We start from the raw sequence: 81,258 nt of genomic DNA on the forward strand, positions 1-81,258 counted from the left end.
CCTAAAATAGGGCAGGATCGTGGTTTTTTGTAAAGATGCGGGCGCACGTTAACTGCTGTTCCTCATAAGATAGGCATTATGAGAAACAGCGAGGAGGTATGTGCTGTGCCTAATCATCGATATATCAATTTTCTTGCAAAATTGGCAGTAGACAATGCGCATCCTGGAGGTCATGGTTTGACAGAGGCAATTATTGAGCGACTAAAGATCCGTGAGAAGAGCAGCATTTTGGATGTAGGTTGTGGTACCGGTGCGACCACCGTATTCCTTGCTGAGAAATTGAAAGCCGATGTAACGGGGATTGACCTGCATCCGGGTATGATTAAACGAGCAAAAGCACGTGCGGCATTAAGTTTTTCTGCTCCCAAAATTATACAGGCTTCCGCCGAAAAACTGCCGTTTGAATCCGCCTGCTTTGATTGCCTGTTCTCAGAATCTGTGACTGCGTTTACCAATGTCTCTCTGTCTGTTCCGGAATATTTTAGGGTATTGAAGCTTGGTGGCCTGCTTGCTGCTATTGAAATGACTATTGAGAAAGAGCTTGACGCGGACGATAAAGGCCTAATCGAGTCGGTTTACGGGGTCAGTGATGTCCGGACAGAACCCGAATGGCTGTCTATTTGGAAGAATGCAGGATTCGTGGACATGAATTCGTTTCACGCTGATGAAATGAAGACGCGTTCAGAAGACGTACTTCCGACCTATAATTTAACGAGTATCATTGATGAAGAAGCAATTGACGTTTGGCTTGAGCATATGCAAATGATGCAGAAATTCAAGGATGTGCTTACTTATCGCATATTCACGATGAGCAGGCCATGTGAGTAAATCGAGTAAAAAAATGCCCGGCATACGAAATGGATACGTATCCGGGTTATTTTTTTCTTTTTTTAAAGTGCTCGCTGATCTGAGCAGCATAACTCTCAATCGCATCGGGAATTTGCCCAAAAAGCTGATTGCGCAATGGCGGGCGATTCGCTTTATGTTCCATGCGGGCCTTCGCTCTTTCATCACGAGGGGTTTCCATGTAACGAACAAACTGCTCGGTTAAAAAACGAACATACTCATCGGATTTCATAATCCTTTGCTCCTTCGCCTTTTTACTTTTACTTTGCCCAAAAAGAGAACAATTGATTCATGAAAAACAGGCATTGTTTCTTCTTGAGGTTCGAAGGCATGGATTCACTGGATTAATCGTTCCATCCATTTTATCGGTTTTCCGCTTTTTTTAGAATAGGTCATCTGGTCAATCTCTTTACGATCATCAGTAATCAGCGTAAATCTAATGATCACATGATCTTCGATTTCTGTGATATTAAATTGGACGGTACCGTTGCGATAAACGAATGTTCCTTGTTCCGTTAACGATGCCAGCTCACGTTCAAAATCGATAAGCGCGCATTCGCGTAATTGTTGGAGCTGAAATTGAGCATATGATTGTTGATAAAACTTTCGGTCGCTGTTCAGAATCAGGAGTGCATGGAATACAAAGGCGAGAAGTATGAGTGACAAGATCATTGTTAATGGTAGAACAAATCCATTTTGATTATTTTTCCATCCTTTAATCACCAGCATCATCCTTGACATAGAGTCGATCATCCCAATAATAATGGCGATTCGCTTTATCTGTTACGCGAATGGAAATAAATTCGCCATCCGATTGAAACGTTGCACTTTTGACTTGCTGAAGGACAATCTCGTAGCCCATTCTGTTCACTTGACGGATGATCCGTCCGTTTGTCATAAATGCGTAGCTTACATAATCCGTACCTTTTTTCATTGTCAGCATCCGATGATCCGTTGAACAGGATACTTGGTGAGAGAAATGCAGTTCTGTTGCTGTTTGTATAAAAAATAACCGTGTTTCCTTTTGGGTGTCCCATTGTGGCTGGAATCGCTGATTCATGAATGCTGTTACATTGACGGCTAGACTAACGATGATCAGAAAAACAGAGAGGGCGAGCATCATGGATAACAGCGTATAGCCTGCTTGGTTTTTCATTTTTTAGCTTCTCCAATGACTTTATGCATGTGTCCTTTGTAATTCCAGCTGATACTTATACAGACAGAGTGCTCATTTTTTTCGATCCATTTGATATGAAAATCTTGTGAGGTCTCAGGTTTATCGGAAATAGCACCATCCGATTTCCACGACATTAAATGATAGCGAAGCAAGCTGACAGCCTCGTGGTTCTGCTTGACAAGCTGCCGTTCTTGATCAACGTGCACGAGCAGCGGAGTGGCAATAAGGATCAGAAGGGTGAGAATGGCAAGTGCGGTCATGGCTTCTGGGAGGAAAAGCCCGCGTTCATCCTGCTGTTTTTTCATAGTAGTATCTGCCCTGACCAAGAAGCAATACGAGCCGATAGCGAATGCTTCCCAATGATATTGTAAATGTTTTTATCGTTGAAAAATGGCCTAACTGATTAATCATAATTGAATTCTCCTGATAGCCGCTGTAGATTGTAATTCGGGGATTTATTTCGGTGCGTTCAACTCTATCTTTAATCGCGACATAATAAAAATGTCCGGAATTATTGAAGACAATTCGGGCAACATCAGATTCGCTGATTGCGCCCACCTGTGTTTCATGAATGGTCTCATCAAGTTCGCTCATAAAATGTCTGAGTGTTACTTCATCAGATAGATGAGAAAAAGCGAAAAAAGAAATGGGGGTAAGGATGCAGGCGATTGATAAGACAATCAATACTTCAATCAGTGTGAACCCGAAATCCTGTGTGAAAATTCTATTATGGTGCACTGACTTCACCGGTTACTTTGTCATAAACTAGTGGTGTGCCGTCCGATGCTTTGACACTGCTGACGTAGTCGGGGATGAGGTCATTCAGACTGTCTGGTAGCGCTCCATCATGATCCATCTGATAGGCAGCTAATTGACTTTGAACCAGCTTAACGGTGGCATCGGTGCTTTTACTCATCACTACATCATTTGATTTAGTCATATTGGGGACAGCAATCAAAAGCAATATGGATATGATGAACAATACAATCATCATTTCAATTAGTGTGAATCCGCGTTGCGAGGCAAAAACAAATTTGTTAAAGGCTTTGATCATGCGAAGAACTCCTTTATGGTGGGATTAAAAAATGGACAAGGTTAATGCTAATGCGTTTTTTGAAATAGACATGTTGGAAATGGTGCGGAACGGCAGATTCAGTTATTTATTTATGAGAGACAGAAATGCAGGAAAGAGGGTTAAAAGAAGCAGAGGTTGCGGATGTTGGAAAAAAACGGAATCTTATTCATGACCAGTCAAAGTGAAAACTTTATCAACTTCCTAACTCATTTGAATAGAAACGTCGAGTCTTCGATCACCTCCATAATTATGAACCACAAATAGCAAAAACCTTCCCAATGGTAATAATTTCGACATCCTTAGACAATTACCTTTTCTTATGCAGAAAAAAATGTGGCAAATGAATGAATACTTCATTTTGAACGGCATGAAATGACTAAGAAACTGTGAACTAAATTATTTTGAAAACGCATACACAAATGTTATGCTCTTATAGAGCAATCAGTTATTTTAGAGAGGGTGGGAGAGATGGCAGAAGTAAAAGCAGCATTTCTTTTTATCGGTCCCGAAATTGACACGTCACATGCTCAGGCCCAGATCAGGACTCCTGTTATTAACCTGAAAGTGGTTGGAGTAAAGAATTATGAAGAAGCAGTGAAGGCGGCTGTGGCGCTGGCTGATGATGGCGTGAAATGTATTGAATTATGCGGCGGATTCGGAAATGAAGGCGTAGGCAAAATTTCGGCTGCGGTTACAGGGAAGGCTTCGGTTGGTGTTGTGCGCTTTGATCATCATCCCGGCCTTGGATTTCAGAGCGGTGATCACGTGTTTCATTGAGAAGTGTATAAAAAATGGCCGGGCAAATAGGCTCGACCATTTTTTCATGAAATTTAAAATTCTTCATATCTGGAAGGGTCCTGATCAAAGGTTCTGCCATGCGGATGACTTAGTTTTCCAATCGTTTGCATTTCTTCATCGCTCAGTGAGAAATCAAAGAGTGAAAGATTTTCTAATTGACGCTTCGGTGAAGATGATTTTGGCAACGGAAGGGCACCAAGCTGTACATGCCAGCGCAGGATAATCTGAGGTATAGATTTTTCATGTGCATCGGCAATTTTTTTTATCGCTGGATCTTGCAATAATTTGTTTGCCCGCCCCAATGGACTCCATGATTCGGTTAGAATACCATGTTCCTTATCATACGCTCTCTGTTGCTCCTGTGAAAAATAAGGATGCAGTTCAACTTGATTAACGCTTGGGGTGACGCCAGTTTCTTTTATCAGGCGGTCTAAGTGTTCGGGCAGGAAGTTGCAGACACCGATGGAACGAATCAAGCCCCATTTCTGTGCGTCGATTAACGCTTGCCATGCTTCTACATATAAATCCTTGCTTGGGTTCGGCCAATGGATCAAATACAGATCGTAGTAGTCCAGTCCTGCTCGAAAGAGTGATTCTTGGATTGTCGTTATCGCTTCATCATAGCTATGATGACGTCCGGGCAATTTGGAGGTAATGATCAATTCTTCACGTGAGACGGAACTGCGTCGTACCGCTTCACCAAGCGCGCCTTCATTTTCGTAATTAAATGCCGAATCGAGTAAACGGTAACCTGTGTCAATGGCACTTAATATGGAATTAATGCCTGAGGCGCCGTTCAGTTTGTAGGTACCGAAACCAACAGCAGGCAATTGCAATCCATCGTTAAGTGTTTTTTGTGGAATAGTTGTCATTAAATCGTTCTCCTCCTTCATTTTTAGTTTAGCATCCTCATTTTTCCAAGTCTAATAAAGTGGCTTCGTAAATGAATTTCCAATCAAACGAACGAGCAAGCAAGAGAGTACAGCAGCTGTATCTAACTAGTAAAAAAGGTGTTGGTTTGAATCTAGATCAATTCAAGGATAGGGTCCGGGTTAAAAAATGATAGCCCCTATGGAAATTAACGTAGAAAAATAGGACCAATTGATTGAATAATTTATCATTTATTGCCTCTGCCTCTTAAACTCGATCTATCAGAAAATTCATTATTAATAAATCCTTGTTAAATTGCTTATACTCATATATCTTATAAATAACGAATATCTTTTAAAACGAAAGCATAACATGGAACGTTAATTGATAAATTAATCTTTTTGAGGTGAACGATCATTCGTAAGGTAAATGTGATTATTGTAAGCAGCAGTGCTCTGATTCTTGCAATATTTGTTTTCGGACTGATGGGTTACTTTCAAGCCACACATTTTAATACAAATGTAACGATTAACGGTGTCAAAGTCGGCCATCTGAAACCCGAACAAGTAGTGACTAAGTTAGCTGCACAATCCCTAAAAAATGATGTTTTTATTGGGGATGAGAAGATTATCAACGGTAAGAATACAGTAGCTAAATTTACGAAAAAAGATTTAGCGGCCGTGAATCGAGTTTTTAAAAAGCAGCAGACTTGGCTGCCATCATTTAAGAAAAAAAATTATGCACTTAACCCGGCAGAAAACGACGATTATCGATCAGGTACACTAAAGAAACAAGTGGAATCCCGGTTAAAACAATTAAACAAAAAATTGAAAGCACCAAAAGACGCCTATGCCTACATAGAAGATGGAGATCTGAAGGTATCTAAAAGTGAAGCCGGCAGGCAATATGACGTGGAGAAGCTCATGCGTGCCTATGACAAGCAGGAGTACAACAGTGAAATTCATCTGACGGCATGGCGCCTGCATCCGATTAAGGAAGACAGCAAAATAGTTGAAAATGAGACTAAAATACTTAAATCGCTCTTGAATCAGAGCGTAAATTATTCGGTACAAAATAAAGTTTACGCGCTGAAAGCAAGTGAGTTGATCAAAAATGCAAAAGCAACATCGAATATGAAAGTGACTATTGATCCAAGTGTGCTGAAAAATAAAATTGAAGAGATCAATAAGAACCAATCAACATTAAATAAGAAATCTCCATTTAAGACACATACAGGCAAAGTTATTTCAGTTCAGGGACAATCCTACGGATGGGCGCTGAATGTAAGCAAGGAAACCAATCGGATTCAGAAGGCGTTTGAAAATGGAAAAACGTCACTGAAAGCCTACAATGTCTATGGTGTCGGATACAGTACCTATGGAATTGGTTATCATAACACAACGAATAACGGAATTGGAAACAGCTATGCAGAAATATCTATTTCGGAACAAAAAATATGGATCTATAAAAATGGCAAACTCGTTGTAACTACTGACGTAGTGACCGGACGCCATGATACAAATGAAGATACACCTAAGGGACTGTGGTATATCATGTATAAGGAATCGCCTTCAACGCTTGAAGGAAGTGAGGCAGGCAATCCTAATTATTCAGTGAAGGTTGATTATTGGGCACCGTTCACACTCAGCGGCTGTGGATTCCATGATGCCAGTTGGAGAAGAAACTGGAAAAAAGATGCCTATTTAACGCAGGGATCAGGTGGCTGTGTGAATACTCCTCCGTCTATAATGAAAACTGTTTATGATAATCTCGAACAAAACGAACCGGTGATTATTTACTAGATTAATAGAATAAGCGATTAAGACAACTTGAAATCTGAAAGCCACTGAAAAACTGAATAATGCTATCGAAAAGGCAACTCAAAAATTCATTTTTGAGTTGCCTTTTCCTTTGACTGGAGAGATAAAACCCTGCTTCTTTACCCCATGAGCTTTACTATTTTCTTTACATTGACTGTGAATAGCGCCATGGCTTTTTTGCTTTTGTGAACAAACGAGAAAGCATCAGCAGTCAAGCTATTTTAAGAAGGATACAACAGATGCGGCAGAGAATAGTCAAATAAGCGCACAAAATTAGAATTCAGGGGCGATTTAAATGGGATTAAAAACGGTGTTGATTATTAATGGAAAGATACACGGTACGATCATGTTGCAAAAGGAGACTTGAATACATTTCTATGCGATACGGCAGCCGGATATTTGGGCGATAAAGGCTATGAAGTGCTCACGACACACGACAGTTGTCGTTGACGGCTACGACGTCAGGAAGGAAGAAAACAAGTGGGTGAAGGCGAATGTTATTTTCTTCCAATTTCCGATCTACTGGTTTGCGGCACCTGCTGCTCTGAAACGTTACATCGAAGACGTTTACAATTACGGCCTTTTCTATTCCAGTGTATCCGAGTACGGAAGAGGTGGATTGCTGAAGGGAAAAAGTTATTTACTGTCCACGACTTGGAACGCACCGAAAGATGTATTTGACGCCCCTGGCAGTTTTTTCAACGGCCGCTCTGTCGATGAAGTACTTGCAGTATTTCATGATACTCAAGCCTTTGTTGGCTTGACCAAACTGCCGAGCGTGTCGTTTCATGATGTTATTAAAAATCCGGATGCTCAAGTATATGCGGAGCAATTAAAAGTTCATTTAAAGACTATTTTTGGATTGTGATCCGTAATAAATCCGATGCAAGATGAACCCCATACAATTGGAATTCGACTTAATCAGCGGCCTTCTGTTCTTTGTTGGAAACGAATTTAGTGACTGAGCTTTGCTTTTCTCTGCCTTTGGATAGAAAAATAGTAATTCCGGTAAGGATGACAAGAATACCAATACTTTGCTGGAGTGTGACACCTTGTCCCAAAATGAGATAAGCAAGAACACAGGTTCCAATCGGTTCGCCGACAATACTCATTGAGATCGTTGATGTGCTCAGCCACTTTAGCAGCCAATTGAAAATGGTCTGCCCGAAAACGGTTGAAATGAGAGCGAGACATGCAAACCATAACCAGTTATTCGCCGAATAACCGATGAGTGAGTATCCACTGAGCAGCGAGTAAGTGAGCAGTAAAACAGAACTGCTGCCATACCCGATCAATACGTAGGGAATGAGCGGCAGCTGCTTTCGCAGTCCCTGACCAAGAAAAAAATATCCAGTGATTAATCCGGCTGCGATGAATGCAAGTATGTCGCCGAAAAATGCTGCGCCGCTTACTTGGAAATCCTGCCAACTGATTAGCGTGCTTCCTGAAATCGCCAGAAGTCCGCCGAATAGTGCTTGGCGGGTTATTTTTTCTCCAAAAAGAAAATAACCTCCGATAAAGGCAAATAACGGCTGCAAGGTGACGAGTACGGTCGAGCTTGCGACAGAGGTGAATCGGAGTGATTCGAACCACAGCGCATAGTGGGCGGCAAGAAAGAATCCAGCCAGTATGCCGAGAAGCCATTGCTTTGCAGACAATTGTCGTAGTGCTGTTCGGCTCGTTGTATTGAACAAAAGGAAAGGCAACAATACTGCTGTTGAAATAAGCATGCGATAGCCGGCAATAATTGTCGACGGGGCATCCGATAATTTAACAAAAATAGCTGAAGCGGAAAGCGAAAATGCGGCAAAAAAGAGAATAATATATAAGTACTTGCGTTTCATTGATTCCAGATCGACCACTCCAGCTCCTGAGGTTTGTACAAAAGATGATAAGTTGATTCTATCATAAACGTCAGGTTTCTCATTATTTTTTTTAATTACTAAAATTGCTGATTGATGATATACTGGTTGCCCGGTGCGTAAGAGTGAATTTTAATCAAGAGAAAAAAAGCCTAGTTTGTTTTTGCGGCTCAGAGACTTCCACAAGAATATTAAATAAGCATCATTGAAGTCTCTATTAGTCGTGTTTTATCGGTCAAGTGATTTTTTTGTTTTTTATAGAGAAAAACGGCCTGAATGTACTCGAAAATTCATTACAGAGGTGAAATGGTGTCTAGGATCTTCGTTCTTTGTTTTGGGGATTCTTCATGATCGAACAGCATTAATTGGACGCTCACATTTATGATTATCCTGATTGCGAGGAAGGCTTTCGCGCTCCGGTCGGTTTTATGCTGCAGCAAATTCCGTTCGAGAATGCACGAAATACATACATGGTCATTTTTGCGCATGGTGATGTTGATAATGATCGTCTTCGAAATGCATCAGAAAGTACCGAGATGTAAACTTATTTTGTCTAGAAAAATGAAGTGCTTTGGAGGGAAACAGAATGTACGAAGAAATTACTGCGGAAGAAGTGGAACGGCTGTGTCAACAAGAAAAACACGTCAGCATCATTGATGTTCGCGAAGCTGACGAGTTTGATGAGGGGCATATTCCTGGTGCGGTTAATATATCGGTCAACATCATTCAGTCGAAACTGAATCAAATTGATAAATTTAAAGAACATATTCTCGTTTGCCATGCAGGCGTGAGAAGTGAATTTGCTGCCAAGCTGCTTGCTGCTTATGGCTATCACGTGAAAAATATGATGGGCGGAATGATTGCCTGGAACGGTCAAATTGTTTATTAAAACTGATGCTGCAAAGGACCATATACAATTTGGAAAGAGATATCAGGCGACGATTTATGGAAGAACAGAAATACACCAAGTAAAATACATAGAGACATAAACACTTTCCATTTATTTTATTGATACCGCTATTTCCAGAAGCACCATGGGATCATTGCCGGTTAGTTCATAAATGGACTTTCGGTCTTGCCATCGGATCATGCTCTGGCGATTATCTGTATATGCCTGAATTTGGCCATACTGTCGAGGAACCGGCAGAGCGTGTTCCTCCAAATAGTCAACGATAAACCGCGCTAATTGTTGCCCTTTAGCGGATTCAGAAGTCGGCGACAAAGACGCGAGCGTCCAACGGCCTTCATTCCAAGAAATTCCCGCAGTTCCTGCCCCCGCATCGGCATAACCTGTAATTTGATGTCCGAGCGGGACAGCTTCACCGTCAGAGCTTCCGTATTGATGGTAGGTCATTTGCTTAGCGGCCTCAGACTCGTTTGAGTAGATCTGTCTTGTCATTGTCGCAATTGTTTTTGCTTTCGATAGTGCTTTGTCGTTGACCTTTAATGGAGTGCCGGTCTGTTTGAATGTAATTGTAAATTCACTGGCTTGATTTTTTACGACTGCTGAAACATAGCTTCCGTTTTCAATCGGCAACTTTTGCGGAAGGAGCAGTGGGGTGTGTTTTTTTAACAGTAATCTGACATCAGCGAGTGTTTTTTTCAGCGTGCCGATTTTCTCAGATGATTGCTTCTCTTCTGTCTTATTTTTCGGCGCAGTGCTGCTATTATTTTTATCTTGCACACTGGAGCTGCTGCCTGCTTTTGACGAAGAACTGTCTGCTTGACTTGATGAAGACTGATGTACTGATGTGCTGCCGTCTCCGCTGCCTTGCGAACAGCCGTTTATCAATGAGAATACGAGCAAACATGCAACAATTATTACTATTTTTTTCATCGTCATCCCTTCTTTCCTCAATACTTAAATAATACCCTTTTTAGTTGCCAAAAAAACAGAATTAGGGGTTGATGGCTATCTTAGAGGCAGTTTCTTTACAAAAAATTGATTAAGGAATATAGTAGTGATATTGAACGTGCAAATTATTTTGTACGTATAATTTTATTGTACGATGAGGTGTTTTTCTTGGAAAAAGTATACTCGATCAAAGATTTAGAACAGCTTAGAGTGTTTAGTGAACCCTTTAGAATCAAACTTCTATGGTCTTTCTACGGTAAGGAGAAAACAGGAAAAATGCTCGCCGATGAGTTTCACATGTCTCCATCTAAAGTGCGGTATCACCTCACTGAATTAGAACGCGTCGGATTGGTAGAAGTGGTGCGAACTGAGTTGAAAAACGGAATTCAGCAGAAATTTTACTTGCCTGTTGCGCAGCGCTTTTCTCTGCGAAAGGTGGCTGCTCTCATCAATGGCGAGGAGGCATCAAAACTTGATAGTATCATGAGGCAAAGCGCTATAGAGGCGATCGATGAAATGCGTGAAAAAGTGACCGGCGCAAATTTCGAAAAACCGGAATTAGTCCAAGTTTCATTAACGCTTTCCCTGACCGCCAAAGAGAGAAAAGAAATTGCTGAGAAAATCATTGACCTTCATGAACAACTGGAGCGATTAAGTCAGCGTGAAACCGATGAATCAACCCGGGATTATTATATTAATTTGACGCTGTTTCCGACTGGCCCGAAATCAGAATCAAACTAAACCATAAAGTTTTCTTTTTTTTACATAACGTATTAAAAAAATAATACATAATATTTTATTCATTCATATTAAGAAGGCGAGCTAAATGAAAAACTTACTGTTTCAAAACAAAGGCTATCTCATGCTTTGGCTGTCAACTTTGACGACGCGCTTCGGTAATGCGCTTACACTGACTGTGCTGGTGTATCATATCGGCTCGCATTCAGGCAATGCTTTCATGATCAGCATGGTCTTACTTGCTCAAATGGTGCCAATGGTTCTAATCGGTCTTTTCGCAGGATCAATTGCCGACCGTATGCCAAAGTTCGTCATTATGATCAGCAGTGAATGGCTGCAACTCTTCATTGTCGGAGCAATGATTTTTTCCTTAGATTATGCATGGCTGCTTATTTTTCTGATTTTTATTCAAGGGGCTGCTGCCGCATTTTACGGACCGGCAAAGACGGCCTATCTGCCGGAACTTGTGGCGGAGCAGAAACTATCGGAGGCGATCGGTTTGTCTCAAGCGACGAGTCAGTCCGCCGATTTGATTGGTCCGCCTATTGCCGGCGCATTGCTTCTCATGATTCAAAGCAGAGAAATTCTGATGATTGATCTGCTTACCTTTTTCATTTCGGCCTTATTCATTTTTGCTTCATCACGCTATGGAAAAGCAAATCGTAAACTTATTGAAAGCAAGGTTCATGAATCGCTGCTAATTTCTATCGGTAAAGGGCTAAAAGAGGTTTCTTCATTAAAAAGTCTGAAATTTTTAATTGTCATTGTATTTGTTTTAATGTTAGCAGCGGGTGTGTTTAATGCAACATCGGTATCGATCGAGCTGCAAATTTTTCATGTAAACGGATTTCAGTATGGTTTGCTTCAATCCGTTGGCGGGATCGGCGCGATTCTCGGTTCGTTTGCCGGACCGCTCTTGATCAAACGCATCAACCCGGGCAAATTTATCATCACTTCCGGGACGATTCTCGGCATATGGATGACACTTATTTTCTTTATTCATGCCCTTCAAGCGACTTTCGGACTTGCAGCTCTTTTTATATGGATCAGTATCATTGGATTGCTTAATTCGTGTCTGAATGTTCCGGTCAGCTCACTTTTTCTGCTTGTCACGCCTCCGACCTTTAGGGGACGGGCAGTAGGCATCATGCAGATGTTTACCTATCTTGGATGCATTATCGGCCTGCTCGTCGGCGGCACGCTCACAGCCCCTATCGGTATGATTCAGGTCACAATTATAGCGGGAGTGGCAATGACCGCAGTATCTCTGGGATTGATCGGTACAAAAGGGTATAAACAGTTGATTCATGAACAAAATTTAAAATCAAAAGATGGCGCAGCGGATAAACGAACTTTTGTCGAATGATTGATCGCCCTCGGACGTTGGCAAATCTGAGCAAATCAAGTCTATTCGTGCTATGATCAAGTCATTAATGGAAAAATCAGGTGATTATATGAAACAAGGAACAACCATTTTAACTTTGGACAACGGGTATCATCTTTGGACAAATACTCAAGGAAGCGGCACTATTCATTTACTTTGCCTGCACGGGGGACCGGGAGGCAATCATGAATACTATGAAAATTTTGCGGAAAAGCTTGCCGAACAAGGATTAAATAGTCAAGTTCACATGTACGATCAACTCGGTTCCTTTTATTCGGACCAGCCGGATTACTCAAATCCGGAGATCGCTGAGAAGTATTTAACCTATGACTATTTTCTTGATGAAGTTGAAGAGGTTCGGCAAAAATTGGGATTGGATCAATTCTATCTTATCGGTCAGAGCTGGGGCGGCGCGCTGGTTCAGCTGTATGCATTGAAATACGGCGAACATTTAAAGGGTGCAATCATCTCCTCGATGACGGATAACATTGATGAATATGTTGCCAATATCAATAAAATCCGTGAGGACACCTTGCCCGCCGATGCGGTTGCGTTTATGAAACAATGCGAGGCGACGAATGACTACGATAATGATCGTTACCAAGGCTACGTGGATATTTTGAATGAAGGCTTTGTCGATCGCAAGCAGCCGATGGCGATCTCACATCTGTCACCAACCATGGCGACCCCTGTCTATAATGCGTTTCAAGGAGACAACGAATTTGTTGTGACCGGCAAACTTAAAGATTGGGATGTGCGTGATCGGTTGAAGGAGATTACCGTGCCAACATTGATCACTTTTGGCGAACATGAAACGATGCCGCTTGCCGCTGCTCGGCGGATGGCTGAAACCATTCCGCATGCCCGGCTTGCCACAACACCGGAAGGCGGTCACCATCATATGATTGACAACGCACCGGTTTACTTCGATCATCTCGCGACCTTTATTAAGGATGTCGAGAACAATAAATTTCATGATTGAAAGAAACGCGTTGATCCACCCCGTAAAAGGGTGGATCTATTTTTTGCGACTCGAGTAGATGATACGAAGGAGGAAGAATGCGTGAAAAAGAAAAAATGGCTGCTTTCTTTTCTGATCATAAGTCTTTTCGTTGCTGGTTGCACCGATCAAGGTGAACCGGTGAAGGTTACGAAATCGATGAATCGAGTGGTATCGGATTACATCTTGACTTATAACAAAGATCTTTCTGAACAAGTCGACCAGCAGTTCGAGGCACACAAAATTTACGGAGCAAGAAAAAAGGATAACGGAATCATTGAGGTTTATCTCTACTATCTTTACGAAGAATTTAAACGAGACAAAGAGACAGAAGTTGATGGCGGTTCGGTTCTTGCATGTGTCAAGTTAAAAAAAGTAGACGATAATTATAAGGTTGTTGGTTTTAAAGAGGCTGAGGACGGCAGCAAATCTACAGACTCGATTAAGGAGATGTTCCCAAAGGAGTACGCGGAACAAGCGACGGACATTAACAATCAACAGGCGATAACTAAGGTATTACAAAAAAGAATCGACAAACAAGTAGCCAAATGGCGGGAACAGTGACATGATTTTTTAAGAGGCGTGGCCTGTACGTCCCTTATTACCGGCAGATTGATGCTCACCGCTCTGCTTTTTGCTTATGTGGTGCGCGTAAGGATGATGATGGCGGCTGCAATTTCTTTATTCAGTACGTTGTCATTGTAACGCGCTTTTCAACGATGATTCGGCATCGTTGCCGGATCTTTTAATTTTTATAGGATTAAGCCAGCAGTTTGACTAACGAAAAGATGATTAAGATGCCGCCAGTCCATGCTACTTGGTTCGTCAAGCTGATGTAACTGAATCTGAATTCATGACAGGTCTTGGTTACCGGTGGAAAATAAGCAGAGAGATTTCTATGGAATAAAGCGCTTGAAGAAAGCAATACATCGCGCACCAGTAGGATGAAAGTTGTATTGCTAATTATTTTGACTGCTAATAGGAGACATGTCATGAAAGCGAATGAACTGTATGTTTATCATATTGTTACTCGAAAAAAGATGAGCCGCGGGCAGATCATTAACTTTGACAAAAATCAAAAAAATACCTTATATCACTTCTTTTTTGAGAGAGAGCAATTGAATGCTAAAGGGGAAGACTTTATTCAAATTCTACAAAATCATGATACAAGTAAAGGCTTGAACCTGAATGAAGAAAATGCCAAAGTAGCGATTAAGTATATTGGTCAAACGATCCGAGCGATTAGAGAAGTGGTTGTAGAAATGGTAAGATTGCAAGAATTTCCTGAATACCCTTCAAGATTGTCCTGCTTATACGCTGCGAAAAGTTATGAAGATGTTTTGAAATGGAAAAAAATATTTGATTCATATCATCGAAACATTTTGCAGATTGTTAAGCTGCGGGTCAATGGAAATTTTTTTGAAGGTGATGGGAATCGTTTACCAAAGGAAGACGGAGTCCCTTTCTCTCAAAAAATGGAACAGGCCAGAGAATATTGGCAAGGAAATGTGAAAAATGAGCTTCCCGAACTGCTGAGCAGCGGGAAAATTGAAGTGGTAGAAATTATTGAGGAATTCTCCGTTTGAACCATTCTGAACTCAGTTAAAAAAGATAAATCGGTGAACGAAAAAAAACATGTAGGTGAAAATAAAAAGTACTGGGATCGATTGAATTATAATTGGCGAGTATGCGATAATGCAACGAGAGCGTTATAAAGGAGTGGCTTGAAAAAAATGAGTGCATTGATCGACGAAATTAATCAGCTAGCTCGTCTTTCAAGAGAGCGGCCATTGACTACAGAGGAAAAAAAGTGGCAGGCGGAACTTCGGCAGCAGTATTTGAAAAATTTTCGTCGGCGTTTTAAACAGCAGCTTTCTCAAATTAAGGTGGTCGATCCAAAAGGAAAGGACATCACACCGAAGAAAGCGAGAGCGTTGCGCAAATCATTTGAACAAGAGTAAGCGCTTATGTTACGATGAATAAAATTAGATAAATGTTCCACTAGGGGAGCGAAAAGCTGAGATTGACTCTGTCAAGACCCTTTGAACCTGATCCGGGTGATGCCGGCGTAGGGAAGTGGCTGATCCAGCTTTTCATTCATGGTGATCAACCGCTTTCATTGCGAAAGCGGTTTTAATTTTGCCTTAAATAGGGAGAGTGACGAAATGAAAGAAATCTCAAAACTGGCACGTAAGCAAAGCGATGCATTATGGCAAAAGAGCTTTAATCATCCTTTTGTGCAAGGGATTAAGCACGGAACGTTAGCGTTGGATTCTTTTCGCTTTTACATCAAACAGGATGCGTATTATGTCCGAGAGTTTGCCAAACTTCATGGCATGGCTGCCGCGCAAACGGATGATGCGACAGCGGTCTCAAAGCTTCTCAAAATAGGAAACGGTTTGGCTGAAGGAGAATTGCAGCTCCATCAAAGCGTGTTTCAGACGGTTGGGATCAGTGATCAGGAATGGAAGGCGTTCCGTCCGGCTCCGGATGCTTACGCATATGTCAGTCATCTCTACCATGTGTTAAGTAAAGGAAAGCTTGGGTATTCGCTGGCTGCGTTAATGCCGTGTCCTTGGCTCTACTATGAAATTGGACTGCAATTAAAAGATGCTCGGCCGCAAGTAAAGGTTTTTCAAGATTGGATTGCCGAGTACAGCAGTGAAGATATTGAAAAAAATGTACTCATCGAACGCGCTCTGTGGGATGAAGCAAGCAAAGACGCGACCGATGCAGAACGCTATGATATGATCCATATCTTTATGCAAAGCAGCTACTATGAAATTCGATTCTGGGATATGGGAGCTGCGCGCAGTGATTGGCCGGAACAAAAGAAAGGGGAGGATGTTCATGATTTCTACTCAACGATTGATTGATTTAATGCGCGCAGTACGCGAGAAAAAACCATTGCTGCATGTGATTACCAACCGTGTTGCAATTAACGATTCAGCGAATGGGGCACTTGCCGTCGGTGCGTCTCCGATCATGGCTGAGGCACATGAAGAAGTTGAAACAATCGCTGCCATTAGCGGAGCACTTGAGCTTAATATCGGTAACCTGACACCGTATTCCATTCAAAGCATGCTGCTTTCCGGACATGCCGCGAATCAGGCAGGTGTTCCGGTTGTTCTCGATCCGGTCGGCGCCGGTGCAACTGAATTCAGACTTCAAACAGTACAAAAGCTGCTCGATGAGCTGGATATCGCGATAATCCGCGGTAATGCAGGTGAAATTGCTGCTCTTGCCGGAGAAGATTGGGGAGCCAAAGGAGTCGATGCCGGAGAAGGTGATGGCGACATTGTGGCGATAGCAGAACGCGTTGCCCGCAAATGGCACACCGTTACCGCAGTATCCGGAGCTGCGGATACGATCACAGATGGACAGCAGACGTATTGCATAAAAAACGGTCATCCGCTGTTTCCCTATATGACCGGTTCCGGTTGCTTGAACGGCGTGATTCAAGCAGCTTATGCCGCCGTTTCACCAAATTACCTCGAGGCGTCGGTCGCCGCTTCGGTAAATTACGCGATTGCTGGACAGCTGGCGGGAGAGAAATGCGCGGGACCCGGATCTTTTCGCCAACAATTAATGGATGAGCTGTATTTATTGACTGAAGAAAAAATTAGGCGATATGCTGCTTTTGAAGAAGTGGCTCGCTCATGAGACCACAAGTGATTACGATTGCAGGAACAGACAGCGGCGGTGGTGCGGGAATTCAAGCAGATTTAAAAACTTTCGAAGAGCGGAATGTGTTCGGCATGTCGGTAGTGGTTGCTGTCACGGCGCAAAATACAAAGGGTGTTCAAGGCGTTTATCCCATGCCTCTCGAAGCAATTACCCGGCAAATGGAATCATTAGCGGATGACTTTACCGTTTCCGCCGTTAAAACGGGGATGCTTGTTGACGCGCAGCGAATTGAAATTGTTGTGCACGCCATCCGCCGCTATGATTGGCATCCTCTTGTTGTTGATCCGGTCATGGTTGCAAAGGGGGGAGCGTACCTTGTTGCTCCCGAAGCAATCGAAACACTCAGCCGCAAGCTGTTGCCGCTCGCTGATTTAATAACGCCGAATACTCCGGAGGCGGAGGTTTTGTCAGGACTTGTGATTCATTCGGACTCGGATCGTGAACTGGCGGCAAAGCAAATTATCAAGCGCGGCGCTAAAGCGGTGCTGCTGAAAGGTGGACATGACGAGGCAAATCCGGAACGAGCACGCGATTGTTTCGTCACGAAGAAACGGACGGTATGGCTTGAAGCAGATCGTATTCATACACCGCATACCCATGGTACGGGATGTACGCTCTCCTCCTTAATTACGGCGGAATGGGCAAAGGGCAATGATTTAGAGACAAGTGTCCGCACGGCAAAAGAGCTCCTGACACGTGCCATCGCTCAAGCACCTGAAATCGGTCATGGTCATGGCCCGGTTGCCCATTGGTTATTACGAGAGGATGACGGAAAAAATGAGTAAGGAACTTGATTTGAAAAAAGCACTAAGATTGTATTTTGTCATGGGCTCACAGGACATCGGGCTTTATGATCCGTTAACGACACTTGAAATCGCGTTGAAGGCGGGAGTCAGCTGTTATCAATGGCGGGAAAAAGGACCTTTATCTTTGAAAGAGGCGGAACGAATTGCGTTCGCTCAAGCGGCGCGCCGGCTCTGCGCGAATTACCATGTCCCTTTTTTTGTTGATGATGATGTAGAACTTGCGTTAAAGCTTAGTGCCGATGGCGTGCATGTCGGGCAAAAGGATGAGGGGGCGCAGACAGTCCGCCGCCGAATTGGAACTGATATGTGGCTCGGCGTTTCTGTACATTCGCTTGAGGAGGCCGAGCATGCTCATGCCGACGGTGCCGATTATATTGGTGTCGGTCCCTATAAACCGACGCAATCAAAAGCCGATGCCGAGTCGCCGGTAGGTGATAAGCTGTTCAGAGAACTCACAAAACGAGATTATCCATTGCCAACCGTCGCAATTGGCGGGGTAACCCCTAATGATGTCTCCACCATTCTTTCCGCAGGGGCAGCAGGTGTTGCCGTTATTTCAGCCATTTCAAAAAGTCCCGATCCTGCTAAATCAGTGGATCGTTTTTTATCTGAACTGAATATGTATTGATTTTGGCATTGCACGATTTGAGCAGAGCATTCGTTTTAGGTGAATGTTCTGCTTTCATGCTTATTAGGTAACGCAAGGAGAAACCAAGGATTATATTCCTGAATTCAGGAATGGGTATTATAGTTATGTGGATTGGCACATGACAATCCCGCGCTCAACAACAAATAATAAGAAAAACCGGGCAAAAAGCGCCCGGTCTTTACTTCCGCAGAATGCCGTGGCTTTCGCGTTGCGTACAGGACGTATGCGTATTTAGCGAAAGTTCTTTTATTGTTAGCGAAAGCTCCTTAGCTCCAAATGGAATTTTGAATCATCAACCTTGAACAGACATTTCTATTTCATAAATCACTTTGGTTCTTCATTAAGTAACGAAGTAAAATAAGCGGAGTTTCTCCGGTTATATGCATCATAGCGCTTGCTTCACGGATAAATAAGAATAATTTTTCCGGTTATTTCGCAGATTGGGCGCTTACCTGATCGCCCAACTTATGACCTTATTGTCGTATCAACAGGCTGAATACTAAACTTTATTATCTTGTAAAAAACCTCCCAGTCAGGAGGTCGAAAATCAATATTTCTTTATTGAGCGGCTGTTTGTTTCTTTTCGTAAGCCGCAATCTCATCTTCATAGGTCATGGTGATTGCGATCTCATCCAATCCTTTCAGCAACACTTCTTTTTGATACGGATCAATTACGAATTTCGCGTCAAAGCTTGGCGCAGACAGTCTTTGCTGTTCTAAATCAACGGTGAGCATGAAGGACTCTTGAGTGGCACGCCGAATCAATGTGTCGATAAGATCAGCGCCAAACCGAATGGCGAGAATGCCGTTCTTTTGACAGTTATTATAAAAAATGTCAGCAAAGCTTGGCGCGATAATCACTCGGAAACCATAATCTTGAAGCGCCCACGGCGCATGTTCCCGTGACGAACCGCAACCGAAATTGTCACGAGCGACAAGAATGGATGATTGCGCATATTCTGGCTGATTGAGAACAAAATCCGGCTTCTTGTTTCCTTTTTCGTCGAAGCGCCAATTATAGAAAAGGCAAGAGCCGAAGCCTTTTCGTTCGACGCGTTTAAGAAATTGTTTCGGAATAATTTGATCGGTATCTACATTCGTACGATCAAGTGGACAGACGAGTCCTTCAAATGTTTGAAATGGTTCCATTTTTTCGTTCCCCCATATCTATTTTTCGTCCTTTTATTGGGCAACAGCAAACGAACGGATATCTGCAAAATGGCCGCTGATTGCTGCCGCGGCCGCCATCGCTGGACTGACCAAATGTGTACGTGATCCGGTACCTTGGCGTCCTTCAAAATTACGATTTGATGTCGATGCGCAGCGCTTTCCGGCCGGTACCATGTCATCGTTCATCGCCAGGCACATGCTGCATCCCGCTTGACGCCACTCAAAGCCGGCGGATTTAAAAATTTGATCTAAACCTTCGGCTTCCGCTTGCTTCTTAATTGCGGAGGAACCGGGAACGATTAATGCTCGGACACCTTCATGGACATGTTTTCCTCGTGCGATTTCTGCGGCCTGGCGAAGGTCGCTGATTCTGCTGTTCGTGCAGGAACCGATAAATACGACATCAATAGGAATAGCGGAAATGGGTGTTCCCGGCTTGAGATCCATATAAGCGAGCGCTTTTTTTGCCGCCTGTTTTTTGTCATCCGTGCCAAAGCTTTCCGGATCCGGAATCGTGTCGTTAACTGAAGCGCCCATTGAGGGATTTGTTCCCCATGTGACTTGTGGTTCAATTTCAGCAGCATTGATTTCAATCGTACGATCGTAGGTCGCACCGTCATCACTTGCGAGTGCCAGCCATCTTTGTGCTGCCTCATCAAATGCGGCGCCTTTCGGTGTGAACCGGCGGCCGTGCAGATAGTCGATTGTGGTCTGGTCGGGACTGATTAAACCTGCTTTTGCACCTGCTTCAATGGACATATTGCAAACGGTCATCCGTTCCTCCATCGACAGATCCCGGATTGCTTCTCCTGTATATTCAACGATATGTCCGGTTCCCACTGAAATACCGTATTTAGCAATAATCGCAAGAATCAAATCTTTGGCACCTACACCGATTCCCAATTGACCATTAACTTTGATCTGCATTGTTTTCGGGCGTTTCTGCCATAAGGTCTGAGTGGCGAGGACATGTTCCACTTCGCTTGTGCCAATGCCAAAGGCAATGGCACCGAATGCGCCATGGGTCGAGGTATGGCTATCACCGCAGACGATGGTTTTTCCAGGCTGTGTCAGACCAAGCTCCGGACCGATGACATGAACAATCCCCTGATAAGGACTGTATATATCGGCTAATTCAACACCTAATGCCCTGCAGTTTTTTTGCAGCGTTTCAATTTGAATTTTTGACACTGAATCCTTGGTTTCTCTGTTTTCTGATGTCGGAACATTATGATCAACGGTTGCAAAGGTTCGATCCGGGCGTCTGACGGTTCGATGATTCATACGCAGGCCTTCAAACGCTTGCGGAGAAGTGACCTCGTGAACAAGATGGAGATCGATGTAAAGTAAGTTCGGCTTACCGGTTTCCTTATAGATCAGATGTTGATCCCAGATTTTTTCAATGATGTTGCGGGGCATATGCGTTCCTCCTCATAAATGATTGGTTCATTGAGCAACAGCTCTCCTGTCTATTGCGTCAATAACGCGATCCGTCATTTCTTCTGTTTTTACTGTTTTCTCGTTCTGTTGCGCGGTTTGCAGGTCATACGTGCGATATCCATGATCAAGAACGTCATGGACTGCTCGTTCAATTTGAGATGCTTCACATTCCATTTCTAACGAATAGCGAAGAAGCAGGGCCGCCGACAAAATGGTTGCCAGCGGATTCGCTTTTCCTTGACCGGCAATATCCGGTGCCGATCCATGTGCGGGTTCATATAAGCCCACTTTATCAGCGTTCAGACTCGCTGAGGGCATCATGCCTAGCGAACCGGTAATGACTGATGCTTCATCACTGAGGATATCGCCAAACATGTTCTCGGTCACAAGCACATCAAATTGCGATGGATTTGTAATCAGCTGCATTGCTGCAGAATCAACAAGCTGGTGATTGACCGCAATTTCTGGATAGCGTTCGGCAGTTAGATCGACAATCTCGCGCCACATTCGGCTCGATTCAAGAACGTTCGCTTTGTCAATTGATGTTACTTTTTTACGCCTTTTCATCGCCAGCCGGAATGCCTTTTCGACAACACGCTGAATTTCTTGTCGGCTATAGGCTAATGTGTCGACGACTTGCTCCTGATTTGGTCCGCGCCTTTCACTTGGTCTTCCAAAATACAAACCGCCGGTCAATTCGCGGACGATGACAAAATCAACATTTTCTACAAAAGAACGTTTGATTGGTGATGCGTCAACTAAGGCTTGGAAGGTCTCAACCGGTCGCAAATTCGCAAATAAACCCATTGCTTTGCGAATTCCAAGCAACCCCTGCTCCGGCCGCCGTTTCATTGATTTTTCATTCCATTTAGGACCGCCGACAGCACCGAGCAGGAGGGCATCGCTGTTCTTGCATTGATCAATTGTTTCTTGTGGGAGCGGGGTACCGTAAGCATCAATGGCAGCACCGCCGATTTTCTTTTCGACGAATCGAACATCGATTCGGCTCTTTTCCAGAACGGAACGAAGGACGCGTACGGCAGATTCAGTAACCTCCGGACCAATACCGTCACCGGGAAGAACAGTAATTGTTTTTGTCATTTAAATCAACTCACTTTATCTTAAAAATTTAAGGCTGCATCAATGCACCATTGTTTTTTCGTATTTTGAAAAAATGGTACGAAAATCATGGTCAGTAAGCTCTTTCTTTTGATCAGCAAGATTTTTAAATTCGTGAAACGATTGATCAATCTGTTTATCCGTTAAGTGAACGCCCATTTCAACTGCCTTTTTTCTAAAAGCATGACGTCCGGAGTGCTTACCGAGTACGAGCGTCCCTGAATCTAGACCGACCAGATTAGGGGAAATAATTTCATAGGTTTTCGGATTCTTTAATACGCCGTCCTGATGGATGCCTGCTTCATGAGCGAAGGCGTTCGCACCAACAATGGGTTTTGTTGCAGAAATTGGGCTGTTCATCAATTGGCTGACCATTCTGCTCGTTTTTGCGATCTCATTCAGTTTCAACTGTGTCTTCACCTTGTAATAATTGTGACGAATATGCAGCGCGACACCGATTTCTTCAAGTGCAACATTACCGGCGCGCTCGCCGACACCATTAACGGTGCATTCAATTTGCCGAACACCTGCGTCGACAGAGGACAAGGTGTTTGCCGTTGCCATACCTAAATCATTATGGCAGTGACAGGAAAGGCGAACTTTATCAATGTCTGGTACCTGCTTTTTAACATAGTGAAACATTGCTGCATATTCTTGAGGAGAGCAGTAACCGACGGTATCCGGCAGATTAATGATCGCAGCGCCGGCCTTAATTGCTGCCCGGACGACTCGTGACATAAAGGCGTAATCACTGCGCGTTGCATCTTCACACGAAAATTCGACCTGGGGAAAGAATCGACGCGCGTATCGGACGGATGCAGCAGCCATTTCCAATACTTCTTCAGACTTCATGCACAGTTTATAAGTCATATGCACCGGGGATGTAGCAATAAAAACATGGACGCGTGGATTTTCAGTCTGTTTCAGTGCTTCCCATGCCGCGTCAATATCACTCTTTTTTGATCGGGCAAGACCGGTAACCGTGCTGTTTTTAATGATTTTCGAGATGTGTTGAACGGCCTTGAAATCATCCGGTGATGCTGCGGGAAATCCGGCTTCGATCACATCCACATTCAGGCGTTCCAATTGCTGAGCCACCTGCACTTTTTCGTGTTCCTTCAGGCTGCAGCCTGGGGATTGCTCTCCGTCACGGAGTGTTGTGTCGTAAATTTCAACCTTTTCCATTTTCGTACTCCTTTCCTTGTATCTTTTCTGTTTTTTGTTTTGCGCATTTATTTATATTAAGAAAGAGCGGTTAAGCAGCTCTTTTCCGCGCATCGGAATAAAATAAAAAGTCCCTCCGCCCCGGCACCGGCCATAATAATGACTCGATGCAGGGGTGAAAGGACTTCGTTCACGGTACCACCCGGCTTGTTCGCGGCTCTTGCAAGCAGCGACTCAGCGGCATTTTGACAAGCAAAATGTCTTTTTGATAACAAGTGCTTACCGCACTTGGCCGATTCTACTTCACTTTCAAATCGGCACTCAGAGGCGAGTGCGCAATCAGCGGTACTGCCGGATTTTCACCATGCTCCGGCTCTCTGAAAGTACGAAAGCCAATTGCTTATTCCTCATCATCGCGTTTTCGAAAAAATGTTTGTGCTCACAATAATACATCGTTTATTTTTCTTGTCAACTGGTGAATGAATTTTTTTATTGGTTCATCGCCGGTAAGTCGTATAAAGTTAGTGTTCGATTATCACTGTGGTTAAATGCTTGATAAAAAAATATTTTTTGTTCGAAAAAATAAAAAATGGTTGACAGAATTAAAATTTTGGCAGTAGAATAGCAGTACTTCAAAACAAAACGAAAGGAAGTCTCACGATGAGTACATACCGTCGATTGCAAAACCTGCTAAATGAATTGTTGCAAGTGCTGACTGCTTTGCCTCAGCCCAACTTCATTCTTTAGTAGGACACAGCAACCGTACGGAAGTGAGCAGGACGGCTGATGTCCTGTTCATGATCGTTTGTGGGATCAACTGTCTTTTGCAAGGCCCATTCAATCATGAGTGGGCCTTTTTTGTACACTTTTTTATTCGATGAGGAGGTCGGAGGAAGACGTTACACAAGTAATTGAACATGGATTAAACAGAAAAATAAAATCGGATACGGAAACAGAAGGGATGAAGATGATTATGATAAACACAGAGGGAGCAATCGGAAGACAGGGTATACAGAATAAAAAAGTCGTTATTGATGCTGAAACGGGTTATTATACGCAAGATCAGATTCTTCATTTGGAGAGCCGGATTAACCATCTCCCGGTTAGCAAAACAATGTATCGTATTTTCACTCTAATTACTTTAGGCATGATGCTTGATGGATTTGATGTTTATCTGGCAGGAGGTGTTCTTGGCCAACTAGTTCAAAGCGGCTGGTCGTCGCTTGCTTTGAACGCGGCCTTTATTTCGACGACATTTATCGGCCTTTTCATCGGCTCTGTCGTGACCGGTTTTGTTGGGGACTGGAAAGGACGCCAATTTGCCTATCAAATAAATTTGTTCATTTTCGGTATAGCTTCACTGGCCAGTTTTTTTGTGCCAAACATGATGACGCTGATTATTTTAAGAGGTATCAGCGGGATCGGACTCGGAGCTGAAATTGTAACCGGATTTACATTGTTAGGAGAATTTGTTCCTGCTGCCTCTCGAGGAAAGTGGGTGGGCGGATTATCTGTTTTTGCCAATTGTTCCGCACCAGTCGCCACATTTCTCGGATTTATGATTATCCCAACGTTTGGCTGGCGCTGGATGTTTGCAATCGCCGGTGTGCTTTCCATTATTGTTTGGTATTTTCGGCGCAGTCTTCCAGAATCTCCGCGCTGGTATTTCTCTCAGGGAGACTATAAAAAAGCAGAGCAGATTGTTGAACAGTTTGAGGCAGAGGCCAAGGCGAGCGGGAGAAGCCGGAATATTGATGATCAACAAACTTCAGTCAATCGAATCATAACAAAAGAGGGGCATTACCGCGAGCTGTTCAGCAAAAGTATGATCAAGCGCACCTGCTTGGGCTGCATGATTCTTGGGGCGATCAATACAGCCGCCTTTACGTTTGTTACCTGGGTACCTACACTGCTCGTTAATAGCGGCATCACGGTTTCCAAGTCACTTGGCTATACAGCATTAATGATGCTTGGTGCACCAGTTGGCGCATTTATTGGCCGTATGACCGTGGACCGACTGGGGAGAAAATGGATGATTGTCGGTGCATTGATCATGACGGCCGTTTTAGGTTATATCTATGCTTTTCAGACGCAACCGACCGCTTTGATGGTGATTGGTTTTTTAATGACGGTAGGTCTCTACATACTGATGGCGATAGGTTTGTCCATCTATGTTCCCGAACTTTTTTCAACGGCACTGAGAATGCGCGGCAACGGTACGGCGCAAGCGGTTGGCCGGCTATTTACCATTGTCACACCATATATCGTGGCTTGGCTGCTGACCAGTCAGGGCATTCTATCGGTCTTTATCGTGATCGGCATTTTCTTAGCGTTGACCGCAGTGTTGACCATCATTTGGGGACCGGAAACAAAGCAGCAGATTTTAAACTAAGTGTTTTCCTAGAACAGGCATTATGAGTAAAAAGGGAATTGATACGTGCAACCGTTATCAATAATTCCATTAAATGAGTAGAGAGGATACCTCAGTGTTCTTGAGATACCCTCTTTCATTCTGTGGATCATTTCAGCTCATTAAGGTCGTCAAAGTGATAAAGATAGAGATCTTCAAGATTCGGGACGGCTTGAACTGCCTTCCGAGTAGGCTTTTCGTTGGCGAGCAATCGAAGATCAATACCATTTCCGCGGCGAATTATATTGCCAACCTTATAATTTTGTTGATAGTCGGCAAGCTGTTCATCGGTCGTGGTGACTCTCCATACATGACCGTCGATTGCTTTCAATAACGCGCTCGGTGTGTCCATCTGAACAAAGTGTCCGTCTTTAATAATCATTATATTATTTGCTAAATAGTCAAGATCGGATACGATGTGTGTCGACAAAAGAACGATGCGGGTGCTGCTCCATGCCGACCCATTGCAGCATCTCGTCAACTTTTTTATTGGCCTGCGCTTTTGTTAATCCCTTTAAGGAAGCAATATAATGCAGAAACTTTTCTGCGGAAAAGTTTCGGTAATAGCCAACCTGTTGCGGCAAGTAACCGATCAGCGTGCGGTAGTCGGCATCTAGTTGAAAGATATCTTTTCCATCAAGCTGAATGTTTCCGTCTGTCGGACGCATTATGGTGGCCAGAATTCTCATCAGTGTGGACTTTCCGGATCCGTTTGCCCCTAAAATTCCACAGACGCCTTCATTCAGCGTGACACTGATTGAATCTAGGGCTGTTTTCTGGCCAAATTTCTTAGTGACTTGGTTTAATGTCAATTCCAAAAAAACACCTCATTTGATTTATTTTACTGTTGTATCTGTTTTTGCCTATGGACTTTGTAAAGCATTATCGTAAAAAAAGCAGAGACCAGCAGCAAGACAAGTGAAGCAGCAATAGGGAGAAGCAGCGGATAGCCGAAAATAGTGACTGCGTGAAAATCGGTGAACCAACTGTCTACCCGCATCGCCGTGACAAAACTGAATTGAAAAATATTCGCCAGCCAGTCTGGAACAATAACAAACTCTTCTGCCATAAATGGAAAAGAAAATACAAATCCGGAACAAATAAATGAAAAAAATGAATTTTTGCTTAGTAATGGCAAAGTTAATCAAAATCTTTGACAAGCAAAAATCAATTGGATACACTTTAATTGTGCACAATATAAAGGAGTGGGCGCCATGGAGCCAGTGTTCTGTCTTGAGGATCATTTATGCTTCTCTATCTACAGCTGTTCACGGGCAATCTCACGTATGTATCAACCTGTGTTACAAAAATTAAGAATTACTTACCCTCAGTATCTGGTTTTGCTTGTACTGTGGGAAAATCATGAATGTTCGGTGAAACAAATCGGTGCGCTTCTTGACCTTGATTCAGGCACGTTGACTCCTTTGCTGAAACGGATGGAAGGCAAAGCTTTTTTGAAACGCGAACGATCACAAGATGATGAGCGGAAGGTTATGGTCCGTTTAACACAAAAGGGAATGGCAGTAAAGGAAAAAGCTATTTGTATTCCCGAAGCGTTTATCCAATCAAGCAATTTGACTATGGATGAAATGCAGAACTTAAACCAAGCCATTAAATTATTAACGAAGCACGTGACGAATTTTAGAACAAACTGATTATTAAATCGTTCAATTAAAGAATCGCTGTTTCAACCGTTTTACGACACCCCATTTGTGGAACATGACTTTAATAGAGACCGAACCTTTGGAGGGATAACGATGAGTGAAGAAAGAACCGGCAATGCAACGGTAGGTGGAAATCCGATCACTTTAATCGGACCGGAATTGAAAGTCGGTGACAAAGCCCCTGAATTTACAGTGAATAAAGATTTAATGGAAGAGAAGTCGCTTTCCGATTACGCGGGGAAAATCAAGCTAATTTCTGTTGTGCCCTCGCTGGACACAAAAGTATGCGAAGCCCAGACACGACGATTTAATGAAGAAGCGACAAAATTCGGTGATCAGGTTGCTGTTCTCACCATCTCCGTCGATTTGCCGTTTGCACAGGATCGTTTCTGCTCAGTGGCTGGAATTGATCATCTCGATACACTTTCTGATTATAGAACGCGCACGTTTGGAAAGAACTATGGCGTGTTAATTAAGGAACTGCAGCTGGATATGCGTTCGATTTTCATTATTGATCAGGAGAATACGATTCGCTATGTTCAATACGTGAAAGAAATGACGAATCATCCGGATTATGAGGCTGCACTTCATGCCTTACGTTCATTGATTTAACAGAAAACTTGCTCTTGGATGTCGTCCCTTTTAACTGTCTTTTTAATGGAAAAACCTCTGAAGCTGAGGAAAAACAACTTCAGAGGTTTTTTGTTTAGTCAAGCACTCAGCTGATTTTTTACTAAAAATTGTCAAGCAAATTCTTTTTTGAAAGTTATTGAATAATTGGGTATAATGCTTTTTATGTAATTAAAAAGCGGCGGCTAACTGCAGATGGAATTTAAACGGCATCATTTATTTTGCTTCGATCTCTTTATGAAAAAAAGAACAAGAAAGGATTTTTTCTGCACGGATTATAAGAAATCGTTTTAGTGCTTCTTTATGGAACAACGAACTAAATAATGGTGATGAGCTTTTACTCTGAAGATCTTCCTGCTGGAGTGAGCTTCTTTCCGATGATTTTCTTACCATTGCATTGTTTGGTTATTTTTTCTATATTTGGGGAATCAAGAGTGGTTGGCAGACTGAGCAGCTAAAAGAAAGGGAAGACGCCATGCATAAACAGAACATTTAAAATACACGATTAATTATTTACCATAAATATTGGAAAAGGCATCACTTCTGGTGGATATATAGAGAAGACGATGTCTTTTTCCAGTTTCAAAGACATCGTCTGTAGTTCTTTGCGAAAAAATCTTAAGAATAATATAAGAAGTTGTTAAAAAGAAAACTCCTTTTTGAATGCTTTAATAGGTTCGAAAAGGAGTTATTTCATGAGTGGTGAATCGCATTTTTCTGATTACTCATCCGGAAACAGTTATGTCCTACTTCCCTTTAATCTTTGGAGTGTATTGGCAAACGTTCAGAAACGATGTTTTCATGCACCTTTTTTATAGAAAATAATTCAACGGTTAGACAATAACGACATTCGATATGGCATTGAGGATTGGAACAGGTTTGACACACATGAATGATGATAAGGAAGGAAAGTAGAATGATTCATCGATCGAGAGTAAATGAATGGACCAAAGCAAGAAAATGGATGGATTTGTCTCTTTTTTTTAAATGCCTGATGTGGCTGCTGCTTCTTATTTACATGTTTTTCTTGCTGAAAATTGAATTTGGGCATGGTCACGATTTGGAAATTTCTCGTTCTGTTAATTGGGTTCCGATGAATCGGATCAATACTCTTTTTTACCTATCTGATCATCGTGATTAAGGTTACCAAGTTGCTTTGCTGCGCACGTTTCAATCGTTTGTACTTTTTATCCCATTGGGTTTCCTTATCCCGATGCTAAGAAGTAAACCAATGGAATTTGAACAATTTATTGGGATACCGGTGGCTGCAACCCTGTCCATTGAGATTGCTCAGTATGTGTTGATGAATGGTCGCAGTGATGTCGATGACTTGATTCTGAATGTTCTGGGAAGTATTCTTGGATTTGCACTTTGGAGCTTTTTGGGCGATTGGATTTCGATGCACCGCTTAAATCTGCATTGCAAAATCTTTCTAATGACACTGTTCATAAGCATTTGTCTCTTACTGTTCAAGTATGATGGAATGACACGAGCCGATTTAGCGGATGGGGGAAGAGATGCGATTGGCGTCACTGTTCGTATTCCTGAGTATACTGGGACAATGATTCAAGGAAACACAAGTCATCTAATCGTGAAAACTGATGCTGATCAAGGGAGTATTCTGGTTAAAATCTCGATTAACGAATTAACCAAAATTTACTTGGAAAAGGCGGCCGATCAGGGTCGATCAAAAAGCAGTTTAAAAAAAATAACAATGAATCAATTGAAGCAATTCGATCAAAATACAATAATTCGTGTTTGGGGAAAACAGCTCTCAGAACGGCTTCTTGCAGAGGTTATTATTGTTCAATTTAATTCCGAAAATTAATAAGAATAAAGAACCAATACTAAATACTCTTAACTAATTGTGAAAAAAATTATACGATACAATAGTAATGTGAATTGATAATTATTTCCAACTAAATAAAATGAAAAGAGCAAACTAACCGAAAGATTAGGACGCAAAGCCACGGGTCTAATGCGAAAGCAACGGCAGCCGGGTTACCATTGGGCATAGAAGCTGTGATTAACATGTCATAGCTTTTTTTGTTAATAAATAGTGGAGGTTTAACGATGGGGAAATACAGTGTTGTGACAACAGGAAATGACATCAATGTCGTATGTGAAGGTGTTTTTACGATGGAGGACGCATCAGGCTATGTGGAGGAATTTAAAAAGGCAGCTGCTCAAGTAAATCCCGCAACCAGTAATTTAATGCTTGATGGTTCCGGCTTAAGAGTATCGTCACAGGAAATGGTCGGCATGCTCAAAGATATAATTGCTATGTACAAAGAAATGGGATTCCAGAACATAACGATGGACTTGGGTAAAAGCGCAGTTGTTAATATGCAAATTAAACGTTTAGCCAAAGAGGCCGGACTTACTCAATTCAAGTTATTATAAGATCATTGAAAAACGTAAAAAAGTTGCTTCAGATGGAAGATTTTCTTTTTCTTTAAAGTGCAGATGATCATTTTCAATACCCATTTTATGTAGATAATTAAAGAGATTTTGGGTAAAGTAAATAAGAGCTCTTTTCATTAAATCAACTCTATTGATGGAGGAATGCATCGTGATTCATGTGAATTTATTGGGGATTGAAGTGTACCACGGTGAAAAAGTTGTTGCAAATGATGCTTACCTCGATCATTTTAAGAAAAAGGGAAAGGACTACACTCATTTTTTCGAAGATATAATCGGAATGGACAAGCGTTATTTGCTTGCTTCGGAGGAAGAGAACAGTCTGACTATGGCGGTAGCCGCTGCTGAAAAAGTTCTTGATAAAACGAGAACTAGTGGCAGTGACCTTGATATGATTGTACTTTCCAGTTTTTTTCCGGAATATACGGCACCGCCAAGTTCCATTCATCTGCACCAAGCCATTGGCGGAAAACCTGAATGTATTTGTCTTGATCTAAATGGAAATTGTGCCGGAATGATTTTGTCACTTGAAAACGTCACGAAATATATGTCGGTTACGAAGAATGTCAATCGCGCATTGATTGTCGGGTCGGATTACATCAATTCAGTGGTTAATCCAGACAATGAATTTTGTTATGGACATTTTGGTGATGCGGCATGTGCCATAATACTTGAAAAAACGAACGAAGATCGCGGATTTCTCGGTGCAAAATGCCGTATTAATTCAATAGAACATAATAACATTTTGTTTCCCGGTTGCGGGGTGTCAAAAATGCTTGGAGCATCACAAGATGAATGGCTGCTCGATTGGAAGCCTTTTGAGAATGTCTCACTTGAATCAGCCGCCCATAATATGCGAGAATTGCTTGAGGAAAACCAGCTTACACCAAGCGATGTAAACATGTTCTGTTTGTCTCAGTACGCATATGCTAATATCGTTGATCTGCGAAAACTACTGGAAATTGACGAATCCCACTCACTATTCATTGGCGGCGAATATGGCTACACCGGCACCAGCAGTCCGTTTATTGCTTTTTATGAAGCGATAAAGTCAAGAAAGGTAAAGCGAGACGATTATGTCATGTTCTGGACAATTGGTGCCGGTTCACAAAATATTGCTGTTCTTTTTCGATATTAAAATAAGATAGCTGCTTCGATGCAAAACTACAATAAGCTGAAAATCAGCCCTGAATACAAAAACCAGTGAAAAACTGAGTCGAATGGTATCATTCGACTCAGTTTTTTTATAAGTAAAGAAAGTATATGATTTTGCTCCGTATTCTAACTAATAAACCAATGTCTTGATTAAGAATCAAAGCGTATTCAGAACCAAACGTTTTTTGACCAGTTTTTCTAAACAAAAAGAAAGGGAACAGATAAGAGATTAGCAGATGACTGGTGTAGGAAAAGCGAAGACTTGACATTGTCAAGCTTTCTTTACCCAACTCAACTATAGAAGAATTAATGAATTTTCACTTAAATAATCATTTTGGGTATTTAACATGATGAATAAAAATGGTATCATTTTAAACGAAAATGATATTCATTATCAATTAAAGACGATAAGAAAGAAGGTTAATATAGAATGGCAGATGTTCTCATCGTATTTGCAAGTGAGACAGGCAATACGGAAGAAATGGCACAAAAGATCGCTGAAGGTGTTAAGCGGGCTGGAAATGATCCTGTCGTTAAGGATGTTTTACAATTATCAGCGTCGGTATTTGACGATTACAAAGGGATTATGTTTGGCAGCTTCACTGATGGAATGGGCGACCTGCCTTACTCAGTTGAAGACGTTCTTGATAATCTTAACGAGAATGACCTCAAAGGAAAAGTTGCCGCGTGTTTTGGATCGGGTGATAGCAGCTACGGGCTCTTTGCTGCTGCTGTCGATACCATTCAAGAAACGCTTGAGCAGTGTGGAGCAGAAATTATTGAGGACAACTTTAAAGTTGAGCTCTCGATGACGAAAGAGGAACGTGACCAGGCAATACAATTAGGCGAATCTTTTGCTCGAAAACTTCTTGCAAGACAAGAAGGAAAAAATGAACAATAGACCGGTAAGTAAAAAGCAGATCAAATGATCTGCTTTTTTTGCTGCATTATCGCTTGTTATTCGTCATCTTTTTTATTGCCGAGGCAACGGCCCAATACCTTTTCTAAAGATGCCTCATTACAGAAGAGCCGTAACCGGCAAACTTGCTGAAAGTATGAGAATCCAATAAAAATCTCTTGCAATTGATTGTTTTATATTATGCTCAGCTAGTTATCCAATATAAATGAAAAAAGGCAGATAAATGAAACTGAGAATTGTTGTGATGGTAACAATGAGAGAAGCAAGCTCTGAATCACCATCAAATTTTTCAATCAGCATTACGCTGTTTACAGCGGCAGGCATGCTGATTTCTACAAATAGGACAGAAGCGAGCATGCCGTGAATGCCAAGTGTAAACAGGACTGCTTTTGCGATGACGGGAACGATGAGCAGACGGAGAGAGACGCCGATCCATACTTCGCGACGCCAAACGCCTGAGAATTCTGTGCTGCCGAGCTTGACGCCTAAGATTAACAGCACCAGAACAGGGTATGCGGTTCCGAGCATTTGAATCGCGGTGGCGGTCCCACTGGGTAAATGTATATGAATGATTGCCAAAAGCGCACCGACAAGACAAGCGTAAATAAGCGGCGATTTAAGAATATGAAGCACAGATTGCTTACCGCTCATTGCAGCGCGCGAAGCGATATACATACCGAGAATGTTAACAAGAATAATTTGTCCGATGACATACACTGCTCCAAGTGAAAATCCTGCTTGTCCGAACGCCAGCAGCAAGACAGGAAGGCCGTAATTATTTGCATTACTGAAAACCGTAGTTAGGGTTAGTGCCCGGGTACTCGGTTCAGGAAAGCGAAACAGTTTTGCGGTCAATAGTGCGACCAGCCACAAAGCGGCCGTCATGACGACTGAAAACAAAAAAATATGAAGAACATTATTGCCTTTTAAGTGCGATTCGGACAGAGCATTTAAAATAAGTGCAGGCGCGAGTATGTATAAACTAACATCAGCGAGAAGCTTTGTGTCGACGTTGCTTCGTTTCTTTTGTAAAATTACTCCGCAAGCGCAAATGATTAAGATGGGAACACTGATCGACGTGAGCAGATGAATATAAGCGGTCATAAGATGCCTCCAAACATAGTTGACTGAACATTTATTCTCCAAAACGATTTTAATGATGAAACTTTTTTCATTATTCATCATATCACGAGATACGTTAAAAATGAGGTGTTTTCAACTGTCTCCAGTTGGAACAGCAAATAAGTTTACATTTATAGTTAAGCATGAAGACAGCAGGTGATCATTGTGTTTCGTGAACATAAAAATATGATTTGGGGAACCAATTGCAGCAAATGCGGTGCTGAATGCAGCGTTTTACAGAATGCTCATCATCCGTGGGATCGAACAACGTTTGGAATGATTATAAGCTGTTCCAGCTGCGGCCATGAAAATTATGTGAATCAGCAAGCTGCAGCATTTTTCTATAAACAACGGATTTATCGTTATTTCACTAATTTATCGGGGAGGATTCTGGATTTGGGCTGCGGAGGCGGATTGCTCAGCAGCTATCTGCTGAGTCAGCAGAACGTCTAATCAAGTGGTTGGTCTTGATCAAGATAAAGAATGTCCAGATGAGTTAGCCAAACTATTGATGAATCATAACTTTACCTTTATTCATGCGACTATTGATCAGCTTCGCGAGCTGTTTCCAGCACAAAGTATTGACTATTTAATGAGTTGTGATGTTTTTATGTTTATTGAAGATGTAAATCGCTATTTTGACGATGTCGGTTGGCTCGTTAAGTCCCGTATACGGCAGATAGGATGGTACATGAAAAATAACCCCAGAATGAGAAACAGCCTTGAACCGGATCAGATTTTAGAAGCGTACCCAAAGCGAGGATGGCATACCCGCCTGATCGATCTTGATTGGCATAAAAATGGCTACATGATTCAGGCAGATCGGCAATGACAGAGAACCTACACTCAGAGAGGGAGTGTTGCTTTTTTCCGGCGGCGGAGATACAAGACAAACAGCAAGAATCAATACCTTTTTTGCCTCCATTATTGAAAAGGATAGGCCGTTGCTCTACATTCCACTTGCCGGAGATCCAAGGTTCCGATCCTATGAAACCTGTCTTAATTATGTAAAAGCTGTGTTCAGACTACAAGGCATCAGAGAGGTGATGATGTGGACGAATTTAGACAGCAAAACGTTGAAAGATCTGAGTAGATTTTCAGCTATTTATATAAGCGGCGGATCGGCAGATAAATTATTGGGACATTTTAGAGGCGGATTCGGCGAAGTGCTGCACAGCTATTTTTACCATGACGGTACTATTTATGGTCAAAGTGCCGGAGCCATTGTCCTTGGCAAAACAATTGACATCCTCCAGCAATTAAATTCTGATATATATGGACTAGATCTCATTTACGGATTTTTCCTGACATGCCATTTTCAGATGGAAAATAGCAAGATTATTTCTAAATATGTTCAGCACAATCAGCAACCAGTTATTGCCTTGCCGCAGGGAACAGCACTGTATCAAAAAGATAACGCTCTCTTCCATAGAGTCGGATTAAATCCAGCCTATCTCTTCTTAACCGATTTACGGAAGCCAGTAGAATGGAGGACGTAAATTTTACTCTGTATATTGGCTATGCAGTAATTACTTATCGTTCCCAGCCCTAAAGCTATTTTTTCCCTCTTAATCTTCACTGATTTTGGCAGGTTTATAGATACTTTTACTTTTATATGAATTGTCAATGACCATCATTCTTTTGCATAAACTAATGACCAAACAGGTCTTGATGTGTGGCATAGTGCGAATTTAGTTCATATGCTATTAACAGATACTCAGATCCTTGGGAGTGTGATGATGGCCAGGCAACTTGAATCAGAGTGAGGCGATCAGCCATGGAAGTTGGACAGTGGATTCACACAAAATATATGGGAAAACATGATTGTATTGGATTTATCACGTCAATTTATCCAGATTTTCAGAGGTGCAAGCTGCGCGTCACTCAGTGCGCCAATCACCCACGGATGAAATGGTTGGAAATTTCTTTTGACGATGTTATTCACGACAATGAAGATTTAACACGGACAGAATTAAACAGTCTAATCGATTTGGCGCTTGCGACGTATGACAAGGATTGGTTCGAAAAGTTAATTGCATTGAGTGAATGATCAAATGGAAAATAGTTTGGCTAATTACATGTAAGCCCTTACGTGTTCAGTTGAGCCAAACTATTATTTTTGCCTATCGGTATGAAAAGTGAAACGATTCAGGGCCTGATTTGCGTGTCGGACTTAGACCGCTCGGCTCTGTTTTCATTTCAATGACTAAAAAAGATTTACAAATCAATAAGCTTATAGAAAAGATACAATGCGATGCCCCAGATCATTACTGCGGAACATTTATTGACCAGTAGCAAAATTGGCCCGTTTTTGCCGGCTCTTCCGGTTATATGGCCTGCAAATGCAAGACCAAAAAACCATATCCATGAAACAGAGATGCAGGCGAGTGCAAAGAACCATTGGTTTGCCCCATGGTAGTGAGCCGCATTGGTTCCAATGACTCCGATTGTATCCAGAATAGCATGCGGATTGAGTAAAGATACGGAGAGAGCAAATAAAACTTGTTTTTTTGCTGACAATTGATTACCCGGTTGATTGTTGTTCGTGGCGGTATCGTTCCAGATTTTCCAGCCGATAAACAGAAGAAAAAGAAGGCCAACAATAAATAGGGATGTGACCAGCCATGGAAAAGTTAAAATTAATAACGACACACCGGCGACAGCCAAACAGATGAGCAAGGTGTCGGATAATGAGGCGGCGAGAATGGCTGCCAGTGCTTCTTTAAGATGCGCCGAACGCGCCCCTTGATTAAAGATGAATACATTCTGAGCTCCCAACGGCAAAATTAAGCTGAGGGATAAAAGAAATCCGTGAATGAGTGCGGTCAACATGATTGTTCCCCCCGAAAAAAGATCACACCACTATTATTTATCAAAAAGCAAGGTGAGTCGCCAGCCAAGTCATTAAAGACAGGCCAGCCAAATTGAAAGCTGATCACTCCTCGGTTCTTAGGTTCGTTCGCTTCATGCTATAATTACATTTAATTCATTGAGCGAAGCTAATGAAAAACAATCAATTAATGATTCGAGGAGACTATTTGTTGAAATTAAATCGTAAATCGCCGATACCGCTTCGAAGGCAAGTCGAAGCGTATATAACAAATCAGATAGCTACAGGAGAATGGGCAATTGGTTCACAACTCCCATCGCAAAGAGTATTAGCCGAGCGGTTAAGGGTTAATCGAAGCACAGTGACTGCAGCCTTTGATGAACTGACGGCCCAGGGACTGATTGCAGGCAATCGCGGGGGAGGTACCCAAGTCATCAACAATACATGGGGATTAATGGCGAAACAAAAACCTGCAGATTGGGGCGCCTATGTTGAGGCAGGCCAATTCAAGCCGAATCTCCCAATGATTCGCACGATTAACCAAGCCGAATTTATTCCGGATATCATTAGGCTCGGTACCGGGGAGCTGAGTCCGGACTTGATTCCAAGCAATGATTTGGCAAAACTGTTTTTGAATGTGTCCACCCATGGTATGTCTTTAGGGTACTCGGAACCAAAGGGAAATCTTAGACTTCGAGAAGAGGTATCAAAATTCCTGAAGCCAAAAGGAGTTGCCGCCGATCCCGAATCCGTACTTATTGTCTCAGGTGCTTTGCAGGCACTGCAGCTTATTTCAATCGGATTACTTGATCGAGGATCGACAATTGTACTTGAAAAGCCTTCATATCTCTATTCAGTTCATGTTTTTCAATCTTCAGGCATGCGCTTCTATGGTCTGCCAATGGATTCCGAGGGACTTATGGTTGATTGTTTATCGCAAATAAATAAGGAACGGGGCAAGACTATTGTCTACTCTATTTCAACGTTTCATAATCCCACCGGGAAGGTAATGACTTCGGCTCGCAGAAAGTCCATATTAAATGTCTGCGAACGCATGAGACTGCCAATCATAGAAGATGACGTTTATCGAGACCTTTGGATTGATGCGCCGCCTCCACCGTCACTGAAAAGTATGGATCACTCTGGTAATGTCCTTTATATTGGTAGTTTGTCCAAAGTGTTAAGCCCCGGTCTGAGAATCGGATGGATTGTCGGTGAACGTTCAGTCATTAACCGCTTAGCCGATATAAAGATGCAAAATGATTATGGATCAAGTGCTCTATCACAATGGGCGGCAGAAGAGTGCATGAGGTCCGGTATGTATGAAGCACATGCATCTTATGTACGCGATCAACTGCGAATCCGGCGTGATTATATGCTCGACCTGCTGTCTGTGTATTTCAGTGATCTTGCCAAATGGAGCAGTCCTTCCGGAGGATTTTATGTTTGGCTGAAATTGATCCCGGATATTGATCCAAATACATTATTTGAGTGTGCTTTGGCTAATGGTATCCTTTTAAATCCCGGTGTCGTGTATGATCGCGCCGCAAGTCACTATTTGCGCTTGTCCTATGCGTACGCATCAATAAATGAAATGGATCAGGCGATTCCTGCTTTGAGAAAATTAATCGTGAACTTAGCAGAAGAGAAAGTTTAAAAATCTTAAGGGAACAGAGGTATAAGTGGTCCGGCAGTACGCCGCTTCCTGCGGCATCCCGGACACTAGGTCCCCCATGACCGTTGCACCGGCTGCTTGGCGAAGCAAATTGTTTAAAAGATAAAAAAAGTTTATCGTTTTGCCTTGCTGGTACGACGATAAGCTTCATGTGATGCTGATTCTCGATCTGCACTTGTCGGTTGAGCGAGCAGCTTAGCGCCCAATCTGAGAAATAAACGGAAAAATTCCGCTTATCAAACGTGAAAATGAAGGGTTTTTCCTTGAATAAGCGGAAAAATTACCCTTATGTATTTGTGAAACAAGCGCCAGGTGCATATAACCGGAAAGTCTCCGCTTATTTTACACGGGGCAACGTGAAAGCTACCGCATCCTGCGGAAGTGAGGACGGGGCTTTTCTTTACCCAGTTTTTCTAAGAGAGAATCCATGTTTACTTAAACGATTGGATTGCCTGGACAATCAGTTCCGAATATTTTTTTGCTCCGGTTACAGACAGATGGACACCATCATCGCCAATGTAATTGCTCTGTCCTTCGCTCGCCTGATGCCAATCGACAGAAATAACGTTCTCATGATCATTATCCGTTTTTTGAATGACTTGGTTGACAATCGTTTCCCACTGACGCGGCACACGGGTATTAATAAGAATTATATTTTTATCAGATCCGATTAACCCGATTAATTCATCCATTTGCTCTTGAGTAAACGGACCATTGGTTCCGAGTTCAATGACAACCGTTTGTTTCAATTTGCCTTGTTGTTTCAATTGATTAACGGTGTTGAAGGCTTCCTGAAACTGTCTGCCAACCTTGCAGTCAATCGTTAGCTGTTTGATTTCTTTTTTTAAGTAAGGTTCGGCGCCAAGCATTACCGAATCGCCGATCGCAGTTACTTGCTTATCGATAACTTGGGACTGTGTTTTCGCTGTTTTCTCTTTTGCAGTTGTTTTATTTTGTTTTTCCTGTTTCTCTTCTTTGACCGCTTTTTTCACTGCCTGCTTTTTAGGCTGTTTGTTTTTTTCATTGGGTTTTGACTTCTTCTTCGTTTGTTTTGAATGATTAGAAAGAGCGGATCCATTCACTTTGCTCGCAGAAGTTTTTTCGTTCTTTGTATTTTCCGTTGGTTGTTTCTCGCCGGAATTCTTTTTCCCCTGTGCGTTTTCAGTTACATTCTCGTTAAATGCCGGCTTTGCATCCGTCTGATGTGCAAGAAATGAAGATCCATAAAAGATTAGGAAAAGCACGCATAGACCTACACTGGCATTTCGAATGATCCGTCGCCAATGGCCGGTCTTGCCTAATCGGCGAATGGGACATTCAATAAAGTGGTAGGAGAGTGCAGATACGGAAAAAACCAGAACGAGTTGCAGAACGATGCGTAAAGGATGCACCTCATTCACCTGACTGGCCGGTGTCGTGAGCTGGATAATCGGATAATGCCACAAATACATACCGTAAGAACGCAAGCCGATCCAGCGCAGCGGTCTTATTCCGGCCCATTTTCCGATCAGAGTGGCAGGATGGGCGAGTGCGGTAATAAGTACAACGCTAACCAAAGAAAACAGAGCTAGGCCGCCGGTGTAGAGAAATTCTTCGTACTGATTGACATAGACGACACATAAGAACAATGAAATCAAAGCTAATGTACCAATACCATCTAAAAAAATACCAAGTGCTCTGCTGCCTGATCCGTTAAGATGACGGCTTGGCCATACGCAGGCCAAAATTGCGCCAAAAAGTAGGGCAAATGCACGGGAATCGGTGCCATAATAGACTCGGCTCGGATCAGTGCCCGTATGGTAGATCAAGCCCATGCAGAGAATGGAACTTGCGGCCAGTAATAAAGTCAGGCCATAAAGTACTTTTGTCCCCTTGCCGATCCGTAAAGCAACGGTCACAATTAATGGCCAGAGGAGGTAAAATTGTTCCTCGATGGCAAGCGACCAAAAATGCTTCAGAAGTGATGGATTTGCGAAGCTGTCGAAATAAGACTGTTGGTGAAAGACAGACCACCAATTGCTGTAATAAAAGAGTGCCGCGACTGCGTCCATCCGAGTTTCACGAAGCAAAGCCGGTTGAAAGAAGATGACATAACCGAGGATGACAACTAAAACAGAAATCATGGCAGGCAACAGTCTTTTAGCTCGTCTGACCCAGAACTTTTTCAGATCAATGGAGTTTGTATCCTCCCATTCTTGAATGAGCAAATCCGTAATTAAGTAGCCCGAGATGACAAAGAAAATACCGACACCCAAAAACCCACCGCCGGCAAAGGGTAAATTCATATGGTAAGCCATAACCACAAGAACGGACAATGCGCGCAATCCGTCTAAACCGCCCATATAGCGATGCTTTTGTTTGTATTCCATGAAAAACCACCCGCCTTTTAGAAACCTGTGTTATCAAGATGCTGACCGGCAGGCGAAACGATGTATTTTTAGGAGATTATTTGTTTCGAAAACCTTTCAAGTCAATCAAACAACTCTATATCCATTTTAACGCATTCCGCATGGAAAAAGTTTTTCAATCTATTTAAAAATGGAGTGTAATAATTACCAATCTTTTAATAGAATTGGAATAATCCAGAATTGCATGGAATTTTGTCTGTGCTGGACAGCAGTGATAGAATGCAAGAAATGGAATTTTAGGAGCTGTGTCCTTATGCCTGACTTAAACGAGCAATATCAGGATTCATCGAATCTGAATATCCGGATTAAAATTCATGAACGTTACAGCACAAATAAAGAAGATTGGCATAAGTGGTTGTTTGACCATTATGATATCAAACCCGGGAGTAGAGTTCTTGAACTTGGCTGCAGAGACGGGACATTTTGGCTGAAGAATAAAGAACGTGTACCGGAAGAGTGGAAAATTACACTTTCTGATGTCTCAAGCGGCATGTTAAACGATGCGCAAAGAAATTTAGGAGACAGCGTAAACGTAATATTCAAAAGCATTGACATTCGGGAGATTTCATTTGGCGATAATCGGTTTGATGCCATCATTGCAAATCACATGCTTTATTATGTTCCTGATCGGGAGCAAGCGATCGAAGAAGTACGTCGCGTACTAAAACAAGCAGGCGTCTTTTACTCTTCAACGATTGGAAAAGAGCATATGTCCGGGTTCAATGACTTTTTGACGCGCTTTGACCCCAATATTGGCTTTAACATGACAAAGATCCAGGCGGATGCCTTTGGTCTGGAAGAACAGCGCAGAGCAATTGAAGCATTATTTTTAAGCATGTGAAGCTAACACGTTTCCCAGGTGATCTTTTAATCAATGACGTGCAGGCGATCTATGATTACATTTGCTCATCGGGAACAAAAGCCAAAAAAGCGCTGTCCGGTAAGAAACGTGAGCAATTTATTCGTTTCCTTGATCGTGAAAAAGAGAAAAACGGCGGCTTTATTCGGATCATAAAGGCGACAGGTCTCTTTCAATCAAGTTGAGCATGTTGCAAATCAATTTTTTCCTATACCGTTTGCTTACCGCAAGCTAATATAAGTGGGTAAAGATTGGGAGGGAAACACCATGAATGATTCAGAAAAGAAATGTGTGATCGTGATTGACCATGAATTGCCGATCGGCGTGATTGCCAACACAGCGGCAATTTTGGGCTGTACACTTGGCAGTGATTTTAGTGAAGTAGTCGGGAATGATATTGAGGACGGCAGTGGATTTCAACATAGGGGCATCGTTAACTTGCCCATTCCGGTTTTATCGTCAACCCGAGAAGGCCTAATGAATATTCATTGCGAGGTTAAAAATCAATCTTGTAAAAAGATTGATTTGATTGATTTTACAACCACTGCACAGAGGAGCAAAGATTATGAAGATTACACAGCTAAGCTTCATAATACGGCAACCGAAGACTTGAATTTCCTAGGCCTTTGTCTCTATGGCGAGAAAAAAGCGGTTAACCACTTAACCGGAAGTCTACCTACGCTCAAATAATAAAAAATACCGTTCACCTAGAGAAATCAGGTGTGCGGTATTTTTAATTGGAGCAATAACGCATCGGTGAGACACCTGTATAAGCCTTGAAATATTTATCAAAATGACTTTGATCGTAAAATCTGCTGGCAGCGGCAACGCCTATGATCGCTTCATGATTTTGAAGCTTTTTTTTCGCTGCGTTGATGCGCAGATTAATCAAGTATTTTTGCGGCGTCAGCCCGGTGTACGAGTAGAATCGGCGAATCAGCTGGTATTTATTGATCCCGGCGAGCTCCGACAGATTTTCTAATGTTATTTTGTTAAGATAATTTTTGCTGAGATACTGTTTGATCTCAATAATTTTTTCGGAGATTTCTGTTTTTGGACCTTGTTTCATCGAACTGTGTTCCTGCCAATCCATAACATCCATCAGTTCAATCAGCGGACTTGACACCATTTCCCCGTACATTAAACGTTCTTCAAGCTGTTTGAACGTATTTAATATATAGTCAAAGGTGTCTGGTTTGAGTTTCGAATAAATGCTTCCATTGCAGATTCTGCCATCAGAGATCTTAGTAAACCATGATTCTCGAATGTAGACCATCTTAAAGCACCAGTTTTTGACATCAATGGGCTGGCAGTGGTGCACCGTTCCTGAGGGGATAACAAGAAGTGTCCGTGCAGATAGAGTGAACGCGTGGTGATTGATTTCTGTTCTGCAACTGCCCTTTTCAATTAATCCAATGGATACTTCATCGTGAAAATGAGTTCTGGACGTATGGATCTCATTGGCACATGTTTTCATTTCGATCGATTTTGCCAGATCTGCTTGATAGGAAATCACGAAGCTATCTCCAATTCTATTTCAATTCAGCAATGATAAACGCTAATCTTCTATAAACAGAATTATCATAGATGAGATTAGCTGTCAATTTTGTTCGAATATGATATTGTTGATTTCAAGTAGGTCATTTGTGGGAGTGACGAAATTGGTGGGTACGGAAACTATAGAAACAGATCGGCTCATTTTAAGAAGATTCACTTTGGAAGATGCAAATGATATGCTGAATAACTGGATTAATGATGATGAGGTTCAAACCAATTACGGTGAGCCGACATATGAAAACCTTGAATCCGTCAATAGACTGCTTAGTCAATGGATTTCGGCATATTCGGATGCTTCTTTTTTTAGATGGGCAGTTGTCTTGAAAGAAATGAATGAAAATATCGGACAGATTGCTTTTTGTGCTATTGATGTGAATCATCATTTTGCAGACGTCGAGTATTGCATCAGTAAAGCCCATCAACGGAAAGGATACGCGACCGAAGCGCTCTCTGCTGTTATTGGCTTCACATTTGAAAAAACAGGCTTGAACAGATTACAGGCTTTCCATAGAGAAAGAAATAGGGCTTCAGGAAAAGTGTTGCAAAAATCAATGATGAAATTTGAAGGCGTTTTGCGGAAGTATTTTTACCATAATGAAAATGAATATGATGATCGCATTTACTACGGTATTTTAAGAGAGGATTACCTAAATAGAGTGACTAATCATAGTTGTCACTCCAAAGTGGCAGATTTTGGTCAATGAAATCATAGCAGCAATCAAAAAGCCCAATCAGATCAATCAGGCTAAAGAATTATGGACTGTTTTACTGAATGAGCTGTCGAAAATGTTGATACTGTAATCATTGCATGCACGGACTTAAACGTTGTGGCGGATAATGCTTGTTCTGAATTGAATCTTGTGACTTCTGCATGTTGGTCCTGCAGATGCAATTGTTCGGAACTATCAATCTGTTAAAGACTAGACGGGATGAAAAAGATCAGCCCTGGCTCCAAAGTTCAGGTGGGTTCATTTCATATCGTCCGTCTTTACGATACATGAATTGATGAATGATCAGTTCTCTGCGAAGTGTCGCATAATCCGGATGGTAGCTTCTTAAATAATCACTGATTTCCTTTTCGGAGTAGATTTTTCCGAATTCGAGTCCCTTGACAAGGTGTGAAAGAACAACTAATCGCTTTTTTCTTTGTGCAGGAATCGTTTTTAGCTTACCATCAGCACTAAAAAAATTATTGATGATTGCCTCACGTTCTTCTGCAGTTACGGACATATCCATGTTTTTCTCTCCTTTTCCTATCGACAGGATAGCAGTTGCGCAGCTTTCCAGTACGTTTTCATTTAACGAGAAATAAATGGTATTTTTATCACGACGTTCTTTAATTAATCCGACATCGCGAAGCCTGCTCATGTGGTGTGTGATTGTCGGCGGCGTCAAAGAAAGTTTTCCGGCAATGGCCTGACCATGAAGCGGCCCTTGTTTCAATAAAGCAAGGATTCGAATACGTGTCAAATCGGCAAGTGCTTTGTGAAATTCAACGATGAGAGTGAGCTGCATCAGGCACATCTCCTAATTTTATTGTTGTCTAATTAGATAATAAACTAATTAATTAGAAAAAGCAACACGAGTAAAAAAGATCCCCAGTGCATGCGCTATTAAGGGATCTTGATTCCTTTAACTTGAAAGATAAGTAAGTTTTAACGGAGCAGCCTTAATCCGCTTAAAATAACCAATATCGTACTGCTTTCGTGACTGATCACGCCAGAAGGTAAATTGATGTCACCAATGAAGTTTATCGTAATCAAAACAAGAATAACTGCAATAGCAAAGGTTACATTTTGTTTAATGACTCTGCTTGTCCGTTTTCCTAGCTGTACAGCTTTTGGAATCTTCGAAAGGTCATCGCCCATCAGAACAACATTCGCTGTTTCCAATGCTACATCTGATCCTGCACCGCCCATGGCGATCCCAACCGTGGCTGTTGCCAGTGCCGGAGCATCGTTAACACCGTCGCCGATCATGGCGACATGTCCGTATTGTTCCGTCAGTTTCTTAATAATAGTTACTTTATCCTCTGGCAGTAATTGATCATAGACATGATCGACGCCAGCCTGTCGTGCAATCGCCGAAGCTGAGGAATGATTGTCACCGGTAAGCATGACGGTTTTGATACCCGCTTTCTTAAGTTGAGCAACGGTTTCCTTTGCATTGCCGCGAAGCGTATCTTGTATAGCAAATATGCCGATCAATTGCTGATCGGCTTCAACAAAGATAACCGTTTTTCCTTGGTTTTCAAGTTGATCAACAGCTGTTTGCTGTGATGCATTCAGGTTTGAATGGATAAAATCCATTTTTCCAATCACACAGGCAATACCGTTGACTTTGCCTGAGACACCCATGCCCATGGTCGATTGAAAATCAGCTGCCGGACTCAGCGGACACTTTTTCTGTTCTGCAAATTGAACAATGGCTTTTGAAATAGGGTGTTCGGATAGCTTTTCAAGTGATCCTGCAAGTGAGATCAATTCCTCATTTGAGTGACGATCAAGGGGAATAACATCAGTCACTTTCGGTTTTCCTTCTGTCAGTGTACCGGTCTTGTCAAAAGCAATGGTAGTGACACGGCTTAAATTTTCCAAATGAATGCCGCCTTTAAAAAGCAGACCTTGACGTGCCGCATTCGAGATTGCGGAAAGAAAAGCGGGCATAATGGAGGCGACCAGCGCACAGGGTGAAGCAACCACAAGAAAAATCATGGCTCGATAAATGGTATTGTCCCAACTCCAGCCAAGCAGGAAAGGCGGGAGAGCCATTAACAAAAGTGCGCCGCAAACGACAATTCTGGCATAAATACGTTCAAACTTCTCCACAAAAATTTGGCTCGGCGGCAGTTCACTTTCCGCTTCCTGAACGAGGTGAATGATCTTGGAGAGGATGGTATCATTCGCCAACTTTGAAACACTGATTTTTAAAGCGCCTTGACGATTCATCGTTCCCGCAAATACATCATCATTAATGGTTTTATCAACAGGTATTGATTCACCCGTTATCGATGATTGATCGATGGCAGACGCTCCTTCAACGATGACGCCGTCAGCAGGAATCCGTTCTCCCGGTCTTACAAGAATGAGATCGCCCTTATGTAATTGACTGACGCTGACCGTTTGTTCTTTATTCTCAACGATAAGAGTTGCCTTTTCGGGGCGGAGATTCATAATTGATGTGATATCCTTATTGGTTTTCTCCATGGTGAATCCTTCAAGCGTATTGCTGAGCGAGAAGATAAAAATCAGAATGGCGCCATCCATCCAATAGCCGATGCACGCCGCACCAATTGCGGCGACAACCATTAATAGGTCAACATCGAGATCTTTTTCAAAGATTAATGTTTTTAACCCATCATAAGCCTGTTGAAAACCACCGGAAAGATACGCTAAACTATAGAAAAGAATTTCAAGAAAAACGAGTTGAACAGTCCCAAATAGCCAGGCGAGCAAAATAAAAACGAGACAAAGCAGCGTTAGTATTAACCCTTTGTTTTTTTGTACTATATATAATCTTGTATTTTGAATGTTCGATTGCGCTAACTCACTCAAATGGCATTCCTCCTTGTGTTTTCTACTAATGATAAGTTTAGTTTAGTATTAATGTAAATGATTATCAATATCAATTAATGACAATATTATTGCATTTAGATTCCATGACAGATAGACTCATACTCGGGCTAACGAATGGGGAAAAGAGAATCGTCTCGTGTAGACAATTTGATCAAGGTTTTTTGGTTAATGATGCATTAAAAAAATCTCCAAGCTCGATAGCACCTGGAGATCTTTTGAACTTAAAGAAGTTGATTTGGGCTGCACGGTATGCAAAAATCAACGTATGAACATGGTTATCCTACAGGAATTACATTTTCACCGAAAGTCTTACTCTTGTTGTCCATGGATATGATTATTTGGTTGCGTAATCCAACCATCCATTCCGGTTCATAATCCCAAGTATCAGCTAGACAGTGCAGACAACGCGCATAGCTAAAAAGGTTGGCATATCTTCTGAATATCGGCATCTTTTCGAGCATGGAATCCTCAATTTCCATTATTGATCGGTATCCCGAGAGAAATTGAATCTCTGCCGGTTCGTGATCGTGTTTCGGTAGTTCGTCTTTTATACTGTCGATTGCTTGGTCAATATCCATAACAAACCAATGGTAAACAGCATCGTCAAAATCAATCGCGGTGTAACGATGTGTCTCCTCGTCGCAAAATACATTATCTAATTCAAAATCATAATGTATAAGCCCGTAATTTTGCGGAGTTACAGGTAACTTTTCAAAAAAATCACGTAGTAAAGTTACTTCCTTTAAAGATTGCGCGGGTGCTGAATACTTTTTCAAAATCGTTTCTACCCAGTTCAGATTTTGTTTCCAATCTGTTCGCCGGTTGTCTTTAGCATGATATCCCGCACTGAGCAAATGAAGATGGCCAAGCGATGCTCCAAGCCCATAATAGAGATCGTTAGAACACTCAAGTTGATCGAGTCTGTTTCCGCAAGCCCCTTTAAAAGCTACCGCAACATACTTTCCCCAAGGTGTTTCGCTTAATACAACATTCAGCCCTTTTTTTGACGGAATATGCTCAGCGACGGAATAATCGTTTTCTCGCAGGTATTCGAGAAAATCAAGTTCCGCCTGTACCGATTCCTGTGTTTTTTCTTCGACAGGCGCAAATCGCAAAAAGGAAAGCTGTTTTTTATGATAGAAGGGATACACTGCGTTAGAAGACACGAAATTGATTCAGAACTTCCAAATGGTCGGTATCGTAGTCCCAATACGATAAGAGCATCATTGCTAAGTCGCGATTGTCAAAAAGATTTTTTAGTTTCATCATAAGAGAGGTTCCTCATTTCATTTTTGGGCGCAAAAATACCGCTCAGCAATACGCCTGCGGTTATCATGACCGTTTTTTATTGAAAGCAAAACAGCTATAATCGTAACAGAATATCGCATTGTGCAGGTGCATAGCGCCTGCGGATTTTCAGTTATTGATCACCCAAAAATGTATCATCCGACGTTTCATGTCGATCACTCCCCCTCAGAAAACATAGTTACAATGTATCATACAAAGGAAATATCTGCAAGTTTCGAAAATATAATTTTATTACAGCATTAGCGTTAAGATCAACTGGAAAAGTTCCTAATTTTGCTCTATCACCAAATCATTTGATTTCATACATACGATCTCCGTGGCAATCGGCTATCCCATGCTTGCGATGCAGCATTGTGAGCAGAAGTACGGACACGTTTTATTTCATGGTAGATCTGTATTGAAGCGCTCTCCCCAACGCATCGATCGGCTTTAATCAACCTTCGAGAATGAAACTGTCCCGTCTGAAAAAGTCCCGGATCAAATTATTGAAAGCTTTCCGGACAAATTGCTGTTCTGCTATCAGAAACAGCTGAAAAAAGAGATTAGCACATGTTTCTATCGATCAGATTTTAAGCAAGAAGCTAAATTCCGGAAGAATTATTTTTCACTCGATGCAACCCCCATACAAGAACTATAGCGATGATTACCCCAATTGTTCCAAACCAGGATAAAGAACTGAGGGAAAACGTGTTTATCATCGTTCCGCCAAGGGCGGCTCCAATCGCCATCGATATTTGACTGACGGACTGGTTCAAACTAAGCATAATGCCTGACTGAGTGGGCACAATTGTAGCCAAGTTATACAGCTGTGCGGGCTGAGAACTCCATACTGAGCACGACCAAAGAAAAAGAAAAAGAAATAGGATGATTGGATGATGAGCGGTTAATGAAAGGAAAATAAGTGAAAGAATAGTGAAACTCATGCCGATCATTAATGTGCGGGTAATTCCAAATTTATCCGCACAATATCCACCGGCTTTTGAACCGACTAAGCACGCAATGCCAAATACTAATAATGCAGGGCTCAATAAATTTTCAGATAAGCTTAAGCCTTTTAACAAATACGGAGAAATATAAATATACACGATTGCGTAGCCGCTTAACCAGAAGAGGGTAATGGACAAGCCAAACAGCACTTTTGGATCTCTCAACAGGGCAAGCTGTTTCATAAGCGGAATAGCCTCATCTCCCTGTACTTTTGGAATAATCGCAACAATAACAATCGTTGCAAGCGCACCAAATAAGGAAATATCCAGAAAAACACTTCTCCAGCCGAAAGCAGTGGACAATAAACGACCGATGGGGACGCCGATAATGAGGGCCATAGTAAAGCCAATGGTAACCGTAGCAATGGAACTTGCCTGTTTTCCCGGCGGTGCAATTTTAGCTGCAAGTGTGAGTGCGGTAACAATGACTACTCCTGCACCGAGCGCAACGATGATTCGTGAAACGGTAAAAAAAACGAAACTTGGGAAAAAGTATGCCAGTAAGTTCCCAATGATAAAAACACCTAACGCGTAAAGTGTTAGTCGGCGTCGATCCATTTTTGCTGTAAGTGATATGAGAACAGGTGTACCTATTGCATAGGTCAGAGCATAGACCGTAGTAAATTGACCGGCTTGAGAAACATTAATATCCATGGACGAAGCGATCTGATCAAGAAATCCTGATGTAACAAATTGTGAAGTACCAATGAGAAAACTGATGAGTGCCAAGACGTATACTTTCCACATGCTTTTCAATGTCGATCCATCCCCTTAAATATAATAAGACCATAAATTTAAAACCTTGTGCTTTCGTAAGTAAGTGTATATATTAGTGAAAAGAAAAGGAAGTATGCACTTTAAAGTGAGATACTATGCGAAAGGAAAGTAATGATGAAAAAATGGTCGATTGATGAAGGAAATTGTTCGATCTCATACACGCTCTCCGTAGCTGGCGGAAGATGGAAGTGGCTTGTCCTCTACAAACTTTCTATAAACAAAGTGATGAGGTATGGCGAAATCAAAAAAGGTCTGCCGTCAATTACTCATAAAATGCTCAGTCAGGTATTGAGTGAATTGCGGGATGATGACTTGATTGACCGGATTGACTATGCACAGATTCCGCCAAAGGTCGAATATCAGCTGAACGAACGAGGAAAAAGCCTGATCCCCATTCTTACACTAATGGCCGAATGGGGAAGTGAAAATCGTCCGTGATTCACATGTGAAATCACGGACGATGATGGTGTGGCGAAGTTGATTGAGTCCTGAATATAAAACAAGACAGGGACATTCGTTTCTTTTTTCGCATATTATTGATTAATTGATAAACTCCTTAAAAACACATCGAAATAAAGATAAAACTCTTTTTTATCGCTTAAATGAACATTGTGGTCGGTATTTGACATCTCATATGCCAAACACCTTGGAATTAAGGTATGCATTTTCATAAAATCGTTATCTGAAACCGCGTTATTTCCTTTTGCACGAATGAGCAATGCGGGACACTTGATTTTTGGAAGGAGATGGAACCAGTTTTCATAGTACGCAATGTTGGCTGCAATAGCTTGTGAACTGAACATCATTTGGTATCCTTCAACCGTTTCTACTAAACTATTCATGAAATAATTGAAACTTAAATCTGAATCAGTTGCTTGTTGAATAAAATCCATTGCTTCGCTCAGACTAGCAAAAGGCATAGGCCAATCATTAGTCAAAGGATCAACTGATTTAATCTGATTCAAAGGCTGTTTATTTGTCTCTTCAGGTCCTGAAGCGGACTTATCGAGTATTGCTACAGCGTTCACCCGATCCAAATATTCTGCAGCTAAATAGCCGGCAATAGCGCCACCCATGGAATGACCGACTATAATCGTTTTATCGATCTTTAGAAAATCTAGCAGGTCAATGATGTCCTCGGCCAATTCTTCAGTTGTGTATTTCGCTATCGGTTTACTGCTTAAGCCGTGCCCTCGTTGATCTGGAGCGATTACTCTGTATTGTTCTCCATAGTGTCGGATAAAATCAATCCATGTTTCTGCTCGTCCCCATCTTCCATGGAGACAAAGGATTACCGGTCCATCAGTATTTGTATCAAAGTAAAACATGTCGATATTCTTTAAGTTAGCTATTTTTCTGTAGTGTTTTGGTTTGTTCGTCTCAATACATCTCCTTCCATTCACCTCAAAACAATTAATGTTTTTTTATTGATTACTAAATTAATTGTACCATATACTGCCGAAAAGGAACATATGTTCTTGATCTTATCTGTAAAAAAAGATAGATATAAAAAAATGCTGTATTCGCAATTTTAAATGCATTTGGTGGTCAGTGATCGAAAAAAGAACAATTAACTATTAATTTACATAAAGATTCTATATAATAATTAAAACAACTAGAGAGAGTAGAGACTATCAATGGAAAAAGCAGAGAAAGAACAAGTCATTGCCCAACGTACGTTCTATGGCGTGCTCTTCGCAATTGGCTGCGGTCATTTTTTCAATGATTCTATTCAGGCCGTTATTCCGGCCATGAATCCAATTCTTGAGCAGACACTAAATTTAAATTATGCACAAATTGGCTGGATTGCCTTTGTTGCTAATATGACCGCATCGGTTATTCAGCCGTTTTTTGGTTATTACGCCGATATTAAATCGAAGCCGTTTCTGTTGCCGGTTGGAATTTTGACCAGTCTGGTCGGTTTGATTATTTTTGCGCTTGCTCCCAGTTATGTATGGGCGCTTTTTGCTGTCTTTTTTATTGGAATCGGTTCTTCAATCTTTCATCCGGAAGGCTCGCGTGTGGCACATATGGCTGCGGGCGCAAAACGAGGTTTGGCACAGTCAATTTTCCAAGTTGGCGGCAACTTCGGGCAATCGATGGCTCCTGTTCTGACCGCACTTATTTTTCTTCCATTTGGACAGAGAGGTGTTTTATCTTTTTCCGTCTTTGCATTTATTGGCATGATTGTCCTATTCTTTGTCTCAGTCTGGTATAAAAACCATCAGACAAGCCGTACTCCGCGCGAGAAGCATACTCAATACATAAAACGGAATAAACGAGAAGTATTTGTACATAAAAGGGTGGTTGCGGCAATGGTACTGCTCATCTTTATCATTTTCGCCCGTTCTTGGTATTCTACATGTATCTCTAATTTTTATCAGTTTTATTTGATTCATGATTATGGGCTTTCGATTCCGGTCGCACAACTATTTATTTTTATTTTCATGGTTTCTGGAGTAGTCGGCACTTTTCTAGGAGGTCCGCTGGCTGACCGTTTCGGCAAGAAAACCGTTATTCTCGGTTCTTTTGTCGGGGCAGTACCTTTGACGGTCATGCTGCCTTATTTGCCGCTTTATTTGATTGCTCCGGTATTCTTACTGATTGGTTTAATCATCACGTCGAGCTTCAGCGTCACCGTTATTTATGCCCAAGAATTAATGCCGGGGCGACTTGGCATGGTCTCCGGATTAACGATTGGCTTTGCTTTCGGAATGGGCGCGATTGGCGCCGTACTGTTCGGCAATCTTGCGGATCTGTTCAGTATCCGGTTTGTTATGATTCTTTGCAGTCTTTTTCCACTGGTCGGATTGTTTTCAGCATTATTGCCGGGCGATATGAAAATACGGCGCTGGAATAAGGAAACGGGCTGAGCGCTAATTAATTTTCTATTTGTCAAGATATTTATTATTTTCAATTTTTAGCATCAGCATAACAAATGACCTCCAAGTAATGTACCAGATAGTACCTACTCAGAGGTCAGAAAAACTGTCAATGTGGGTATGTCATAGACTGCTAGGTGTTTTTCCCTCATGACACCCTCAAAAAACCTTTGTGAAGCCTTTAATCGGAAAGACAGGATTTGAACCTGCGACCACATAGCCCCCAGCCATGTGCTCTACCAAGCTGAGCTACTTTCCGTGTTCTAACAGTAAAAATTGACGAAAACCCCCATAGCAGGGAGTTATCTGATATTTTCGTGATAAGCGGTCAAGTTTAACCTGTCAAGCGTTCATAGCTTGGTAAGATCTGAGAAGGGAAAAGAGAGGGGGGCTACCTCGCGGAAAAGAGCAAAAAAAAGAGCCGATAGCACGAATAATGCTCTCAGCCTAGTTTATTCATCCATTTATTGACAAATTGCTTGTTACTCTGGTTATTGTCCTTGTCGGCTTTCCGAATCCAACCCATTTCTTTTGCTGTTTTCATCACTTCTGCGAGCGGGTTAGCCACATGACGGCTCCTCTTGTCATAACGTCCTTTTCTGAGGTAGCGATAATGCAGGACACATTGAGTAATGAGACCGTCAAGTATCACATCAGCTATGCCGTCATCGGGTATTTCATAGCTCGCTCTTATTTTCTTTTCAAGCTCCGTCATAAACTTAATTTCTGCATCAGTCAGCGACTCAAGCCATTGGCTAGTTTTATCTTTATCAAGCAACAGGGAGGCGCCATAAATGAACCGCCCCGGTGGTGTTAAGTGCTTTTCAGCGTCCCACTGTCTGTCCGTTCTACGCCTTTCAGTGTAAGCCCGCCGTGAGTTGACAGCGGTTTCTGCCTTCAACGGTCCTGCGGTTACATACCGTGAATTTCCCGTCTTTTTGTCTCAGTACAAAGCAAGCGAGCTGAGACCGTCCCAGTTCCCGGTAGAGCGTGCGGGCTTCTTCTGAGTCCTTACCGAGCGTGTTGGTGTAGTTTTCGAGCTGGCGCACTTTTAAGCTGGTAGTCGTGGGGAAGCTCGTTAAACCTTGGCATGTGCTTCTTCACCTCCTAGACTTTCGAGGTAAAACCGTGCCAGTGTTCCGGCTCGGTCTTTGTTCTCCTCACATATGGCATAAATTAAACTCCGTTGTGAAGTCCTCGCCAGCGAGTCGCTCAAGGGCATCACGGTAAGAGAGAAAGAGGGCAATGTCTGGCTTTTCTGTGAGTAGCGTAATTATATTCTGCATCAATTTACTCATTTGTTGCTTGGTCTTGTCGTCCATTACAATGTCCCCCCGAACTTGGTCACATATTCGTCATAAAATCTTTCAAATTGTTCCTGCTCGTTCAGCTTTACGAGTCTATACGAATAGCTTCCCGGCTCCGGGGTAATTGAAGGCTTTTCTTCGTCACTGACCGCGAGCAGGGCACTGTCTACAAACCCGCCAGTTACACCGAACACGGCAATTCTTAACGGTTTATTTTTCATTTGTGTGTTCCTCCTCCATAAAGGGTTAAGCACTTTCACACCTCTGAATTTCCTCTTTATCTTGTATAGCTTCGACTCGCCAGCAACTTGACAGGAAAACAAGGACGGGGAACCTCTTTTGTGTCGGCCCAGAAGCGCGGGTATTGCGCGGAGCGCGCTGGCTGAACGATTGAGGGAAGCAAGAAGGCTACCTCGCATTTTGTTTATTGAAATCTATGAGAAGAAAGCACGACTCCCCTGAAACATATTGACCTTGCGGGAACCGCGAGAAAGTCTTTTCAGCCACTACCAGGAACCTCATATTTTCATGTGAGGTCGCGTGCTTCGCTATGACTCCGCACGCTCCAAAACACAACAGAGCTTCACCGCGAGCCGGACTGTACGGCTTTAACTTGCGATATAAAAAAGGCTTTCCCATGCGGAAAACCTCTGTTTCAGCGAATTATGTTGGTGTAATTTGTCAGTAAAATATTTTGGCGAGGAGGGGGGCTGTTGCGTAGTGGGGGCGTACTGCTTGATGGTGCACATATTTAGTCAATTAGCAACCCCATTGCAATAGAATCATAAAATACCTCATTAATTAAAAAATCTCTTTTTATTATTCCCTCCTCAACAAACCCAAATTTTTTGTACAGATGAATTGCTTTTTCATTGTCGGTGCGCACTCTCAGATTGATTTTTCTGATGAGCTTAGAATCTCTACTCCACTCTATGAATTTGGATAATAACCTAGTCCCAATTCCTTTTCCGCCATAATCTTTCAGGACAGTAATTCCAAATTCACCTGTGTGAGCTGTTCTAGTTTTTGTTCCCCCTGAAAACTTTAAATTACCAATGATCTTTCCGTCACATTTAGCAACCAAATTTAGTGCATTTTTTCTGTTATAAATTGACTCAATACTCTGTTCAAGCTTTGCTGTGCTTAACTGCAATTCTTCGCCAAATCTAAATGTTAAAAAATCAGTTTCCGTACCAATTTGACCAAGATATGTAAGCATTTCAGGAGCATCATCTTTCACTGTTTCTCTAATTATTATATTATTTTCCATTGTGAAAACCTCTCCTTTTTACCCTATTTACATTTTCTGTCTATGTATTTTACTCTATTTAACACTAAAACCCTCCGCCAGACAACCAGCGGAGGAGGTAATTTTTTTGTTAAGCCCGCGAGGAAGCACAAAAAGGGGTTATCACTCGCGTTATTTGGGTATATCTACACAAGTAAGCACCCATAAAGCCCGCTGTCATAGGGCTTCTGGCTGTTTCTTCCTCGCTGATTGATACCGAATAGCTCGTTGCTATGGGGTCTAGTGAGGGTGAGCGGGCAGACCGTCCTTGAATTGTCTCTCCGAGAAAGTTCGCCACAGTGCCAGCTCACGGGCTATGCTGTCAGACAACGGTACAGAGCTGAACTTTCTTGCCTTGGTCTAATCAGCCCTGAGCTGTAATCAATGTCCTGCCAGTCAAGACGGCACATTTCAGAAGCTCTCAACCCCGTACCTGCGAGAAAGAGAATAATGGTGCGGTCTCTTATAGAGAAAAAGTCTTTCTCCCGGCGGCTCTGCTTGCGTAAATAGCGCAAGGCAAGTTTTATATCTTCCTCGCGGACAATACGGGGGTTCTCGTCCAGCTTCGCCATTTTAACGCCCTTTGCTGTGTACTCCTCGGTAAGCCCTTCATTTTCTAGCCAATGTGCGAAACAGCGAAGATTGCCGAGCTTCACATATGTCACGAATAACATGAACACGGCAGTTTTTCCTGAAAAGCATTGCTGAGACAGTAAAGCAAGAATGCTTAAACTGCGCTCCGGCCCCCAGCCATGTGCTCTACCAAGCTGAGCTACTTTCCGTAACGGAAATGGATAGAATTAATCCAATAACTATCCTACAGAGGGTCACTGCTGTCTGTCAATTTTTTTTGACGACGCAGATCAAGATGTTCGTTCCGGAGCTGCATGTATCATGATGACACGTTCATCTCAACTGCTGCGGGATAAGTCTCCAAAGTTTAAGGCCGGCAACTATGGGGCGGAGATGATTCCTGTACGGTGGTTGGAGATATCACGGAAAAAATCATCCAAATTATATATTTCGATAGACTGAACAATTTCAGCGAATTTAAATGGGCGCATAAACGGCAGTTCTCTTTACTTTTCACTGAGAAATACGATATATATAGTGAAGGAAGGAGTAGACCGGTTGTTGACATTTCCTTTTGCAAAAGCAACTAATAAGGGTTCGATTTCATAAAGAAATAGTGCTCTGCATGGTAACGAAAGGTACAAAAGCGCTACCTGCCACGAGAATTGGTCCTTCTTATCCTTAGCAGTTACGAAGATCAAATGCTTGTGTGTTGCGGTCAATTTTTCCACAAGCAAAGATGGTGAACTTTCCTGCATCATGCCAATATTCACAAGGCAAAGGGAGGTTCGACTCGCCTGAACGTGCGATTCAATTTCGTACTTGTTCTACTTGCATGATATGGACTTATCTGGAATGCTTGAATCAGATGCATCCCAAACGACTTCGAAAAGAATACGGTTTGAAGATCCGGTTCAGTGTCCGATTTGTCATATTTCTGTGCCGACTGTCTCACTTGGTGGCCTATTTTCGGAGGTAATGCGGGCAATCTGAAAATTGATGATGGAACACAAAAGTGAAATCAAACATTCCTGCAAAGGTAAATGATGACTTTATATAATCATTTGTTAAAATCGGTCATAACGTAAACGATTACAGCGAACGAATTTAGCGGCATAAGTTGTTAACAAATAAGGAGCGGATCATAAATGAACGCTGCATTTTTAATTACGCCGAAAAGTGAAGTGAAATTTGTCTATGAGCATTGGACAATTCGGCAGGCGTTGGAGAAAATGGAACATTATCGTTATTCGGCGATTCCAATCTTGAATAAAAAGGGCATGTATATTGGCACGTTAACTGAGGGTGATATTCTTTGGAATCTGAAACAGAATGAAGATCTGGACTTCAGGGATACTGAAACCTTTGCGTTGAAAGATGTGCCGCGATACAGGGACATCAAAGCGATTTCTATTGATGTCGAAATTGAAGACATTATAGCGACTTCTTTGACTCAGAACTTCGTTCCAATTGTTGACGACAGCGGTGTTTTTATCGGTATGATCCGAAGACGTGAAATTATTGCTTACCTGCTTAAATTGCGGGCAGGCACAATGAACCATGTACGATAGTCAAACCTTCCTTGACGATAAGTCAGGGAAGGTTTTTTACGGAAAAGCGGGTCTCATTATTTGCAATAAACGATTGCGCGGTGGTGATTAATTCTTGTCTAAGAAATTCAGGACGCGTAATTTTTACACGACTGCCTAGTGCGATCAGCTTCGCTTTCCACATCATTTCATACTCAGGAAGATAGACGCGCATCATCCACTCGTTATTCATACGCGTAAAGCTTCCCTTTGGAAAATATTCCGCCAATAGATCACGGTCCTTGTCCTGAACAAGCAGATCAATGGCGATACTGGTTTCCGAGTAGGATTGTTCGTGTTCATGCATCAGGTTTTCAACATTCCTGTGTTCATTAAATAATGTATCGAGCAACTCCAACTGCTTCATACGGACGAGTTTAAATTGTCGGTAATCCTTTGATTTCTCGCAATAAGCGAATAAATACCAGTCATACCATTTGTAGCTAAGAGCAATGGGCTGCACCATTCTTTCAGAAGTTTCTTGCTTCGCATTTCGATACCATAAATGAACGTTTTGTCGATGAAGAATCGCCTTTTCCAATAATTGAAGATGATGCTGCACGAGCATGCCTTCTCGTGCAATGCTATTGTCAAGATAAATTGGACCAGCCGCATGATCCGAATCGCCAATTAAATGGAGATATTTATTTAAGAGCTGTTCTGTTTTTTTCGTGTGATAGGATGACTCGAGACCCATTAACGCAGTGATGATCGTCGCATAGTCTTGTCTTGTGGTATACTGCCTATTTAATGTAAAACGCGGTTCAATGCTGTATCCGCCATTTACACCGAGAGTAGAGTTGATTGGGATACCTGCCAGATTGATTGTATCCATATCTCTTTTAATTGTGCGGACAGATACTTCGAATGTGCTTGCCAATTCATTAGCTGTAGCTTGACGATGATTCAGTAAAAAGACAACAATGCCTAATAACCGGTCAATTTTCATGTGATGACACTCCTAAATCGTTTTCTATGTTTCATAATTATCGATGACTAATCGTGCCATATAGCTGTCACTATTAATATTTTATAATAAAAGAAATAGAAAAGGAGAGATGGTTATGAATGAAAATAAGTGTTTAGAAAAAGCAGGTTTTAAAGGAGAATTTTTACGCTTCTCCCCGATTAGTAAGGGATGGGAACGTGAATTATTTAATTGTTACATTGATCACTACCTCCAGGAGTATATTGACGATCATAATTGCGAGACGATTTTTCAATTCAAAAATAAAGACGAGATGGCGCGGTGTATTGAAGAATGGAAACAGGCACGGCAGGAAGACAGATATTATCGATGGATGGTCGAAACGAAAGACGGAAATCGAGTGATCGGTACAATTGAGATCGCTTCAATACCGGATACTACGGATTACATACAAAAAGTTTTGCATAAAAAGCCGGGTACCTTTGTTCAAAATCTGACACAGTTATCTGATCATGAATTCCACGATGGTGTGTTGAGAATTGATGTAATTGGCGATTATGCAAAAGAACAAATCTTTGACGATATACTGAAGTGCACAGATGAATTTTTTACTGATTACCGTTTGAATAAAATAATTGTACAGTGTCTTGAACATGATGTCGAAAGATACGAAGTGATGAAAAAACACGGTTTTTCACCACTCATCCACCACGGGGAGAACTTGTATCCTTATGTGATTAAAAGTGCTGAATGAATTTTGTCACAATAAAAGAAGGAAAATCGAATTTTACTCTTTTTTGCAAGTATATGTGTCTTTCACCTGTTCATAATTTCCTAATGATCGTGAATTAGCTTTCTTTACTAACTTTTTCTCTATCCAATGCCTACCAATTTTAACTTTTTTTTGGCATGATTAAAGGATGACGCAGTAATACCAGCAACTAGAGGGAAAAAGAGTAAAGGAAGTGAGCAGTATTTTAAGGATCGGAGAGTTTTCGAAACTAACACAGATATCAATTCGGATGCTTCGTTATTATGACGAAACAGGACTGCTAAAACCGGCAATCGTTGATCCATGCACAGGCTATCGTAAGTATTCTATAGAACAAATCTCAGTTTTACAAAAAATTGTTATGCTTCGTAATTTTGGTTATTCTGTTTCGGAAATTGAAGTTGTCATCAATAATTGGAATGAAGATTTCTTATCAGTGAACCTAAAATCTAAAAGGTTAGAGGTTCTTGACACGATCAGTCAAGAGGAAGAAAGGCTAGCAAAAATTGATTCGGCTATTGCAAGTATTGAAAGAGATGAAATGTCCAATCAATACAAATTCACGATAAAACAAGTACCCAGATACTCCGTTATTTCTTTAAGGCGCATTATTCTTAATCATTTTTGCGAGGGCATTTTGTGGAAGGAAATGTTCGCATTTATAAACAGAAATAAGGTTGCCCTCATCACAAATAGGACTAATTTTGCAATTTATTATGATGAGGATTTCAAAGATGAAAATATAGATGTTGAAATTTGTGCAGTTGTAAACGGTATTGGAAAAAATACAGGTAATTTTACATTCAGACAAACAGAAGAAGTAAATTTGATGGCATGTACAATGGTTTATGGTTCATTTAAAAACATTGCTAAAGCTTATTTATCATTTGCTATATGGCTCATGGAACATCCTCGCTATAATATGCAGTATCCAAGTCGACAGATATGTCATCGCGGTCCATGGAATGAAGAAATTGAAGATAACTACCTAACGGAAATACAAATACCCTTGGGTAAAAAAACTTAATTGTCCTACAATTCAAATGTTTTCCAGCTGTTATCTGTGTGTGTTGACTCTCACATCATGTCAGGGTTTAAGCTGTAAATGAACCCAAAAATCAAGTGGGAAAATGGAGGTTGTCACATGAACCATTTTATTGTAAATCAAATCGGAATTGTCAGCATCAAGGATTCCGGCATGTTTGTTGAACTGGACAAAGCGTATATTCCTGCATTAAAAGAATTGGATACTTTTAGCCACATAAATGTCATTTGGTGGTTTGATGGTTTTGATGACACAGAGATGAGAAGTGTTTTGGAAAATCCCAAGCCATATAAAAATTTACCAGACACGATGGGGATATTTGCAACGAGATCACCTTTGAGGCCAAACCCCATTGCATTGACAACAACCCAAATGCTTGATATCGACCATGACAACGGTAGTATACAAATTGCATATATTGATGCTGATAACAATAGCCCAGTTCTTGACATAAAACCTTATACGCCGAGCCTTGACAGAATCGAAAATCCAACCGTACCAGCATGGTGTAATCATTGGCCAAAAAGTGTAGAGGATTCTGGAACGTTTGATTGGTCAAAAGAATTTAATTTTTAATAAACAACCTCCAACCTCCGCCATGAGCCATTTATGTGATAAGCTATTTCAGATGATGCTCCCCCTCTCTGAGGTTGTCTCATAGTCGCTTAGACTGGGAGACAGCCTCTTTGATTTCATAAATTGTTGATATAGGAAGCTTGCTACTACTGTCACATTTATTATCTATTATCTTTTATAAATTGAGTTCATAGTATAAAAAATTGATAGAGAGTTTTTAATATAAGTAGCCTTTTTTTTGATAGTTATGAACAAGCAATAATTTGGTTGAATGAATATCTAATATAAAACCTTTATTGAACTTGAACCAGTTGTTCTCAATCAACTGATTTTTTTATGCCCGTAATGCAGTAGCTGTCATAAAATTCACTTGTTTACAACCTTCCAACCCCATTGTTTCTTTCGCAGTTTCTTTTCAAAATGCTTGTGCAATTTTAAAGGTGGAGAAATTATATATCCTTTTCGATTAAAAGTTTGAGTGCATCTGTTTAAAGGTTGCGGAATAGAAGAATCTCTAACAGAAATGCATTGAATGTCTTTTGACGAAACAGGATAATTTGTGTAACATAGTATGTGCACATACAATATGTATACATACTATTCATTTGGGGCGTTTCTTATGGAGATTGAAAATATACTTGGCTATTTGCTGAACACGAGTGCACGATTAATTAAACATGACATGGAGAAACAATTAAGCGATTTTAAAATAACGACGGCACAGTGGGCTGTGCTGAAGCTGCTTGATTCATGGGGAGAGCTTACACAGACCGAAATTGCAGATAAGCTAAAAAGTGACAAGGCAACCATTGGTTCTATTGTCACTAGACTAAGAAAAAAAGATCTGATAGTTAAGCGTTTAAGTATAAAGGACAGTCGCGCTAATATGATTTGCATGACGGAACAATCAAAAATAATGGTAAAGCAGATTGAAAAACTGGCTCGCCGCACGTCACTAAATGCTTTAGTGGGATTCAATAAAGAAGAAAAAGATCGATTGATTCAAGCGTTACAAAGAATCATTCATAATTTAGATGAGGCGGGAAACCAATGACATTAGTTGAGGAAATTTTAAGGGCTTTTTTATTGACGTTGGGAGTAAGTGAGCTTCTGTTGAATTGTTCTTATTTAGTGAAACGTAATGGACTCTCTTTAGCAAGAAAATAGCATGGAGAATTGCCTTCTCATTTGCCGGACCGTAATATAAGAGTAAAAGTAATTATGATAAGGATCTTTGGGCTTGTGTTTGCAGTCGTTTCGTTAAGCCTATATTTCTTTCATACTTACGTGAAGCCACCGATTGTCATTTCAATGTTTCTGTTTATGATTTATGGAATCAGCGAGGCGCTCTATTATAAATATTGGAAAACCACGGGTTTCGCTATTGTGACTGTACTCGCATTTCTTATCTATTTTGTTGTATAAAAAATGATAGATTTTTTCTATCAGCTTAAGGCTGGTGAAGAGCAAAGATAATTTCTAAAATGTAAAAAAAGAGATTTTAATAATGGAGGCATTCGATTGGACGTACAATTACTTGCGCACACACAATTAAGTCCGGCATTCAAAAAAAAAATTGTAAATGAATCAGTGAGCCGTCCGACGGACAGGTGATTGCATTGACCGCAATCAGAAATTGTTATTCTTCAGCATATCCAAGTGAAATTTTTATGAAAGAATACAAGAAGTATTTTGGCAAGAAGGCATCAGACGGAAAGAGCGGAACGGATGCCGAACGGTTGTTTCGGCAAATTATACATAGCGGTCATCTGAGCACGATGGAGCATTTATCCTTCACCTTCTCCATTCAGGATGTCAGTCGTGCGCTGCTTGCCCAGCTGACCAGACACCGAGTCGGCTTCTCTTTTTCTGTAGAAAGTCAAAGATATACAAGGCTCGGAAGCAGCGATAAATCCGGTGGATTTCAATATGTTGTACCGGAGTCGGTGAAGCGCGCAGGCGGCGATGCGTTGGCTGTTTTTGAATCAACAATGAAACAGTTACAGGAGAATTACGATGTGCTGCGAAAAAAGGGAATTTCTCCTGAAGACAGCCGTGCGCTGCTGCCTAATGCCACGGTGACAAATATTGTCATGTCGGCCAATTTGCGTGCTTTACTCGATTTTTATAAAAAACGCCGACATGGTCATGGCGCGCAATGGGAAATTGCAGAACTTGCTGAAGCATTGCGCCAAAACGTTACTGAGGTTGAACCATGGACTGAGCAATTTTTTGAGATTGAATAACAGATGAGTCTTATAAGTATAGATGTTTCACGCTCCTTTGTTCCATTCGCACGGAATGATTCGTTCTAGAATGTGTAACAGGAAAACAAGAATGACAAGCGCGCCAATAAATAAGATAAATAATGGAACGGCCATACCCTGCGACAAAAAAGCGCCGGAAATGATGGGTCCTAAAATAGAGCCGATCTGCCAGGCAGTGTTCATTGCACTGTTATAGCTGCCGCGTGTTTCTTCAGTAGCTAATCGGTTGATCAGCGCGGGTAAACCGGAAAAAAGACAGTTTTCACCGATTGCTGAAATGGCAAATGCCAGAATGAATGCAAGGGACGCCAAACCGGATTGAAGCAAACTTGCAGAAAGAATCATGAAGTTCTCTGCGGCAAAAACACAGGCAGCGAGACTGATGACACGAGTACTCCGCATGCCGGTGGTTCGTCGAAGGACGAGCAATTGACTCATTACGATCATCAAGCTGTTGAGAAAAAATGCATGACCAACGACGCGCAGGGGTGTCTGCGCGTTTTCCGCTACCCACTGAGGGAACAAGGTAGTTGAGAGTCCGGTCATGACAACGGCAAAAATAGTGTAGCAGAAGCAGAGCACGATCATGCTGCTCTGTTGCGGCGCAGATGAACACGATTGTTTTCTTCTTTGTTTCATTTGCCGGTGAAACTTTTCTTTTGGCCCATTTTTTACCCATTTCTGACCGAACAATGAAAATAAAAGAAAAGAGCATGCATCTAAAATAAAAATCGCTTTAAATGAAAAAGCAGAATTTGAGTGAATGATTGTGCTGCCTAGTGCGGCACCAACTCCTGAACCCAAATTTTGCAAGGCAAATGCAGTTCCAAAGATACTTCTGGTTTGCGCTCTATCAGCAGAATCGGCAATAATTATCGATAACGTATTCCACAGCACCGCGCCGGCTCCTCCTGACAGAATAGATGCGATAAATGCGGTTTTGACATCTCCGGCAAATAAAAAAAACAATCGTCCAACGGCACTGAACACTAAGGAAATAAGAAAGACATGTTTTGTTCGTATATGCGTTGTTAACCATCCGGAAATTGGAATCGCGATTACACCGGCTAAACCGCTTGAACCAATGACAGCCCCTGCAAGAGACAATGAGATTGCTTGGACCTGATGCAGATAGATGATGAGAAATGGTTCGGTCATTCCTGTACCAATTAGAGATAAAGTATATCCGGTGAGCAGCCACCATGTTTGTCGGCTGAAAACAGGCAGCAGTCGTTGTAATCTGTTCGTGAGTAGTCACTCCTTTTGTCAGTTCATTATTTATACTTTAAGAAATAATCATGACATCTTCTGTCAGATATCAGTGATATACTTAAAAAAGGGTGATGATGATGCGCGCAGACCGTTTGCTTTCAATTATTTTGCTTCTTCAGACAAGAGAAATCGTTTCAGCCGGAGAACTTGCGGAAAAACTTGAGGTTACCGAGCGAACCATTTATCGTGATATAGATGCACTCAGCTTTGCCGGCCTGCCGATTTATTCGGTCAGAGGATCGCATGGCGGTTTTGCAATGGAGAAAAGGTTGCCACTTAATATTCCGGCGATTACATCGCAGGAAATACATGCGTTATGCATCAAACAGTCGCCGAAGCTATTTAATGATCTAAATGTACATGTGAACCGTGATCTTCTTAATCGGCTCCTCGTCAATTTTTCAAAAGATGATCCAGAGGTTGGTACATGGGAAAGACGCATCTATCTGGATCATAGCGGATGGTTTGATCAGTTGGATAAGGTTCCTTGTTTGTCGATGATTAAAGTGGCAGTTGTGCGTCATCAATTAATCCAGATGAGCTATCGTAAGAAAACGGGCACGATCATTCTGAGAGAGGTTGCACCCTATGGTCTTGTCGCAAAGGCGGATAAGTGGTACCTTGTGGCGATGCATGATCAGCAATTAAGGGTTTACCGCGTGTCCCGCGTTCAAAAGGTTACGTACATAAAGAAATTTTTTGCTATTCCCCGCAGTTTTGAGATCACCCATTTTTGGAATGATTGGTATCAATCATTTGAAAAGAGTCTCCCAAAGGTGTTCTGTGTACTTCGCATTGACTCTTCCATCATTGAGCAACTTTCAAACAATAAATATCTGAATCTCAAAATATTAAAGCAGGATGAGACAGGCAAAGTGCTTATTTCCGTCACTTTTGAAACGATTGACCAGGCTGTGCATGAAATTCTTTATTATGGATCAAGGGTTGAAGTGTTAAAACCAGATGAATTACGCAGTCAGGTAGCCAAGCAGGTCAGAAACCTTGCAGCACTTTACTGCAGCAGTGACTGGTAACGGAAATGCAATGCTACTGATGAAAATGATGGGGAGAATGTGTCACTTTTAAGAAGAATCAATGGAAAATATTCTCTTCTGAAATTATAAAGGTTAAAATCAAACTGAACGGTACGGTTTTTAATTCGATACCGCAATCGATTAGGAGTTGGCGCCATGGATAACAGTAGTCCGAGATCACTTCGTGCGCAGCGTAAGAAAATGCAAATCTTGCAGGCAGCGAAACTACTCTTTTTAAAGAATGGCTTTTCGGCAACAAGCATGGATCAAATCAGAGAATATGCGGGCGTCTCTAAGCAAACCGTCTATACCTATTACTCTGGAAAAGAAGAACTGTTATTTGATGTGATTGCGCATCAGCTTTTTCTGCTTTCCGATGATGCGTTTTCCGAAGTGTTAAATGATTTGAGTTTCTCCACTCCTGAAGAAGCGGAAAAATCGATGATCGTTTTTTCTAAGAAAATGCTGAATCATTTTATGCAAGCGGATTATTTGAAAATGGCTCGCATGGTCGTTTCTGAAATCGTTCAATTTCCTGAGCTTGGTAAACTGTTTCGTGAAGCTGTGCCGCTGCGCGGACTTCGTAATGTAGAGAAATTGCTTAAAAAAGCGAATCAAGCATCTTTTATCACGATTAATAACACTGAAATAGCTGCCCGTGCGTACATTGGGGGGCTGCTCACGTTTATTTTTATTGACGGAATCCTGACAGCCGCTGAAACAGTTGATTTTCCGACAGATGATCAGATTCAATCAATCGTTCGTTTTTATATGCCTTCAATTCTGACAATGAATCAAATAAATAGGTGAGGGGATTCCTGATGAAACTGCAGGTCGGACTCGATATCGGATCAACAACAGCGAAAATGGTTGTTTTAAATGAAGAACATCAACTTGTTTTTAAATCGTATCTGAGACATTTCTCAGAGATAAAGCAGACGGTCATTAACCTTTTAAACCGGCTTGCAGAGAAGTTTCCATCTGCTGATCTGCATCTCCATGCAAGCGGTTCTTCCGGGATAAGTTTGTCTGAACAGATGGGCATTCCCTTCGTCCAGGAAGTGGTTGCCTGTACGCAAGCGGTTAAAGAAAGAAATCCAAATAGTGATGTGGTTATTGAGCTTGGCGGTGAAGATGCGAAAATAATCTATCTCACGAACGGTATGGAGCAGCGAATGAATTCCGCTTGTGCGGGCGGTACCGGAGCGTTTATCGATCAGATTGCTTCTTTGCTGCAAACGGATGCGGCAGGATTGAATCAATTAGCGTCTAAATCTGAAAAAATATATCCGATCGCGTCTCGATGCGGCGTTTTTGCGAAGACCGATATTCAGGCACTGATTAACGATGGGGTTCGTCGCGAAGACATCGCAGCATCTGTTTTTCAAGCAGTGGTTAATCAGACAATATCAGGGCTGGCTTGCGGAAGACCGATTCGTGGGAATGTAGCATTTCTTGGCGGCCCGCTGACTTTCCTTCCTGAGCTCAGGCATCGATTTATGGTCAGTCTGAACCTGACGGAAGAACATGTCATGGCAGACCATGACGGGCAGTATTTCGTTGCAATTGGTGCGGCGATGGAGCGAGGGAAGCATAGCCAAATTCGAATTGAATCGCTGATTCGACAGCTCAAAGTAAATGCATGGAATGGGAACAAATCCGCTGCTCTGCGTATGTCGCCGCTGTTCGAAAATAAGGGCGAACGAACGGCATTTGAGCGTCGGCACGCTGAAGCGAGAGTCCCGCGAGGCAGCCTTGCGACATACAGCGGGAACAGTTATTTAGGGATTGATGCCGGATCAACAACAACGAAAATGGTTCTGATGGGTGAGCAAAATGAAATCCTGTTTACTTATTATAAACCCAATAAAGGGAATCCGATTGAAACCGTTCGAACCGGCCTGCAGCGACTCTATCAGGAAAAAAAGGATCAAGTGATTATTGCCGGATCTGTCGTCACCGGTTATGGAGAAAAATTAATTCAGACAGCGTTTCAGATTGACAGCGGTGAAGTGGAAACTGTTGCTCATTATAAGGCGGCACGTCAATTTCAGCAGGATGTTGCTTTCATTATCGATATCGGCGGTCAGGATATGAAATGCATGAGTGTCAGAAACGGAGCGATTGATCGGATTATACTGAATGAAGCCTGTTCATCAGGTTGCGGCTCATTCCTTGAGAATTTCGCTGATACATTAGGACTTCCGCTTAAGGAATTTGTCGCTATGGCTGTGGAGGCTGAAGCACCTGTTGAGCTGGGGTCCCGGTGCACCGTATTCATGAATTCGAGAGTCAAACAGGTTCAGAAAGAAGGAGCCGCAGTTGCGGATATCTCAGCGGGACTTGCTTATTCGGTCATCAGCAATGCTTTATTCAAAGTCATTAAGCTGCGAAATGTCGAAGATCTTGGCGAGCATATCGTTGTTCAGGGAGGCACTTTCTTAAATAATGCTGTGCTTCGAGCATTTGAAAAAATGATTGGAAAAGAAGTCGTACGGCCGGATCTTGCCGGCCTTATGGGGGCTTATGGCTGCGCGATTCTCGCCAAAGAACGCAGCGGAGCAGGGCAGAATTCCGACATATTGCCTATCGATAAAATCGACCATCTTACAGTGAAAACATCGCATGGAAGATGCCGTGGTTGCGAAAATCGGTGCCACTTGACGATTACACGTTTTCCCGACAAACGGATTTTTATAACCGGCAATCGATGTGAGCGCGGTGCCGGAAAAATAAAAAAGAAAATAACCGTCCCCAACTTAATGGATGAGAAGCTGCATTATCTCTTTGACCGTCCGTCACTCAATGAAAAAGAAGCCGTTCGCGGAACGATCGGCATCCCGCGGGCACTCAATATGTATGAAAATTATCCGTTCTGGCATCGTTTCTTCACCGAATTGAAATTCAGAGTTGTTCTGTCTGATCCGTTCAGCCAGCGTAGTTTTGAAAAAGGGATGGAAACGATTCCGTCTGAAGGTGTATGTTATCCGGCAAAGCTCGTGCATGGCCACATCATCAACCTTGTTGAAAAAGGCGTTCTGTCTATCTTTTACCCCGCAGTTGTCTATGAAAAAAAGGAAAGTGAATATCAAAATAATCATTATAACTGCCCGATCGTCTCCTCTTATCCGGAGGTTATCCGTGTCAATATGGCGCAATTAAAGGATGACGGCATTCGTTTTATTCAGCCATTTCTATCATTGGAAAGAATGCCTGCTCTGGCAAAAGAATTACAGTTGTGTTTTCCTGATATCCCTCATCAGGAATTGAATGCGGCACTGATCCATGCGCAGCAGGAAGAAAACAGGTTTCATGACTGGATCAGGCAAAGAGGAAATGAAGTCATCGCGGAACTTGAACAGTCGGGAAAGAAGGGCATTGTGGTTGCCGGTCATCCCTATCATTTGGATCCGCTTGTCAATCATGGAATCCCAGAGGAAATAGCCAAGATGGACATGGCGGTACTTACAGAGGATTCGGTCAGCCATCTGGATCAAGGATCGGGTTCGCAGCACATTGTCAATCAATGGACGTATCATAGCCGGCTCTATCGAGCTGCGGAAGCAGTTAAGGCGCATCAAGTGCTTGAACTCGTTCAGATTACGTCTTTTGGCTGCGGTTTGGACGCGATTACAACAGATGCGGTTCAGGAGATCCTAGAGTCTGGAAATAAGCTCTATACGTGGATCAAAATGGATGAAAACAGCAACATGGGCGCCATCCGAATTCGTCTGCGCTCGCTGAAAGCGGCAATTAATGAACGGCAAAAACAGCAACGTCCAGAGCGCGTGAAAAAAATGCAGTCAAACGGTGCTCCTGTATTCGAAAAAAAGGATAAAGAAGAGTATACCATACTGGCACCGCAAATGATTCCAACACACTTCGCTCTTTTTCAAAAAGCGTTTGAACTTAATGGTTATCGTTTTAAGATTTTAAAAACGCTGACACCAGACATGGTAGAAGAAGGACTCAGATATGTAAATAATGATGCATGCTATCCGGCTGTCATCACGATCGGCCAGCTTGTATCGGCACTCAGATCGGGGAAATACGATTTGCAGAGAACGGCGGTACTCCTAACACAGACCGGAGGCGGATGCCGCGCCACGAATTATATAGCACTTCTGAAAAAGGCGTTAATTAATGCCGGGTATTCTTATATTCCGGTGATCTCAATGAACCATTCAAAAGGTCTTGAAAGACAGCCGGGATTTCGTATAACCCTTCCTTTAATCAAGAAATTAGTTGTTTCTGCCTGCCTGGGCGATCTTCTTCTCAGGTTGAGGTTTGCCGTGCGCCCTTATGAGAACAACAAAGGAACCACAGACGCTTTCTATCAAAAGTGGCTGGCACGCTGCTCAATACTCTTGGAACGGTTTTCCATGAGACGCTATAAAAGCATGATCAGCCAAATGATTCAGGATTTCTCTCATATCAAGGTTAATGATGTCCAGAAGCCGAAAGTAGGTATTGTCGGTGAAATATATGTTGCGTTCAGTCCGTTTGCCAACAATCAATTGATCGATCAAATCGAATTTGAAGGCGGTGAGGCGGTCGCTCCGGACTTTGTCAATTTCTTTTTATACGGCCTGTATAACCGGCATTTCCGCAGCGATCATTTTGGTATGGGAAAGTTGCCGGTATTTGCAGGTACGGCTGCGATCCGTTTCATTGAGCATTACCGCGATCCGATCAGACAGGCGCTTTTAAAAAACGGACGCTTTTCGGTGCCTCACCGAATTGAGGCTATTGCTGAAAGGGCTGCCGGTATTTTAAGCATCGGAAACCAGATGGGAGAAGGCTGGCTGCTTCCTGGAGAGATGGCTGAATTGCTGGATGCGGGAATTAACAATATTATTTGCGCGCAGCCTTTTGCCTGTCTGCCAAACCATATTCTCGGAAGAGGGATGTTTCATGAATTGAAGCAGAAACATCCGAATGCTAACCTGGTATCGATTGATTATGATCCGGGATCGAGTCGTGTCAATCAAGAAAATCGGATTAAGCTGATGATCAGTATTGCAAAAAATCAGCTGGTAAATGCCTGAAGCAGCTCCGTTTCGTCAATCATTCGTGTCATCTCTGTTGGCTTGCCTGTCTTGAATTGTAATATGGATCTGCCCAATCCGGTTGTCTTTGACAGAAACGACTTTAAACACCATATTCTCATAACTAACGATGACCTGCTCGTTTTCTTCAGGAATGGACCCGATCTGACTCAAAATAAAGCCGGCAACCGTATCGATGTCTGCTCCTTGAATCGAGGTGCCGAAGCGTTCATTAAACTCGTCAATCTCAAGCAAACCGCTAATGAGGTAGTTATGATCATCAATTCGTGTAATTTTTCGTTCGCTTTCATCGTGCTCGTCGTCAATTTCACCGACGATCTCTTCAATGAGATCCTCCATGGTGACAATGCCGGAGAAGCCGCCGTATTCATCAATTAATATGGATAGATGATTGTGCGTTTTTTGCATTTCATGAAGCAGGTCGTCGATATATTTTGTTTCCGGAACAAAGAGTGGTTCGCGTAATAGAGAAGCCAGATCAACATGATCGAAACCAACATCACGCGCGGCTTTGAAATAATCCTTCATATTGAGCACTCCAACAATCGTATCGCTGTCGGTTTGATAGACAGGAATTCGCGAATAGTTTTCATTTAAAATCATTTGTGCCAATTCATGAGGCGGTGTGTCCACACTGATCACAAATGTTTCCGTCCTCGGGGTCATAATCTCGCGCGCCTTTTTAACATCCAATTCAAACACACCTCGGATCATGCCGAGTTCATCCGAATTGATTGATCCGTCATCTTCTCCGGTCTGAGCAAGCATCTGAATTTCCTCACGTGAGGTAATTTCGCTCGTTTGATTTCGATCCATTCGTGCAAGCTTTGCCAGCAAATGGATCGAAAACGAGAGCAGCTTAACGAACGGTAATGCGATTTTACTAAGGAAGAGGATCGGACTCACTGAAAAACGTGCAATCTTATCCGTGTTTTGCAAGGCAATCCGTTTTGGAAAAAGTTCGCCGAATACAAGCGTGACATAAGACAACAGAATGGTAATCACTGCAATCGATAGTTCTTGGGCATAAGGGATCGGCAGCACATCCGCAAATCGGCTTGCAAGTCCGGTTGCGGCAGATGCACTTGAAAACAGGTTGGCAAAGGTGATGCCAACCTGAATGGTTGCGAGGAAATTACCTGGGTCGCCGATTAATTTTTCTAAGAGAACGGCTTTGCGATCACCCTGATCGGCTTGATGCGCAACTTGTTTCTTATTCAACGAAACAAAGGCAATTTCGGCGGCCGCAAAAAAAGCGTTGATTAAAGTTAATAGAGCAATAAGTATGAGCTGGAAAAGAATTGAATTTCCACTGTCTCCCATGGGTGTATCCAAGTAATCGCCCCTTAATATGTAAAAAATATGAGACTTCATATGTACTATCCCCACTTTATAAAAAAAGAAACATGGAGGCAGTGCATCAGTCGGTTTTGATAAATCATTGAAGAAAATGTGATAAAATAAATAAAATGACGCAAGCCGGAGGCGGACAAATGGACAAAAAAGAAGCAAAACCAAATGCAGAAAAAGCAAAGCGAAGCAAGATCGTAACCATTATCGCTGTTGTCTGCGCAATTGACGTGATCGCGACATTAATTTACTATTATGCGTCAGGTGCATTTAAATTTTGAAGTTATGACTGCCGGAGGAATTTTGAGTGGAAATAAGGAAAGCGAATTATGATGAAATCAAGAGCTGGGTTGATCATGAATTGCAAGTAAATACAGAAGAGAAACGGCCCGCCTTTGCGGACAGAAGACTTCGGAAAATCAGTTTTGCCATGTATGATGATCAAGGAAAAATCATTGGCGGAGCAGCCGCTGAATTTCACTGGAATGCACTTCATGTCAGTCTGCTTGCCGTGAGCGAGGCGAATCGGATAAAAGGAGTCGGGACAAAGCTGATTGAACGAATTGAGCAGGAAGCGCGTGCACATCATTGTGACATGGTTCTGCTCGAAACCATGAGCTATCAGGCGCCGCTGTTCTATCAGAAGCTTGGCTTTCAAGTGATTGGGAGAATAGGAGATTATCCTGGCAAAGGCGAATGCCAGTATATATTGCAGAAAATGCTTTGATCTTTAGTGAATGGTTCAGCAACTGATCCATCCGTTTTTATGGCTTTCATTTTTTACCACAACAAAACATTAAAAACACTATGGAAGGCACTGAAAAACTTAACTATTCAGTGCCTTTCGCATGTTCATTTTTTTTGTGATTTTTCTCGTCCTCACTTGTGATGCACCGACACGGTTAGTGACCATGCGCGTCAAGTAAATGTAGCCATTGAAAGATCCGATAATTAAATTGAAAATGATGTCCCCATGCGACATTTGAGTTAAATGTTTTTGAGGACAAGCCAAGGAGGATTTGTATTAACTTTCAATGACAGATGGAATGATTAGCAAAATCGTGCAAGAGAAGGGGCAAAGAGAATGGCGGAGAAGAAAAAGAGAAGAGGCAACTCTAAATTCAGTCTTAAGGTGATACAGATATTAATTATTGTTTTTGTCGTTGTTATTCCTGATTTAATTATTTTTTCAATTGTATACAGGGATGTCGATACAGCGCTTCGCAGCCAATTATATACGGAAGCCAAAAGCAATGTTAAGGCATTGAACAACAATATAGCGCAATTTGTTAATGAAGATACTTTCGCTGTTAATCAAGTGAGCAGTCAATTGTCCGGGGACTTATTGGAAAAAAAGAAAATAGCAACGCTTTTAGCTGATGTCCAGAAAACGCATGTCAGCATCCAGGCAATAACGGTCGGCAATAATAAGGGAAGTTACGTCCGATTTCCTGATGCGGCGCTAACCATCAAACCAAATCAAGATTCGTGGTACAAACTGGCAATGGCGCATCCTGATCAAGTTGTGACGACCCCACCTTTTAAATCGACGCTAACAGACAAAATGACACTATTGGTGGCTAAGGCAACTGCTGATAAAAAAGCTGTCATTGGTATGGACGTTGATATCAGCGCACTTCAGAAAGTGACAAAACAAATGACTGTAGGAAAAAGTGGCTATGCGTTTATTCTTGATGATGAAGGAAGGTGGGTTGTTGATCCAGTTGCGAAAACAGGTTCAAAAGCCAATCCCGATTTATTCAAACCGTTATCTAAACACAAAAGTGGTATGATTAAGGACCCTGAGAAGAATAAAGATAACATCATCTTTTATACGACGAATCCTGAAACCGGATGGAAGATTGGCGGTGTCATGGCTAATCAAGATATAAGGGCTGTCGTCAATCCGTTGTTATTCAAGATCATTTTAATTGCTGCGGCACTGCTGATTCTGTTCTCAAGTTTGGCACTCTTTTATATTTTGCGGTATATTATTAAACCACTGGAGCATTTTGTTGCCTTATTTTCGAAGATCAGTGACGGTGATCTGACTCATAGAATGGGTAAAGATATTGAGGTTAATCGTGAATTCGCAAATTTAGGCCGCCTCGCCAATCAAATGATTGATAAATTAAAAGGTCTCATGGAAAAAATCACGCAAAAATCAGAAACATTAGCGGCTTCTTCTGAGGAACTATCCGCATCAACCGAAGAAAATAAGGCGACCTCGGATGAAATAGCTCATTCAATTCAAGAAATTGCAAGCGAAGCCGGTGATTCAGCTGCCAAAATTGAAAGCACCAAAAAATCATCTGAGGCAATCTCAAAAGAACTTGAAGTCATCGATACCATGGCATCAACACTTGACCAAGCCTCTGAGACAACCATGCAGAAAGTGGATGACGGGCAAGAGGCTCTTGAAAAAGCAGTTACTCAGGTGAAAAATATTAAGGCAACGAATACACAGGCGTCAGATACCATTGACCGATTGGTGACTCAAGTAGGCAGTATCGGACAAATAAACAGTCTGATTGAAGAGATTGCCGCTCAAACCAATTTGCTTTCTTTAAATGCGGCGATTGAAGCGGCCCGTGCCGGAGAAGAAGGTAAGGGCTTTTCCGTTGTTGCAGAGGAAATCCGCAAGTTAGCGAGAGAATCCGCAGAATCAACGAAGCAAATTTCTGAAGTGATTCGCTCAATTCAAGAACAATCCGCAGCAGTAATCAAGTCAATGGCGAGCGGTAAAATCGAAATCGATAAAGGAATTAAGATGATGGAACAAACCGGTTTATCCTTTGGCGATATTCAATCATCAATGAATACGGTCTCAAAAGAAGTGAACAAAGTAACTCATTCAATTAATTCGATCACCACAGAGGTAGAAAATGTCAACACAGCTATGGTTAGCATTGCAGAATTAACATCTGTGGCTAGTGAGAATTCGGAAAGTGTATCGGCGGCCACTGAAGAGCAATTAGCTGCCATGGAAGAGGTAGCCGGAGGTGCAACAACATTGTCTGCCTTGGCAGATGAGTTGCAGCAGCTCGTTTCCGTGTTTAAAGTTCACGAATAAATCTTTGTCCTCTTTTTTTTAAAATAAGAGCCGTCATATCACTCGTTCGTCCAGTGATATGACGGCTCTTTCGTTAAATGATCAAGTGTTAAGCGATAAAATTTACAATGAACAGACAATACAACAGAATAGTTAACGGATACTACTTAAAAAGTACGGCCTTGATCAGTTGTGATCTTTTTCGATTTTTTCGGTAAGAACGGCCACCAATTGCCGTGGCCGAACAATTTGACCATTACGGGAACAAAGAGTGGGATAATGACCACGGCGTAAAGGATCAGACCAATAATGACGACGCTGGCAATTTCAGCAAGTGAGAGCATACCGGAAGGCATCATTGCTGCGAAGGTTCCGCTTAAAATAAGCACCGCCGAGAAGATGACGCTGCCCATATGCCACAGTGTCAGCAGCATGCGCTCACGAATCGCCCGATTGGCATATTCATTGAATCGAGCCATCACAAAGATTGAATAGTCAATGCCCAGTGCGACGAGTACAATGAAGCCGAAGAACTGAGTAGTCCACGTTAATCCGGAGAAGTGGAACAGTTTCGAGAAAATTAATTCCGAAAAGCCCATTGCCGAGAAATAGGTCAGGAGCAGCGATGCCATTAAATAGATCGGCATCGTCAGTGACCGCAGGACAATGACGAGTGCGATAAAGACGCCGATGATGACAAAAGTAACGGCTTTTTGATAATCAGAGCTTGAGAGCTGCTTCAAATCACTGTTAAAGCTGGAGATACCGCTGATTCCTACGTGTGCGTTCTCAAGCTTTGTTCCCTTCAAAATAGACGGAAGTTCTTTTTTGAATTGCTGAAAATGAGCAATTCCCTTATTTGAATAAGGATCAGCTTTCAAGGTCACCTGAATGCTTGTGATTTTTCCGTCTTTACTCATATATTGGTCAAGAGCATCATTGAAATCTTTATTCGTGAAGATTTGATCCGGCACATAAATTCCTGACTGTTCATAGGAGACCTTAGTCCAGTTGCCAATAAAATCATTCGCTGAATTAACGCCGTTTTTAATCTTCTTTGCACCGTCAGCGCCTTTGGCAAGCCCACCGGACAGTGTCTGCATTTGATCCTGAACGTCGCCAAATCCGCTCTTCAGCTGTTTCTGACCGGAAGCGATCTGTGTCAGTGCATGAGTCAGCTGCGGTGTGTTTTGAATGACCTGGTCTTGGCCGCTGCTTGCCTGATTCAATCCGTTTTCCAATTGGCCGAGACCGTCATCGAGTTGGGTAAGCCCGGATTGGAAGCTGCTAATCCCCTGCGTCACTTTTGCAGACTGGCTGTTCAATTGCTTCATGGCATCGGCCAATTTTTGAATGCCACTGTTTAGCTGAGTAATTTGTGCTTTAGCGGCTTTGGTTTGTTTGGATATCTCCGTTTGGATGCTGTTCTGAAGACTTTCCATAACTGTCGGTAATTGCTTTAATCCCGTTGCCATTTGAACAAAATTCGGATCCTGCATGGCTTCCGGATGAGCTTTGATGTACGCTTGCAGATTGATTTGAATCTGACCAAGTGTCTTTTCCAGATCGCTTGTGTCAATAGCGGGCTGGCTTCCAGATTTGGATGATGAAAATTGACTGAGCTGGTCCGAGACTTTTTGCAAATTGTCAGCGACCTGTTGATAGCCGTTCTGAATCTGTTCCTGACCGCTTTGTAGCTGTTTCAACTGTTTTTGTGCATCTTGAACATTTTTTCGGATTTCTCCTGTTCCGGCTGAACCTGACTTGATTCCGGCTGAAATCTGTGATAGGACGGATTGCATTTTCTGAACACCGTCTTTTGTCGCTGATGTTCCGGTTTGCAGTTTGTCGATTCCGTTCATTGCAGAATTCAATTGCGGCTGAGACTTGTCGATTTTCTTACTTGTTGTCTGCAGATTGTTTTGCAGGGTTCCCAAACCGCCGGAGGCATTTTTCAGCCCTTTATGAACGGTATCTGACTGCTTGGTTACATAAATGTCATTCAATCGTTTTCCGAGCGGGCGTGAAACACTCATCACTTTATCAACATTTGGATCTTTTTTTATGTCTAAGGAGATGCGTTCAATCAGCGCGACATAATCCGATGTGCGCATGTTATCATCATTTTGCAGGTAGATTGTTGCCGGTGACATGTTTCCCGCGCCGAAATCTTTAGAAATGACATTAAATCCGGCTTTTGCTCCATAGGAATTCGGCAGTTCTTCAGGTGAATTAAAGGAAAGCTGCCCATTATAGGTGATGATCGGCGGGATCGTAAATAAAGCGACGATCAGCAAAGCGACGATCGGGCGTGCAAAGGCAAGTTTACCTGCGGTTGCCCACAGGTCGCTTTTCGGCTCTTTGATTTTCCCGCCCATCGGCCAAAAGAGGTGTTTGCCCAATGTGGTCATGAAAAGCGGGAGCAGCGTAAAGAGGGCAAGCAGCAGGAATATGACGCCGACACCCACAGCAATCGCACTACGATACAGATTGAATTCAACGAACGCAAGTGAGAGAAAAGCAATAAAAACAGGGATTCCGCTTTTCAATACGGTCAGCCCGGCCGTCCGAAACGTTGTTTGAGTTGCTTGATACTTATCATTTCCTTTTGCAAGTTCCTCTCTGAATCGACTTAAAAGGAGAATGCAGTAGTCCGTTCCAATACCGAACAAAATAGCGATCATGAAGGTCTGAGTGAAGTTTGAAACCGGGAAATTGAAAGAGTCTACGAAAAAAGACACAACAAATTGGGCAACAATATAACTGATGCCTACTGTAATAAGCGGTACAAACGGAGCGACAGCAGAACGAAAGACGAGAAAAAGGACAACCAGTATGAAAATGAGTGTCAGCCCCTCTGTCCGCTGTACGCCTGCCTCAGCAGCCGAACTCATGTCATCATTAATCAATTCTTGACCTGTTAAGTAGGTTTTGACACCTTCTGTTTTCAGCTCGGCATCTATTTTATTTCGAAGTGAGTGAACAGCCGTCGGATTTACATTTTGTACCTGAAACATAGCCATTAACGTTTTATTGTTCTTTGACACCAGTTGATCTTTTAAATCCTTATGATCAAAGACATCAATGACACTTTCGATCTTAAGGGAACCTTTGTTGTCTTTCACACGATTTAGCGTCTTCTCAATGGCGTTCAGATTTTCTTTGGATAAGCCCTTGTCCGAATGAAAAGCTGCTACATAGGCAGTTGTATCTTTATTTTTGCTGAACTTCTTTTCTAACTTAGCGGCTTGCTGTGTCGGATAATTTTCAGGCATTGAGTACCCGCCTTTATCACGGACAAGTTCATTAAAATTTGGAGCAGTAAAAATAAGGACTGCAAGACCGAGAATCCAGATTCCGAGCAATACCCATCGCCATTTAATAACTTTTTTCATTTTTTCTCCTTTTGTTTTACAATCGTTTCATTGATTTTCGTACAAATACGAATAAATTCCTTACAATCTTCTTCACCAATCTCATTGATCCAATTGCCTACAAGGTTGCGTACTTTCTGTTCTGTCTTATTCAAAAGCGACTGTCCAAGATCGGTGTTGTATAAACCGAAACTGCGATTATCAATCATTCGTTTTTCTACAAAATGCTTGTCAATTAATCGGTGCACACGAATGCTGACCCCGCTTTTGTTAATATCCAGCAGCGCTGCAATCTGGCTGGGACTCATCCCGGGCTTCTTTTTTAACATACGCATCAGGCATAGCTGTTCAAATGTGATCCCATGTGTTTTAATAATTTCATCCACGGCTTCGTGCACTTTATTCGACTTATAAATAGATATGTCTTCATAAACATCAATTAAGGTTTGGATCGTATCATGTTTCAATAAGACAACAACTCCTCGATAGGTAACTGTGTTAACTATTTTATGATAACAGTATTTAGTTAATACAGTCAACTAAAATGAATAATATTCCATTATTCAAATTGATTTTAAAAAAATATATTTTTTATTCGACTAAAATCGCTTCTTGCCCGTCTAATAAAAGATAAATCAAAAAGGAGGTAAAGAGCGTTAAAATGAAATTAAGCAAAGACCCTTTGATCAGATTGCTTGGAAAAATTCGAGCCCCCGTTTACTTACAGGTACGACGCACATCTTCATCAATCTCGAATCATTTTACCTATTTTGGCGACGGTTCTCAGATGAAACGTAACATCTTGAACGCTGTGTCGATGATTTCATTTGTAAAAAGAAGCAATTAGATCACTATAAAGGTTATTATGAAATGAGTTCGGCCAAAAGCGGCCGAAAAGAAAATCACATATGAAGAAACAACACTGTTTAACGATTGTCACTCCTATATGTTTCCGTTTCATCAGATGAAAAGAAGGTGAGTCTATTTGTTTTGGGGAACAGGAGATCAGCAGAACAAAAAGCTCTTTTTAGAGTTGTTCCAAAAATACGAGAAAGATATTTATCGAATGGCCTTTGTCTATGTCAAAAGCAAGCAAGACGCATTGGACGTTGTCCAAGAAACCGCTTATCGATCCTTTAAGAAGTTTCATACGCTGAAAGATAGAGAGCAGTTTAAATCTTGGCTGTTCAGCATTGCGATACATAGTGCAATTGATCTCCTGCGCGAGCGAAAAAAAGTTATTTATTTGACACAAACAAATGAAAATCAGGCACAGGTAGTGAACCCTGCGGAGAAAGATCTCGCATTATCTTTGTCACTTAAAGACGTCATAGAGAACATTTTATCTGCTGACGAGCGGGCGGTTCTTATATTGAAATATTATCAAGAGTACACATTTAAAGAAATTTCAACAATTATTGATACACCCGAGAGCACTGTGAAATCAATGTTATATCGTGCCTTATCGAAAATCAGAAGTAATTACGGGGAGGGGCAGTTTCTATGAATCAATTAAGAGATGACATGATAGACATGGACATTCCTGATGAACTGCACCAGAGAGTGGTTGCCGGGGTTGAGCAGGCAATGCATGATGGAAAGCCTGCTAAAAGCAGGAAATGGGGTATTAAGAAAAAAGGAGTAGCCGTTGCTGCTGCGGTTTTGTTTGCATTTTGTTTGTTGGTAGATTCTCCATTTGTTTCACCGGCGATGGCTAATGTCGCTCAGAAAATTCCTTTTCTCAATGCGATTTATCATAAAGATATAAGCACGAGGGTTGCAGAGGCACTCGATGCGAAGCATATTCCTTACGATGGTATTAGCATACTTTTTGGAAAGGATAAAAAAATTGTTGTCAGCATTAAAGATGGCACCGATCCAGAGCTTAGGCAGGAAGCTGCTGATGTATTGAAGCGCGTCGTGATAAAAGAAAATGATTTTGATGCGTTTTCAATTCAAACGGTTGATTCGACGGAGGACAGCAAGCCTATAAAAGAGAAACCTGAAGAGGAAAAAAGGACGAAAGTACTTTCGGAACTAGGCGTTTCCCTTAAAGGCTTCCCGGATGTAATTGTCGGCATTCGAATAAAGGCCTTTGATGTCCAAATACCGGACACAGAAAAAAGAGTAGGTGAAATCAAACAAAAAATTAAGGAAGTTGTCAATCGGTATCATATGGATGATGATCCGATTAAAATTACAACTTACAGCATGGCGAAGCGACGGCTGGATGATCAATGGTACCCGCTCATCACCACAATTGGTGAAGGGTTTCTTGCAAAGAAAGAGTACCATGTGAAAGGGTTCGGTTATTCGATTAAGGAAAATACGATGAATTTCATAATTACTACTACTTATGATCAAGTGAATGAGGAGTCAAAGAAAACTGCCGCTAAAATAGAGCAACTCATAAACAGTTTTTTGAAATCAGAGGACGCTCAAAAGCGAATCGGGGGTAAAAAATACAAAATTATTATTAATTCTAAAGATCATCAACGAATCAATTAAAGAAAAAATGAAAAAAAGCAGTGAATAGATGGACCCCAAAAAGTTGGATATCGTTTTAAGCCCAGATAAACATTCGGATATTCTTTTCTTGGTTGATGCCCCTCCACGAGAAAAGAACAGATGAAATAGAACAAAAAATTAAGTTCATTGCAAAAAAATACAATCTCTAAGAACTACCGATTGAGTCTAGTAAATTCAATTTGCAAGAACAAAAATTAGATGGACGATGGGAATCGATATTTACAGCAATTGCCGAGGGTCTGATGGCAAAAAAGGAATACAACATAAAAGGGGTGGGAAGTGAAGCAACAGAGAATACCATGAATATTGATATAACATTGTCCTTAAATTCCCACTGATTCAGATGCACGTCAAGTTACTGCAAAAGTTGAAAATCATGTGAAGCAATTTTTAAAATCTGATGAAGTTGAAAAAGTAATCGGTAATGACAAATATGATATAGTGATTTGAAGCAAGGATAAGAAGATGAATTAAGTACAAAACGCAAGCATTTTACGCATAGCCCCATCGATAATGGAGGCAGCCCTCGTTCATCTCCAACGCGCAACAGATTCGCCCAAAATCACTTATATGCTTCTTTTATAGCGATCCGATT

At 41.9% G+C, this 81,258-nt stretch carries 83 protein-coding genes, 1 tRNA gene, 1 pseudogene and 2 riboswitches; of the genes and pseudogenes, 48 read left to right on the forward strand and 37 right to left on the reverse strand.

Going from position 1 to position 81,258, the window contains the following annotated elements:
- The first annotated feature begins 105 nt into the window (after nt 1-105).
- Nucleotides 106-828, forward strand: coding sequence for a class I SAM-dependent methyltransferase (locus NIE88_RS13745; protein ID WP_253062931.1), 723 nt, complete (start codon nt 106-108; stop codon nt 826-828).
- A gap of 46 nt (nt 829-874) precedes the next feature.
- On the opposite strand, the gene NIE88_RS13750 is transcribed toward NIE88_RS13745, so the two are convergent.
- The 6 genes from NIE88_RS13750 to comGC all read right to left on the reverse strand — a co-directional run bounded on the left by NIE88_RS13750 (nt 875) and on the right by comGC (nt 3,077).
- Nucleotides 875-1,078 (reverse strand): YqzE family protein, encoded by a 204-nt coding sequence (locus tag NIE88_RS13750; RefSeq protein WP_253062933.1) that lies wholly within the window; start codon nt 1,076-1,078, stop codon nt 875-877.
- Nucleotides 1,079-1,182: 104 nt separating this feature from the next.
- On the reverse strand, nt 1,183-1,569 hold the full coding sequence (gene comGG / locus NIE88_RS13755) for a competence type IV pilus minor pilin ComGG (RefSeq protein ID WP_253062935.1): 387 nt from the start codon (nt 1,567-1,569) through the stop codon (nt 1,183-1,185).
- On the reverse strand, nt 1,562-2,002 hold the full coding sequence (gene comGF / locus NIE88_RS13760; RefSeq protein ID WP_253062937.1) for a competence type IV pilus minor pilin ComGF: 441 nt from the start codon (nt 2,000-2,002) through the stop codon (nt 1,562-1,564). The genes comGG and comGF overlap by 8 nt, the downstream gene beginning before the upstream one ends.
- A complete protein-coding gene (locus NIE88_RS13765; protein WP_253062939.1) occupies nt 1,999-2,328 on the reverse strand; it encodes a hypothetical protein in 330 nt (109 codons plus the stop codon). Before NIE88_RS13765 ends, comGF begins: the two co-directional genes overlap by 4 nt.
- The gene (comGD, locus tag NIE88_RS13770; protein WP_253062941.1) at nt 2,309-2,761 is read right to left on the reverse strand and encodes a competence type IV pilus minor pilin ComGD; all 453 of its coding nucleotides are present in this window, start codon (nt 2,759-2,761) and stop codon (nt 2,309-2,311) included. Before comGD ends, NIE88_RS13765 begins: the two co-directional genes overlap by 20 nt.
- Nucleotides 2,751-3,077, reverse strand: a complete 327-nt coding sequence (gene comGC / locus NIE88_RS13775) for a competence type IV pilus major pilin ComGC (RefSeq protein ID WP_253062943.1) — start codon at nt 3,075-3,077, stop codon at nt 2,751-2,753. Before comGC ends, comGD begins: the two co-directional genes overlap by 11 nt.
- A 489-nt stretch (nt 3,078-3,566) precedes the next feature.
- Between comGC and NIE88_RS13780 the strand changes: the two genes are divergently transcribed.
- Complete coding sequence (locus NIE88_RS13780; protein WP_253062945.1) at nt 3,567-3,875, forward strand: DUF6506 family protein; 309 nt, start codon at nt 3,567-3,569, stop codon at nt 3,873-3,875.
- A gap of 53 nt (nt 3,876-3,928) precedes the next feature.
- Here NIE88_RS13780 and NIE88_RS13785 read toward each other — a convergent pair whose 3' ends face one another.
- Nucleotides 3,929-4,768 carry an aldo/keto reductase gene (locus tag NIE88_RS13785; protein WP_253062947.1) on the reverse strand — a complete coding sequence of 280 codons (840 nt, stop codon included), beginning with the start codon at nt 4,766-4,768 and terminating at the stop codon, nt 3,929-3,931.
- Between the two features lie 549 nt (nt 4,769-5,317).
- Between NIE88_RS13785 and NIE88_RS13790 the strand changes: the two genes are divergently transcribed.
- Nucleotides 5,318-6,568, forward strand: a complete 1,251-nt coding sequence (locus NIE88_RS13790; protein ID WP_253063062.1) for a L,D-transpeptidase — start codon at nt 5,318-5,320, stop codon at nt 6,566-6,568.
- A 433-nt stretch (nt 6,569-7,001) separates the two neighbouring features.
- Complete coding sequence (locus tag NIE88_RS13795) at nt 7,002-7,454, forward strand: NAD(P)H-dependent oxidoreductase (protein ID WP_253062949.1); 453 nt, start codon at nt 7,002-7,004, stop codon at nt 7,452-7,454.
- Nucleotides 7,455-7,503: 49 nt separating this feature from the next.
- Here the strand turns inward: NIE88_RS13795 and NIE88_RS13800 are convergent, their stop codons facing one another.
- Complete coding sequence (locus NIE88_RS13800) at nt 7,504-8,430, reverse strand: DMT family transporter (RefSeq protein ID WP_253063064.1); 927 nt, start codon at nt 8,428-8,430, stop codon at nt 7,504-7,506.
- Nucleotides 8,431-9,034: 604 nt separating this feature from the next.
- Between NIE88_RS13800 and NIE88_RS13805 the strand changes: the two genes are divergently transcribed.
- Complete coding sequence (locus NIE88_RS13805) at nt 9,035-9,337, forward strand: rhodanese-like domain-containing protein (RefSeq protein WP_253062951.1); 303 nt, start codon at nt 9,035-9,037, stop codon at nt 9,335-9,337.
- Between the two features lie 111 nt (nt 9,338-9,448).
- On the opposite strand, the gene NIE88_RS13810 is transcribed toward NIE88_RS13805, so the two are convergent.
- Complete coding sequence (locus NIE88_RS13810) at nt 9,449-10,285, reverse strand: hypothetical protein (protein WP_253062953.1); 837 nt, start codon at nt 10,283-10,285, stop codon at nt 9,449-9,451.
- 186 nt (nt 10,286-10,471) lie between these two features.
- Between NIE88_RS13810 and NIE88_RS13815 the strand changes: the two genes are divergently transcribed.
- The 10 genes from NIE88_RS13815 (at nt 10,472) to thiE (ending at nt 18,546) form a co-directional block, all read left to right on the forward strand.
- Complete coding sequence (locus NIE88_RS13815; protein WP_253062954.1) at nt 10,472-11,044, forward strand: winged helix-turn-helix domain-containing protein; 573 nt, start codon at nt 10,472-10,474, stop codon at nt 11,042-11,044.
- Nucleotides 11,045-11,129: 85 nt separating this feature from the next.
- Nucleotides 11,130-12,407, forward strand: coding sequence for an MFS transporter (locus tag NIE88_RS13820; protein ID WP_253062955.1), 1,278 nt, complete (start codon nt 11,130-11,132; stop codon nt 12,405-12,407).
- A 67-nt stretch (nt 12,408-12,474) separates the two neighbouring features.
- Nucleotides 12,475-13,407 carry a proline-specific peptidase family protein gene (locus NIE88_RS13825; RefSeq protein WP_290446496.1) on the forward strand — a complete coding sequence of 311 codons (933 nt, stop codon included), beginning with the start codon at nt 12,475-12,477 and terminating at the stop codon, nt 13,405-13,407.
- 81 nt (nt 13,408-13,488) lie between these two features.
- Nucleotides 13,489-13,989 (forward strand): hypothetical protein, encoded by a 501-nt coding sequence (locus tag NIE88_RS13830; RefSeq protein WP_253062956.1) that lies wholly within the window; start codon nt 13,489-13,491, stop codon nt 13,987-13,989.
- A gap of 428 nt (nt 13,990-14,417) precedes the next feature.
- Nucleotides 14,418-15,011, forward strand: a complete 594-nt coding sequence (locus NIE88_RS13835; protein WP_253062957.1) for a DUF2441 domain-containing protein — start codon at nt 14,418-14,420, stop codon at nt 15,009-15,011.
- 147 nt (nt 15,012-15,158) lie between these two features.
- The gene (locus NIE88_RS13840; RefSeq protein WP_253062958.1) at nt 15,159-15,386 is read left to right on the forward strand and encodes a DUF896 domain-containing protein; all 228 of its coding nucleotides are present in this window, start codon (nt 15,159-15,161) and stop codon (nt 15,384-15,386) included.
- Between the two features lie 32 nt (nt 15,387-15,418).
- Nucleotides 15,419-15,517: riboswitch (TPP riboswitch) on the forward strand.
- Between the two features lie 73 nt (nt 15,518-15,590).
- On the forward strand, nt 15,591-16,301 hold the full coding sequence (gene tenA, locus NIE88_RS13845; RefSeq protein ID WP_253062959.1) for a thiaminase II: 711 nt from the start codon (nt 15,591-15,593) through the stop codon (nt 16,299-16,301).
- Nucleotides 16,276-17,088 (forward strand): hydroxyethylthiazole kinase, encoded by an 813-nt coding sequence (gene thiM / locus NIE88_RS13850; protein ID WP_253062960.1) that lies wholly within the window; start codon nt 16,276-16,278, stop codon nt 17,086-17,088. Before tenA ends, thiM begins: the two co-directional genes overlap by 26 nt.
- Nucleotides 17,085-17,897 (forward strand): bifunctional hydroxymethylpyrimidine kinase/phosphomethylpyrimidine kinase, encoded by an 813-nt coding sequence (thiD, locus tag NIE88_RS13855; protein WP_253062961.1) that lies wholly within the window; start codon nt 17,085-17,087, stop codon nt 17,895-17,897. The genes thiM and thiD overlap by 4 nt, the downstream gene beginning before the upstream one ends.
- On the forward strand, nt 17,890-18,546 hold the full coding sequence (gene thiE, locus NIE88_RS13860; protein ID WP_253062963.1) for a thiamine phosphate synthase: 657 nt from the start codon (nt 17,890-17,892) through the stop codon (nt 18,544-18,546). Before thiD ends, thiE begins: the two co-directional genes overlap by 8 nt.
- 579 nt (nt 18,547-19,125) lie before the next feature.
- Here thiE and leuD read toward each other — a convergent pair.
- The 5 genes from leuD to NIE88_RS13885 are packed head-to-tail and all read right to left on the reverse strand — an operon-like array spanning nt 19,126 to nt 23,735.
- Nucleotides 19,126-19,716, reverse strand: coding sequence for a 3-isopropylmalate dehydratase small subunit (leuD, locus tag NIE88_RS13865; protein WP_253062965.1), 591 nt, complete (start codon nt 19,714-19,716; stop codon nt 19,126-19,128).
- Nucleotides 19,717-19,749: 33 nt separating this feature from the next.
- Nucleotides 19,750-21,156, reverse strand: a complete 1,407-nt coding sequence (leuC, locus tag NIE88_RS13870) for a 3-isopropylmalate dehydratase large subunit (protein ID WP_253062967.1) — start codon at nt 21,154-21,156, stop codon at nt 19,750-19,752.
- 27 nt (nt 21,157-21,183) lie between these two features.
- Nucleotides 21,184-22,278, reverse strand: coding sequence for a 3-isopropylmalate dehydrogenase (gene leuB, locus NIE88_RS13875; protein WP_253062969.1), 1,095 nt, complete (start codon nt 22,276-22,278; stop codon nt 21,184-21,186).
- Nucleotides 22,279-22,317: 39 nt separating this feature from the next.
- Nucleotides 22,318-23,481, reverse strand: a complete 1,164-nt coding sequence (locus NIE88_RS13880) for a 2-isopropylmalate synthase (protein WP_253062971.1) — start codon at nt 23,479-23,481, stop codon at nt 22,318-22,320.
- A gap of 56 nt (nt 23,482-23,537) precedes the next feature.
- On the reverse strand, nt 23,538-23,735 hold the full coding sequence (locus NIE88_RS13885; protein ID WP_253062973.1) for a hypothetical protein: 198 nt from the start codon (nt 23,733-23,735) through the stop codon (nt 23,538-23,540).
- A gap of 692 nt (nt 23,736-24,427) precedes the next feature.
- Between NIE88_RS13885 and NIE88_RS13890 the strand changes: the two genes are divergently transcribed.
- Nucleotides 24,428-25,852 carry an MFS transporter gene (locus NIE88_RS13890; protein WP_253062975.1) on the forward strand — a complete coding sequence of 475 codons (1,425 nt, stop codon included), beginning with the start codon at nt 24,428-24,430 and terminating at the stop codon, nt 25,850-25,852.
- A 127-nt stretch (nt 25,853-25,979) separates the two neighbouring features.
- On the opposite strand, the gene NIE88_RS13895 is transcribed toward NIE88_RS13890, so the two are convergent.
- Genes NIE88_RS13895 through NIE88_RS13905 form a run of 3 tightly spaced genes read right to left on the reverse strand, consistent with a single transcriptional unit; the run spans nt 25,980 to nt 27,008 of the window.
- On the reverse strand, nt 25,980-26,252 hold the full coding sequence (locus NIE88_RS13895; RefSeq protein ID WP_253062977.1) for a hypothetical protein: 273 nt from the start codon (nt 26,250-26,252) through the stop codon (nt 25,980-25,982).
- Nucleotides 26,253-26,271: 19 nt separating this feature from the next.
- Complete coding sequence (locus NIE88_RS13900) at nt 26,272-26,688, reverse strand: ATP-binding cassette domain-containing protein (RefSeq protein WP_253062979.1); 417 nt, start codon at nt 26,686-26,688, stop codon at nt 26,272-26,274.
- Between the two features lie 23 nt (nt 26,689-26,711).
- On the reverse strand, nt 26,712-27,008 hold the full coding sequence (locus tag NIE88_RS13905; RefSeq protein WP_253062981.1) for a hypothetical protein: 297 nt from the start codon (nt 27,006-27,008) through the stop codon (nt 26,712-26,714).
- A gap of 76 nt (nt 27,009-27,084) precedes the next feature.
- Here NIE88_RS13905 and NIE88_RS13910 point away from each other — a divergent pair, with 76 nt between their 5' ends.
- The 7 genes from NIE88_RS13910 to NIE88_RS13940 all read left to right on the forward strand — a co-directional run bounded on the left by NIE88_RS13910 (nt 27,085) and on the right by NIE88_RS13940 (nt 32,641).
- Nucleotides 27,085-27,525 (forward strand): MarR family winged helix-turn-helix transcriptional regulator, encoded by a 441-nt coding sequence (locus NIE88_RS13910; protein WP_253062983.1) that lies wholly within the window; start codon nt 27,085-27,087, stop codon nt 27,523-27,525.
- Nucleotides 27,526-27,627: 102 nt separating this feature from the next.
- Entirely contained in the window at nt 27,628-28,146 is a 519-nt protein-coding gene (gene tpx / locus NIE88_RS13915; RefSeq protein ID WP_253062985.1) for a thiol peroxidase, read from the forward strand.
- A 934-nt stretch (nt 28,147-29,080) separates the two neighbouring features.
- Nucleotides 29,081-29,305: a hypothetical protein gene (locus NIE88_RS13920; RefSeq protein ID WP_253062987.1), complete on the forward strand. Its 225-nt coding sequence runs from the start codon at nt 29,081-29,083 to the stop codon at nt 29,303-29,305.
- Between the two features lie 15 nt (nt 29,306-29,320).
- Nucleotides 29,321-29,992 (forward strand): VanZ family protein, encoded by a 672-nt coding sequence (locus tag NIE88_RS13925; protein ID WP_290446497.1) that lies wholly within the window; start codon nt 29,321-29,323, stop codon nt 29,990-29,992.
- 98 nt (nt 29,993-30,090) lie between these two features.
- Nucleotides 30,091-30,173, forward strand: a riboswitch (cyclic di-GMP riboswitch).
- Nucleotides 30,174-30,237: 64 nt separating this feature from the next.
- The gene (locus tag NIE88_RS13930) at nt 30,238-30,567 is read left to right on the forward strand and encodes a hypothetical protein (protein ID WP_253062991.1); all 330 of its coding nucleotides are present in this window, start codon (nt 30,238-30,240) and stop codon (nt 30,565-30,567) included.
- Nucleotides 30,568-30,736: 169 nt separating this feature from the next.
- Nucleotides 30,737-31,723, forward strand: coding sequence for a 3-oxoacyl-[acyl-carrier-protein] synthase III C-terminal domain-containing protein (locus tag NIE88_RS13935; RefSeq protein WP_253062993.1), 987 nt, complete (start codon nt 30,737-30,739; stop codon nt 31,721-31,723).
- A 447-nt stretch (nt 31,724-32,170) separates the two neighbouring features.
- Nucleotides 32,171-32,641, forward strand: coding sequence for a flavodoxin (locus tag NIE88_RS13940; protein WP_253062995.1), 471 nt, complete (start codon nt 32,171-32,173; stop codon nt 32,639-32,641).
- Between the two features lie 210 nt (nt 32,642-32,851).
- Here NIE88_RS13940 and NIE88_RS13945 read toward each other — a convergent pair whose 3' ends face one another.
- On the reverse strand, nt 32,852-33,763 hold the full coding sequence (locus tag NIE88_RS13945) for an AEC family transporter (RefSeq protein ID WP_253062997.1): 912 nt from the start codon (nt 33,761-33,763) through the stop codon (nt 32,852-32,854).
- A gap of 183 nt (nt 33,764-33,946) precedes the next feature.
- On the opposite strand from NIE88_RS13945, the gene NIE88_RS13950 reads away from it, so the two are divergent.
- From NIE88_RS13950 to NIE88_RS13965, 4 genes are all read left to right on the forward strand, one after another.
- Complete coding sequence (locus NIE88_RS13950; protein WP_253062999.1) at nt 33,947-34,234, forward strand: hypothetical protein; 288 nt, start codon at nt 33,947-33,949, stop codon at nt 34,232-34,234.
- A 4-nt stretch (nt 34,235-34,238) separates the two neighbouring features.
- Nucleotides 34,239-34,613: a class I SAM-dependent methyltransferase gene (locus NIE88_RS13955; protein WP_253063001.1), complete on the forward strand. Its 375-nt coding sequence runs from the start codon at nt 34,239-34,241 to the stop codon at nt 34,611-34,613.
- 25 nt (nt 34,614-34,638) lie between these two features.
- Nucleotides 34,639-35,280 carry a Type 1 glutamine amidotransferase-like domain-containing protein gene (locus tag NIE88_RS13960; protein ID WP_253063003.1) on the forward strand — a complete coding sequence of 214 codons (642 nt, stop codon included), beginning with the start codon at nt 34,639-34,641 and terminating at the stop codon, nt 35,278-35,280.
- Between the two features lie 278 nt (nt 35,281-35,558).
- Nucleotides 35,559-35,831 carry a hypothetical protein gene (locus NIE88_RS13965; protein WP_253063005.1) on the forward strand — a complete coding sequence of 91 codons (273 nt, stop codon included), beginning with the start codon at nt 35,559-35,561 and terminating at the stop codon, nt 35,829-35,831.
- A 167-nt stretch (nt 35,832-35,998) separates the two neighbouring features.
- Here NIE88_RS13965 and NIE88_RS13970 read toward each other — a convergent pair whose 3' ends face one another.
- Nucleotides 35,999-36,613: a LysE/ArgO family amino acid transporter gene (locus NIE88_RS13970; RefSeq protein ID WP_253063007.1), complete on the reverse strand. Its 615-nt coding sequence runs from the start codon at nt 36,611-36,613 to the stop codon at nt 35,999-36,001.
- A gap of 209 nt (nt 36,614-36,822) precedes the next feature.
- Between NIE88_RS13970 and NIE88_RS13975 the strand changes: the two genes are divergently transcribed.
- Nucleotides 36,823-38,268: an aminotransferase-like domain-containing protein gene (locus NIE88_RS13975; RefSeq protein ID WP_253063009.1), complete on the forward strand. Its 1,446-nt coding sequence runs from the start codon at nt 36,823-36,825 to the stop codon at nt 38,266-38,268.
- Nucleotides 38,269-38,717: 449 nt separating this feature from the next.
- Here the strand turns inward: NIE88_RS13975 and NIE88_RS13980 are convergent, their stop codons facing one another.
- Entirely contained in the window at nt 38,718-40,655 is a 1,938-nt protein-coding gene (locus tag NIE88_RS13980) for an acyltransferase family protein (protein ID WP_253063011.1), read from the reverse strand.
- Between the two features lie 292 nt (nt 40,656-40,947).
- Between NIE88_RS13980 and NIE88_RS13985 the strand changes: the two genes are divergently transcribed.
- From NIE88_RS13985 to NIE88_RS13995, 3 genes are all read left to right on the forward strand, one after another.
- Nucleotides 40,948-41,535 carry a class I SAM-dependent methyltransferase gene (locus NIE88_RS13985; RefSeq protein ID WP_253063013.1) on the forward strand — a complete coding sequence of 196 codons (588 nt, stop codon included), beginning with the start codon at nt 40,948-40,950 and terminating at the stop codon, nt 41,533-41,535.
- Nucleotides 41,532-41,738 carry a hypothetical protein gene (locus NIE88_RS13990; protein WP_253063015.1) on the forward strand — a complete coding sequence of 69 codons (207 nt, stop codon included), beginning with the start codon at nt 41,532-41,534 and terminating at the stop codon, nt 41,736-41,738. Before NIE88_RS13985 ends, NIE88_RS13990 begins: the two co-directional genes overlap by 4 nt.
- 82 nt (nt 41,739-41,820) lie before the next feature.
- On the forward strand, nt 41,821-42,243 hold the full coding sequence (locus tag NIE88_RS13995) for a DUF2000 domain-containing protein (protein WP_253063016.1): 423 nt from the start codon (nt 41,821-41,823) through the stop codon (nt 42,241-42,243).
- A gap of 43 nt (nt 42,244-42,286) precedes the next feature.
- Here NIE88_RS13995 and NIE88_RS14000 read toward each other — a convergent pair whose 3' ends face one another.
- Complete coding sequence (locus NIE88_RS14000; protein WP_253063017.1) at nt 42,287-43,069, reverse strand: AraC family transcriptional regulator; 783 nt, start codon at nt 43,067-43,069, stop codon at nt 42,287-42,289.
- Nucleotides 43,070-43,217: 148 nt separating this feature from the next.
- Here NIE88_RS14000 and NIE88_RS14005 point away from each other — a divergent pair, with 148 nt between their 5' ends.
- On the forward strand, nt 43,218-43,814 hold the full coding sequence (locus NIE88_RS14005) for a GNAT family N-acetyltransferase (protein WP_253063068.1): 597 nt from the start codon (nt 43,218-43,220) through the stop codon (nt 43,812-43,814).
- 235 nt (nt 43,815-44,049) lie between these two features.
- Here NIE88_RS14005 and NIE88_RS14010 read toward each other — a convergent pair whose 3' ends face one another.
- The 4 genes from NIE88_RS14010 to NIE88_RS14025 form a co-directional block, all read right to left on the reverse strand.
- On the reverse strand, nt 44,050-44,625 hold the full coding sequence (locus NIE88_RS14010) for a DUF2087 domain-containing protein (RefSeq protein ID WP_253063018.1): 576 nt from the start codon (nt 44,623-44,625) through the stop codon (nt 44,050-44,052).
- A 140-nt stretch (nt 44,626-44,765) separates the two neighbouring features.
- Complete coding sequence (locus NIE88_RS14015; RefSeq protein WP_253063019.1) at nt 44,766-46,664, reverse strand: heavy metal translocating P-type ATPase; 1,899 nt, start codon at nt 46,662-46,664, stop codon at nt 44,766-44,768.
- A 296-nt stretch (nt 46,665-46,960) separates the two neighbouring features.
- A complete protein-coding gene (locus tag NIE88_RS14020; RefSeq protein ID WP_253063020.1) occupies nt 46,961-47,851 on the reverse strand; it encodes a phosphotransferase enzyme family protein in 891 nt (296 codons plus the stop codon).
- A 723-nt stretch (nt 47,852-48,574) separates the two neighbouring features.
- Nucleotides 48,575-49,735 (reverse strand): MFS transporter, encoded by a 1,161-nt coding sequence (locus NIE88_RS14025; protein WP_253063021.1) that lies wholly within the window; start codon nt 49,733-49,735, stop codon nt 48,575-48,577.
- A gap of 132 nt (nt 49,736-49,867) precedes the next feature.
- Here NIE88_RS14025 and NIE88_RS14030 point away from each other — a divergent pair, with 132 nt between their 5' ends.
- Nucleotides 49,868-50,194, forward strand: coding sequence for a winged helix-turn-helix transcriptional regulator (locus tag NIE88_RS14030; RefSeq protein WP_309247040.1), 327 nt, complete (start codon nt 49,868-49,870; stop codon nt 50,192-50,194).
- A gap of 95 nt (nt 50,195-50,289) precedes the next feature.
- Here the strand turns inward: NIE88_RS14030 and NIE88_RS14035 are convergent, their stop codons facing one another.
- Entirely contained in the window at nt 50,290-51,084 is a 795-nt protein-coding gene (locus tag NIE88_RS14035) for an alpha/beta fold hydrolase (RefSeq protein ID WP_253063022.1), read from the reverse strand.
- A gap of 309 nt (nt 51,085-51,393) precedes the next feature.
- Here NIE88_RS14035 and NIE88_RS14040 point away from each other — a divergent pair, with 309 nt between their 5' ends.
- Entirely contained in the window at nt 51,394-52,629 is a 1,236-nt protein-coding gene (locus NIE88_RS14040) for an MFS transporter (protein WP_253063023.1), read from the forward strand.
- A 194-nt stretch (nt 52,630-52,823) separates the two neighbouring features.
- On the opposite strand, the gene NIE88_RS14045 is transcribed toward NIE88_RS14040, so the two are convergent.
- The 6 genes from NIE88_RS14045 to NIE88_RS14070 form a co-directional block, all read right to left on the reverse strand.
- A tRNA-Pro gene (locus NIE88_RS14045) sits at nt 52,824-52,897 on the reverse strand.
- A gap of 183 nt (nt 52,898-53,080) precedes the next feature.
- Nucleotides 53,081-53,416, reverse strand: a complete 336-nt coding sequence (locus tag NIE88_RS14050) for a hypothetical protein (RefSeq protein ID WP_253063025.1) — start codon at nt 53,414-53,416, stop codon at nt 53,081-53,083.
- 382 nt (nt 53,417-53,798) lie between these two features.
- Nucleotides 53,799-53,960, reverse strand: a complete 162-nt coding sequence (locus NIE88_RS14055; protein WP_253063027.1) for a hypothetical protein — start codon at nt 53,958-53,960, stop codon at nt 53,799-53,801.
- A complete protein-coding gene (locus NIE88_RS14060) occupies nt 53,960-54,166 on the reverse strand; it encodes a hypothetical protein (protein WP_253063029.1) in 207 nt (68 codons plus the stop codon). Before NIE88_RS14060 ends, NIE88_RS14055 begins: the two co-directional genes overlap by 1 nt.
- 530 nt (nt 54,167-54,696) lie before the next feature.
- Entirely contained in the window at nt 54,697-55,215 is a 519-nt protein-coding gene (locus NIE88_RS14065) for a GNAT family N-acetyltransferase (RefSeq protein ID WP_253063031.1), read from the reverse strand.
- 332 nt (nt 55,216-55,547) lie between these two features.
- Complete coding sequence (locus tag NIE88_RS14070) at nt 55,548-55,907, reverse strand: tyrosine-type recombinase/integrase (protein WP_253063033.1); 360 nt, start codon at nt 55,905-55,907, stop codon at nt 55,548-55,550.
- A 1,047-nt stretch (nt 55,908-56,954) separates the two neighbouring features.
- Here NIE88_RS14070 and NIE88_RS14075 point away from each other — a divergent pair.
- Entirely contained in the window at nt 56,955-57,377 is a 423-nt protein-coding gene (locus NIE88_RS14075; RefSeq protein WP_253063035.1) for a CBS domain-containing protein, read from the forward strand.
- Between the two features lie 22 nt (nt 57,378-57,399).
- On the opposite strand, the gene NIE88_RS14080 is transcribed toward NIE88_RS14075, so the two are convergent.
- Nucleotides 57,400-58,344 carry a helix-turn-helix transcriptional regulator gene (locus tag NIE88_RS14080; RefSeq protein WP_253063037.1) on the reverse strand — a complete coding sequence of 315 codons (945 nt, stop codon included), beginning with the start codon at nt 58,342-58,344 and terminating at the stop codon, nt 57,400-57,402.
- A gap of 115 nt (nt 58,345-58,459) precedes the next feature.
- On the opposite strand from NIE88_RS14080, the gene NIE88_RS14085 reads away from it, so the two are divergent.
- The 5 genes and pseudogenes from NIE88_RS14085 to thyX all read left to right on the forward strand — a co-directional run bounded on the left by NIE88_RS14085 (nt 58,460) and on the right by thyX (nt 62,962).
- Nucleotides 58,460-59,077 carry a GNAT family N-acetyltransferase gene (locus NIE88_RS14085; protein WP_253063039.1) on the forward strand — a complete coding sequence of 206 codons (618 nt, stop codon included), beginning with the start codon at nt 58,460-58,462 and terminating at the stop codon, nt 59,075-59,077.
- A gap of 211 nt (nt 59,078-59,288) precedes the next feature.
- Nucleotides 59,289-60,122, forward strand: a complete 834-nt coding sequence (locus NIE88_RS22610; protein WP_253063040.1) for a MerR family transcriptional regulator — start codon at nt 59,289-59,291, stop codon at nt 60,120-60,122.
- 117 nt (nt 60,123-60,239) lie between these two features.
- Nucleotides 60,240-60,716, forward strand: coding sequence for an SAM-dependent methyltransferase (locus NIE88_RS14095; RefSeq protein WP_253063041.1), 477 nt, complete (start codon nt 60,240-60,242; stop codon nt 60,714-60,716).
- A 619-nt stretch (nt 60,717-61,335) separates the two neighbouring features.
- A complete protein-coding gene (locus tag NIE88_RS14100; protein WP_253063042.1) occupies nt 61,336-61,770 on the forward strand; it encodes a MarR family winged helix-turn-helix transcriptional regulator in 435 nt (144 codons plus the stop codon).
- Nucleotides 61,771-62,237: 467 nt separating this feature from the next.
- Nucleotides 62,238-62,962: pseudogene (gene thyX, locus NIE88_RS14105) on the forward strand (FAD-dependent thymidylate synthase).
- 27 nt (nt 62,963-62,989) lie between these two features.
- Here thyX and NIE88_RS14110 read toward each other — a convergent pair.
- Complete coding sequence (locus NIE88_RS14110; protein ID WP_309247041.1) at nt 62,990-64,213, reverse strand: MFS transporter; 1,224 nt, start codon at nt 64,211-64,213, stop codon at nt 62,990-62,992.
- Nucleotides 64,214-64,332: 119 nt separating this feature from the next.
- On the opposite strand from NIE88_RS14110, the gene NIE88_RS14115 reads away from it, so the two are divergent.
- The 3 genes from NIE88_RS14115 (at nt 64,333) to NIE88_RS14125 (ending at nt 70,337) form a co-directional block, all read left to right on the forward strand.
- Nucleotides 64,333-65,289 carry a helix-turn-helix transcriptional regulator gene (locus NIE88_RS14115; protein ID WP_253063044.1) on the forward strand — a complete coding sequence of 319 codons (957 nt, stop codon included), beginning with the start codon at nt 64,333-64,335 and terminating at the stop codon, nt 65,287-65,289.
- Between the two features lie 156 nt (nt 65,290-65,445).
- Nucleotides 65,446-66,099 carry a TetR/AcrR family transcriptional regulator gene (locus NIE88_RS14120; RefSeq protein WP_253063045.1) on the forward strand — a complete coding sequence of 218 codons (654 nt, stop codon included), beginning with the start codon at nt 65,446-65,448 and terminating at the stop codon, nt 66,097-66,099.
- A gap of 11 nt (nt 66,100-66,110) precedes the next feature.
- Nucleotides 66,111-70,337, forward strand: coding sequence for a 2-hydroxyacyl-CoA dehydratase (locus NIE88_RS14125; RefSeq protein ID WP_253063046.1), 4,227 nt, complete (start codon nt 66,111-66,113; stop codon nt 70,335-70,337).
- Nucleotides 70,338-70,352: 15 nt separating this feature from the next.
- On the opposite strand, the gene NIE88_RS14130 is transcribed toward NIE88_RS14125, so the two are convergent.
- The gene (locus tag NIE88_RS14130; protein ID WP_373689441.1) at nt 70,353-71,681 is read right to left on the reverse strand and encodes a hemolysin family protein; all 1,329 of its coding nucleotides are present in this window, start codon (nt 71,679-71,681) and stop codon (nt 70,353-70,355) included.
- Nucleotides 71,682-71,851: 170 nt separating this feature from the next.
- On the opposite strand from NIE88_RS14130, the gene NIE88_RS14135 reads away from it, so the two are divergent.
- The 3 genes from NIE88_RS14135 to NIE88_RS14145 all read left to right on the forward strand — a co-directional run bounded on the left by NIE88_RS14135 (nt 71,852) and on the right by NIE88_RS14145 (nt 74,781).
- The gene (locus NIE88_RS14135; protein WP_253063048.1) at nt 71,852-71,989 is read left to right on the forward strand and encodes a hypothetical protein; all 138 of its coding nucleotides are present in this window, start codon (nt 71,852-71,854) and stop codon (nt 71,987-71,989) included.
- A 26-nt stretch (nt 71,990-72,015) separates the two neighbouring features.
- On the forward strand, nt 72,016-72,435 hold the full coding sequence (locus NIE88_RS14140) for a GNAT family N-acetyltransferase (protein WP_253063050.1): 420 nt from the start codon (nt 72,016-72,018) through the stop codon (nt 72,433-72,435).
- A 357-nt stretch (nt 72,436-72,792) separates the two neighbouring features.
- A complete protein-coding gene (locus tag NIE88_RS14145; protein ID WP_253063052.1) occupies nt 72,793-74,781 on the forward strand; it encodes a methyl-accepting chemotaxis protein in 1,989 nt (662 codons plus the stop codon).
- Between the two features lie 146 nt (nt 74,782-74,927).
- Here NIE88_RS14145 and NIE88_RS14150 read toward each other — a convergent pair whose 3' ends face one another.
- On the reverse strand, nt 74,928-78,155 hold the full coding sequence (locus tag NIE88_RS14150; protein WP_253063054.1) for an MMPL family transporter: 3,228 nt from the start codon (nt 78,153-78,155) through the stop codon (nt 74,928-74,930).
- The gene (locus NIE88_RS14155; RefSeq protein WP_253063056.1) at nt 78,152-78,601 is read right to left on the reverse strand and encodes a MarR family winged helix-turn-helix transcriptional regulator; all 450 of its coding nucleotides are present in this window, start codon (nt 78,599-78,601) and stop codon (nt 78,152-78,154) included. The genes NIE88_RS14150 and NIE88_RS14155 overlap by 4 nt, the downstream gene beginning before the upstream one ends.
- A 518-nt stretch (nt 78,602-79,119) precedes the next feature.
- Here NIE88_RS14155 and NIE88_RS14160 point away from each other — a divergent pair.
- Together NIE88_RS14160 and NIE88_RS14165 are read left to right on the forward strand one after the other, a co-directional pair.
- Nucleotides 79,120-79,641, forward strand: a complete 522-nt coding sequence (locus NIE88_RS14160; RefSeq protein ID WP_253063058.1) for an RNA polymerase sigma factor — start codon at nt 79,120-79,122, stop codon at nt 79,639-79,641.
- Nucleotides 79,638-80,642 carry a DUF4030 domain-containing protein gene (locus NIE88_RS14165; RefSeq protein ID WP_253063060.1) on the forward strand — a complete coding sequence of 335 codons (1,005 nt, stop codon included), beginning with the start codon at nt 79,638-79,640 and terminating at the stop codon, nt 80,640-80,642. The genes NIE88_RS14160 and NIE88_RS14165 overlap by 4 nt, the downstream gene beginning before the upstream one ends.
- The last annotated feature ends 616 nt before the right edge of the window (nt 80,643-81,258 follow it).

This window comes from Sporolactobacillus shoreicorticis (assembly GCF_024125445.1).
Taxonomy (GTDB): Bacteria; Bacillota; Bacilli; order Bacillales; family Sporolactobacillaceae; genus Sporolactobacillus; species Sporolactobacillus shoreicorticis.

Bases quoted from the DNA above. Each gene is read 5' to 3' on its own strand.
- NIE88_RS13750 (WP_253062933.1), bottom strand. From the start codon at position 1,078: ATGAAATCCGATGAGTATGTTCGTTTTTTAACCGAGCAGTTTGTTCGT.
- comGF (WP_253062937.1), bottom strand. From the start codon at position 2,002: ATGAAAAACCAAGCAGGCTATACGCTGTTATCCATGATGCTCGCCCTC.
- NIE88_RS13765 (WP_253062939.1), bottom strand. From the start codon at position 2,328: ATGAAAAAACAGCAGGATGAACGCGGGCTTTTCCTCCCAGAAGCCATG.
- comGC (WP_253062943.1), bottom strand. From the start codon at position 3,077: ATGATCAAAGCCTTTAACAAATTTGTTTTTGCCTCGCAACGCGGATTC.
- NIE88_RS13780 (WP_253062945.1), top strand. From the start codon at position 3,567: ATGGCAGAAGTAAAAGCAGCATTTCTTTTTATCGGTCCCGAAATTGAC.
- NIE88_RS13785 (WP_253062947.1), bottom strand. From the start codon at position 4,768: ATGACAACTATTCCACAAAAAACACTTAACGATGGATTGCAATTGCCT.
- NIE88_RS13795 (WP_253062949.1), top strand. From the start codon at position 7,002: ATGAAGTGCTCACGACACACGACAGTTGTCGTTGACGGCTACGACGTC.
- NIE88_RS13800 (WP_253063064.1), bottom strand. From the start codon at position 8,430: ATGAAACGCAAGTACTTATATATTATTCTCTTTTTTGCCGCATTTTCG.
- NIE88_RS13805 (WP_253062951.1), top strand. From the start codon at position 9,035: ATGTACGAAGAAATTACTGCGGAAGAAGTGGAACGGCTGTGTCAACAA.
- NIE88_RS13810 (WP_253062953.1), bottom strand. From the start codon at position 10,285: ATGAAAAAAATAGTAATAATTGTTGCATGTTTGCTCGTATTCTCATTG.
- NIE88_RS13820 (WP_253062955.1), top strand. From the start codon at position 11,130: ATGAAAAACTTACTGTTTCAAAACAAAGGCTATCTCATGCTTTGGCTG.
- NIE88_RS13825 (WP_290446496.1), top strand. From the start codon at position 12,475: ATGGAAAAATCAGGTGATTATATGAAACAAGGAACAACCATTTTAACT.
- NIE88_RS13835 (WP_253062957.1), top strand. From the start codon at position 14,418: ATGAAAGCGAATGAACTGTATGTTTATCATATTGTTACTCGAAAAAAG.
- NIE88_RS13840 (WP_253062958.1), top strand. From the start codon at position 15,159: ATGAGTGCATTGATCGACGAAATTAATCAGCTAGCTCGTCTTTCAAGA.
- tenA (WP_253062959.1), top strand. From the start codon at position 15,591: ATGAAAGAAATCTCAAAACTGGCACGTAAGCAAAGCGATGCATTATGG.
- thiM (WP_253062960.1), top strand. From the start codon at position 16,276: ATGATTTCTACTCAACGATTGATTGATTTAATGCGCGCAGTACGCGAG.
- thiD (WP_253062961.1), top strand. From the start codon at position 17,085: ATGAGACCACAAGTGATTACGATTGCAGGAACAGACAGCGGCGGTGGT.
- thiE (WP_253062963.1), top strand. From the start codon at position 17,890: ATGAGTAAGGAACTTGATTTGAAAAAAGCACTAAGATTGTATTTTGTC.
- leuD (WP_253062965.1), bottom strand. From the start codon at position 19,716: ATGGAACCATTTCAAACATTTGAAGGACTCGTCTGTCCACTTGATCGT.
- leuC (WP_253062967.1), bottom strand. From the start codon at position 21,156: ATGCCCCGCAACATCATTGAAAAAATCTGGGATCAACATCTGATCTAT.
- leuB (WP_253062969.1), bottom strand. From the start codon at position 22,278: ATGACAAAAACAATTACTGTTCTTCCCGGTGACGGTATTGGTCCGGAG.
- NIE88_RS13880 (WP_253062971.1), bottom strand. From the start codon at position 23,481: ATGGAAAAGGTTGAAATTTACGACACAACACTCCGTGACGGAGAGCAA.
- NIE88_RS13890 (WP_253062975.1), top strand. From the start codon at position 24,428: ATGATTATGATAAACACAGAGGGAGCAATCGGAAGACAGGGTATACAG.
- NIE88_RS13895 (WP_253062977.1), bottom strand. From the start codon at position 26,252: ATGATTATTAAAGACGGACACTTTGTTCAGATGGACACACCGAGCGCG.
- NIE88_RS13910 (WP_253062983.1), top strand. From the start codon at position 27,085: ATGGAGCCAGTGTTCTGTCTTGAGGATCATTTATGCTTCTCTATCTAC.
- tpx (WP_253062985.1), top strand. From the start codon at position 27,628: ATGAGTGAAGAAAGAACCGGCAATGCAACGGTAGGTGGAAATCCGATC.
- NIE88_RS13920 (WP_253062987.1), top strand. From the start codon at position 29,081: ATGATTCATCGATCGAGAGTAAATGAATGGACCAAAGCAAGAAAATGG.
- NIE88_RS13930 (WP_253062991.1), top strand. From the start codon at position 30,238: ATGGGGAAATACAGTGTTGTGACAACAGGAAATGACATCAATGTCGTA.
- NIE88_RS13940 (WP_253062995.1), top strand. From the start codon at position 32,171: ATGGCAGATGTTCTCATCGTATTTGCAAGTGAGACAGGCAATACGGAA.
- NIE88_RS13945 (WP_253062997.1), bottom strand. From the start codon at position 33,763: ATGACCGCTTATATTCATCTGCTCACGTCGATCAGTGTTCCCATCTTA.
- NIE88_RS13965 (WP_253063005.1), top strand. From the start codon at position 35,559: ATGGAAGTTGGACAGTGGATTCACACAAAATATATGGGAAAACATGAT.
- NIE88_RS13970 (WP_253063007.1), bottom strand. From the start codon at position 36,613: ATGTTGACCGCACTCATTCACGGATTTCTTTTATCCCTCAGCTTAATT.
- NIE88_RS13980 (WP_253063011.1), bottom strand. From the start codon at position 40,655: ATGGAATACAAACAAAAGCATCGCTATATGGGCGGTTTAGACGGATTG.
- NIE88_RS13985 (WP_253063013.1), top strand. From the start codon at position 40,948: ATGCCTGACTTAAACGAGCAATATCAGGATTCATCGAATCTGAATATC.
- NIE88_RS13995 (WP_253063016.1), top strand. From the start codon at position 41,821: ATGAATGATTCAGAAAAGAAATGTGTGATCGTGATTGACCATGAATTG.
- NIE88_RS14010 (WP_253063018.1), bottom strand. From the start codon at position 44,625: ATGCAGCTCACTCTCATCGTTGAATTTCACAAAGCACTTGCCGATTTG.
- NIE88_RS14030 (WP_309247040.1), top strand. From the start codon at position 49,868: ATGATGAAAAAATGGTCGATTGATGAAGGAAATTGTTCGATCTCATAC.
- NIE88_RS14035 (WP_253063022.1), bottom strand. From the start codon at position 51,084: ATGTTTTACTTTGATACAAATACTGATGGACCGGTAATCCTTTGTCTC.
- NIE88_RS14040 (WP_253063023.1), top strand. From the start codon at position 51,394: ATGGAAAAAGCAGAGAAAGAACAAGTCATTGCCCAACGTACGTTCTAT.
- NIE88_RS14055 (WP_253063027.1), bottom strand. From the start codon at position 53,960: ATGGACGACAAGACCAAGCAACAAATGAGTAAATTGATGCAGAATATA.
- NIE88_RS14060 (WP_253063029.1), bottom strand. From the start codon at position 54,166: ATGAAAAATAAACCGTTAAGAATTGCCGTGTTCGGTGTAACTGGCGGG.
- NIE88_RS14065 (WP_253063031.1), bottom strand. From the start codon at position 55,215: ATGGAAAATAATATAATAATTAGAGAAACAGTGAAAGATGATGCTCCT.
- NIE88_RS14070 (WP_253063033.1), bottom strand. From the start codon at position 55,907: ATGTTATTCGTGACATATGTGAAGCTCGGCAATCTTCGCTGTTTCGCA.
- NIE88_RS14075 (WP_253063035.1), top strand. From the start codon at position 56,955: ATGAACGCTGCATTTTTAATTACGCCGAAAAGTGAAGTGAAATTTGTC.
- NIE88_RS14080 (WP_253063037.1), bottom strand. From the start codon at position 58,344: ATGAAAATTGACCGGTTATTAGGCATTGTTGTCTTTTTACTGAATCAT.
- NIE88_RS14085 (WP_253063039.1), top strand. From the start codon at position 58,460: ATGAATGAAAATAAGTGTTTAGAAAAAGCAGGTTTTAAAGGAGAATTT.
- NIE88_RS14095 (WP_253063041.1), top strand. From the start codon at position 60,240: ATGAACCATTTTATTGTAAATCAAATCGGAATTGTCAGCATCAAGGAT.
- NIE88_RS14100 (WP_253063042.1), top strand. From the start codon at position 61,336: ATGGAGATTGAAAATATACTTGGCTATTTGCTGAACACGAGTGCACGA.
- NIE88_RS14115 (WP_253063044.1), top strand. From the start codon at position 64,333: ATGCGCGCAGACCGTTTGCTTTCAATTATTTTGCTTCTTCAGACAAGA.
- NIE88_RS14120 (WP_253063045.1), top strand. From the start codon at position 65,446: ATGGATAACAGTAGTCCGAGATCACTTCGTGCGCAGCGTAAGAAAATG.
- NIE88_RS14125 (WP_253063046.1), top strand. From the start codon at position 66,111: ATGAAACTGCAGGTCGGACTCGATATCGGATCAACAACAGCGAAAATG.
- NIE88_RS14130 (WP_373689441.1), bottom strand. From the start codon at position 71,681: ATGGGAGACAGTGGAAATTCAATTCTTTTCCAGCTCATACTTATTGCT.
- NIE88_RS14135 (WP_253063048.1), top strand. From the start codon at position 71,852: ATGGACAAAAAAGAAGCAAAACCAAATGCAGAAAAAGCAAAGCGAAGC.
- NIE88_RS14145 (WP_253063052.1), top strand. From the start codon at position 72,793: ATGGCGGAGAAGAAAAAGAGAAGAGGCAACTCTAAATTCAGTCTTAAG.
- NIE88_RS14150 (WP_253063054.1), bottom strand. From the start codon at position 78,155: ATGAAAAAAGTTATTAAATGGCGATGGGTATTGCTCGGAATCTGGATT.
- NIE88_RS14165 (WP_253063060.1), top strand. From the start codon at position 79,638: ATGAATCAATTAAGAGATGACATGATAGACATGGACATTCCTGATGAA.